Annotated in this window: 107 protein-coding genes, 3 tRNA genes and 1 riboswitch (2 of these 111 only partly in view); of the genes, 55 read left to right on the top strand and 55 right to left on the bottom strand. The window is 66.6% G+C overall.

Annotation, left to right across the window (positions count from 1 at the left end; genetic code table 11):
* Positions 1-952, bottom strand: partial view of an FAD-dependent tricarballylate dehydrogenase TcuA gene (gene tcuA / locus B6K69_RS17035; RefSeq protein WP_269467320.1) — the start only. The gene continues 1,592 nt to the left of window position 1, outside the view; 952 of the gene's 2,544 nt are visible here — the first part of the coding sequence; it begins with the start codon at positions 950-952; its stop codon lies beyond the left edge, outside the window.
* 115 nt (positions 953-1,067) lie between these two features.
* Positions 1,068-1,281: riboswitch (cobalamin riboswitch) on the top strand.
* A gap of 136 nt (positions 1,282-1,417) precedes the next feature.
* Between tcuA and B6K69_RS17030 the strand changes: the two genes are divergently transcribed.
* The 5 genes from B6K69_RS17030 to B6K69_RS17010 are packed head-to-tail and all read left to right on the top strand — an operon-like array spanning position 1,418 to position 4,866.
* Positions 1,418-2,206 (top strand): DUF4198 domain-containing protein, encoded by a 789-nt coding sequence (locus B6K69_RS17030; RefSeq protein WP_108644653.1) that lies wholly within the window; start codon positions 1,418-1,420, stop codon positions 2,204-2,206.
* 3 nt (positions 2,207-2,209) lie between these two features.
* On the top strand, positions 2,210-2,824 hold the full coding sequence (gene cbiM, locus B6K69_RS17025; protein ID WP_108644652.1) for a cobalt transporter CbiM: 615 nt from the start codon (positions 2,210-2,212) through the stop codon (positions 2,822-2,824).
* Complete coding sequence (locus B6K69_RS17020; RefSeq protein ID WP_108644651.1) at positions 2,821-3,426, top strand: Ig-like domain-containing protein; 606 nt, start codon at positions 2,821-2,823, stop codon at positions 3,424-3,426. The genes cbiM and B6K69_RS17020 overlap by 4 nt, the downstream gene beginning before the upstream one ends.
* Positions 3,427-3,428: 2 nt before the next feature.
* The gene (gene cbiQ / locus B6K69_RS17015) at positions 3,429-4,226 is read left to right on the top strand and encodes a cobalt ECF transporter T component CbiQ (RefSeq protein WP_418260080.1); all 798 of its coding nucleotides are present in this window, start codon (positions 3,429-3,431) and stop codon (positions 4,224-4,226) included.
* Positions 4,210-4,866, top strand: a complete 657-nt coding sequence (locus B6K69_RS17010) for an energy-coupling factor ABC transporter ATP-binding protein (protein WP_108644650.1) — start codon at positions 4,210-4,212, stop codon at positions 4,864-4,866. The genes cbiQ and B6K69_RS17010 overlap by 17 nt, the downstream gene beginning before the upstream one ends.
* Before the next feature lie 212 nt (positions 4,867-5,078).
* Here the strand turns inward: B6K69_RS17010 and B6K69_RS17005 are convergent.
* The 4 genes from B6K69_RS17005 to B6K69_RS16990 all read right to left on the bottom strand — a co-directional run bounded on the left by B6K69_RS17005 (position 5,079) and on the right by B6K69_RS16990 (position 9,443).
* Positions 5,079-5,168 (bottom strand) — tRNA-Ser (locus B6K69_RS17005).
* A 75-nt stretch (positions 5,169-5,243) separates the two neighbouring features.
* The gene (locus B6K69_RS17000; protein ID WP_108644649.1) at positions 5,244-5,966 is read right to left on the bottom strand and encodes an alanyl-tRNA editing protein; all 723 of its coding nucleotides are present in this window, start codon (positions 5,964-5,966) and stop codon (positions 5,244-5,246) included.
* A complete protein-coding gene (locus B6K69_RS16995) occupies positions 5,963-8,422 on the bottom strand; it encodes a DUF3772 domain-containing protein (protein WP_108644648.1) in 2,460 nt (819 codons plus the stop codon). The genes B6K69_RS17000 and B6K69_RS16995 overlap by 4 nt, the downstream gene beginning before the upstream one ends.
* Positions 8,409-9,443, bottom strand: coding sequence for a cysteine synthase A (locus B6K69_RS16990; RefSeq protein WP_108644647.1), 1,035 nt, complete (start codon positions 9,441-9,443; stop codon positions 8,409-8,411). The genes B6K69_RS16995 and B6K69_RS16990 overlap by 14 nt, the downstream gene beginning before the upstream one ends.
* 428 nt (positions 9,444-9,871) lie before the next feature.
* On the opposite strand from B6K69_RS16990, the gene B6K69_RS16985 reads away from it, so the two are divergent.
* Complete coding sequence (locus tag B6K69_RS16985) at positions 9,872-10,852, top strand: Hint domain-containing protein (protein ID WP_108644646.1); 981 nt, start codon at positions 9,872-9,874, stop codon at positions 10,850-10,852.
* Positions 10,853-10,995: 143 nt separating this feature from the next.
* Here B6K69_RS16985 and B6K69_RS16980 read toward each other — a convergent pair whose 3' ends face one another.
* The 8 genes from B6K69_RS16980 to B6K69_RS16945 form a co-directional block, all read right to left on the bottom strand.
* Entirely contained in the window at positions 10,996-12,396 is a 1,401-nt protein-coding gene (locus tag B6K69_RS16980) for an aspartate aminotransferase family protein (RefSeq protein WP_108644645.1), read from the bottom strand.
* Positions 12,397-12,652: 256 nt separating this feature from the next.
* Positions 12,653-13,312 (bottom strand): GntR family transcriptional regulator, encoded by a 660-nt coding sequence (locus B6K69_RS16975; protein WP_108644644.1) that lies wholly within the window; start codon positions 13,310-13,312, stop codon positions 12,653-12,655.
* Between the two features lie 59 nt (positions 13,313-13,371).
* Positions 13,372-14,274 carry an NUDIX domain-containing protein gene (locus tag B6K69_RS16970; RefSeq protein ID WP_108644643.1) on the bottom strand — a complete coding sequence of 301 codons (903 nt, stop codon included), beginning with the start codon at positions 14,272-14,274 and terminating at the stop codon, positions 13,372-13,374.
* Entirely contained in the window at positions 14,271-14,714 is a 444-nt protein-coding gene (locus B6K69_RS16965) for a TrgA family protein (RefSeq protein ID WP_108644642.1), read from the bottom strand. Before B6K69_RS16965 ends, B6K69_RS16970 begins: the two co-directional genes overlap by 4 nt.
* A gap of 2 nt (positions 14,715-14,716) precedes the next feature.
* A complete protein-coding gene (locus tag B6K69_RS16960) occupies positions 14,717-15,937 on the bottom strand; it encodes an SAM-dependent methyltransferase (RefSeq protein WP_107671987.1) in 1,221 nt (406 codons plus the stop codon).
* A 56-nt stretch (positions 15,938-15,993) separates the two neighbouring features.
* Positions 15,994-17,394, bottom strand: a complete 1,401-nt coding sequence (locus tag B6K69_RS16955) for a cryptochrome/photolyase family protein (protein ID WP_108644641.1) — start codon at positions 17,392-17,394, stop codon at positions 15,994-15,996.
* 105 nt (positions 17,395-17,499) lie between these two features.
* Positions 17,500-18,726 (bottom strand): aminotransferase class V-fold PLP-dependent enzyme, encoded by a 1,227-nt coding sequence (locus B6K69_RS16950; protein WP_108644640.1) that lies wholly within the window; start codon positions 18,724-18,726, stop codon positions 17,500-17,502.
* 262 nt (positions 18,727-18,988) lie between these two features.
* Complete coding sequence (locus B6K69_RS16945) at positions 18,989-19,981, bottom strand: MDR family oxidoreductase (RefSeq protein ID WP_108644639.1); 993 nt, start codon at positions 19,979-19,981, stop codon at positions 18,989-18,991.
* A 234-nt stretch (positions 19,982-20,215) separates the two neighbouring features.
* Here B6K69_RS16945 and B6K69_RS16940 point away from each other — a divergent pair, with 234 nt between their 5' ends.
* Positions 20,216-21,268, top strand: coding sequence for an extracellular solute-binding protein (locus B6K69_RS16940; RefSeq protein WP_108644638.1), 1,053 nt, complete (start codon positions 20,216-20,218; stop codon positions 21,266-21,268).
* An 86-nt stretch (positions 21,269-21,354) separates the two neighbouring features.
* On the opposite strand, the gene B6K69_RS16935 is transcribed toward B6K69_RS16940, so the two are convergent.
* Positions 21,355-22,734, bottom strand: a complete 1,380-nt coding sequence (locus B6K69_RS16935; protein WP_108644637.1) for an SLC13 family permease — start codon at positions 22,732-22,734, stop codon at positions 21,355-21,357.
* Between B6K69_RS16935 and B6K69_RS18670 the strand changes: the two genes are divergently transcribed.
* A complete protein-coding gene (locus B6K69_RS18670) occupies positions 22,721-23,761 on the top strand; it encodes an AraC family transcriptional regulator (protein ID WP_418260567.1) in 1,041 nt (346 codons plus the stop codon). The two genes, B6K69_RS16935 and B6K69_RS18670, sit on opposite strands and share 14 nt — an antisense overlap.
* Here the strand turns inward: B6K69_RS18670 and B6K69_RS16925 are convergent.
* A tRNA-Ser gene (locus B6K69_RS16925) sits at positions 23,712-23,801 on the bottom strand. The genes B6K69_RS18670 and B6K69_RS16925 overlap by 50 nt on opposite strands.
* 199 nt (positions 23,802-24,000) lie before the next feature.
* On the opposite strand from B6K69_RS16925, the gene B6K69_RS16920 reads away from it, so the two are divergent.
* The 7 genes from B6K69_RS16920 (at position 24,001) to B6K69_RS16890 (ending at position 30,647) form a co-directional block, all read left to right on the top strand.
* Positions 24,001-24,879 (top strand): SPOR domain-containing protein, encoded by an 879-nt coding sequence (locus B6K69_RS16920; protein ID WP_108644990.1) that lies wholly within the window; start codon positions 24,001-24,003, stop codon positions 24,877-24,879.
* A gap of 20 nt (positions 24,880-24,899) precedes the next feature.
* Positions 24,900-26,054 carry a D-alanyl-D-alanine carboxypeptidase family protein gene (locus B6K69_RS16915; protein WP_228156769.1) on the top strand — a complete coding sequence of 385 codons (1,155 nt, stop codon included), beginning with the start codon at positions 24,900-24,902 and terminating at the stop codon, positions 26,052-26,054.
* 3 nt (positions 26,055-26,057) lie between these two features.
* Positions 26,058-26,678, top strand: a complete 621-nt coding sequence (tmk, locus tag B6K69_RS16910; RefSeq protein ID WP_108644635.1) for a dTMP kinase — start codon at positions 26,058-26,060, stop codon at positions 26,676-26,678.
* A gap of 287 nt (positions 26,679-26,965) precedes the next feature.
* Positions 26,966-28,096 (top strand): DNA polymerase III subunit delta', encoded by a 1,131-nt coding sequence (locus B6K69_RS16905; RefSeq protein ID WP_108644634.1) that lies wholly within the window; start codon positions 26,966-26,968, stop codon positions 28,094-28,096.
* Positions 28,097-28,100: 4 nt separating this feature from the next.
* Positions 28,101-28,904 carry a TatD family hydrolase gene (locus tag B6K69_RS16900; protein WP_108644633.1) on the top strand — a complete coding sequence of 268 codons (804 nt, stop codon included), beginning with the start codon at positions 28,101-28,103 and terminating at the stop codon, positions 28,902-28,904.
* Between the two features lies 1 nt (position 28,905).
* Positions 28,906-29,709 (top strand): MBL fold metallo-hydrolase, encoded by an 804-nt coding sequence (locus B6K69_RS16895; RefSeq protein ID WP_107672169.1) that lies wholly within the window; start codon positions 28,906-28,908, stop codon positions 29,707-29,709.
* On the top strand, positions 29,706-30,647 hold the full coding sequence (locus B6K69_RS16890) for an AEC family transporter (RefSeq protein WP_108644632.1): 942 nt from the start codon (positions 29,706-29,708) through the stop codon (positions 30,645-30,647). The genes B6K69_RS16895 and B6K69_RS16890 overlap by 4 nt, the downstream gene beginning before the upstream one ends.
* Before the next feature lie 9 nt (positions 30,648-30,656).
* Here B6K69_RS16890 and B6K69_RS16885 read toward each other — a convergent pair whose 3' ends face one another.
* The 6 genes from B6K69_RS16885 to B6K69_RS16860 all read right to left on the bottom strand — a co-directional run bounded on the left by B6K69_RS16885 (position 30,657) and on the right by B6K69_RS16860 (position 37,450).
* Positions 30,657-31,628, bottom strand: coding sequence for an ABC transporter permease (locus B6K69_RS16885; RefSeq protein WP_108644631.1), 972 nt, complete (start codon positions 31,626-31,628; stop codon positions 30,657-30,659).
* A gap of 17 nt (positions 31,629-31,645) precedes the next feature.
* Complete coding sequence (locus tag B6K69_RS16880) at positions 31,646-32,899, bottom strand: ABC transporter permease (RefSeq protein ID WP_108644630.1); 1,254 nt, start codon at positions 32,897-32,899, stop codon at positions 31,646-31,648.
* Positions 32,900-32,965: 66 nt separating this feature from the next.
* The gene (locus tag B6K69_RS16875) at positions 32,966-34,033 is read right to left on the bottom strand and encodes an ABC transporter substrate-binding protein (protein WP_108644629.1); all 1,068 of its coding nucleotides are present in this window, start codon (positions 34,031-34,033) and stop codon (positions 32,966-32,968) included.
* Positions 34,034-34,099: 66 nt separating this feature from the next.
* A complete protein-coding gene (locus tag B6K69_RS16870) occupies positions 34,100-35,200 on the bottom strand; it encodes an ABC transporter ATP-binding protein (RefSeq protein WP_108644628.1) in 1,101 nt (366 codons plus the stop codon).
* A gap of 393 nt (positions 35,201-35,593) precedes the next feature.
* Positions 35,594-35,680 (bottom strand) — tRNA-Leu (locus B6K69_RS16865).
* 93 nt (positions 35,681-35,773) lie between these two features.
* Positions 35,774-37,450 carry a peptidoglycan-binding domain-containing protein gene (locus tag B6K69_RS16860; RefSeq protein WP_108644627.1) on the bottom strand — a complete coding sequence of 559 codons (1,677 nt, stop codon included), beginning with the start codon at positions 37,448-37,450 and terminating at the stop codon, positions 35,774-35,776.
* 102 nt (positions 37,451-37,552) lie between these two features.
* On the opposite strand from B6K69_RS16860, the gene lipB reads away from it, so the two are divergent.
* The 4 genes from lipB to B6K69_RS16840 all read left to right on the top strand — a co-directional run bounded on the left by lipB (position 37,553) and on the right by B6K69_RS16840 (position 41,205).
* Positions 37,553-38,227, top strand: coding sequence for a lipoyl(octanoyl) transferase LipB (gene lipB, locus B6K69_RS16855; RefSeq protein ID WP_108644989.1), 675 nt, complete (start codon positions 37,553-37,555; stop codon positions 38,225-38,227).
* Positions 38,228-38,337: 110 nt separating this feature from the next.
* Positions 38,338-38,751, top strand: a complete 414-nt coding sequence (locus B6K69_RS16850) for a c-type cytochrome (protein WP_108644626.1) — start codon at positions 38,338-38,340, stop codon at positions 38,749-38,751.
* A 205-nt stretch (positions 38,752-38,956) separates the two neighbouring features.
* Entirely contained in the window at positions 38,957-40,627 is a 1,671-nt protein-coding gene (ctaD, locus tag B6K69_RS16845; RefSeq protein WP_108644625.1) for a cytochrome c oxidase subunit I, read from the top strand.
* A gap of 92 nt (positions 40,628-40,719) precedes the next feature.
* A complete protein-coding gene (locus tag B6K69_RS16840; RefSeq protein WP_108644624.1) occupies positions 40,720-41,205 on the top strand; it encodes a DUF2244 domain-containing protein in 486 nt (161 codons plus the stop codon).
* Here B6K69_RS16840 and B6K69_RS16835 read toward each other — a convergent pair.
* Together B6K69_RS16835 and B6K69_RS16830 are read right to left on the bottom strand one after the other, a co-directional pair.
* Positions 41,202-41,531: a YnfA family protein gene (locus B6K69_RS16835; RefSeq protein ID WP_108644623.1), complete on the bottom strand. Its 330-nt coding sequence runs from the start codon at positions 41,529-41,531 to the stop codon at positions 41,202-41,204. The genes B6K69_RS16840 and B6K69_RS16835 overlap by 4 nt on opposite strands.
* A 36-nt stretch (positions 41,532-41,567) precedes the next feature.
* Positions 41,568-42,026, bottom strand: a complete 459-nt coding sequence (locus B6K69_RS16830) for a GatB/YqeY domain-containing protein (protein ID WP_108644622.1) — start codon at positions 42,024-42,026, stop codon at positions 41,568-41,570.
* A 181-nt stretch (positions 42,027-42,207) separates the two neighbouring features.
* On the opposite strand from B6K69_RS16830, the gene carA reads away from it, so the two are divergent.
* Both carA and B6K69_RS16820 read left to right on the top strand, forming a co-directional pair.
* The gene (gene carA, locus B6K69_RS16825; RefSeq protein ID WP_108644621.1) at positions 42,208-43,362 is read left to right on the top strand and encodes a glutamine-hydrolyzing carbamoyl-phosphate synthase small subunit; all 1,155 of its coding nucleotides are present in this window, start codon (positions 42,208-42,210) and stop codon (positions 43,360-43,362) included.
* Positions 43,363-43,479: 117 nt separating this feature from the next.
* The gene (locus B6K69_RS16820) at positions 43,480-45,273 is read left to right on the top strand and encodes a glycosyltransferase (RefSeq protein ID WP_108644988.1); all 1,794 of its coding nucleotides are present in this window, start codon (positions 43,480-43,482) and stop codon (positions 45,271-45,273) included.
* A 7-nt stretch (positions 45,274-45,280) separates the two neighbouring features.
* Here the strand turns inward: B6K69_RS16820 and B6K69_RS16815 are convergent, their stop codons facing one another.
* A complete protein-coding gene (locus tag B6K69_RS16815; protein WP_107672021.1) occupies positions 45,281-45,916 on the bottom strand; it encodes a GntR family transcriptional regulator in 636 nt (211 codons plus the stop codon).
* Positions 45,917-46,016: 100 nt separating this feature from the next.
* Here B6K69_RS16815 and B6K69_RS16810 point away from each other — a divergent pair, with 100 nt between their 5' ends.
* The 5 genes from B6K69_RS16810 (at position 46,017) to B6K69_RS16790 (ending at position 50,695) form a co-directional block, all read left to right on the top strand.
* Positions 46,017-46,667, top strand: coding sequence for a pyrimidine 5'-nucleotidase (locus tag B6K69_RS16810; RefSeq protein ID WP_108644620.1), 651 nt, complete (start codon positions 46,017-46,019; stop codon positions 46,665-46,667).
* A gap of 133 nt (positions 46,668-46,800) precedes the next feature.
* Positions 46,801-47,046, top strand: a complete 246-nt coding sequence (locus B6K69_RS16805; protein ID WP_108644619.1) for a hypothetical protein — start codon at positions 46,801-46,803, stop codon at positions 47,044-47,046.
* An 82-nt stretch (positions 47,047-47,128) separates the two neighbouring features.
* Positions 47,129-48,328 carry a UbiH/UbiF family hydroxylase gene (locus B6K69_RS16800; RefSeq protein ID WP_108644618.1) on the top strand — a complete coding sequence of 400 codons (1,200 nt, stop codon included), beginning with the start codon at positions 47,129-47,131 and terminating at the stop codon, positions 48,326-48,328.
* Positions 48,329-48,416: 88 nt separating this feature from the next.
* Positions 48,417-49,235 (top strand): hypothetical protein, encoded by an 819-nt coding sequence (locus tag B6K69_RS16795; RefSeq protein ID WP_108644617.1) that lies wholly within the window; start codon positions 48,417-48,419, stop codon positions 49,233-49,235.
* Between the two features lie 83 nt (positions 49,236-49,318).
* On the top strand, positions 49,319-50,695 hold the full coding sequence (locus tag B6K69_RS16790) for an aldehyde dehydrogenase family protein (protein ID WP_108644616.1): 1,377 nt from the start codon (positions 49,319-49,321) through the stop codon (positions 50,693-50,695).
* 122 nt (positions 50,696-50,817) lie between these two features.
* Here the strand turns inward: B6K69_RS16790 and ilvC are convergent, their stop codons facing one another.
* The gene (gene ilvC / locus B6K69_RS16785; RefSeq protein ID WP_108644615.1) at positions 50,818-51,840 is read right to left on the bottom strand and encodes a ketol-acid reductoisomerase; all 1,023 of its coding nucleotides are present in this window, start codon (positions 51,838-51,840) and stop codon (positions 50,818-50,820) included.
* Between the two features lie 101 nt (positions 51,841-51,941).
* The gene (locus B6K69_RS16780) at positions 51,942-53,066 is read right to left on the bottom strand and encodes a Hint domain-containing protein (protein ID WP_108644614.1); all 1,125 of its coding nucleotides are present in this window, start codon (positions 53,064-53,066) and stop codon (positions 51,942-51,944) included.
* 162 nt (positions 53,067-53,228) lie between these two features.
* Here B6K69_RS16780 and B6K69_RS16775 point away from each other — a divergent pair, with 162 nt between their 5' ends.
* The 5 genes from B6K69_RS16775 to B6K69_RS16755 all read left to right on the top strand — a co-directional run bounded on the left by B6K69_RS16775 (position 53,229) and on the right by B6K69_RS16755 (position 57,799).
* Positions 53,229-53,684: an Lrp/AsnC family transcriptional regulator gene (locus B6K69_RS16775; protein WP_108644613.1), complete on the top strand. Its 456-nt coding sequence runs from the start codon at positions 53,229-53,231 to the stop codon at positions 53,682-53,684.
* Positions 53,681-54,163, top strand: a complete 483-nt coding sequence (locus tag B6K69_RS16770; protein ID WP_108644612.1) for an Lrp/AsnC family transcriptional regulator — start codon at positions 53,681-53,683, stop codon at positions 54,161-54,163. Before B6K69_RS16775 ends, B6K69_RS16770 begins: the two co-directional genes overlap by 4 nt.
* 55 nt (positions 54,164-54,218) lie before the next feature.
* Positions 54,219-55,322: a mandelate racemase/muconate lactonizing enzyme family protein gene (locus B6K69_RS16765; protein ID WP_108644611.1), complete on the top strand. Its 1,104-nt coding sequence runs from the start codon at positions 54,219-54,221 to the stop codon at positions 55,320-55,322.
* Positions 55,323-55,671: 349 nt separating this feature from the next.
* Positions 55,672-56,415 carry a DUF4145 domain-containing protein gene (locus B6K69_RS16760; protein WP_108644610.1) on the top strand — a complete coding sequence of 248 codons (744 nt, stop codon included), beginning with the start codon at positions 55,672-55,674 and terminating at the stop codon, positions 56,413-56,415.
* Positions 56,416-56,674: 259 nt separating this feature from the next.
* Positions 56,675-57,799, top strand: a complete 1,125-nt coding sequence (locus B6K69_RS16755) for an aminotransferase class V-fold PLP-dependent enzyme (protein ID WP_108644609.1) — start codon at positions 56,675-56,677, stop codon at positions 57,797-57,799.
* A gap of 91 nt (positions 57,800-57,890) precedes the next feature.
* On the opposite strand, the gene glmM is transcribed toward B6K69_RS16755, so the two are convergent.
* The 8 genes from glmM to B6K69_RS16715 form a co-directional block, all read right to left on the bottom strand.
* Positions 57,891-59,234, bottom strand: coding sequence for a phosphoglucosamine mutase (gene glmM / locus B6K69_RS16750; RefSeq protein WP_108644608.1), 1,344 nt, complete (start codon positions 59,232-59,234; stop codon positions 57,891-57,893).
* Complete coding sequence (folP, locus tag B6K69_RS16745) at positions 59,231-60,235, bottom strand: dihydropteroate synthase (protein WP_108644607.1); 1,005 nt, start codon at positions 60,233-60,235, stop codon at positions 59,231-59,233. Before folP ends, glmM begins: the two co-directional genes overlap by 4 nt.
* Positions 60,236-60,280: 45 nt before the next feature.
* A complete protein-coding gene (locus B6K69_RS16740; RefSeq protein ID WP_108644606.1) occupies positions 60,281-61,174 on the bottom strand; it encodes a dihydroneopterin aldolase in 894 nt (297 codons plus the stop codon).
* Positions 61,175-61,270: 96 nt separating this feature from the next.
* Positions 61,271-61,981, bottom strand: a complete 711-nt coding sequence (locus tag B6K69_RS16735; RefSeq protein WP_108644605.1) for a cell wall hydrolase — start codon at positions 61,979-61,981, stop codon at positions 61,271-61,273.
* 199 nt (positions 61,982-62,180) lie between these two features.
* Complete coding sequence (locus B6K69_RS16730; protein WP_108644987.1) at positions 62,181-64,733, bottom strand: putative PEP-binding protein; 2,553 nt, start codon at positions 64,731-64,733, stop codon at positions 62,181-62,183.
* 127 nt (positions 64,734-64,860) lie between these two features.
* Entirely contained in the window at positions 64,861-66,972 is a 2,112-nt protein-coding gene (gene glyS, locus B6K69_RS16725; RefSeq protein ID WP_108644604.1) for a glycine--tRNA ligase subunit beta, read from the bottom strand.
* Complete coding sequence (locus B6K69_RS16720; protein ID WP_108644603.1) at positions 66,972-67,472, bottom strand: DUF6446 family protein; 501 nt, start codon at positions 67,470-67,472, stop codon at positions 66,972-66,974. Before B6K69_RS16720 ends, glyS begins: the two co-directional genes overlap by 1 nt.
* A gap of 32 nt (positions 67,473-67,504) precedes the next feature.
* Positions 67,505-68,446, bottom strand: a complete 942-nt coding sequence (locus B6K69_RS16715) for a glycine--tRNA ligase subunit alpha (RefSeq protein WP_108644602.1) — start codon at positions 68,444-68,446, stop codon at positions 67,505-67,507.
* Positions 68,447-68,620: 174 nt separating this feature from the next.
* Between B6K69_RS16715 and B6K69_RS16710 the strand changes: the two genes are divergently transcribed.
* Positions 68,621-70,432, top strand: a complete 1,812-nt coding sequence (locus tag B6K69_RS16710; protein ID WP_228156768.1) for a serine protease — start codon at positions 68,621-68,623, stop codon at positions 70,430-70,432.
* Between the two features lie 49 nt (positions 70,433-70,481).
* On the opposite strand, the gene cobT is transcribed toward B6K69_RS16710, so the two are convergent.
* Positions 70,482-71,489 (bottom strand): nicotinate-nucleotide--dimethylbenzimidazole phosphoribosyltransferase, encoded by a 1,008-nt coding sequence (gene cobT / locus B6K69_RS16705; RefSeq protein WP_108644601.1) that lies wholly within the window; start codon positions 71,487-71,489, stop codon positions 70,482-70,484.
* Between the two features lie 82 nt (positions 71,490-71,571).
* Here cobT and cobS point away from each other — a divergent pair, with 82 nt between their 5' ends.
* From cobS to B6K69_RS16680, 5 genes are all read left to right on the top strand, one after another.
* The gene (gene cobS / locus B6K69_RS16700; protein WP_108644600.1) at positions 71,572-72,315 is read left to right on the top strand and encodes an adenosylcobinamide-GDP ribazoletransferase; all 744 of its coding nucleotides are present in this window, start codon (positions 71,572-71,574) and stop codon (positions 72,313-72,315) included.
* 93 nt (positions 72,316-72,408) lie between these two features.
* Positions 72,409-73,506 carry a 3,4-dihydroxy-2-butanone-4-phosphate synthase gene (gene ribB / locus B6K69_RS16695; RefSeq protein ID WP_108644599.1) on the top strand — a complete coding sequence of 366 codons (1,098 nt, stop codon included), beginning with the start codon at positions 72,409-72,411 and terminating at the stop codon, positions 73,504-73,506.
* 5 nt (positions 73,507-73,511) lie between these two features.
* Positions 73,512-74,012 carry a 6,7-dimethyl-8-ribityllumazine synthase gene (locus B6K69_RS16690; protein ID WP_108644985.1) on the top strand — a complete coding sequence of 167 codons (501 nt, stop codon included), beginning with the start codon at positions 73,512-73,514 and terminating at the stop codon, positions 74,010-74,012.
* Entirely contained in the window at positions 74,009-74,473 is a 465-nt protein-coding gene (nusB, locus tag B6K69_RS16685) for a transcription antitermination factor NusB (RefSeq protein WP_107672042.1), read from the top strand. Before B6K69_RS16690 ends, nusB begins: the two co-directional genes overlap by 4 nt.
* A 46-nt stretch (positions 74,474-74,519) precedes the next feature.
* On the top strand, positions 74,520-74,954 hold the full coding sequence (locus tag B6K69_RS16680) for an META domain-containing protein (RefSeq protein WP_108644598.1): 435 nt from the start codon (positions 74,520-74,522) through the stop codon (positions 74,952-74,954).
* Between the two features lie 31 nt (positions 74,955-74,985).
* Here the strand turns inward: B6K69_RS16680 and B6K69_RS16675 are convergent, their stop codons facing one another.
* Both B6K69_RS16675 and B6K69_RS16670 read right to left on the bottom strand, forming a co-directional pair.
* Positions 74,986-75,936, bottom strand: a complete 951-nt coding sequence (locus B6K69_RS16675; protein WP_108644597.1) for an alpha/beta fold hydrolase — start codon at positions 75,934-75,936, stop codon at positions 74,986-74,988.
* Positions 75,933-76,220 carry an SCP2 sterol-binding domain-containing protein gene (locus tag B6K69_RS16670; protein WP_107672045.1) on the bottom strand — a complete coding sequence of 96 codons (288 nt, stop codon included), beginning with the start codon at positions 76,218-76,220 and terminating at the stop codon, positions 75,933-75,935. Before B6K69_RS16670 ends, B6K69_RS16675 begins: the two co-directional genes overlap by 4 nt.
* 70 nt (positions 76,221-76,290) lie before the next feature.
* Here B6K69_RS16670 and B6K69_RS16665 point away from each other — a divergent pair, with 70 nt between their 5' ends.
* The 5 genes from B6K69_RS16665 (at position 76,291) to B6K69_RS16645 (ending at position 81,316) form a co-directional block, all read left to right on the top strand.
* Positions 76,291-76,854, top strand: coding sequence for a tetratricopeptide repeat protein (locus tag B6K69_RS16665; protein WP_107672046.1), 564 nt, complete (start codon positions 76,291-76,293; stop codon positions 76,852-76,854).
* Positions 76,855-76,857: 3 nt separating this feature from the next.
* Positions 76,858-79,770, top strand: coding sequence for a helicase-related protein (locus B6K69_RS16660; protein WP_108644596.1), 2,913 nt, complete (start codon positions 76,858-76,860; stop codon positions 79,768-79,770).
* Between the two features lie 3 nt (positions 79,771-79,773).
* Positions 79,774-80,103: an RNA-binding S4 domain-containing protein gene (locus B6K69_RS16655; RefSeq protein ID WP_108644595.1), complete on the top strand. Its 330-nt coding sequence runs from the start codon at positions 79,774-79,776 to the stop codon at positions 80,101-80,103.
* 54 nt (positions 80,104-80,157) lie between these two features.
* Complete coding sequence (fdxA, locus tag B6K69_RS16650) at positions 80,158-80,496, top strand: ferredoxin FdxA (protein ID WP_107672049.1); 339 nt, start codon at positions 80,158-80,160, stop codon at positions 80,494-80,496.
* A 310-nt stretch (positions 80,497-80,806) separates the two neighbouring features.
* On the top strand, positions 80,807-81,316 hold the full coding sequence (locus tag B6K69_RS16645) for a CarD family transcriptional regulator (protein WP_107672050.1): 510 nt from the start codon (positions 80,807-80,809) through the stop codon (positions 81,314-81,316).
* 70 nt (positions 81,317-81,386) lie between these two features.
* On the opposite strand, the gene B6K69_RS16640 is transcribed toward B6K69_RS16645, so the two are convergent.
* A complete protein-coding gene (locus B6K69_RS16640; RefSeq protein ID WP_108644594.1) occupies positions 81,387-81,938 on the bottom strand; it encodes a hypothetical protein in 552 nt (183 codons plus the stop codon).
* Positions 81,929-82,531, bottom strand: a complete 603-nt coding sequence (locus B6K69_RS16635; RefSeq protein WP_108644984.1) for a riboflavin synthase — start codon at positions 82,529-82,531, stop codon at positions 81,929-81,931. Before B6K69_RS16635 ends, B6K69_RS16640 begins: the two co-directional genes overlap by 10 nt.
* Positions 82,532-82,693: 162 nt before the next feature.
* On the opposite strand from B6K69_RS16635, the gene B6K69_RS16630 reads away from it, so the two are divergent.
* From B6K69_RS16630 to B6K69_RS16620, 3 genes are all read left to right on the top strand, one after another.
* A complete protein-coding gene (locus B6K69_RS16630; protein WP_108644593.1) occupies positions 82,694-83,983 on the top strand; it encodes a capsule biosynthesis protein in 1,290 nt (429 codons plus the stop codon).
* A 156-nt stretch (positions 83,984-84,139) separates the two neighbouring features.
* Positions 84,140-85,228: a polysaccharide biosynthesis/export family protein gene (locus B6K69_RS16625; protein ID WP_228156868.1), complete on the top strand. Its 1,089-nt coding sequence runs from the start codon at positions 84,140-84,142 to the stop codon at positions 85,226-85,228.
* A gap of 14 nt (positions 85,229-85,242) precedes the next feature.
* A complete protein-coding gene (locus B6K69_RS16620) occupies positions 85,243-87,306 on the top strand; it encodes a capsular polysaccharide biosynthesis protein (protein WP_228156767.1) in 2,064 nt (687 codons plus the stop codon).
* Here the strand turns inward: B6K69_RS16620 and B6K69_RS16615 are convergent.
* From B6K69_RS16615 to B6K69_RS16595, 5 genes are all read right to left on the bottom strand, one after another.
* On the bottom strand, positions 87,262-88,638 hold the full coding sequence (locus B6K69_RS16615; protein WP_108644592.1) for an MATE family efflux transporter: 1,377 nt from the start codon (positions 88,636-88,638) through the stop codon (positions 87,262-87,264). The genes B6K69_RS16620 and B6K69_RS16615 overlap by 45 nt on opposite strands.
* A gap of 61 nt (positions 88,639-88,699) precedes the next feature.
* The gene (locus tag B6K69_RS16610; RefSeq protein WP_108644591.1) at positions 88,700-89,626 is read right to left on the bottom strand and encodes a nickel/cobalt transporter; all 927 of its coding nucleotides are present in this window, start codon (positions 89,624-89,626) and stop codon (positions 88,700-88,702) included.
* Positions 89,611-90,321: a DUF1007 family protein gene (locus B6K69_RS16605; protein WP_164681986.1), complete on the bottom strand. Its 711-nt coding sequence runs from the start codon at positions 90,319-90,321 to the stop codon at positions 89,611-89,613. The genes B6K69_RS16610 and B6K69_RS16605 overlap by 16 nt, the downstream gene beginning before the upstream one ends.
* Positions 90,322-90,343: 22 nt before the next feature.
* Positions 90,344-91,405 (bottom strand): polyphosphate kinase 2, encoded by a 1,062-nt coding sequence (gene ppk2, locus B6K69_RS16600; RefSeq protein WP_108644589.1) that lies wholly within the window; start codon positions 91,403-91,405, stop codon positions 90,344-90,346.
* Between the two features lie 280 nt (positions 91,406-91,685).
* Positions 91,686-93,452: a bifunctional helix-turn-helix transcriptional regulator/alpha/beta hydrolase gene (locus tag B6K69_RS16595; RefSeq protein WP_164681985.1), complete on the bottom strand. Its 1,767-nt coding sequence runs from the start codon at positions 93,450-93,452 to the stop codon at positions 91,686-91,688.
* 127 nt (positions 93,453-93,579) lie between these two features.
* Between B6K69_RS16595 and B6K69_RS16590 the strand changes: the two genes are divergently transcribed.
* A complete protein-coding gene (locus B6K69_RS16590) occupies positions 93,580-94,239 on the top strand; it encodes a glutathione S-transferase family protein (RefSeq protein WP_107672059.1) in 660 nt (219 codons plus the stop codon).
* 85 nt (positions 94,240-94,324) lie between these two features.
* Positions 94,325-96,274, top strand: a complete 1,950-nt coding sequence (parE, locus tag B6K69_RS16585; RefSeq protein ID WP_108644587.1) for a DNA topoisomerase IV subunit B — start codon at positions 94,325-94,327, stop codon at positions 96,272-96,274.
* Between the two features lie 18 nt (positions 96,275-96,292).
* On the opposite strand, the gene B6K69_RS16580 is transcribed toward parE, so the two are convergent.
* The 4 genes from B6K69_RS16580 to B6K69_RS16565 all read right to left on the bottom strand — a co-directional run bounded on the left by B6K69_RS16580 (position 96,293) and on the right by B6K69_RS16565 (position 99,848).
* Positions 96,293-97,246 (bottom strand): lysylphosphatidylglycerol synthase domain-containing protein, encoded by a 954-nt coding sequence (locus B6K69_RS16580; RefSeq protein WP_206340527.1) that lies wholly within the window; start codon positions 97,244-97,246, stop codon positions 96,293-96,295.
* A gap of 242 nt (positions 97,247-97,488) precedes the next feature.
* Positions 97,489-97,884, bottom strand: a complete 396-nt coding sequence (locus tag B6K69_RS16575) for a c-type cytochrome (RefSeq protein ID WP_108644585.1) — start codon at positions 97,882-97,884, stop codon at positions 97,489-97,491.
* A gap of 4 nt (positions 97,885-97,888) precedes the next feature.
* Positions 97,889-98,569, bottom strand: a complete 681-nt coding sequence (locus B6K69_RS16570) for an ABC transporter ATP-binding protein (RefSeq protein ID WP_107672063.1) — start codon at positions 98,567-98,569, stop codon at positions 97,889-97,891.
* Entirely contained in the window at positions 98,562-99,848 is a 1,287-nt protein-coding gene (locus B6K69_RS16565; RefSeq protein WP_108644981.1) for a lipoprotein-releasing ABC transporter permease subunit, read from the bottom strand. The genes B6K69_RS16570 and B6K69_RS16565 overlap by 8 nt, the downstream gene beginning before the upstream one ends.
* A gap of 185 nt (positions 99,849-100,033) precedes the next feature.
* Between B6K69_RS16565 and B6K69_RS16560 the strand changes: the two genes are divergently transcribed.
* Positions 100,034-100,303 (top strand): hypothetical protein, encoded by a 270-nt coding sequence (locus B6K69_RS16560; RefSeq protein ID WP_107672064.1) that lies wholly within the window; start codon positions 100,034-100,036, stop codon positions 100,301-100,303.
* Positions 100,304-100,354: 51 nt separating this feature from the next.
* Here the strand turns inward: B6K69_RS16560 and trhA are convergent, their stop codons facing one another.
* The 7 genes from trhA to B6K69_RS16525 form a co-directional block, all read right to left on the bottom strand.
* Entirely contained in the window at positions 100,355-101,017 is a 663-nt protein-coding gene (trhA, locus tag B6K69_RS16555; RefSeq protein ID WP_108644584.1) for a PAQR family membrane homeostasis protein TrhA, read from the bottom strand.
* 110 nt (positions 101,018-101,127) lie between these two features.
* Positions 101,128-102,279, bottom strand: a complete 1,152-nt coding sequence (locus B6K69_RS16550) for a cytochrome-c peroxidase (protein WP_206340526.1) — start codon at positions 102,277-102,279, stop codon at positions 101,128-101,130.
* 86 nt (positions 102,280-102,365) lie between these two features.
* Entirely contained in the window at positions 102,366-102,857 is a 492-nt protein-coding gene (locus B6K69_RS16545; protein ID WP_108644582.1) for a DUF2937 family protein, read from the bottom strand.
* A gap of 33 nt (positions 102,858-102,890) precedes the next feature.
* Complete coding sequence (proS, locus tag B6K69_RS16540; protein ID WP_108644581.1) at positions 102,891-104,231, bottom strand: proline--tRNA ligase; 1,341 nt, start codon at positions 104,229-104,231, stop codon at positions 102,891-102,893.
* Between the two features lie 87 nt (positions 104,232-104,318).
* Positions 104,319-104,837 carry a helix-turn-helix transcriptional regulator gene (locus B6K69_RS16535; protein ID WP_108644580.1) on the bottom strand — a complete coding sequence of 173 codons (519 nt, stop codon included), beginning with the start codon at positions 104,835-104,837 and terminating at the stop codon, positions 104,319-104,321.
* Positions 104,834-105,493 carry a cytochrome b/b6 domain-containing protein gene (locus B6K69_RS16530; RefSeq protein WP_108644579.1) on the bottom strand — a complete coding sequence of 220 codons (660 nt, stop codon included), beginning with the start codon at positions 105,491-105,493 and terminating at the stop codon, positions 104,834-104,836. Before B6K69_RS16530 ends, B6K69_RS16535 begins: the two co-directional genes overlap by 4 nt.
* Before the next feature lie 4 nt (positions 105,494-105,497).
* Entirely contained in the window at positions 105,498-105,761 is a 264-nt protein-coding gene (locus B6K69_RS16525) for a PepSY domain-containing protein (protein WP_107672071.1), read from the bottom strand.
* 242 nt (positions 105,762-106,003) lie between these two features.
* Here B6K69_RS16525 and B6K69_RS16520 point away from each other — a divergent pair, with 242 nt between their 5' ends.
* From B6K69_RS16520 to B6K69_RS16490, 7 genes are all read left to right on the top strand, one after another.
* Complete coding sequence (locus tag B6K69_RS16520; protein ID WP_108644578.1) at positions 106,004-107,104, top strand: AI-2E family transporter; 1,101 nt, start codon at positions 106,004-106,006, stop codon at positions 107,102-107,104.
* Positions 107,101-107,778, top strand: a complete 678-nt coding sequence (locus B6K69_RS16515) for a P-loop NTPase family protein (protein ID WP_108644577.1) — start codon at positions 107,101-107,103, stop codon at positions 107,776-107,778. Before B6K69_RS16520 ends, B6K69_RS16515 begins: the two co-directional genes overlap by 4 nt.
* A 44-nt stretch (positions 107,779-107,822) precedes the next feature.
* A complete protein-coding gene (locus B6K69_RS16510) occupies positions 107,823-110,024 on the top strand; it encodes an RNA degradosome polyphosphate kinase (RefSeq protein ID WP_108644576.1) in 2,202 nt (733 codons plus the stop codon).
* A 105-nt stretch (positions 110,025-110,129) separates the two neighbouring features.
* Positions 110,130-111,686: a Ppx/GppA family phosphatase gene (locus B6K69_RS16505; protein ID WP_108644575.1), complete on the top strand. Its 1,557-nt coding sequence runs from the start codon at positions 110,130-110,132 to the stop codon at positions 111,684-111,686.
* Positions 111,683-112,300 carry a VOC family protein gene (locus B6K69_RS16500; protein WP_108644574.1) on the top strand — a complete coding sequence of 206 codons (618 nt, stop codon included), beginning with the start codon at positions 111,683-111,685 and terminating at the stop codon, positions 112,298-112,300. Before B6K69_RS16505 ends, B6K69_RS16500 begins: the two co-directional genes overlap by 4 nt.
* Entirely contained in the window at positions 112,297-112,782 is a 486-nt protein-coding gene (locus B6K69_RS16495; protein ID WP_108644573.1) for a GNAT family N-acetyltransferase, read from the top strand. The genes B6K69_RS16500 and B6K69_RS16495 overlap by 4 nt, the downstream gene beginning before the upstream one ends.
* A 31-nt stretch (positions 112,783-112,813) precedes the next feature.
* Positions 112,814-113,404 carry the 5' portion of a molecular chaperone DjiA gene (locus B6K69_RS16490; RefSeq protein WP_108644572.1) on the top strand. Its footprint extends 123 nt past the window's final position, so 591 of the gene's 714 nt are visible here — the first part of the coding sequence; its start codon is at positions 112,814-112,816; its stop codon lies beyond the right edge, outside the window.

The following is a 113,404-nucleotide window of genomic DNA, read 5'->3' as shown; positions in this document are numbered from 1 at the left end:
GCAGACGGGCGGTGCCCTCGGGCCCCAGAATGATCCAGCCGCGCGGATCCGGCCGGTCTTGCAGAAGACGCGCCCAATGCGAGAACCTCTCGGGGCTGATCGTGGCGCCTTCATCGCCAAGGCGGCGGCCATCAGGGCCGACGACAAGGCCAAACTGCATACCGTCCAACCTGCTGACAATTCCGGCATCGTCTTGTGGCGCGCGGGCATCAACCGGGACAAGGTGGCCATCGCCCGGCAAACCGGCGGCGGCAGCCCCGTGCGACAACAGCCAAAGCAGCGGTTCGCCCTGCTGGAACGGCGTGCCCCGATTGGCGATCACCGCCGCGCGCGGGCCAAGGTGGCGGGCCAGCTCGCCCCTGTTTGCGCCCGTACCGCCGCAGGCCAGCACCACGGCAGCGGCGGCAATCTGCACCGGCCCCTCGGGCGTGTCGGCAAGAATGTGCAACGGGGCGGCCGTTTGCGGCGACAGCGCGGCCGGATCTAGGGCGCGGACCCGCCAGCCGGTGCGAATATCCACCCCCAGGGCGACAGCACGGCGGACCAGCGCATTGACCAAGGCCTGCCCGCCCCCGCGCAGAAAGACGGTTCGGCGGGAATAGGGCAGATTGCCGTCGGCCCAGGGTTCGAAAGCCACCCCCTGCGCCAGAAGCCAGGGCCCCAGGTCGCCCGCGCCTTCCGCCAGACGCTCTGCAAGGTCTGGATCAGGCGCAGCCTTGCGCCGAAGATCCGCCAGAAAGGCCGCGGCGGGGTAACTGTCGCGCTGGAAGGGCGTTTCGGTAGGGTTGACCAGACGCAGGTTGCGGCAATGGCGGGCGTTGCCGCCCAACAGCTCGCGCGGCGCGGCATCCACCAGCATCACGGCGGCCCCGGCCTCACGCGCATCGATGGCGGCGCAAAGCCCGGCGAACCCGCCACCGATGACCAGAACCCTGTTGCCGCCGTCCGCCACCACTCCCCCCCGTCTCTTCGCGGGCAAACGGTTTCACGGATGCGTCCGATCCTCAAGGGCACCCCTATTCGCAACCTGCGGCGGAAAGGCGGTTGACATGCCGCGGCGGTTATGGCCGGTAAAGGGCATCATCGGTCCCTTGCCGGGCATCATCGCGCGGCGAGGGGGAGAGAGGGAATACGGTGCGGCCCGCAGGGGCCAATTCCGTGGCTGCCCCCGCAACTGTAAGCGGAGAGCGACGCCGAACACGCCACTGGGCCAACCGCCCGGGAAGGCCGGCCGAGCCAAGACCCGCGAGCCAGGAGACCTGCCGGCGAGGCATGGTGAAGAGCGATCTTCGCCTGCAATCAACCGGACGCCGGGGTGTGCGTCTGGCTCGCAGAGCCGGAACAACGCCCTGCGTGCCTTTCATCCCGAACGTCCTTTCTGGATTCCGTCTTCTGACGGCACAAGAGAGGAACGACCATGACCCTTCGCCCTGCCGCGCTGATCGCCGCGGCCTGCCTGTTGCCCTTGCCCGCCGCAGCGCATTTCCAACTGATCCATGTTGAAAACCCCATCATCGAAGGCCCCGGCGATGTGCCGTTGCGGCTGATCTTTTGGCACCCTTTCGAGAACGGCCATGTGATGGACATGGGCCAACCGCTGGCCTTCTACAGCGTGAACAAGGGCAAGAAGACCGACCTGATGGATCGGCTGAAGCCGATCACCTTTACCGGCGTTGAAAATGCGGCGGCCGCCTATGAGGCCAGCGTGCCGGTAACAAAGGCCGGCGATTATGTGCTGGTGGTTGAACCCGCCCCCTATCTGGAACCCAGCGAGGATGTCTTCATCCAGCAACTGACCAAGGTCTATCTGAACCATGCCGAACTGCCGACCGACTGGATGGAACCGCAGGGTCTGGCGACCGAGATCCTGCCGCTGAACAAGCCCTACAACATCATTGCAGGCTCTACCTTCAGCGGGCAGGTGCTGGCCGAAGGCAAGCCGGTGCCCGGCGTCGAGATCGAGGTCGAGTTCATGGCCGCAGAGCCGGACCTTGCCACCAATACGGCGAAATCGGCCGTTGCCGGGCCAATGCCGGGCGGGTCGGTCGTGGTGGTTTCCGATGCCGACGGAACCTTCACCTTTGGCATTCCCAAGGCCGGCTGGTGGGGCTTTGCGGCGCTGGGGTCCGGCCCGGCCAAGGAACATGAAGGCAAGGAACTGAGTCAGGATGCCGTGATCTGGGTGCGCGCCTGGGATCTGGAGTAAGCCATGCACATCGTTGATGGCGCGCTGTCCAACCCCGTGGTGATCGGGGGCGCCGTGATCGCGGCCGGGGGCATTGCCCTTGGCCTGCGGGCGCTGACGGTTGAAAAGATACCCACCGCCGGCGTGTTGTCGGCGGCGTTCTTCGTGGCCTCGCTGGTGCATGTCCCGATCGGCCCCTCATCGGTGCACCTCATCCTGAACGGTCTGGCCGGGGTCATCCTGGGCTGGGCCGCGTTTCCGGCGCTGTTCGTGGGCTTGCTGTTGCAGGCGGTGTTCTTCGGCTTTGGCGGGGTCACGGTGCTGGGGGTCAACACCGTGAACATCGCCCTGCCGGCGGTGCTGGTCGGCATGGCCTGCGGCCCGTTCATCCGCCGCGGAACCGCCCTGACCGCCACGGTCTGGGCCGGCATCGGCGGCGCACTGGCGATTGCGCTGACAACGCTGTTCGTCGCGCTTTCGCTGATGCTGAGCGGCGAACAGTTCCTGCCCGCCGCCAGGCTGGTGTTCTTTGCCCACATCCCGGTGATGGCCATCGAAGGCGTGCTCACGGCTGCCGCGGTATCGCTGGCCCGCAAGGTGAAACCCGAACTCTTCCATGCTCTTGAGGTGGCACGATGAAACAGGCCGGATCTCTTGCAACGGCGGCCCTTTGCCTGATGCTGGCGCCCTGGCCCGCCCTGGCGCACAAGGTGATTGCCTCGGTCTATCCTGCAGGCCGCGCGATCGAGGGCGAAATCGGGTTTTCCAACGGCGATATGGCGGCGAACAGCAAGGTCACCGTAACCGACCCGGCCGGCCGCCCCTTGGGCGAAACCACAACGGACGAGGGCGGTGTTTTCCTGTTCACCCCGACCGAACCCGTGGACCATGTGTTCCGCGCCGATCTGGGGGCAGGCCATGTGGCCGAGGTGACCATGAGCGCAGCCGATGTGGGCGGCATCCTGGGCAAGGCCACCCCGGCGGCAGCCACCGCCGCCCCGGACGCCGTCCCTGCCCCGGCCGCCGCGTCCCCCGGTGGGGCCGCCGCCAACGGACCCGCGCTGGATGAAGCCGCCATGGCCCGGATCGTGCGAGACGAGATGCGCCCCCTGCGACAGGAGATCGCCGCCTACAAGGAGAAGAACGATCTGCAATCCATCCTGGGTGGCATCGGTTACATCGCCGGGCTGTTCGGGATCGGCTTCTATGTCGCGGCGCGCCGCCGCCCCATGGCGCGCTGACCGTGGCGCATCTGCTTGGCCTTGGCGAAACGGGCGCGGTGGGGCTATCGCCCCGCCCTTCGCCGCTTGTCCGGCGGCTGGACCCGCGCGGGCGTATTCTGGCGGCGCTGGCCTTCGCGGTGGTGGTCACGGGGCTGTCCAGCCTGACAGCACTGGTGGCGGCGCTGGCGGCGGCACTGGCCCTGCTGGCGGTATCCGGCCTGCCTGTGGCAACCACCCTGAAACGCATGATGCTGATGGACGGGTTCATTGTCTTCATGCTCGTGCTGCTTCCGTTCTCGACGCCGGGCACGGCGCTTCTGGTGGTGCCCGGCGGCTTTGTCGCCAGTGCGGAAGGGCTGCGGCTGGCGGTCGAAATTGCGCTGACCGCCAATGCGGTGATCCTGGCGCTGATGGTGCTGGTCGGCACGATGGAGCCGGTGGTGCTGGGACATGCGCTGGCGCGGCTGCGGGTGCCGGAACGGCTGGTGCATCTGCTGCTGTTCACGGTGCGCTACATCGAAGTGTTGCGCGACGAATACAGCCGGTCGCGACAGGCCATGCAGGCGCGCGCTTTCCGCCCCGGCAGCAACCGGCATTGCTGGCGCAGCCTTGGCCAACTGGTCGGAATGATGCTGGTGCGCGCGCTGGAACGGTCTGAGCGTATTCTGCAGGCGATGAAGTGCCGCGGCTTCACCGGGCGGTTGCCGCTGCTGTCAGACCTGCGGTTCGGCCGGATCGACGGGTTGGCGGCGGGGCTGTTCCTTGCCGGGCTTCTGGGGCTGGTTCTGCTGGAGATGTGCCTTGCCGACCTTGCTTGAACTGGAAGAGATCCACTTCGCCTATCCGGGCCAGGCACCCGTGCTGCGCGGCGCCAGCCTGTCCGTGGCGGCAGGAGAGCGGATTGCCCTGGTCGGACCGAACGGATCGGGGAAATCCACGCTGCTGCGCATCGCGCTGGGGCTGGTTCTGCCCCTGCGGGGCCGGGTGCGGGCCTTCGGACAGGAGCGCAGGCACGAGGCCGCGTTTCATGACGTGCGGCGGCGGATCGGGCTGGTGTTCCAGGACCCCGATGATCAGTTGTTCTGCCCGACGGTGGCCGAGGACATCGCCTTTGGCCCGCTGAACCTGGGGCGATCCCGGGCCGAGGCCTTGCGTCTGGTGGACGAAGTCCTTGACCGGCTGGCGCTGCGACACCTGCGGGACAGGGTGACACATCACCTGTCAGGCGGGGAAAAGCGGCTGATCACACTGGCCTCGGTGCTGGTGATGGACCCCGAGGTGCTGCTGCTGGACGAGCCGACCAATGCGCTGGACCCGGAAAACGAGGCAAGGCTTCTGGAAATCCTGCAGACCCTGCCCCAGGCCATTGTGCTGGTCAGCCACGATGCCGCGTTCCGCGCGCAAGTGACCTCTCGCGAGGTGCGGCTGGAAAAGGGCATTGTGGTCGACCAACCCTAGCCGCCGGACGGCAGGCTGCGACAGCCCCCGCCCCTGCCGTTCAGACCAACCTTGCCCCGCGCCCCGCATCGTGGCGCCTTCGTCCCCCTTCCCGCAAGCATCCGGAAAGCCCCGGCAGACACACCAGACAACGCCAAGCGGCCGCGGATTCAAGGCCCTAATCATGCCCGTGAGGCAGTGCGAGAATTGATCAAGCTGAAAATCAAGGATTATGGCGGACAGTGAGGGATTCGAACCCTCGAGACGGTTCCCCGCCTACACACTTTCCAGGCGTGCGCCTTCGACCACTCGGCCAACTGTCCGTGGCGGCGGTCTTAGCGGTTCGGGCGCGGGGCGGCAAGGGGGTGCGGCGGGGGCTTTCGCGGAGAACCCGCAGATCAATCTGCCAGGGTGATCGAGACGCGGCGGTTCATCCGGCCCTTCTTTTCCACCTTGTCGATGGTGACATGGCCGATTTCGCCGGTGCGGGCGACATGGGTGCCGCCACAGGGTTGCAGATCGACTTGCCCCACCCCTTGGCCGATGCGGACCAGCCGCACCCTGCCCTGCCCTGCCGGCGGCCGGACGGACATGGTTTTCACCAGGCCGGGGTTGGCCTCCAGTTCGGCATCGGTGATCCAGGTTTCGGTCACCTTCAGATCACGCTCGATCAGCGCGTTCAGGGCGGCCTCCAGCGCGGCCGTGTCCGCGGGCGGGTCTGGCATGTCGAAATCCAGCCGGCCCCGGTCGGCGCCGATCTGGCCGCCGGTCACCGGCAGCGGGATCACCACCGACAAGAGATGCAGCGCGGTATGCACCCGCATGTGGCGGTGGCGGCGGGACCAGTCCAGCACCTGACGGACCTCGGCCCCCACCGGGGGCATCTGCACCGGCGCGGCGGGCACCAGCACAATGGCCCCGCCCTCACCCTTGACCGTGGTGGCAACGGGCAGGCGACCGCCGTCCCAGACCAGCCAGCCACTGTCGCCGGGCTGGCCGCCGCCCGTCGGGTAAAAGACCGAAGCGTTCATCACGATTCCACCTTCGGCGGTATGGGCCAGGACGCGGGCGGTGGCTTCTTGCAGATACGGGTCGGCGCGGAACAGCGGTTCGGTCGTCATGCGGGGTCGGCAGCGCCTGCGCGCCCTCCTTTCGGTTCCTCGGCCACCACGGGCGCGACGGGCGGGATCGGCGTTTCCGGCGCAGGCATCCGCAACGCCGCCAGCGCGGCGACGATCTCGTCGGCATTGCGCAGGGTGACATCCGACTGGGCGAAGGGAATCTCGATCCCCTCTTCCTCGAACCGCTTGACGATCTGGTGATTGATCTCGTTCTTCACCGACAGGCTGAAGTTCACGTCGCGCAGGATCACCCGGATCTCGAACATCATCGCATCGGCGCCAAAGCCCTGTAGCACCACCACCGGCGGCGGGTTCAGCACCACAAGCGGCTGCGCCTCTGCAATCTCGCGCAACACCGTCTCGACCTTGCGGGTGTCAGACCCGAAGGCCACGCCCACCGGCACGATCAGCCGGCCTGCAAGGCCGAAGCGCGTCCAGTTCTTCACCTGCTGGCTGACCAGATCGGCGTTCGGCACGATCACCATGGTGCGGTCGAAGGTCTGCACCCGGGTTGATCGCACCGAGATCGACTTGACGATCCCCTGCACCCCACCAACCTCGATCCAGTCACCTTCTGACACCGGGCGCTCGATCAGCAGGATGATCCCCGAGACGAAGTTCGACACGATGTTCTGCAGGCCGAAACCGATGCCCACGGACAGCGCACCGGCCACGATGGCCAGACCGGACAGGTCAATTCCGGTGGCATTGATGGCCACCAGCGCCGAAAGGAAGATGCCAACGTACCCCGTGCCCGAGACCAGCGCCGTCTGCCCGCCGCGATCCATGCGTGTGCGGGGCAGGATCGAGGTCTTCAGCGCCCCCTGGAACATCCGCGTCAGCATGTAGCCGATGGCGAAGATCACCGCGAACAGCAGGAAGTCGGTGGGCGAGATCCGCGTCTCGCCCATCTGGAACCCTTCGCGGAACCGGGTCCAGATTTCGGTCAGGTCTGCCAGACGCGCGCCCCAGATCAGCACGAAGACCGGCACCGCCAGCAGGGTCAGGGCAAAGCCGATCAGCACCGGGACAAGACCGTCGCGATCCGAAGCGGCATCGTCGCTGGGCGAGACCATCGCCCAGATGTCCGCCAGCAGGCGCTGCAACACCAGAAGCAGCGTGATGAGCCCCAGCGTGACGATGGCCGGGAAGATCATCGCCCGCGCCGCCGCCACATAGCCGAAGGCAGCCAGCGCCGGGCCGACAAAGCCGATCACCGTCACCACCTTGGCCAGGATCGACAGCAGCCGCAGCACATAGCTTTGCGAGCCGGCCTCGCGCGCAAGGCGCAAGACCCGGCCGATGCGGATCAGCACCAGCCCGCCCGCAACCAGGATCGGGAACGAGGCCACGGCCGTCACCGCTTCGGAATAGGACTGCGGGTCCATGGTGATGCTGCGCAGGAACTCTGCCGCGATCACCAGGCCCATCATCTGTGCCATGAAGCGGCCTTCGATGCGGCTCTCGGGCGGCAGCGGCAAAGCCGCATCCTCGCCCTGCTGGCGCGGGAAGGCACGCCCGCCCAGCCAGGCCGCGACAAAGACCGTAAAGCCCAGGAACGGCAGCGACACCGCGATCCGGCGGGTGACCTCGCCCAGCAAACCGCTGTTCAGCAGCGCAACAGTCAGCGCAACGGTGCCGGCCGTCGGCACCACCACCTGCCCCAGCGAGGCCAGAACCGACAGCACACGCCGCCGCGCCTCGGACCCGCCGGCCTGCATCCGGTCGACAAAGTTCTCGATCCAGCGCCGGGCATAGAAGGTCAGCCCGGCCCACAGCACCAGAAGCCCAAGGATCAATGGCAGATTGCTGAGGAATACCCCCCGGGCATCCTTGTTCTGCCAGCCCTCGCGCGCCTCATCCACAATCCGCATCAGCGTGTCCGAGATGCCGACCGCCGCCTCGGGCCAGTTGGCCGGGTTCACCGGCGCCGGCCAAAGCTGCAACAGCTCATTGGCCTGGCGTTCCCGCTGGGTGCGGTCGATCTCGCGGATCAGCCCGTCGGCCCGGCGATAGGCCTCTTCCGCCGTGATCCCCGGCGCCTGCAATTTGCCCAGCAGATCCGCCAGATCCGACCGGCGGCTGGCGATCTCGGGCGCCTCGGTCTTGCCTTCCTCGGGGGCGGGCCCCAGCGCCGCGATCTGTTCCTTGACCGTGGCGATCCGGGTCGAGTTCACGTTCTGCGCATTCAGCAGCGTTGCGCGCCACTTGGCCAACTGGTCGCGCAGTTCATCCAGCCGCTCGTCGCTGATGTTGCGGTTCTCAAGCTGGTCTTCAGCGGCACTCGCCGCCTTTTCCCACTCGGCATAGTCTACGGTCGGTTCGGCGGGGGCGGCCGCTTCGTCCGCCCATGCGGGCGCTGCGACCGGCCCGGCCACAAGACCCAGCCCGACAACCAGCGCCAGAACGGCCGGGATCAGCGCGCGCAGACCGCGCAGGCGGTCACACGTCTTCATAGACCGACGGCAGCGGACGCGCCCCGCGGGCCAGCCATTCGGGAACCGGCAGACCCTTTTCCCGCAGGAAAACAGGATTGTAGATCTTGGATTGGTAGCGGCTGCCATAGTCGCAAAGAATAGTCACGATGGTATGGCCCGGCCCCATCTCGCGCGCCATGCGGATGGCGCCGGCGATGTTGATCCCGGTCGATCCGCCCATGCACAGACCTTCGTCCGTGAGCAGATCGAAGATCAGCGGCAGTGCCTCGGCATCGGGGATGCGCCAACTGAAATCGGGGGTGAACCCTTCCAGGTTCGCGGTGATGCGCCCCTGCCCGATCCCTTCGGTGATCGAGCTTCCGGGCGATTCCAGCTTGCCGGTCGAATAGAAGGCGTGCAGCGCCGCCCCTTCCGGGTCTGCCAGACCGATCTTCACCCCCTTGGGCTGCAAGGCCAGACCAACGCCGGCGAGCGTGCCGCCCGACCCCACCGCCGCCACGAAGCCATCCACCTTGCCGCCGGTCTGTTCCCAGATTTCCGGCCCGGTGGTCTCGATATGCGCCTGACGGTTGGCCACGTTGTCAAACTGGTTGGCCCAGATGGCGCCGTTCGGCTCGGTCCGGGCCAGCGCCTCGGCCAGACGGCCGGAGTAGCGGACATAGTTGTTGGGGTTCTTGTAGGGGGCCGCCGGCACCTGCACCAGCTCGGCCCCTGCAAGCCGCAGCATGTCCTTCTTTTCCTGGCTCTGCGTCTCGGGGATCACGATCACGGTGCGGAAGCCCATGCTGGCCCCGACCAGCGCCAGCCCGATCCCGGTATTGCCCGCCGTGCCCTCGACAATCGTGCCGCCGGGCCTGAGCTGCCCCTTCGCGATGGCATCGCGGATGATGTAAAGCGCGGCGCGGTCCTTGACCGATTGCCCGGGGTTCATGAACTCGCACTTGCCCAGGATCGTGCAGCCGGTCATCTCGCTGGCGCGCCGCAGTTTCAGAAGCGGCGTGTTGCCGATGGTGTCGGCCAGATCGCTGTGAATACGCATACGGGCGGTGTCCTTCCTGCTTTCCTAAACGTGTAGGCAAGCCTCGCGGCAAACTCAAGTCACGCGGACCCACCCGGACCAGCAACGCCCTTCCCTTTTTGCCCCCGGCAAGAGAAGGCCTGACTGTCGCGGCGGGTCTTCATCGCCGGGCCCGCCCGGAGACATCGCCCGGGTGCAGGTTCTTCCCGCCTGTCTTGCGCACTTCAACCGGGCGGGATCGGCCGCCACGACGACCGCCATCATGGCCAAGGGATGCGCCTGCGCGGAAGGCAGGTCCGGGAAACCTCATGGCGCGGGGGCGGCTGTTTTCAGACAGGCCACGCCGTCGCCCCCTTCCAGCCCCCACGCGAAACGTCGCAGCGTCATTTCAGAAGGTTGACATTGCCAATCCTCGCACTTCTTTTGACCGTGCCCAGTGAAAGCCGATCATGCCCAGTCACTATATTTATGTGTACAGTCCGTCTGACTTCACCACCGCGATCCCGGCCGAGAACGGAAGCGGAAATTTCGGCGGAACCCTTCCCTACACGCTGACGCTCAAGCCCGGGGCAAAACCGACACGGGTTCTGGTCAACGACAGCAACGACCAGTTTCAGGAAGTGGACCCCAGTCAGAAACTGGCTGAAACCGTCACGATAAACGGCATCACCCGCCCGGCCGGAACCACCATCAACTCGGCTTATGATCTTTACAGCACCAGCAGTTCCCTGCGGGTGATCACGGTGCATTTCGGCGGCGACGGTTATTTTTCCGGCCCCGTTCACGGGCTTGTTTCCACCGAACCGCTTGTGCCGGGCCAACCCTATACCTTCAACAGATCGGTCACGTCGAACTCGGCGCCGATCAACTACGCTAACCTTGCCTGTTTTGCCGAAGGCACCCGCATCCTGACCGATCAGGGCGAAGTTGCCGTGGAAACGCTGAAGGCGGGGCAGATGCTGGTCACGCTGGACAACGGCCTGCAACCGTTGCGGCGCCTGTTGCAGACGACGGTTGCCGCAGACGGGCATCACGCCCCGGTGAAGGTGCCCGCCGGCAGGTTCGGCAACCGCCGCGACCTGTGGCTGTCGCCGCAGCACCGCGTGCTGATCCGTGGTCCACGGGCTGAACTGCTGTTCGGCGAAGCTGAGGTTCTTGTGTCGGCCATTCACCTTGTCAGGTCGGGCCTGGCCGTGCAGACCCCGCAACCGGAAGTGACCTATTTCCATCTGTTGCTGGACCGGCACGAAATCCTGTTCTCGGAAGGGGCGCCGACCGAAAGCTACCTGCCCGGCATCGAGGACGAGCTGATCCAGGTCGATGGGGCCACAGCCATGCCGCGCCCTGGCCCCTATCGCGCGGCCAACAGCCCCCGCACAGCACGGCTGTGCCTGCGCGGCTATCAGGCCGCAGCGCTTCTGGCCGCCTGAGAACCACGCCTCCATCCGGCACAAGGGGGCCGCTGCCGCCTTTTGCACAATAGCCCCGGGCCCTTTCGGGCACCGGAGCAATGGCGGTGGCGCGTTCCGATGTCAGACGATGCGCGCCCCAACCCCGGGGCGCGCGCGTCCGGTCAGCCTTCCCGGGCGACCAGCAGCCCATCTTTCTTCAGCCCGGCATAGCATTCGTCCAGGCTCTTCTTCGCCCGGTCAACCAGGATGTCGATTTCGGACGGGGTGATGACCAGCGGCGGCGCGATGATCATCCGGTCGCCCACGGCGCGCATGATCAGGTCATTGGCAAAGCAGCGCTCGCGGCAGCGATAGCCCACCGTCCCCTCTTCCCCAGCGAACTTGGCGCGCTTGGCCTTGTCCGGCGTCAGCGCGATGGACCCCATCAGCCCCACCAGCTTGGCCTCACCCACCAGCGGATGCTCGGCCAGTGCGTCCCAGCGTTCCTTGAGGTAGGGGTGCGCCACGTCACGGACATGCTCGACCACCTTCTCGTCCTGCATGATGCGCAGGTTTTCCAGCGCCACCGCGGCCGCCACCGGATGGCCGCTGTAGGTGTAGCCATGGAAGAACTCGCCCGCGCCGCCCACAACCTCGGCCACCTCATCACACACGATGCTGCCGCCGATCGGCTGGTAGCCCGAGGACAGGCCCTTGGCGATGGTCATGATGTGGGGCTTGATGCCGAAGGTCTGGCTGCCGAACCATTGCCCGGTGCGGCCGAACCCGGTGATCACCTCGTCCGCGATCAGCAGGATGCCGTACTTGTCGCAGATGCGCTGGATTTCCGGCCAATAGGTCCGGGGCGGAATGATCACGCCGCCCGCGCCCTGCACCGGCTCGCCGATGAAGGCCGCCACATTGTCCGGCCCGACCTGCAGGATCTTCTCTTCAAGCTGACGTGCCCGGGCCAGGCCGAACTCGTCCTCGCTCATGTCGCCGCCCTCGGCCCACCAGTAGGGTTGGTCGATGTGCTCGATGCCGTCGATCTTGCCGCCATGGGCGTGGATCGGCTTCATCCCGCCAAGGCTGCCCCCGCCCATGGTGGAGCCGTGATAGCCGTTCCAGCGCGCGATGATGGTCTTGCGCCAGGGCATCCCCTTCACGTCCCAGTAGCGGCGGACAAGGCGGATGTTGGTATCATTCGCTTCCGACCCGGAAGACGCAAAGAAGACGTGATTAAGATCGCCCGGCGCCAGTTCGGCGATCTTGGCAGCCAGTGCGATGGCGGGCACATGGGTGGTCTGGAAGAAGGTGTTGTAATAGGGCAGCTCATCCATCTGACGCGCGGCGACCTGCGCCAGTTCCTTGCGGCCATAGCCGATGTTCACGCACCACAGGCCGGCCATGCCGTCGATAATGCGATGGCCTTCGCTGTCGGTCAGCCAGACGCCCTCGCCCCGCAAGATCACCCTTGCCCCCTTCGCGGCCAGCCCGGCCTTGTCGGTGAAGGGATGGAAATGGTGCGCCGCGTCCAGCTTCTGCAGCTCGGCCGTGGGCAGGTGGTTGGTGATCATGTTCATCGGGGCCTCCTGACGGAATCGTCCGGGGCCGAATGCCCCGCTTTGCCCCAGCTTAGGAGCAAAGCCGAAGAGCTTCAAGGAATTTGATCAAATTATGAAAGGGCAAACGCCCGAGTGTTTCATCTGTCCTGAAATATCCCCGCCGGAGGCAATCCCCGAGCCGGTTGGGCCGCGCCACGCGCGGACCAGAGGCGAGACAAAGGGTAGGCGGCCGCGGTTCGCGGCCGCTCCGCCTCGGTCGCGGTCGCGGTCGCGGTCAGAGCCCGCCTTCGGTCAGCGCCTGCCGGACATGGTCGATGCCCTGCTGGATGTCGCGGGAAATGGCCGCCGCCAGCGCCTCCGCATCGCCTGCCCGCATCGCGGCCAGCGCCTCGTGGTGGCGGTCGGGCAGCGCCGAGCGGCCATAGCGGCCAATCACCGCCCGCAGGCTGGGGCCGGCCCGCAACCAAAGCGAGCGGGCAAGATCCAGCAGGACAGGCGCATTGGCGGCCTGGTAAAGCGTGAAATGGAAGGCGTGGTTCGCGGCCAGGTAATCGGGCAACTGGCCGGCCTCGACGGCATCGGTCACCCGGTCGTCGATGGCAGCCAGCCTGGCGATCAGCGCCGGGGTCACATGGGCAGCGGCGCGGCGGGCAAGTTCCGGTTCAACGGCAAGGCGGACGAAGGCCACCTGATCCAGCATGTCCGCCGTCATCGGCGGCACCGCGACGCGGCGGTTGCCCTGCGGCAAGAGCGCCCCTTCCGCCGTCAGCCGGCGAATCGCCTCGCGCACCGGGGTCATCCCGGCGCCCAGACCGGCAATCAGCCCTTGAATGGTCACGGGCTGGCCGGGCGCAAGATGGCCATAAAGGATCATGTCGCGCAGCCGGGCGTAGGTGATTTCATGGGTCGGGATCTTGCGGTCGGCGTCGTCCATGCAGTCTCCTCGCGCTTCGTGCCCTTTATGGCGCGGCGGGCGGCACAATCAAGATGTGATCAAATCAGGGCGGCGCGCAGCGTGTCGCGCTGCCCCGCCAGCCAGAACAGCGTCAGGATCAGCGGGGCATTGGCGATCTCGCCGCTGGCCACCAGTTCCAGCGCCTTGTCAAAGGGCAGCAGATGGCCGCGGATGTCCTCGGCTTCCTCGGCCAGACCATGAATTCCGGCGCGGCCATCCGGCAGGTCAACCGGCGCAACATAGGACCAGAGGAATTCCGACACCGCGCCGGGCGAGGGATAATAGGCTGCCACCTGAACCAGTCGGCCCAGCGTCAGCCCCGCCTCTTCCCGCGACTCGCGGCGGGCGGCCTGTTCGGGCGTTTCGCCGGCATCGACACGGCCTGCCACCGCCTCAAGCTGCCAAGGATTGGCCGCACCGCGCGCCAGCGGCCCGACGCGCATCTGTTCAACCAGCAGCACCCGGTCGCGGACCGGATCCCAAGGCAGCACGGTGACCGCATCGCAGGCGACAAACACCTCGCGGCGGACCGGGCCCAAGGTGGCACCGTCAAAGCGGCGGTGGTCAAGTGTCAGACTTTCGACGGCGAAGAAGCCGTTGAAATCATGGGACAGATGGCTGATCGCCACATCGCCGGGGGCTGCCGCATGGCGCAGACTGGCCGGAGACGAGGCCGCCGATGCCCGCAGGGTCGAGGCCGCCCGCGCCAGCATCGGCCCGCGCCGCGCGCGCAGCCGTTCCGCCGGAACCTGTTCCATCGCGGCCAGAATATCCGCGGCAAGCTGCCGTTCCAGCGCGGCATCCGGCGCGGCCAGCCCACCTGTCGCGGCCTGCCAGAACGCCAACCGCGCGGCCCCCTGACCATCCCTGCCCAAAATCAGCGCCCGAAGCTGCGCGTCCGACAGGCGCGCGTCGTCCTCTTCGCCCGGTTCGGATGTCACCGCCAGCGCCTCGCTGCGGCCTCGGCGACAAGGCCACCGATGATGCCGCCCAGGATCAGCACCCCCAGAACGCCGATGGTCAGCATCTTGCGCCCCTGTTCCAGCATGATCTCGAACGCGCCCAACACGGCATCCATCGGGCCGTCGTAGCCGTTCACCACGAAAGAGCTTTTGATCATCAGGTAGATGCTGAACAGCAACAGCGCAAAGAACGCCAGCGTGACCGAGGTGCGCAAGCCCGACCCCATGGCCTGGGCATAGCCCTGCCCGACCAGCCGCCCCATCACCCGCCAGCCGATCACCAGCCCCAGAAGCGCGGTCAGTTCCCGAAACAGCCCGACCGAAGCGCCTTGGCCAAGCGTGGGCACATGCGCATTTGCTGCCAGCCAGCCCACAAGGGCAAACCACAAGGCGGCGACAAGCTTGGCAGCGGTTGGCATGGTCAGGGGGTATCCGGTCGCCTGAGCGTGATCTGCGTCACATCGCAGTTTCCACCGCGGAAAGCGCCAGCGCAAGAGGTGAGGTAGAAGTCCCACATCCGCTTGAACCGCTCGTCAAAGCCCAGCTTCCGAACCTCGGACCAGCGGGCGTCAAAGGTCTCGTGCCAGCGCCGCAGCGTCTGGTCATAGCTGGAGCCGAACTCCATCGACCCGGCCACCGTCAGACCCGCGCGTCCGGCTTCGGCCCGCAAGGCCGAGGGGCAGGGCAACATGCCGCCGGGGAAGATGTATTTCTGGATAAAGTCCACCCCCCGGCGGTAGCTGTGCCAGCGGGCATCGGGCACGGTGATGATCTGCAGCGTGGCGTTGCGCCCGGGTTTCAGCCGGTCATAAAGCGTGCGGAAATAGACCGGCCAGTATTTCTCGCCCACGGCCTCGAACATCTCGATCGAGGCGATGCCGTCATAGGCGCCGCGCTCGTCGCGATAGTCCTGCAACTTGATCTCGACCCGGTCGGAAAGGCCCGCCTTGCGGATGCGGTCCACCGCATAGTCATGCTGGGCCTGGCTGATGGTCAGCCCGGTCACCCGCAGGCCGCGGCGGGCGGCGGCATATTCGGCAAAACCGCCCCAGCCGCAGCCGATTTCCAGTACATGATCGCCGGGCTTCGCCCCGATCAGATCGACCATGCTTTCGTATTTCGCCTCTTGCGCGCGCTCCAGGCTTTCCTGCCCGGTACGGAACAGCGCGCTGGAATAGGTCATGCTGTCATCCAGCCACAGCCGGTAGAAATCATTGCCCAGATCGTAATGCGCCGCGATGTTGCGCTTCGCCTGCCGGCGGCTGTTCGATTGCAGCCAGAAGCGCAGCTTTTCAAAGGCACGCACCAGACCCATGCCGGGAAAGGCATCGTTCACCACATTGTTGGCCGGCGACTGGATCAGGTCCAGAAAGGCCTGAAGGTCGGGCGTCGTCCAGTCGCCATCCAGATAGGCATCGCAAAAGCCCAACTCGCCCTCACGGATCAGCCGGGCGAACAGGTCGGGCGACTGGATGTCGATCTCGGCCACCGGGCCGGGCTTTGCCCCTTCGATGCGAAAGCGCCGCCCGTCCGGCAGAGCAAAATCCAGCCGCCCCTCGCCCAGACGGCTGGCAAGGCGGAACACCTGTTTGAAATAGCGCGGCAGTCCGGGCTGGCCCTCGGCCGAAGTCAGGATCTCCATGTCGCTCCCTGCGGATCTTGCTGTTGATATCATGGTTTCAGGATTGTCGCACCAGGTCAGGCCCTTGCATCGGCATAGGCCGCAAGGGCAAGCGCCCGGCCCCGGGCCAGATCGACCAGCGGCGGCGGTGCGGGCTGATCGGGCCGCAAGCCCCAGGATCGCGGCACCGCATCAAAGAACGACCGCGCCTCGGGCGATACCTTGTCAAGATAGCGGCGGCGATAGCGTCCCTCGGGGTCAAACTTCTGGGCCTGCGTGGCGGGGTTGAAGATGCGGAAATAGGGGGCGGCATCCGGGCCGGAACCAGCCACCCATTGCCAGCCCATGGCATTGGCGGCGGGGTCCCAGTCGGTGAGGCAGTCGGCGAACCAGTCCTGCCCCAGGCGCCAATGCGTCAGCAGGTGCTTGGTCAGGTAGCTGGCCACGATCATGCGGGCGCGGTTGTGCATGGTGCCAGTCACATACATCTCGCGCATGGCGGCATCGACGAAAGGCTCGCCAGTCTGGCCGCGCCGCCAACGGTCAACCTCGGGGCTGTCGCCGGCCCAAGGGAAGCGGTCCCACTCGGGCCGCCAGTTGGCCGAGGTGATCTGGGGCGTGTGGTGCAGCAGGTGATAGCTGAACTCGCGCCAGGCCAGTTCGCGGAGGAAGGCCCCCGCGCCCCGCGCGCCCATCTCCATGGCCCGAAACCCGGCGTGCCAGACCTCGCGGATGCCGATCTCGCCATAGGTCAGGGGTTCGGACAGGCGCGATGTGCCGTCGATGGCCGGGAAATCGCGCGTCTCGGCATAATCCGGGGCGATCCGGTCCAGGAAATCGCCCAGCCGGGCGCGGGCGCGGTCTTCGCCCACCCGAACATGGGCGCCAACGACTGCCGCGCCCCGGTTCATCGCCGCGCCCAGCCGCCAATCCGCCAGCCGGTCGGATGCAGGCCAGGCCGAAGGGCCGCGCAGCGCCGCCGGAGCAGGCTGCGGTGCCGGCACCGACCGACCGCGCAGCGCCGTCCAGAAGGGGGTAAACACGCGGTAGAAACCGCCCTGCCCGGTTTCAATCTCCCACGGCTCATGCAGCAGATGCCCGGCAAAGGATCGCGCCTCAAGCCCCTCGGCCTTGAGCGCCGCCTTCACGGCGCTGTCCCGCGCCACCGACACGGGATCGTAAAGCCGCGACCACCACACGCCGCCCGCGCCGGTTTCCGCCACCAGCGCCCGCAAGACCGCCAGCGCCGGGCCGCGCCGCAGGGTCAACCGCGACCCGACCCCGGCCAGCCGGTCCGCGAAATGGTCAATGCCCAGACCCAGCCGCCATTTCGGGGCCGCGCCCAGGGCTTCGGTCTCGGGGTCCAGCACGAAAACCGGCAACAGGGGGCGGCCGGTTGCCACCGCCGCCGCCAACATCGGCTGGTCGCCCAGCCGCAGGTCGCGGCGGAACCAAAGGATCAACGGTGTTTCGGTCATGCCCTGCCCGCAGTGTCACGCCTTATCCTACGCCGCAGCGCCGCGGGCGGATCACCGCCACGGGACCTGCGGACGCAGAAATATCGCGCGAACAGATGCGTTTGGCTACAGCACCGCGTCCAGCGCCGTGATCAGCCGCGCCACATCATCGGGGCTGGTGTAATGCACCGCCGACATCCGCAGCACGCCCTTGTCCAGATCAATGCCCAGGGCCTGCAACGGGCGCACGGCGTAAAAGTCGCCGGCCCAGCAGGCAATGCCCCGACGGCCCAGTTCTTCCGACACCGGCTCGGCCGCGGCGGCCAGTTCCACCGCCACCGTCGGCGCGCGCAGCGCCGCATCGCGCGGCCCGATCAGGCGCAGGTCATTGCGCGCTGACAGATAGTCCAGCAGCGGCTGGATCACCGCCGCTTCTTGCGCGCGCATCAGATCATGCACGCCGCGATTCCGCGCCGCCGGATCGCCCGACACGCCATGATGCGCCGCCAGCGCGTCGATGTAATCGGCCATGCCGGCACAGGCTGCCACCTGCGCATGGTCCGGCCCGGCGGGCGTGTGCCGTTTGTACAGCGTGCCATGGTTGAAGAAATGCGCCTGCCCCGGCAGTTCGAAACCAAAGGCTTCGCGCAGCACCATGATGCCCTGATGCGGGCCGAAGGTCTTGTAGGCCGAAAACAGATAGACATCGCAGCCCAGCGCCGGAATGTCGGGAAAGCCGTGCGGCGCATAGCTGACGCCATCCACCACCGTGCGCGCGCCAGCCGCCGCCGCAAGTGCGGAAATCGCTGCCACATCATTTACTTCCGCGACGACATTCGAGCAATGCGGGAAGCACACCAGCCGCACCTTGCCATCGGCCAGCAGCTTCGACAGCGCGGCCGGGTCAAGCGACCCGGTGGCCGGGTCCAGCGCCCATTCGCGGACCTCGATCCCATCGTCGGCCAGCCGCCGCCACACGCCGGAATTCGCCTCATGGTCCTGATTGGTGACAACGATGGCGCCATCCGTGCCGCGCAGCCATTGCCGCACTGCCTGCGCCAGCACATAGGTATTGGCACTGGTCGAGGGGCCGAAGGACACTTCCTCGCGCTTCACGCCCATCATGGCCGCCAGCCGGGTCCGTGCCTCGTCCATCTCGGCGCCACCGGCCTGCGCGCCGGGATAGGGCGCATAGGGCTGCACCTTGCGGTCGGTGTAGAACCGGGTCAGCCGGTTCACCACCTGCGCGCAGGGATAGCTTCCCCCGGCATTTTCAAAGAACGCATGGCTGGACAGCACGGGCGAGGAAAACGCCGGGAACTGCGAACGAACGAAATCAAGATCAAGCGCCACGAGGCGGCTCCTTTTGCATCTGGGCCGCGGGGCCGGGCCGCCCGCAGAGGCGGGAAATCCCGGTCCGCGGCAGGTCTTCCAGCCAGACCCGAAGGATGTCTCTCCCTCAGGCCAGACGCCGGAAAATCCCCGGCGTCGGCAAAAACAGTAATGCCCCCGCAAACCCCGGGCAACCCCGCCGGCCACTCATCTGTCCGAAAATATCCCGGGGGTGCGGGGGCTGGCCCCCGCTACCTGCCGGATCACCGCAAGCCTGCGCCCGTCAGGCGTTCACATCCACCACCACACGCCCCTGCACCGCGCCTTTCAGGATTGCGGCACCCAGCGCCGGCACCTCGTCCAGCCGCGCGGGCCGGATCATGCCTTCCAACAGCCCAAGGTCCAGATCACGGGCGATGCGATCCCAGATCGCCACTCGCCGCGCCTGCGGCACTGTCACCGAATTGATGCCCAGCAGGTTCACCCCCCGCAGCAGGAAGGGAATGATGTTGGCCGGCACCGTCAGCCCGCCCGCATTGCCCACCGCCGCGACGCTGGCGCCAGATTTCATCTGCCCCAGAAGCCGCGCCAGCATGGTGCCGCCCACGGCGTCGATGCAGCCGGCCCAGGTCTCGGCCTCGAGCGGTTTCTTCACCGTCTCGGCCAGATCATCGCGCGGCACGATCCGCGCCGCGCCCAGATGACGCAGATAGTCGGCGGTCTCGGGCCGCCCGGTCACAGCCGCCACTTGGTAACCCAGCCGCGCCATCAGCGCGACCGCGACCGAACCGACACCACCCGCAGCACCGGTCACCAGCACCTCGCCCTGATCGGGCGTCAGGCCGTGGTCTTCCAGCGCCATCAGCGCCTGCATCGCCGTGAAGCCCGCCGTGCCCACTGCCATCGCCGTGCGCGTGGTCAGCCCCTGCGGCACGGCCACCAGCCAGTCGGCGCGGACGCGCGCCTTCTGGGCGTATCCGCCCCACTGCGCCTCGCCCACGCGCCAGCCGGTCAGGATCACCCGGTCGCCGGGGCGCCAGCGCGAATCCTCCGAAGCCTCGACCACGCCGGCGAAATCAATGCCGGGCACATGCGGCCAGGTGCGCACCAGGCCACCACCGCTGGCCGACAGGCACAGCCCGTCCTTGTAGTTCACGGTCGAATATTCGACCGCCACCGTCACCTCGCCGGGCGGCAGCGCCGTCTCGTCCAGATCGGCCAGACGTGCGACCGCGGCCCCGTCTTCGCCCTTCTCCACCAGCACTGCCCGAAACATCCGCCTCTCCCTACCGAATCCATGAAGGCACAGACTGCCCTCTGCCCGCACGGCAGGCAATCGTCTGCTATCCTGTCGTCCTGACGTGATTTCCGGCGCTTTCCCCCTTGCGTGACAGCCAACCGATGTCGACTTCATATTCACGCTTGTGATGCCATGGGTGCTGTCATAGCGTCCAAAAGCCACCCGGAATGGCCGCAAGGGGAAGACGGCCGCCAACGACAGAGGAGCACCATGAAACAATCCATCCGCCTTTTGGCCACCGCTGCCACGGCCCTTGCGCTTTCCACCGCAGCCCAGGCCGCCGACCCCGATCTGACCATTCTTGACTGGGCCGGTTGGGAAATTGACGGCGCGCTTGCGCCCTATGTTGCAAAGCACGGCGACAAGCCGACCTATGCCTTCTTCGCCGACGATGACGAAGCGTTCCAGAAGGTCTCGTCGGGCTTCAAGGCCGATGTGGTGCACCCCTGCCCCGGCGCCGTGCCGCGCTACCGCGATGCCGGTCTGATCGAACCCTGGGATACATCCAAGGTCGAAGCCTTCTCGAAGATCGACCCCAAGCTCTTCGACTCGCATTTCATCAAGGATGACGGCGGCGTCTGGTTCCTGCCCTTCGACTTTGCCTACACCGCCATCGCCTACAACACCAAGGAAGTGCCCGAGGCCGACGTTCAGTCGCTCGAAGTGTTCGCCGATCCGAAATACGCTGGCCGCATCTCGATCTCGGACAACTCGGACGATGTCTGGGCACTGGCATTTCTGGCGACCGGCGTTACCTCGTGGGAAAACGTGACGGATGAACAGGTCGCTGCTGCCGCCGCCTGGCTGCGCAAGGTCCATCCGAACGTCCGCTCTTACTGGTCCGACCCGTCGGAACTGGCGCAGATGATGGCCTCGGGCGAAATCCTGGTCGCCTGGTCGTGGAACGATCCGGTCGCCATCCTGATGTCGGAAGGCTTCCCGGTCGGCTTCAACCGCGCGCCGAAGGAAGGCTCGACCTCGTTCTTCTGTGGCTTCGTCAACATGAAGGACGGCCCCGGCAAGGAAGACAAGGTCTATGACTGGGTGAATTCGATGTATGCGCCGTCCAGCGCGGCCCCCATCGTTGAGGCGATCGGTTACGCCAACGTCAACCCCGATGCCATGGCAACGATCCCGGCAGAGCAGCAGAAGGCGTCCTTCGTCGACAAGATCGACACGACGCTGTTCCTGCAAACCCCGATGGACCCGGCCCTGCGCGACAAGCTGGTGGAAGAGTTCGAACTGATCAAGTCGGGCTTCTGATCGCCCGATCCTGACCACTGACCAAGCGGCGCCCAGTTCCTCCGGGCGCCGTTTTCGTTTCAGCCATTGCGAAACCAGCGGAGGCGTTACAGCCAGCCCAGCAAGCGCCACCACAGCCAGTCCAGCGGCAGAAGCAGAACAAGCGTCACCGCCGTAAGCGGCAGGGTCACGCGGACCAGGTGCCCCAGCCGTTCGCCGGACAGTTGCATTGCCAGGATCAGCGGGCCAACCTGATAGGGGAAGACCACCGTCGAGAACCCGACCACCTGCGTCATCAGCACAGCCTGCAACGACAGGCCCGTGGTTTGCACCATATCCTGCGCCATGGGCGTCAGCACGGCCGGCACACCCGGAATGGTGGTCACCAACCCGGTCACCGCCGACAGCAGCGAAAGCGACAGGAAGTTGACGAAGCTCTGCCCGGCCTCAAGCGGCAGCACCGCCAGCACCGCGCCGCCCACAGCCGCCCCGATGCCCGAGGCATTGACCAGCGCCCCAAGTCCAAGCGCGGCCGCGACGAAGACGATCATGCCGAAATCGACGGCGGCGTTGAACTCCTTGGCCGGAACCGCGCCGATGCCGGGCAGCAGCAACAGAACGGCAGAGGCGATGCCGATCCAGGCCGGGTTCACCCCATGCCAGGCGTCTGTCATCCACAGAAGCAGCGTCAGGCCCAGGATGACGGCGACCCGGGCTTCTGCCCCCGTACCGGCCACTGCGTCCGGCGAACTGGCTGGCGCCCCGGCCGTTTCACGGGCACGGTCAGGGAACAGCCAGATCACCAGCAGCACGGCCACCGCCGATTTTGCAACGCCCAGTAAGGGGTAGTGCAGCACCAGATAGGACATGTAGGAAAACCCGACGCCATACTGCGTCTCGGCAGCGCCGGCGAGGATCATGTTCGGGATGTTCGACGGCAGGATCGCAAAACTTGGCATGTTGCAGGCCAGCGCCAGAGCAACGGCCAGCCCCGCCCGCCCCTTCGTGCCGGCAACCAGCCCCAGACGGTCTGCCAAGGCCATGCCCACCGGCACCAGCACCACCGCCCGCCCGACCGATGACGGCATCACGAAACCAAGCGCCATGGCGGTGATCGTCATCACCGTTACAAGGCGTGCGTAACTGCCCGCAGCCAACGGCGCCAGCGCCGCCGCAAGACGCGCGCCCAAGCCCGTTCGACGGATCGCCGCCCCGATCACGAACCCCGAGACAATCAGCCAGACCGCCGCCGAACCGAAACCCGCAAAGATTAGGTCCGGCCTCGCAAGACCGGGGATCAGCACCGCGGCAAAGAAGATCAACCCGGTCACAAAGGGCGGCAATGCCCCGGTGGCCCAAAGGACAAGTGTCAGCAGAACCACACCGGCGCTGGCGCCCATCGGTTGCGGGAGTGGCCCAACGGCCAGCCACAGCGCCAGCAGCGCGGCAGCGGATAGAACGGTTGTGCGAAGGATGTTGGCGAGCATCGGGGGACTCATGTCTGGTAAACGAAGCGCTGTTGCAGGGCGCACCGCATCTTGCGGCCAGCGCAAGCCGACATTAGGTGCCGGATGGCAGATGCGGAAGATCGACAGAATGACAACATATATCGCTGATCCGCCAAAGCCGTTGCCAGAGCCCGGCCCCGATGCGCTGCGCCTGTCGCCGGCCGGGCCGGCCTATGTTCTTGATCCGTCGCGCCCCGTTCTGGTTCACTCCCGCGCCCTTGCCGCCGGATCGGTCATCACCCGCCACGCCCATCCGCGCGCGCAGCTATTGCAGGCGGTGCAGGGGTTGCTGCGGATCGAGACAGGCGGCGCGATCTGGCTGGTGCCGCCGGGGTTCGGTGTCTGGATTCCGGGCGGGGCAGTGCATGAGGTCACCATCGAGACCGCCGCGCGCACCGCGAATGTCTATGTCGATCCCAGCGTCACCGTCCGGCCCGGGCAGACCTGCGAAGTGGTGCCGGTGTCCCCGCTTCTGCGCCTGCTGATCCAGCGGATGCTGGACGAAACCCACCCTGACCGGCTGAACCGGCTGGGGGCAGTGGCCTGCGATGAAATCTCGGCGGCTGAACCCGCGCCGCTGAACCTGCCTGTCGGGCAGGACGCGCGGCTGCGGCGCGTCACGACCAGTCTTGCGCGAAACCCCGGTGACCCGCGTCCCCTGCCCGCGCTTGCCGCCGAAGCGGCGACCAGCCCCCGCACATTGGAACGGCTGTTTCGCGCCGAAACCGGCCTTGGCTTTCGCGACTGGCGGTCCCGGGCACGGCTGCTTCAGGCCGTTGCGCACCTGGAACGCGGCGAAACCTCGACCCGGATCGCCTATGGCCTTGGCTACCGCAGCGTAAGCGCCTTCGTCGCGGCTTTCCGCCAGCAGTTCGGCTGCGCCCCGCAGGCCTATCTTGACCGCCCGAACGGAACTGATCCGAACACCGACGCGGGAAAGGGTGCACAGGCAGATCTGGCGGAAGCGGTGGGATTCGAACCCACGGTGGAGTTCCCCCCACGCTAGTTTTCAAGACTAGAGCCTTAAACCACTCGGCCACACTTCCGTGCCGCCGACTTACGGGGTGGCGGGCGATTCTGAAAGACCGCCGCAGCGGCGATTTCCGCAGATCGTGAAACGGCATCCGGCCTCTGCCCTTTCCATGCCGGCTTGCGCCCGGTATGCTTGTGCCAAGATGCAGGAAAGCCGGATCACGGCACACAGAAACAGTGCGGCATTTCAACGACCGCGCGGATGAGGGCAAGATGGCAGCAGCGGCAGTGTCACGGGTTCTGGTTCTATCCGCAGCGGTGTTCGCGCTGCAGGCCTGCGAACCGGGCACCGGCCCCTTTGCCGCCAAGCCCCCCGCGGGCACCGAGGCGACCGCAGCTTCCACCGCACGGGCCACGAAGGGCGCCGGAGGCGATGTTGAGGCACCCGAGGTGTTCCAGATCACCGATACCGCGCTTTGGGACGGTCGGCCGTCGCTGGGCGGTGTCTGGGTGGCCTCGCCCGATACGAAAGACCCCGAGCGGGTGATCATGCGCAACCCGGCGAACGGCAAGTTCGTGGTGGGCGCCCTGTTCAAGCGTGAGGTCGAGAACCCGGGGCCGAAGTTGCAGATTTCGTCCGATGCCGCCGATGCGCTGGGGCTTCTGGCGGGACAACCGGCCAAGATTTCGGTCACTGCCCTGCGCCGCAAGGAAGTGGCCGAGGCCCCGACAGCAGCGGCAGCCCCCGCCGCGGCCGGAGCGATCGACGCTGGCGGGGTCGAGACGAAACCGCTGGATGGCGGGGCAGAACCTGCCACGAAGGGCAAGACAAAGGCCTCGAAGAAGGCGGCGGAAACCGCCGCCGTGGCGACCGCCGCGCTGGCCGCAGCCGCCAAACCCGCTGCGGCCAAGCCTGCCGCGCCCGCGCCGGCGTCCTCCTCAGGCGGGCGGCCGATCCAGATCGGCTTCTTCTCGGTTGAAACCAATGCCCAACGGGCGGCGGACAAGCTGGCCAAGGCCGGGATTGCCGCCGAAGTGCGGTCCGAAAGCACCAAGGGAAAACCCTATTGGTCGGTGGTGGCCCGCGGCGACGCGGCGCTTCTGGCAAAGATCAAGGCCGCCGGCTTCGCCGACGCCTACCTGCTCAAATAGAAAGGAAGCACATGCTACGGATGCTTCGCTTCGCCGTTCTCGCCCTGGTTTTCGGCCATGCGCCGGCCCACGCCTTCGACACGCAGGCCACTGCGGCCTGGGTTTATGACGTGACCACCCATACCGTGCTGATGGACAAGAATGCCAGCCAGCCGGTTCCCCCGGCCTCGATGTCGAAGCTGATGACGATCAACATGCTGTTCGAAGCCCTGCGCGACGGGCGGGTGCAGATGGACACCACCTTCGGCGTCTCGGACAAGGCCGTGCAGATGACCAAGGCCGGCGGTTCGACCATGATGCTTCAGCATGATGACCGCCCGACGGTCGAGGATCTGATCCACGGCATGATCATCAACTCGGGCAATGATGCCTGCGTGGTTGTGGCCGAGGGTCTGGCCGGCACGGAAGAGGCCTTCTCACAGCAGATGACGCAACGCGCGCAGGCGCTTGGCATGACCGCCTCGACCTTTGCCAATGCCAGTGGCTGGCCGTCGCCGGATCACCGCATGTCGATGCGTGATCTGGGCATCCTTGCCCAGCGGCTGATCGAGGAATTCCCCGAGTATTACCCGATCTTTGCCGAGACCGAATACAGCTACAAGGGCCGCTCGCCCGACAACCGCTTCAATCGCAACCCGCTGCTGAAACTGGGCATCGGCGCCGATGGGCTGAAGACCGGCCATACGTCCGAGGCAGGCTATGGCCTGGTCGGCAGTGCCAAGCAGGGCGACCGCCGGGTGATCTTCGCCATCACCGGCCTGCCCTCGGACAGCGCCCGCGCGCAAGAGGCCGAGCGGATCGTGTCCTGGGCCTTCCGCCAGTTCGCCGAAAAGACCGTGGCCAAGGCCGGCGTCCGCGTCGCGGAAGCCGAGGTCCACATGGGCGAGGCCACGACCGTCGGTCTGGTTCCGGCAGAAGACCTGCGCCTTCTGGTGCCTGCCCTGGTGCAGGACAAGGTCGAGGCAGAGGTCGTCTACAAGGGCCCGCTCAGCGCCCCGATAGCCGCCGGAAGCCCGGTGGCCGAGCTTATCGTCCATGTTCCCGACCTGCCCGACCATCGCGTGCAACTGGTGGCCGAAACCGATGTAGGCCGCGCCGGCTTTGTCCGCCGGCTGACCACCGCCGCCGGCTTCCTGTGGAAGACCTATGTGGAGGGCGGGGCGCCAGCCTCGTAACCGATGCCGGGTCTGTTCCTCTCGCTGGAAGGTATCGACGGGTCGGGCAAAAGCACGCAAGGCCGACTGCTGGCCGAGGCGTTGCGCGCCCTTGGCCATGCGGTCACGCTGACGCGCGAACCCGGCGGCAGCCCGGGGGCCGAGGAAATCCGCCGGCTGGTGCTGGAGGGCGACCCCGACCGCTGGTCGGCCGAAACCGAGATCCTGCTGTTCACCGCCGCGCGGCGCGATCATCTGGAGAAGACCATCCGCCCGGCCCTGGCCCGGGGCGAGGTGGTGATCTGCGACCGCTTTGCCGACAGCACCCGCATCTTTCAGGGCGTCACCCGCGGCGACCTGCGCGAGACGGTGAACCGCCTTCATGCGCTGATGATCGGTGTCGAGCCGGACCTGACGCTGCTGTTCGATCTTGACCCTGAACAGGGCCTGTCGCGGGCCACCGCCCGGAGGGGCCACGAGATGCGGTTTGAGGACATGGGCCTGGAGTTCCAGACCCGCGCCCGGGCCGGATTTCTGGATCTGGCCCGCGCGCACCCGGACCGCTTCCGCATCATCGACGCCGCCCCGGATGCCGAAACGGTCGCACGGGCCGTGCGGGCCGCCGTGCTTGACGCCTTGACCTGAGCGGAGCGGCCGCGAAACGCGGCCGCAAGCCCTGCATCTCGCCTCTGCGCGCAAGCGCGCAACCGGCTCGGGGTGCCTCCGGCGGTGATATTGCGGACGGAAAATCCGTCGGACCTCCTCCATTTTCTGTCCTCAAATATCCCGGGGGCACGGGGGCAGCGCCCCCGTCTTTGAGGAGGAGCCGGAACGGCGACGACGAGGCAAGGACCACGCGCCCGCGTTTCGCGGGCGCGCCGCAAGGTCAGGCCCCCTTCCCCTTGCCGCGCGCGCCGTGCAATCTGGCACCCATGGCCGAAGACCTTCCCGAACCCGACCGCATCCCCGGTGCCCCCCACCCGCGCGAGACCACCCGCCTGTTCGGACAGGCGACGGCCGAGGCGGAATTCCTGAACGCCCATGCAACGGGGCGGCTACACCATGCCTGGATGCTGACCGGGCCACGCGGCGTGGGCAAGGCCACGCTGGCCTGGCGGATCGCGCGTTTCGTGCTGGCCACGCCCGAGGCCGGTGATGGCGGCCTGTTCGGCGCCCCGCCCCCGCCCGAAACGCTGGACATTCCCGACGACCACCCGGTCGCCCGCCGCCTGCGCGCCCTGGCCGAACCGCGAGCCTGGCTTTTGCGCCGCGGCCCGAACGACAAGGAAACCGCCCTGTCGCAGTTCATCACGGTTGATGAGGTGCGGAAGATGAAATCCTTCTTCGCCCTGTCAGCCGCCGATGGCGGGGCGCGTGTCGCGATCATCGACTCGGTGGACGAAATGAACACGGCCGCCGCCAATGCCCTGCTGAAACTGCTGGAAGAACCGCCCGCCGGGGCCATCTTCCTGCTGATCTCGCACCAGCCGGCGCGTCTGCTGCCCACCATCCGCTCGCGCTGCCGCGAATTGCGGCTGGCCCCGCTGGCGCCAGACGCGCTGTCGCAAGCCCTGGCACAGGCGGGCGGCGCGGTGGACCCGCAAGCGCAGGCCGCGCTGGCGGAACTGGGCGGCGGCTCGGTGGGCGAGGCGTTCCGGCTGACCAATCTGGACGGGCTGGACACCTATGCCGGGCTTGTGGCCCTGCTGGGTACCCTGCCCCGGCTGGACCGCGCGCGCGCGCTGGCGCTGGCCGAAACCGCCGCCGCCCGGGGCGCCGGCGAGACCTTCGATCTGATCCTGTTCCTGATCGACCTGTTCCTTGCCCGGCTGGCCCGCGCCGCCGCCACCCGCGAAACGCCGCCCGAGGCCGCGCCCGGCGAAGCTGCGCTGTTCGCACGCCTTGCCCCGCAGCCCGCCGCGGCCCGCCCCTGGGCTGAACTGGCGCAAACTCTGTCCTTGCGCGCCCGCCGGGGCAAGGCGGTGAACCTTGACCCTGCCGCGCTTCTCATGGATACCCTCCTGAAGATCGACGAAACGGCGGGGCTGCTCGCCGCAAGGTAAGGCGATGCAACCTCCAGACATCGTGGACAGCCACTGCCACCTCGACTTCCCCGATTTCGAGGGCGAGCTTGACGACATCATCGCCCGTGCCCGCGCGGCCGGGGTGCGCCGCATGGTGACCATCTGCACCCGCCGCGCCGGCCTGCCCCGCGTGCAGGAGATCGTGGCGCAATATGACGGCCTGTCCTACGCCTTCGGCATCCACCCGATGAGCGTGGAAAAGGAAGCGCCGATCACGGTGGAGGAACTGGTTGAGGCCGCCCGTCACCCGAAGATGGTGGCGATCGGCGAAACAGGGCTGGATTACCACTATACCCCCGACAGCGCAGCCCTGCAGCAGGCCAGCCTGCGCCTGCACATCCGGGCCGCACAGGAAACTGGCCTGCCGCTGGTGATTCACGCCCGTGCGGCAGATGAGGATATGGAGGCGATCCTGGCCGAAGGGCTGGCCCGTGCGCCCTATGCTTGCGTGATGCACTGTTTTTCCTCGGGGCCAAGGCTGGCCGAGGCGGCGCTGGAGATGGGGTTCTACCTGTCGATGTCGGGCATCGCCGCCTTTCCGAAAAGCCAGGACATTCGCGACATCTTTGCCCGCGCACCGCTGGACCGTATCCTTGTGGAAACCGACAGCCCCTATCTGGCCCCGCCGCCACATCGCGGGCGGCGCAACGAACCGGCCTATACCGTGCATACGGCCCGTGTCGGCGCCGCAGTCTTCGGCCTGACCGAGGCCGAGTTTGCCGCCGCCACCACGGCGAATTTCGACCGTCTCTTTGCCAAGGCCCCGCGCCTGGCCGATGTGGCCTGACATGGGCGAGTTGCGCTTCACCATCCTGGGCTGCGGCTCGTCCGGCGGGGTGCCGCGGCTGGGGGGCGACTGGGGCACCTGCGACCCGGCGAACCCGAAGAACCGCCGCCGCCGCTGCTCGATGCTGGTCGAACGGATCACCGCCCAGGGCGTGACACGGGTGTTGATCGACACCTCGCCCGACATGCGTGAGCAGTTGCTGGATGCCGGTGTAGGCGAGCTGGATGCGGTGGTGTTCACCCATTCCCATGCCGACCACACCCATGGCATCGACGACCTGCGCCAGATCGTCTTCAACATCCGTCGTCGCCTGCCGGTCTGGGCCGATGGCCCCACCCAGGATGCGCTGTTGTCGCGCTTTGGCTATGCCTTCGTGCAACCGGCAAACAGCCCCTACCCGCCGATCCTTGAACTGAACACGATTGACGGGCCAATCACCATCGAAGGGGCCGGTGGTGCGCTGACGCTGCATCCGTTCCGCGCCGAACATGGGGCCATGGATGCGCTTGGCTTCCGCATCGGGCCGCTGGCCTATCTGCCCGATGCGGTGGCGATCCCTGACGAAAGCTGGCTGCTGCTGGAAGGGCTGGAGTGCTGGGTGGTTGATGCGCTGCGCCGCAAGCCCCACCCGACCCATGCCCATCTGGAGATGACGCTGGACTGGATCGCGCGCGCCCGCCCTGCCCGCGCCGTGCTGACCAACATGCACCTCGACATGGACTACGCCGTACTGCTGGACGAACTGCCGCCGCATATCCGGCCCGCGCATGACGGCATGACCGTCACCTACGAGTTGCCGGGGTGAGCGCCCTTCTCGACGTCATCCTGCCGGTCTTTCTGGTCATCGGGTTCGGATATGCCGCCGCGCGCTGGCTGGGATTTGCCCCGGCCGCCGTTGACGGGCTGATGCGCTTTGCGCAAAATTTTGCCGTGCCCTGCATGTTGTTCCGCGCGGTCAGCCAGATCGACCTGGGAACCGAGGCCGCGCCGGGGCTGTTCCTGTCGTTCTACATCGGCGCCTTCACCTGCTTTTTCCTAGGCTTCGCCGGCGCACGGCTGATCTTTGGCCGCGACGCGCAGGACGCGGTGGCCATCGGCTTTGCCTGCCTGTTCTCGAACTCGCTTCTGCTGGGCGTGCCCATCACCGAGCGCGCCTATGGCGCCGGGGCGCTGGCCGGCAACTTCACCATCATCGCGCTTCATTCGCCGCTGTTCTACACCTTCGGCGTGATCGCGATGGAGCTGGCCCGGTCGCGCGGGCATCCGCCGGCGCATTTCGGCGTGCTGCTGCTGAACATCGCCAAGGGGGTGCTGCGCCAGCCGCTGGTGATCGGCGTGCTTTCGGGGTTGGTGGTCAATGTGACCGGGTTGCCGATGCCCGGCGTTCTGGCCGATGCGCTGGACATGCTGGTGCGCGCGGCGGTGCCGGCGGCGCTGTTCGGGCTGGGGGGCGTTCTGCTGCGCTATCGCCCCGAGGGTGACATGAAGACCATCGCCATGGTCTGCGCCCTTTCGGTGCTGGTGCATCCGGGCATCGTCTGGCTGCTGGGGACGCAGGTTTTCGACCTTACGGTGAACCAGCTTCGGTCAGCCGTGATGACGGCGGCCATGGCGCCCGGCATCAACGCCTATCTCTTTGCCGATCTTTACGGCCGGGCGCGGCGCGTGAACGCCTCGGCGGTGCTGATCGGCACGGCCACCTCGATCGTGACGATCTGGGTCTGGCTGCACATCCTGCCCTAGGGTGGAAGATCAGCGCCCCGTCACCCCGCGCAGCCGGTCGGACCGGCGCCGCAGCAGTTCCACCACCGTCAGGAGCGCCACCGAAAAGATCACAAGGATGGTTGCCACCGCCAGAATTGCCGGGCTGATCGCCTCGCGGATGCCGTTGAACATCTGGCGCGGAATCGTCTGCTGTTCGGGGCCGGCGATGAACAGCACCGCCACCACTTCGTCGAACGAGGTGCCGAAGGCGAACAGCGCCCCCGAAATCACGCCAGGCAGGATCAGCGGCGCCACCACCTTGAAGAAGGTCACGCGCGGGTTGGCCCCCAGCGAATGGGCGGCGCGGATCAGCGACTGGTCGAAGCCTGACAGCGTGGCCGTCACGGTGATGATGACGAAGGGAATCCCCAGCACCGCATGGGCAACGATCACGCCCAGATAGGAATTGGCCAGACAGCCCTTGGTTGACAGGAAGGTGCCGGTGATCATGCCAACCGCGCTGTCGGGGGCGACGCAGGCCTTGGCGTAGAAGAAGCTCATGCCCACGGCAATGATGATGATCGGCACGATCATCGGGCTGATCAGGATCGCCATGATCAGGCGGCGATAGGGCATTTCCGGGCGTGACAGGCCAAGGGCCGCGATGGTGCCCAGCGTGGTGGCCAGCACGGTGGCCCACAACCCGACCCAGAGCGAGTTCTTCGCGGCCTTGACCCAGGTCGCGTTTTCCCAGGCCGACCACCACCAGGCATTGTCGCGCGGCGCATCGGCCGTGGGGTGGCCCAGCGTCAGCAGCGTGTCATACCAGCGCAGCGAATAGCCGTCCGGATCCAGCGCCAGCATCTTTTCGGTGAAGCTGAAATAGGGCTCCACGTTGAACGACAGCGGAATGACGATCAGCACCGGCAGGATCAGGAACAGGAACACCAGCACGCAGATCGTCAGGTAGGTGTAGTACCAGACGCGCTCCAGCGGCGAGGCATAGGTTGGCAGGGCCATGGCGTGTGTTCCTTTCCTCAGCCGAACTTCAGCCGGTCGATGCCGACCAGCCGGTCATAGACCCAGTAAAGGACCAGGATCGCCACCAGCAGCAGCGCCGCCAGCGCGGCCGCCAGCGACCAGTTCGATTTCGTCATGTGGAAGCTGACCAGATTGGAAATCAGTTGCCCATCGGCGCCACCAACCAGCGCGGGGGTGATGTAGTAACCCACCGCCAGAATGAAGACGAGCAGCGACCCCGCCGCGATTCCGGGCAGCGTCTGCGGCAGGTAGACCCGGCGGAAGGTGGTCCAGCTTGTGGCGCCCAGCGACCGGGCGGCACGGGCATAGCTGGGCGGGATCACCCGCATCACCGAATAAAGCGGCAGGATCATGAACGGCAGCAGCACATGCGTCATGGCGACGATGGTGCCGGTCATGTTGTACATCATGCTCAGACGGTTGCCGTCGCTGACCAGCCCCATCGCCACCAGCATGTTGTTGACCACCCCCTGCTCTTGCAGAAGCGCGATCCACGCCGTTGTCCGCACCAGAAGCGATGTCCAGAAAGGCAGCAGCACCAATATCATCAGCAGTGAGGATTTCGCCATCGGCAGCGTGGCCAGCAGATGCGATACCGGGAAGGCCAGCAGCAGGCAGATCACCGTAATCAGCGCCGAGACCAGGAAGGTCTTGACGAAAAGATAGACGTAGATCCGTTCCTTGTCGCCGCCGCGCGCCCAGCCGTCATCGGTCAGCTTGCGGTCCACCGCGACCTGATAGAAGTCGCCGGTATAGGTGCTGGAGGCGTCATACATCCCGCGCCACAGCGCCGGCTGCCCCCATTTCGCATCCTCGGCCAGCAGCGCCTCCTTGTAGGGGGGCGCCAGATCCTTGGCCGCCCGCGCGCCAGATTTGAACAGGCTGATGGTGCCGGGCACGGTATAGTTGATGCGGGTTCCCACCATGCCGGTGGTCTTGTCCGCCTGCATCTTCGCCAGATCCTGCACCAGGGCAGCAAAGGCCGCCTCCGGCGGATTGGCGGGGTCGAAATCGGGGTTTTCGGCAAACCACTGCACCAGCGCCGGCGCATTGGCGGAAAAGCCGTCATGTTCGAATGACCGTTTCAGCATGTAGCCGATCGGGATCAGGAAGGTGAGCAGCACGAAGACCAGCAGCGGCAGCACCAGCAGGAAGGCGCGGCGGCGCGACCTGGCCTGCGCGGTTGCCAGCGCGGCCTTGAGCGGACGCCCGTCGGCAGTTTTCAGCAGCGTCGTGGCGTCTTCGGCCATGCGATCCTCGGGGTCGTCCGGTGGGCAGGAAAGCCGGGCGCGGGAAACTCCGCGCCCGGCCGCTGATTATTGCGACAGCCAGGCCTGGAAGCGCTCGTTCAGTTCGGCGTCATGGTCGACCCAGAACTCGGACGAGGTTTCCAGCGCGTTGGTCATGTTTTCCGGCGCGGTCGGCAGGTGCGGCGCCATCACCGTCTTGCCGTCCTTGAAGATGATCTCGGTCGCCATCGACGATTTGCGCGCAGGACCATAGGAGATCTGCTGAGCCGAAGCGCGCAGGCCTTCGGTCGAGGTGGAGAAGGCGATGAACTTCATCGCGTCTTCCTTGTTCGGCGCGCCCTTCGGAACGACGAACATTTCGTTTTCATAGATCTGGCCATCCCAGACGATCTGGAACGGTTTGCCTTCGTTCATCGCCGCGGCGAAGATACGCCCGTTATAGGCGGTGGTCATCGCCACTTCGCCATCGGCCAGAAGCTGCGGCGCCTGCGACCCGGCTTCCCACCAGACGACATCCTTCTTGATGGTGTCGAGCTTGGCGAAAGCGCGATCCACGCCTTCCGGTGTCGAGAGCACGGCATAGACTTCCGAAGCCGGAACGCCGTCACCCATCAGGGCCAGTTCCAGAACCGCCTTGGCACCTTTTTTCAGGCCACGCTTGCCGGGGAACTTCTCAAGATCGAAGAAATCGGCAACCTTGGTCGGCCCTTCCGCGAACTTGGTGGTGTCATAGGCAAAGACGTTCGACCAGATGTCGGTCGAGACGGCACATTCGGTCACGGCGCCGGGCAGGAAGTCATCGGCGGCCGGGGTGCCATCGGCACCGGCGGGCAGCGTGGCGATGTCGATCGGCTCAAGCACGCCTTCGTCACACAGGCGGATGCCGTCGGCGTATTCGACCGAAGCCACATCAACGGTGACGTTGCCGGCCTCGACCATGGCCTTGATCGCCGGGGCGGGGTTGTCGCTGTCGGTCATCGTGGTCTTGATGCCGGTCGCGGCCATGAACGGCTTGACGAAGGCTTCGGTCTGGGCCTCGCCATAGGCGCCGCCCCAGGACATCACGATGACATCGGCGCTGGCCGCAAAGGCCATGCCGGTCAGCGCGGTCGAAAGGATCAGGATCTTCTTCATGCGTCAGCTCCCTGTGTGATCGCTTCTTGTTCTGGTCGTCTTGGCCGCCGCACCCGGCGGCGGGTATCAAGGGTCCAGCGCGCGGGCATCCTGCGGATGCCAGCCCACCTTGATCTTCTGGCCGGGGCTCAGTCTGGTCTGCCCCAGCGTGTTGCGCATCTTCATCACGAAATCCTCGGTCCCGGCGACCTTGAGGACAGCCCGAAGGATGTCGCCCATATAGATGACCTCAACCACCTCGGCGTCCAGCGTATGGGCACCGGGAGGCATCATCTCGGGCTTGAACTCCACCCGCTCGGGCCGGATCGAGACCAGCGTCTTCTGGCCCTTTTCCTTGATGTTGACGGGGGTTGCGTCGATCAGCTCGCCCGTGGCCAGACGCACCAGCGCCTTGTCACCGGACAGCTCCTCGATCATGCCCGGCAGCTTGTTGTTCTCGCCGATGAACTGGGCGACGAAGCTGTTTTCCGGGCGTTCGTACAGATCGGCCGGCGGGGCAAGCTGCTGGATGCGGCCATCGTTGAACACCGCCACCCGGTCCGACATGGTCAGGGCCTCGCCCTGGTCGTGGGTGACATAGACTACGGTGATGCCAAGGCTTTCGTGCAGATGCTTGATCTCGAACTGCATGTGTTCGCGCAACTGCTTGTCCAGCGCGCCCAGCGGTTCGTCCATCAGTACCAGCGCCGGGTCGAAGACCAGCGCGCGCGCCAGTGCGATCCGCTGCTGCTGGCCGCCCGAAAGCTGCGCCGGACGGCGGTTGGCAAAGGCGCCCATCTGCACCATGTCCAGCGCCCGCTTAATCTTGGCCTCGCGCTCGGACTTGCCCAGCCCGCGCACCTCAAGCGGGAAGGCAAGGTTTTCCCCCACCGTCATATGCGGGAACAGCGCATAGTTCTGGAACACCATGCCGATCCCGCGCTTGTGCGGCGGAACCGAGTTGATCGGCGCCCCGTCCAGCCGGATCTCGCCATGCGTTGCGGTCTCGAACCCGGCCAGCATCATCAGACAGGTGGTTTTCCCACTGCCCGACGGCCCCAGCATTGTCAGGAACTCGCCCTTGGCGATATTCAGGTTCAGGTCTTTGACGACCAGCGTCACGCCGTCATAGCTTTTCTGGACGTGTTCGAATGCGACATAGGCGTCGCTCCGGGTTTCTACCGCCACCCATGTCTCCCTGATGCATCGGCAGGCGACCCTGCGCTCTTGTTGCTTTGAACGTAAGCAAATGGCCCGGCCATATGCAACGCCGAAGTAACGCTTAGGCTGACCCTGCCCTGATCGTTGATCAAATGGTCAGCAACGACGCCGAATTCGCAGGCAGAACAGTCGTATTCTGAACAAGGCCGGCAATGGCGACCGCCGCCCGAAACAACCATTTCAAACACAACTTTACGCTGCACGAACCAAGACATGCCGCAACGCAGCAAGTCGCGCCGGCGAAATGGCGTTCACGCCGAATCGGCGCGGCCTGCAGGTTGTCATCAATTGGGGAGGGTGTTGCCCGTCCTGGCCGGTTGCCTGTCGTCAGGTCTTTTGGGGGTTCACCTGGCCGGGGCGTGGTGCGGATGAAAAGACTCGAACTTTCACTCCGGTTAAGGAACAGCGACCTCAACGCTGCGCGTCTACCAATTCCGCCACATCCGCACTGCGCCCTGGCACAGGTGGCGCGTATTTAGCGGCAGTTGCCCGGGAAGGAAAGGGGCATTTTCATGCCCCTTCCGGGCAAGCACACGCCGGTCAGAAGCCCACCGCGAAGATCATCATCGGCGCGCGGGCAAGGCCCATCACCACATCCGATCCAACCTTCATCACCTGCGGATTCGGATTCACCGCCGCCGCCGGATCGGCGGGCGCGGGGGCGGCTTCCGCGACCATCGGCGCCGCCACGGGCGCGGGCACCGCAGCCGGGGCCGGGTCGGCCACCGGGACCACCGCAACTTCGGTCGCCACCGGCACCGCAGGCGGAACCTCGGCCGCCACATCGGTTGCCGCCGGTTCCGCCGCATCCGGCGTTACCGAAAATGCCGGAAGCGCGGCCTCTTCCACCTTGGGCTGCGGGGCCAGATCCCAGGCGCGCCCCGCCAGCGTGTAAGAGGCCTTGCGGATCAGATCCTCGCGCCCGGCCATGCCGGGGGCAAAGACATCCGTCCCGCCATCCATCGCGCCCAGTGCCACCTCATACCAGCCCATCGCCAGATCGGGGCGCTGCGTGGCACCGAACCCCTGCGCCAGATGGTGGCCCAGCAATTCGGCATAGCCGGTCTCGCCCATCGCGGTCAGCATCAGCGCCGAGCCGATGGCCACATCCATCTGGTCGGTCTTGTAGCCCACACCAAGGCAGACCTTGGCCGTGCCCGACAGTTGCGCGGGCGACATGCCGGAATTCAGGATGAACGCCTCGACCCCGGCCAAAACCTCATCCGCCGGGCGCAACGACAGGGCGGCGACCTGATCCTTCAGCACCGGGCCGAAACCGGCGCATTGCTGGGAAATCTGGTCGGGCGTGAAGCCCGCCACCTTGGAGGCCAGCGCATCGCCGCTGGCGATGGCCGCCGCGCGCGTCAGGCAGAACTGTTCGGCCAGCGCGCCATGGGCATCGGTCATGGTGGCGGCGGTGACATAGCCGCCGTTCTGCCCGGTGCTGAGGCTGACCGCATTGCAGACAGCCGACAAGGCGCCCTTGCCGCCATTCGGGTCCATGAACAACGGCAGCGCCGGCGCGGTCGGGGCTGCCTCGACCGGCGCGGCGGGAATCGGCGCGGTGGCGGCCTGGATCGGCGCGGCGGGCGCGGGTGCCGCCACGGCCGGCGCATCGGGGACGATTGCCCCGGCCGCCGCCGCGCCAACCGCAGCCCCTGCACCGGGCATGGCGGCAACAACCGGGCCAGAGGCCTTCATGTCGTCGCGCTGCGCCAGAATCACCCCGCGCACGCCATAGACGCTGCCCGACACGATCTCGGTGATCGCCGCGCCGCCGGCATTGGCCCGCACATGCGCGGTCACCAGAATCGTGCGCTCCTCTTGTGTCAGCTCACCCGTGCCGGGGTGGCCCAGAAACGCCTGATATTCAGAGATGGCCGAGCGGCTTTTCTTGCCCAGCGCCCCATCGGCGGTGCCGACCGGCCAGCCAAAGAAGTTCAGCGCCTGCTGCACCTCGATATTGGCGGCCTTCTGTTCCGGCGAAATGGCCGACTTGGTGGATTTTGCCTTTACCTTTGTCTTGCTGCCGGGTGCGGCCTTCTTCTTAGACCCTTCGTTGATGGCGGCGCCGATGATCCCGCCGACGATCAGCCCGGCGACAACGTCGCCGGTATCGGCGCGCGCCGGCGTCACCAGCGGCGAGACGGGCGCAAAGGACAATGAGGCGACAAGAAAACTGGTTGCGGCACTGGTTGCAAAAGCCCTGGTCTTCATTGCATCACTCCAACAAATGCGGTCTGGGAAATTGCCTGTGATGCTAGCATGACGCGGGCATCTGAAAAGGCCGGATTCCTGGATGCCACAGCAAAAGGACCGCTGACTTTGGTCGAATGGACGCATCTTCCGGGTCTGGCGCCCTATGAACCCACCCTTGCCGCCATGGAGGCCCGTGCCGAAGCCATCGCGCGCGGCGAGGCGGATGAGGCGATCTGGCTGCTGGAGCACCCGCCGCTCTACACCGCCGGCACCTCGGCGCGCGACGCCGATCTGGTCGATCCGGGCCGTTTTCCCGTGATCCGCACCGGACGCGGCGGCCAGTACACCTATCACGGGCCGGGCCAGCGCATTGTCTATACCATGCTGGATGTGCGCGCCCGTGGCGGCGATGTGCGCTGCTTTGTGCGGGCGCTGGAACGCTGGGTGATCGCCGCCCTGGCCGAGTTCAACGTGACAGGCGAGATTCGCCCCGGCCGTGTCGGCGTCTGGGTGGTGCGGCCCGACCGGCCGGCCAACCCCGACGGAAGCCCGGCGGAAGACAAGATCGCGGCCATCGGCATCAAGATCCGCCGCTGGGTCAGCTTCCACGGCATTTCGATCAACGTCGAACCCGATCTGACACATTTCTCGGGCATCGTACCCTGCGGAATCCGCGACCATGGCGTTACCAGCCTGGTTGATCTGGGCCTTCCCGTGACACTGGCCGATCTGGATGCCGCCTTGCTGAAAACCTTCCCCGTCGCGTTCGATTCCGGCCCCGCCTGCGGGATGTGACGCCAGATAACAGATCAAAGCTATGGGCTTGCTATTGCATAACAGCCGCCCCCTGCCCCATGTTGCAGCCAAGGTGCCGAGCGTTCTGCACCGCACACGATGAGGACGACATGACCAAGTTCACCTTCCTGGCCGCCACCTTCGCCGCTCTTGCCGCGGCCCCCGCCTTGGCGGGCGACCCGGCCGCCGGCGAGGCCGAATTCAAGAAGTGCAAGGCCTGCCATTCGATCATCGCGCCCGACGGAACCGAGATCCAGAAGGGCGGCAAGACCGGCCCCAACCTTTATGGCGTGGTCGGACGCCGGGTCGCCTCGGACCCCGATTTCCGCTATGGCGACGGCATCCTTGCTGCGGGCGCAACTGGCGCCTCTTGGGACGAAGCCTCGATCGCGGCCTATGTCGCGGACCCGGCTGCCTGGCTGAAGCAGGTTTCGGGCGATGAAAGCGCCAAGTCCAAGATGTCGTTCAAGCTGACCTCGGGCGGCGCCGATGTTGCGGCCTACCTCGCCTCGGTCGGCGGCTGACCTGCCCCCTTTTCCTGCGCATTTCCCGACGCGGCCGGTCACACCGGCCGCGTTTTTCGTTGCCCGAACCGCCCGTCGAAAATCAAGAATTTGATCTATATCAATTTCATTGCCTGTCGCCCGCACCGCAGCTAGAACAGGGCCAAGGGAACCGGGCCGTGGAACCAACCAACGGCCGGAACGGGATTACGCAACGGAGGACCCGATGGCCGACGCCGCCATGCATGGGCATGATCATCACAAGCGCAGCTTCTTTGTGCGCTGGTTCATGTCGACGAACCACAAGGACATTGGTGTCCTCTATCTTTTCACCGCCGGTCTGGTGGGGCTGATCTCGGTCGCCTTCACCGTCTACATGCGTATGGAACTGATGCACCCCGGCGTGCAGTACATGTGCATGGAAGGTACGCGCCTTCTTCCTACCACCGTGGACCAGTGCACGCCCAACGGCCACCTGTGGAACGTGATCGTCACGGCCCACGGCATCCTGATGATGTTCTTCGTGGTGATCCCAGCCCTGTTCGGCGGCTTCGGCAACTACTTCATGCCGCTGATGATCGGGGCGCCGGACATGGCGTTCCCGCGGATGAACAACCTGTCCTACTGGCTGTATGTCGCGGGCACCGCGCTGGCGATCGCTTCGGTGCTGGCGCCGGGCGGCAATGGCCAGGCCGGGTCTGGGGTTGGCTGGGTGCTGTATCCGCCGCTGTCGAATCGCGAAGACGGCTTCTCGCTTGATCTGGCGCTGTTCGCGGTTCACCTGTCGGGCGCGTCGTCGATCCTGGGTGCGATCAACATCATCACCACCTTCCTGAACATGCGTGCCCCCGGCATGACCATGCACAAGGTGCCGCTGTTCCCCTGGTCGATCTTCGTCACCGCCTGGCTGATCCTGCTGTCGCTGCCCGTGCTGGCCGGCGCGATCACCATGCTGATCACCGACCGCAACTTCGACACAGCCTTCTTCAAGCCCGAGTTCGGCGGCGACCCGATCCTGTACCAGCACATCCTGTGGTTCTTCGGCCACCCGGAAGTGTACATCATCGTCATCCCCGCCTTCGGCATCATCAGCCATGTCATCGCGACCTTCGCGAAGAAGCCGATCTTCGGCTATCTGCCGATGGTCTATGCCATGGTCGGGATCGGTGTTCTGGGCTTCGTGGTCTGGGCGCACCACATGTACACCGTGGGCATGTCGCTGACCCAGCAGTCCTACTTCATGCTGGCGACCATGGTCATCGCGGTGCCCACCGGCATCAAGGTCTTCTCGTGGATCGCAACGATGTGGGGCGGTTCGGTCGAGTTCAAGACGCCGATGCTGTTCGCCTTCGGCTTCCTGTTCCTGTTCACCGTGGGCGGCGTGACCGGCATCGTGCTGAGCCAGGCCCCCGTGGACCGGGTGTATCACGACACCTATTACGTCGTGGCCCACTTCCACTATGTGATGAGCCTTGGCGCGGTCTATGGCATCTTTGCGGGCATCTACTACTGGATCGGCAAGATGTCGGGCCGCCAGTACCCGGAATGGGCGGGCAAGCTGCACTTCTTCCTGATGTTCATCGGGTCGAACCTGACGTTCTTCCCGCAGCACTTCCTGGGCCGTCAGGGGATGCCGCGCCGCTACATCGACTATCCCGAGGCCTTTGCCTACTGGAACTATGTGTCGTCGATCGGCGCGATGATCTCGTTCGCTTCGTTCCTGCTGTTCCTGGGCATCGTGTTCTACACGCTGTTCGCCGGCAAGCGCGTGACCCAGAACAACTACTGGAACGAATACGCCGACAGCCTGGAATGGACCCTGCCCTCTCCGCCGCCGGAGCATACCTTCGAGCAACTGCCGAAGCGTGAGGACTGGGACCGTTCCCCCGCGCACTGAGCGCCCTCAGACACGCGGGCAAGGCCCCGGGGGAAACCCCGGGGCCTTTTGCTTTGGGTAAGCCCGCCCTGAACCAACGGTGCCGCCTGACCATGCCCTATGAATGGCATCCGCCCGCCGAGGAAACCCAGCGCCTGCACCTGTGGCCGCATCGGTCACTTGGGCAGCGCGGATTCGTCTGGTTCATCGGGCTGACCGCGATACTGATCGCCGTGCCGCTGGCGGCGGTGATCGGCAGCCCGGTCCTTTGGGCGCTGCTGCCGTTTCTGGGGGGTGCGCTTTGGGCGATCTGGGCCGCGCTGCGCAAGAACGGCCGCGACCGTGACATTCTTGAAGTGCTGACGCTGGCCCCCGAACAGATCAGCCTGTCGCGCCACGGGCCGCATGGCCGCCGCCAGGACTGGCAGGCGAACCCGCATTGGGTGCGGGTTGACCTGCACCCGACCGGCGGCCCGGTGCCGCAGTATCTGACGCTGCGGGGCGCGAATCGCGACGTGGAGCTGGGCGCCTTCCTGACCGAAGGCGAGCGCGCCGCGCTGGCGGGCGAGTTGCGGGCCCGGCTGGCGGCCCTGCGTTAGCCCGCCGCGCCGCGCGGGCCGAACAGGATGATCGCCGCCCCCAGCAGGCAAACCGCGCCGCCGATCAGATCCCAGCGGTCAGGCAAGCGCCCTTCGACCAGCCAGAGCCACAGGATCGAGGCCGCGACATAGACGCCGCCATAGGCGGCATAGGCGCGCCCGGCGGCATCGGCCGGCGCCTGTGTCAGAACCAGAGCGAAGGCAAGCAGAAGCAACACGCCCGGCACGGCCCAAAGCAGCGATGCGCCCAGCCGCACCACGGCCCAGAGCGCGAAACAGCCGCCGATCTCGGCCAGCGCGGCAAGGGGAAAAAGGACCCAGGTCATGGGCCTGCCCCCGCCCTGACGGCGGCGATACGCGCCTTAGCCAAACCGCGCCTTGACCAGCGCGCCGACGGCGCCGAAATCCATCTGGCCGGAGTGTTTTGCCTTGAGCAGCGCCATCACCTTGCCGACATCGCGGATGCTGGCGGCGCCGGTCTCGGCCATGGCGGCCTCGATCGCGACGGACACTTCCTCGGGCGACATCTGGCGCGGCAGGTATTCCTGGATGACGACGATTTCCGCCAGTTCCTTCTCGGCCAGTTCCAGCCGCCCGCCCTCTTCATAGGCGCGGGCCGATTCCTGGCGCTGCTTCACCATCTTGCCCATCAGGGCGACGATCTCGGCATCGGAGACCATGCCCTCGCCGCCTTCGCCGCGGCTGGCGATGTCACGGTCCTTGATCGCCGCATTGATCAGCCGCAGCGTGGACAGGCGGTCGGCCTCTCGCTGCTTCATCGCGTCCTTCAACGCCGTCTGAAGACGGTCCCGCAAAGACATCTGGCTGCATCCCTTTTGTTGACTGGCCGACAGATTACCGGATGCGCGCGTCCGGCGCAACACGGCGACCCAGAACCAAGCTGTTGTTCTGAAAAGGAAATCCTTTTCCGGCAAAGGGTTGACCCCGCCCCGCCCCCCCTTTAGGTTCGCGCCAATTCGCCACATTCCGGAGACTCAGCCCATGCCTGCGCCGCAGAATGCCACCGCCTGCCTTGCGCTTGCCGACGGCACGCTTTTCTACGGGCAGGGTTTCGGCGCCGTGGGCGAGACGGTGGCCGAGCTGGTCTTCAACACGGCGATGACCGGATATCAGGAAATCATGACGGACCCGTCCTATGCGGGGCAGGTCGTGACCTTCACCTTCCCGCATATCGGCAATACCGGCGTGACGCCCGAAGATGACGAGACCGCCGCCCCTGCCGCGGCCGGGCTGGTGGTGAAATGGGACCCGACCGAACCGTCGAACTGGCGTTCCACGGGCGAGCTGACCGCCTGGCTGACGAAGGTTGGCCGCATCGGCATTGGTGGCGTGGACACCCGCCGCCTGACCCGCGCCATCCGGCAGCAGGGCGCCCCGCATGTGGCGCTGGCACATGATCCGGCGGGCAAGTTCGACATCGAGAAGCTGGTAGCCAAGGCGCGGGCCTGGAAAGGGCTGGTTGGCCTGGATCTGGCCAAGGATGTAACCTGCGCCCAGTCCTACACCTGGGATGAACAACGCTGGGCATGGCCCGAAGGCTATACCCGCCGCAGCGGGCCGGGGTTCAAGGTGGTTGCCGTGGATTACGGTGCCAAGCGCAACATCCTGCGCTGCCTGGCCAGCGCGGGCTGCGATGTGACCGTGCTGCCCGCCACCGCCACCGCTGACGAGGTGCTGGCGCACAAGCCGGACGGCGTGTTCCTGTCGAACGGCCCCGGCGACCCGGCGGCGACGGGTGAATATGCGGTGCCGATGATCCAGGGCGTGCTGAAGGCCGACCTGCCGCTGTTCGGCATCTGCCTGGGCCACCAGATGCTGGCGCTGGCGCTTGGCGCCAAGACCCGCAAGATGAACCACGGCCACCATGGCGCGAACCATCCGGTGAAGGATCTGACCACGGGCAAGGTGGAAATCACCTCGATGAACCACGGCTTCACCGTGGATGCCGACACCCTGCCCAAGGGCGTGATGGAAACCCATGTCAGCCTGTTCGACGGCACCAATTGCGGCATTGCCATGACCGACCGCCCGGTGTTCAGCGTGCAGTATCACCCCGAGGCCAGCCCCGGCCCGCAGGACAGCTATTACCTGTTCGAACGCTTTGCCGCCGCCATGCAGGCCCGCCGCGCCGCCTGAGCGCGGCAACAGGCGGCCGGGCGGCTGTTAATCTGTTGTTAACCAAGCGTTAACGATGCCTCGCGATGCTGCGCCGTCCGGTCAAGACGGTGCGTTGCGGTGCATGTTCCCGATCCCTTGCAACAGGCCCCTCCGTCCGCCGAAAACAAGGCGGCGGCCCTGCCCCTGCGGCTGGTGCGCCGGGGCCTGCTGGCGCCAGCGGACCTTGCCTCCGGGGCCGATGTCCGCGTGGCGGAAGACCGGCTGCTGGACGCCGCCGCCCGGCATTTCGGCACGACGCGGGTCAATCCCTGCGCCCCGCTGCCCGACCCGGCCCTGATCGACCGGCTGGGGGTGCAGCTTTGCCTGCGCCACGGCCTGCTGCCCTGGCGGCGCGCGGGGGCGGCGATCGTGGTCGTCACCTCGCGCCCCGACGCATTCACCCGGCTGCGCCCGCTGCTGGAGCGGCGGCTTGGCCCGGTGCTGATGGCGCTGGCGCCCGTTGCGCAGATCGAGGCGGCGCTGCACGCCCGCCGCGGCGCGAGGCTGGCGCAGATTGCCGAAACCCGCGTTGACGCCGCCGAAAGCTGCCGCACCTGGGGCAACGGTCTGGCGATGCCCTGGCTGGCGGCCGGCCTGGGCCTGATGCTGGCGGTTCTGTGGGCCGCGCCGCTGGTGCTGCTGCAAGGGCTGCTTGCGGTGGCGGTGGGGGCGCTGATCCTGTCCACCGCGCTGAAACTGGCCGCCGCCGTGGCCGCGCTGCGCGCCCCGCCGCCCGAACCCGCCGCCGCCACGCCGCTGCGTCTGCCCACCGTCTCGATCATCGTGGCGCTGTATCGCGAGGCGGACATTGCCCCGCGCCTTGTCCGCCGCCTGTCGCGGCTGGAGTATCCGCGCGACAGGCTGGATGTGCTGCTGGCGGTCGAGGCAGACGATACCCTGACCCGCGACGCGCTGGCCGCGGCCGACCTGCCACCGTGGATGCGCGTCATCGTGATGCCCGACGGGCAGGTCCGTACCAAGCCGCGCGCACTGAACATCGCGCTGGATCATTGCCGGGGCAGCCTGATCGGCATCTATGACGCCGAAGATGCCCCCGACCCCGACCAGATCCGCAAGGTGGTGGAGCGGTTCCACAGCCGTGGCCCCGAGGTGGCCTGCCTGCAGGGGATGCTGGATTACTACAACCCGCACACCAACTGGATGTCGCGCTGCTTTACCATCGAATATGCAGGCTGGTTCCGGCTGATGCTGCCCGGCATCGCCCGCATGGGCCTTGTGGTGCCGCTGGGGGGAACGACGCTGTTCTTCCGCCGGCAGGTTCTGGAAGACCTTGGCGGCTGGGACGCCCATAACGTGACCGAGGACGCCGATCTGGGCATCCGTCTGGCCCGGCACGGCTATCGGACCGAGGTGATCGAGACCGTCACCGGGGAAGAGGCGAATTGCCGGGTTCTGCCCTGGGTCCGGCAGCGGTCGCGCTGGATCAAGGGCTATATGGTGACTTGGGCCGTGCATATGCGGGCGCCGCGTCTGTTGTGGCGGCAGATCGGGCCGCGCCGGTTCTTCGGATTCCAGGTGATGTTCCTGGGCAGTATCCTGCAATCGCTGCTGGCGCCGCTGCTGTGGTCGTTCTGGATCATGGCGCTTGGGCTGCCGCATCCGCTGGCGGCGGCGCTGTCGCCCGCCACGCTGGGCGCGCTGGTCACGCTGTTTCTGCTGGCCGAGGCGGTGAACATCAGCCTTGGCATCATCGCGCTGCGCCGCAGCGGGCACCGGCTTTCTCCGCTTTGGGCCTTCACGCTGCAGGCCTATTTTCCGCTGGCGGCCTTTGCCGCCTACAAGGGGCTTTGGGAAACCCTGCGCCGCCCCTTCTACTGGGACAAGACGCATCACGGCCTTTACGACAGCGGCGCCGATCCGGCGGAATAAGCCGCGGTCAGCGCAGCCGCAGTTCGCCCGCCTCGACCCGAAGGCGGGTTTCGAAGGCGCGGCTGATATGGGTCTTCAGCGCCTGATAGGCCGCTTCACCATCCCCCGCCGCGATGGCCGCAACGATTTCCTCATGCTCATGCAGCGCCACCTCATCGCGCCCTTCGGCCGCGAAGGAGGTGGTCGCCATCAGCGCCATCGACCGATGCACAAGATCCAGTTGCTGCACCAGAAACCTATTGTGGCTGGCCAGATGAATGAGCTTGTGGAACCGCTTGTTCGCGCGGCTGAGTTCGCGCGGATCGCCACCCACCAGCGCGCGGTCATCGGCGGCCATGCTTTGCAGCACGCGGATCTCTTCCTCGGTCGCGTGGCGGGCCGCAAGCCGCGCGGCAAGCCCCTCAAGCTCGGTCCGCACGGCATAGAGTTCGGCCAACTGGTTGTGGTCCAGCGTGGCCACGATCAGGCTGCGGCCGTCGCGCGTCAGCATCGCCTGCGTTTCCAGCCGTTGCAGCGCCTCGCGCACGGGGGTGCGGCTGACGCCCAGCCGTTCGGCCAGTTCGCTTTCGACCAGCCGGTCGCCCGGCTTGTAAGTTCCGGCCTCGATCGCCTCAAGGATCAGCGTATAGGCGTCTTTCTGCACGGCTTTCCGGCCCTCTGCTGCATTGCATCCCGCACCCTAGACCCCGGGCCGGGGCCAATCAACCCTTCCCAAAGCCGCAGCACCGGCCTAGAACGCCGCCATGCCCCAAACAGATTTTTCCCATGTCGACACCTGGGTGTTCGACCTCGACAACACCCTGTATCCGCCGCAGATGCGGCTGTTCGACCAGATCGAGCAGCGGATGACGGATTGGGTGATGACCCGCCTGAATGTCAGCCGGGACCGGGCCGACCATCTGCGCCAGCATTACTGGGCGCTTTACGGCACCACGCTGGCGGGGCTGATGCATGAACATGCCATCGAACCGGGCGAGTATCTGGCCGATGTGCATGACATCGACTTTTCGCCGCTGACGCCCGACCCGGTCCTTGCCGCCGCGATTGCCGCCCTGCCCGGCCGGCGCATCGTCTTTACCAATGCCGATACGCCCTATGCCCACAAGGTTCTGGCAGCGCGCGGGCTGGATGGCGGGCTGTTCCACGCTGTCTATGGCGTTGAACATGCGGGCTATCACCCCAAGCCCCGGCGCGAGGCGTTCGAGACGGTGTTTGCCCGCGACGCGCTGGCGCCGACCCGGACCGCCATGTTCGAGGACGACCCGCGCAATCTGGCCGTGCCGCATGACATGGGCCTGCGCACGGTGCATGTGGCCCCGGAGGCCGCACCCGCGCCGCATATCCAGCACCATACCGCCGACCTGACCGCCTTCCTGCGCCGCCTGACCCGCTGAAACGGCAGGCAGATGCAGGACGGGCCATGCGGCGACGCGACGTTGCCGCAGGATTCTGCCGCACTGCGGCAAAACGTCACTTTTCGTGGCGGCCAAATTGGATATCTGGGATTCATCAAAGAGAGGATTCCCGATGACCCTTGCCGCCGACCTTGACCTGCCCCGCGCCGCCCTGTCCGCCCCCGCCCTGTCCGCCCATGGGGCCTCGAAGCACAGCGAGACCGATGCGGCGGCGGAAACCGTGCTTTGGGCGGTTCCGATCGTGCTGCTTGCGCTGGTGCTGGCGGTGCAGACCTGGGGCCTTGTCGCGCTGACGCTGACGGCGGTGACGCTGGTTCCGGTGATCTTCGTCCTGCTGATCTGGATCACCCTGCCCTGACGGCGCCGGGCGCGCCGCCTGCCGCCGAACTGCGCACTGGCGCCTGCGCCCCCCAGCCCCTAGTTTGGATGCGGAGGCCCACATGACCCGCGAATCCACCGACATCCTGATTTCCGGCGGCGGCCCCGCCGGACTTGCCGCCGCCGCCGCCTTCGGATCGGCCGGTTTCTCGGTCATCTGTGTTGACCCGACCCCGCCGGTGACCGATGGCGATGCCGAAGGCGCCGATCTGCGGACCACGGCCTTCCTGCACCCGTCCCGCGCCGTGTTGCAGGCCGCCGGCCTGTGGGACCGGCTGGAACCCCATGCGGCCGCGTTGCAGGTGATGCGGATCGTCGATGCGGGCGGGCCGGTGGCGGAACCGCGCATCGTCAAGGATTTTGACGCCGCCGACATTTCCGACGAACCCTTCGGCTGGAACTTTCCCAACTGGCTGCTGCGCCGCGAGATGGTGGCCCGGCTGGCGGACCTGCCGACCGTCTCGTTCCGGCCCGGCATCGCCACCACCGCGCTGTTCACCCGCGAGGCCGAGGCGCGCGTCACCCTGTCGGACGGCGCCATTGTCACCGCCCGGCTGGTGGTGGCCGCCGATGGCCGCAATTCCACCATCCGGCAGGTGCTGGACATCGGGGTTCATACCCTGCGCTATGGCCAGAAGGCGCTGGCCTTCGCGGTGACGCATCCGATTCCGCATCACAACATCTCGACCGAGATCCACCGTTCGGGCGGGCCGTTCACGCTGGTCCCGCTGCCGGACCGCAATGGCCAGCCGGCCTCGGCCATTGTCTGGATGGAGACCGGGCCGGAAGTGGCCCGTCTGGCCGCCCTGCCCGAGCGCGACTTCGAGGCCGAGATGAATATGCGGTCTTGCCAGATCCTTGGGCCGCTGAAGCTGGCGACCCGGCGGTCGGTCTGGCCGATCATCAGCCAGGTCGCCGACCGCATGACCGGCGAGCGCACGGCGCTGATGGCCGAGGCGGCGCATGTGGTGCCGCCGATCGGGGCGCAGGGGCTGAACATGTCGCTGGCCGATCTGCGGGTGCTGCTGGAGCTGGCCGAAGCCGACCGCGCCGGTCTGGGCGGGGCGAAGATGCTGGAGACCTACCAGCGGCGGCGGCATCTTGAGGTGAAGGCGCGGGTTGCCGGGATTGACGCGCTGAACCGCGCCTCGATGATGGGGGGCCAGACCTTCCGCGACCTGCGGGCGGCGGCGCTGGACACGCTGTATTCGGTGGCCCCGCTGCGCCGGACCATGATGCGCGCCGGGCTGGGCGTGCGCTGAAACCGGCATCACGAGACCGCGTCTTTTCCCCGGCCCGCCCGCGGGGTAATGTGGGGACTTGCCCGTCCATGACCCTTGCAGGTTCTTCATGCCATATCGCCTTGCCCCGCTGTTCGCCCTTGTCCTTGCCGATCCGGCGCTGGCGCAGAACGCCGACCAGATCCTGACCGTGAACGGCCACAGCATCACGGTCAGCGATGATGGCGAAGGCACCGACACGCTGACCGTGGATGACAAGGTCGTGCATACCGATGGCGACATCTTTCTGGATTCCCCCGAAAAGGTGGGCGGCGAGACGGTGATCTCGGGCGTGTCCGGCCCCGGCGGCAATGCCTGCAACGCCGCGCCCTTCGTGCTGGTCCTGCCGCAGGGCGGCCCTGCCCGGCTGGACGGCCCGGTGGAAACCTGCAACGGGCTGACGCTTGAGGTGCGGCCCGAGGCGCTGATCTGGACCGGCGAAGCCACGCCGTCCCTGCCCGGCGAAGTGTGGAGCTGGACGCCCGAACACGGCTTCGTTGCCGGCAAGCCCGAAAGTTTCGCCAGCACCGCGACGCTGGACTGGGACGCCCTGCCGACACTGGCCGAGAAGCACCCGGTCGAGGCGCTGAAGATCAGGCCGGTCGAGCAGGAGCTGAAATCCGCCCTGGGGGCAAGCTGGCCGCAGTTCGCCGAGCGGATCAGCGAGCTGGGGTCGGGCGGGCTGGTCGATGGCAACTATCTGGGCGAGGCCTGCCTGAAGTTCACCTGCGACGAAGACTATGCCGGGCTTTACCTTGACGCGGCCAAGCGCAAGGTGTTCGCCTTCTGGCATGTGGGGGATGCCAAGGCGCCGATGGTCTATCCCGATGACCTGTCGCTGTGGCCCGAACCCGCGCTTGCGGCGCTGAAGGCCCATACCGGCGGCTGACGCCCCGAGACGGGGCGCGGTCCGTCGTCGCGGACCCTAGGTCATGCTTGCGCGAGGCCGCGCCCCGGTTCAGCCTGTGGCCCATGGACAGCGAACATCACGCCCCCACCATTGCCGCCCTGCGCGCCGCCCTGGCGCTGCAACCCGCCGGGCTGACCCGCTCGGACCGGCTGGCCGCGCTGGAGCGGCTGCGCCGCGAAATCCGCGCCCGCGAGGCAGCGGTGAAATCCGCCCTGCTGGCCGATTTCGGCAAGGGCCCGGTCGAGGTGCAACTGACCGAACTGCTGCCGGTCTATCAGGAACTGCGCAGCGCCCGCCGTCGGCTTGGCCGCTGGATGCGCGGCCGCCGTCTGGGCGCGGGGCTGACCATGGCCGGCACCTTTACCCGCGTCATCCCCGAACCCAAGGGGCTGTGCCTGATCTTCGGCCCGTCGAACTATCCCTTCATGCTGACGCTGGGGCCCCTGGTTTCGGCCATTGCGGCGGGCAACCGGGTGGTGGTGAAACCCTCGGAACTGATGCCCCGCACCGCCGCCCTGCTGGCCGAGATCATCGCGGCGACCTTCCCCGAAGATCATGTCGCCGTGGCGCAAGGCGGGCCCGAAGTGGCCGAGGCGCTGCTGGCGCAACCCTTCGACCATATCTTCTTTACCGGATCGACCGCCGTCGGGCGCAAGGTCATGGCGGCTGCCGCGCCGCATCTGGCCAGCGTGACGCTGGAACTGGGCGGCAAGAGCCCGGTCATCGTCGGCCCCGGCGCCGACATTGCGCGCGCCGCGCGGATGCTGGCCTGGGGCAAGCTGTCGAATGGCGGGCAGGCCTGCGTGTCGCCCGACCATCTGTATCTGCACCGCAGCATCGCCCAACCCTTCCTGGCCGCGCTGGAGGGTGAGCTGGCGCGCATGGCGCCCGACATGACCGGCCCGATCACGCCCCGCCACGGGCCGCGGATGCAGGCCTTGCTGGACGATGCCGCCGCCAAGGGGGCCACCCTGCGCCCGGTGGGCCAGCCGCCCGCCGGCTGCACGGTGCCGACGCTGATCCTGAACGCGACGCCCGAAATGGCCGCGATGCGCGAAGAGATCTTCGGCCCGCTCTTGCCGGTGATCGAGTATGACGACCTTGGCCCGGTGCTGGCGGCGATCAATGCCGGGGAAAAGCCGCTGACGCTGTATGTCTTCGACAGCGACGCCGCCCGGATCGAGCGTATCCGCGCGGAAACCCGCTCCGGCTCGGTCGCGGTGAACCTGACGATGGCGCATTTCGCCCACCCGACCATGCCCTTTGGCGGCATCGGGGCCAGCGGTCAGGGCGCGGCGCATGGGGAAGCGGGGTTCCTGGCCTTCAGCCATGAAAAGCCGGTGGTGGTGAACCGCTTCTCGGTGCTGCCGCTGCTGTTCCCGCCGGTGACCGGCCGGGTGCGGCGGCTGGTGTCGCTGCTGCTGGCGCTGCTGCGCTGAGTGGCGCTGCCGGGGGTTTCACACCCCCGGACCCCCGTGGGGTATTTGACCCAAGAGGAAGCGGCAAAGGGAAAGGCCGGAAGGTTTCCCCTCCGGCCCTTTGTTTGCGGATCTGGCCGCGCTTAGTTGCGCGAGCGGTCCACCATCTTGCCCTTGGAAATCCAGGGCATCATGGCGCGCAGCTTTTCACCGACCTTCTCGATCTGGTGTTCGTCATTGATGCGGCGGGTCGCCTTGAAGAAGGGCTGGCCGACGGCGTTTTCCTGCATGAAGTCACGGACGAACTTGCCGGTCTGGATGTCGGTCAGAACCGCCTTCATCCGGGCCTTGGTTTCGTCATAGGGCAGGATGCGCGGGCCGCTGACGTACTCGCCATATTCGGCGGTGTTCGAGATCGAGTAGTTCATGTTCGCGATGCCGCCTTCGTAGATCAGGTCCACGATCAGCTTCACTTCATGGAGGCACTCGAAATAGGCCATTTCGGGTTCGTAGCCGGCTTCCACCAGGGTTTCGAAGCCCATGCGGATGAGTTCCACGAGACCGCCGCAGAGAACCGCCTGTTCGCCGAACAGGTCGGTTTCACATTCCTGGCGGAAGTTGGTCTCGATGATGCCCGACCGGCCGCCGCCGATGCCCGAGCAGTAGGACAGCGCCAGTTCCATCGCCTTGCCGCTGGCATCCTGATGGACGGCCACCAGGCAGGGCACGCCGCCGCCCTTGACGTATTCGCCGCGCACGGTGTGGCCGGGGCCCTTCGGCGCCATCATGATGACATCGACGCCCTTCTTCGGCTCGATCAGGCCGAAGTGCACGTTCAGGCCGTGGGCGAAGGCAATCGCCGCACCTTCGCGCAGGTTGTCATGGACGTATTTCTTGTAGGTCTCGGCCTGAAGTTCGTCGGGCATGGTGAACATGATCAGGTCGGCCCATTTGGCGGCCTCGGCGATGCCCATGACCTTGAGGCCTTCGGCTTCGGCCTTCTTGGCCGACGGGCTGCCTTCGCGCAGCGCGATGACCAGGTTCTTGGCGCCGCTGTCGCGCAGGTTCAGCGCATGGGCATGGCCCTGGCTGCCGTAGCCAAGGATGGCGACCTTCTTGTCCTTGATGAGGTTGATGTCGCAATCGCGATCATAATAGACGCGCATCGGGCGCTCCTGCTTGTTGGTTGACTGTCTGGGCGCAGCATAGAGCCGCGGGCGCGGAAATGCCTGCAAATTTCAAAGAAATTCCGCAGTCTTCGCTGTTTTCATGCGTGCCTGGCGTGATTATCCGCGAATTCATGCACGACAGCGGGCACCGCACCCAGCATCCGCGCTTCCTGCCGGGTCAGGTCAGCCCGGGCAAGCTGGTGACCGATGGTGTCGATCTGGGGGAAGATCGCCAGCAGTTCGGCGCGGGCGGCTTCGGGCAGCGCCTGCAGCGCCATCGGGCCGGCGAACAGCGTTTCGGTCGGTGCGCCTTCGGAAAAGACCAGCTCATGATGGTCAAGCATCAGATGCAGATAATCGGCCACGGGCCGCGGGGCGCGCGTGACCTTCACGCCATCCATCAGGAACTTGGCCGCGACCAGCACTTCGGAGCTGCCAAACATCAGTTCGGCCCGGGACGAGCGGACGAGGATGCGGTGATTGGGCGACACATGAAGATCGCGCGTGTTGCCGATGGTGCCGGCGCGGATGCACAGCGGGGCAAGATCGCCGGCGCCATCCACCTGGCTGCGGCCGATCCAGCGCACGGGCTGCGGCCCGTTGTCCAGCGTCAGCACCAGATCGCCCACCCGCAGATCCTCAACCGCGCGCGGACCTTCGGGGGTGTCGATCAGCGTGCCGGCCAGGAAGCAGGGCACGGCTGTCTGTGTGCCGTCCTGCTGGAAGGTCGACTGGCCCTGCCGGTAATAGAGCGTGGCGCCCGCCGGGGGCTGCGGGCCTTCGAAGAACACGCCGACAACCGACGGGGTGTTGTAGCCGGCTGTCACCGTGACCGAAACCATCCGGTATTCCGTGCCGTCGGCCGCGTAGAGCGTGACCTCGGAATGGTTGGAAACGAAGGTCGTGCCCTGCCAGCGGAATTCGGAGCCGTTCGGCACATAGTTTGTGCCGCCGACGGTGATCGGGGCGGCCAGAAGCTGATCACTGACCTGGGTCGCCGAAGGGTTGACGCCATCCAGCGAGGCATTGCTGTCCTGATAGGTCAGCGACACCGTTGTCGTGGGCAGCGTGATCGCCAGATCGGAGGGCGTGTTCCAGGAATAGGCGTTGCCGTTGGTGTAGGGGTTCTGGGCCGGGTTGACGCCGCTGCTGAACCCCTGGCCGTCGGTGCGGACCACCGACAAGGCCGAAGCCGAGAAAAGATGAACGGTTACAACGGCCATTTGCAACTCTTTCTTGCGACAAAGTCCCCATTTTCGCCTGTAACAGCGGGTCTGCCCCCCGTCCAGAGTTTTCACGATCAGACGTGATGACGCAGCATTCACATTGATGTTGAGGAGAATTGTAGTCTATCATTCACTCAACCCAGGGTTTATGAGATACCTATGCTTGACGATACTGACCGCCGATTGATGCGCCATCTGCTGGCCGATCCGGGGCTGGCCACCGCCGCCCTTGCCGAACGCGCCGGCATCACCACCGCGACCTGCTGGCGCCGGCTGGAACGGCTGACCGCGGCCGGCGTCATTCGCGGCCAGCACGCGGTAATCGACTGGCGCGCGCTTGGCTATGCCGTCGAGGTCAGCCTGCGCTTCACGCTGGACAAGACCGATCCGCGCGCCTTTGACGAATTCATCGCCGCGGCCCGGCTGGTGCCCGAAGTGATTGCCATCGAAACCTTCCTTGGCCGGGTGGATGTGCGGCTGAGCGTCATCGCCCGCGACATGGGCCACTGGACCGAGGTCTATCGCCAGCAGATCCTGGCCCTGCCCCATATCGCCGAGGTCGAGGCGCTGATGCTGGTCTCGACCATCAAGAACACCGAAGGGTTGCCGCTGTGATCGACCTTGACGATACCGACCGCACGCTTCTGCGCGCGCTGGCACAGGATGCCACGCTGTCGGCCGGCGAACTGGGCCGTCGCATCGGCCTGTCGCAGCCCGCCGCCTGGCGCCGCATCCGCCGGATGGAGGAGGCCGGCATCCTGACCGGGCGCCGGATCGAGGTGGACCGGCAGGCGCTTGGCTTTGGCGTGACGGTGTTCCTGGGCGTCAGGCTGGCCACCAAGGGCCGCGTCAGCCTGGAGGATTTCGAACGCGCCGCCACCGCCATTCCCGAGGTGCAGGTGGTGCAGCATGTGCTGGGCCTGTTCGATTACCGCCTGCGCGTCGTCGCCCGCGACCTGGCCGATTTCGAACGTGTCCTACGACGCCGCATCATGACGCTGCCCGGTGTCGGCAATGTCGAGGCCAATGTGCTGCTGACCGAAGAACGACGCCCCGGCCCGCTGGGCATGGCGGAAACGGTCGTGAAACCGTGATCGCGGCCCGATACCATGGCCCGCAGACAGGCATCCCGGCAGCAGGACCAAACGAATGAAGATTGCGAAACTTGAAACCTTCGGGAATGAATTTGTCTGTTTCGTGAAGGTCACCGCCGAGACCGGCGATATTGGCTGGGGCCAGACCTCAACCTATATGGCAGACATCACGGCGCAGGTGTTTCACCGCCAGATCGCGCCCCATGCCCTGGGCACCGATGCGCTGGACTTCGAGGATACGCTGCGCCTGATCCAGGAACGGGAACACAAGTTCCCCGGCAGCTATCTGCGCCGCGCCATGACCGGCCTTGATACCGCGCTGTGGGATCTGCGGGGCCGGCTGGAGGGCAAGCCGGTGGTGGAACTGCTGGGCGGCACGCCGGGGCCCCTGCGCGCCTATGCCAGCAGCATGAAGCGCGACATCACCCCCGAGGAGGAGGCCGCCCGCTTCCTACGGCTGCGCGACGATCACGGCTTTACCGCCTTCAAGTGGCGGGTCGGCGCCGAATGCGGCCGCGACCGCGACGAATGGCCGGGGCGGACCGAGGCGGTCATTCCGGTGGTGTCAAAGGCGCTTGGCGACGGCATCGACAAGCTAGTTGACGGCAATTCCTGCTATTCCCCCGCCCGCGCCATTGAAGTGGGCCGGATGCTGGAAGACCACGGCATCGGCCATTTCGAGGAGCCCTGCCCCTATTGGGAGGTGGACCAGACCGCCGAGGTCCGCCGCGCGCTGCGCATCGACGTGGCCGGGGGCGAACAGGATTGCGAGTTCACCGCCTGGCAATTGATGATCGAACACAAGGCCGTGGACATCCTGCAACCCGATGTCATGTACATGGGCGGCATCCACCGCACACTGCAGGTTGCCCGCATGGGCCATGCCGCAGGCCTGCCGATCACCCCCCATGCCGCCAACCTGTCGCTGGTGACGATGTGCACCATGCACCTGCTGAAGGCGCTGCCGAATGCCGGCAAGTACCTGGAACTGTCGATCGAGGGGCTGGATTACTACCCCTGGCAGGACGAGCTGTTCCTGGGCACCCCCTACCGGGTGGACGGCGGCCACGTCACCGTGCCCGACGCCCCCGGCTGGGGGGTGGAGATCAACCCCGCCTGGCTGGACCGCAGCACGCATCGGGTCAGCGAACGGGGGTGAAGGGGGGATGGGGCGTGGCGGACGCCAAGCTGCGGCATCACCGCTGTCTCGACTGGCCGCCCCGGGCCGGGAGCGCGGGTCGGAGGCTGACCAACGCCGTTCCCGCCACCAAAGGTGGCAGGTCGACATGAAGAGATGTCTTTACTGAATTTCAGAATGGTAGCTAATGTCTTGTTGCACCTATGAGACAAGAGCTTTCAGCAGCCGCTTGGGAATTGAACAGGCTTGCGGCACAATTATTCAAGGGTATTAGCGAAAGTGTCAAGAAGAGCGGCATGGGAACGCTATCTATTTTTGAAAATTTGATATGGACTGCAGCCAAGACTGACATCGAAAGGGATGGGTTGAAATGAAATTTCAGATAATTTCCGTCCGAGATCCAGTTTGGTCTAACGCTGAAAATACACAGATAGATTGCGTTATCCGCACTTCAGCATACCCGGATGAGCTTCCCTTTACGGCAAGCCCAAATGATCCTGAGACACATGGTCGGGAGATTTTCAGTAGATGCGTGAGCGGCGAATTTGGTGAAATTCGCCCCTACAGCAGACCTTTGCACAAAGAAAACAGCAACACTTCTAATATGCTTCCTCAATGGACACTTGCTTTGCCACAAGTCTATGGTTTTATAAGAGAGGCAAACATCGAGAATGCCCGCAATTCACCCAGGGCGATCGGACTTGTCTGGGGGGCAATGATCGAAAGCATGTTAAATAGCTTTATTGACAACCAATTAAGCCTGAAGGGACGTAAGACTACAAGTTTAAGATATAGAAATGGCAATAAGTGCGGGTTTACCTTTGAAGGCAGGATAGACGGTGCTCACTCTGAAGGCATGATAGAATCCGATCTCAGAGATCACTTTCATGCAATACGACGCATCAGAAATGCCTGCGCTCATGAATGGCAACTTAGCTATGAAAACCCAAATGTTAAAGAGTTGGCGGCCGACTTCAACATCCTTAAGTCTGCGTATGATCCAAAATTCCAGCTAGACGACTTCGAATCTTTGATAAAAATCATATTTAGTCAGTCATGCTGCCAAATAATGATTTACCTTGCGGAACGCACAGCTTCGCAAAAGGATTCATAAAATACTTCGCAAGCTGAATGGCGTTAGCATTGCAAAAGCTACCTTTGAGACACGACCGAAAGCGCCCGCCCGGGGGGCGGTCGGGCGCTGGCCGGGGCCGCTGCGCGGCTGTTAACCCGGCCGGGGCTTCCGGTCGGGCGTGGGATGGCCTCAGAGCCCTACGAAGCGGGGGCGCCTCAGGCAACATCCATTCGCGACACTCTCCCCCTTGCGTCTGCGGCCGCAGGGCCTAGCTTCACCCCGAACAGGGAGACCCGCCATGCCCGGACTACACGCCCATATCGACCCCGACGGCCTTGAGGAATTCTCGGTCGTATTCACCGACCGCTCGCTGAACCACATGTCCGCCCGCTTCCAGCAGGCCATGCGCGACATCTCGGGGATGCTGCGCGAGGTTTACAACGGCAGCGCCGTGGCGCTGGTGCCGGGGGGCGGCTCTTATGCGATGGAATCGGTCGCCCGCCAGTTCGGGCAGGGTCGCGCGCTGATCGTGCGCAACGGCTGGTTCAGCTATCGCTGGACCCAGATCTTCGAGGCCGGCGGCTTTGCCACCGAAACCCATGTCGCCATGGCCCGCCAGACCGGCAACGAGGCCCGCGCCCCCTATGCGCCGCCGCCCATTGACGAGGTGGTCGCCAAGATCCGCGAAACACGCCCCGATGCGGTGTTCGCCCCGCATGTGGAAACCAGCGCCGGCATCATCCTGCCCGACGACTACATCCGCAAGCTTGCCGCCGCCGCGCATGAGGTGGGGGCGCTGATGGTGCTGGACTGCATCGCCAGCGGCTGCATCTGGGTGGACATGCAGGACACCGGCGTCGATGTGCTGATCAGCGCCCCGCAAAAGGGCTGGAGCGCCTCGCCTTCTGCCGGGATCGTGGTGATGGGGCCGCGGGCCGAGGCGCGGCTGGCCGAGACGACCAGCAACAGCTTCGCGCTGGACCTGAAGAAATGGCGCGCGATCATGGAGGCCTATGAAAAGGGCGGCCATGCCTATCATGCCACCATGCCCACCGATGCGCTGATCGGCTTCCGCGATGCCATGCTGGAAACCCGCGCCATGGGCTTTGCCGAAGCCAAGACGGCGCAATGGGCGCTTGGCCAGGCGGTGCGGGCGATGCTGGCGGAAAAGGGCGTGGCCTCGGTCGCGGCGCCGGGGTTCCAGGCGCCGGGCGTGGTGGTCAGCTATACCGACGACCCCGAGGTGCAGTCGGGCGCGAAGTTCCGCGCGCTTGGCGTGCAGATCGCGGCGGGCGTGCCGCTGCAAGTGGGCGAAGGGGCGGCCTTCCGCACCTTCCGGCTGGGGCTGTTCGGGCTGGACAAGATTGCCGACGTTCCGGCGACCGTGGCCCGGCTGCGCCGCGCGGTGGACGCGGTTCTCTGACGCCGGGGCACAAAAGGAAACGCCCGGCCCGGCCGGGCGTCTAACATTTCGATGTCGTGCGGGCGTTCTCGCGCCCCATCGTCGGGCCGCGTCAGACGGCGGCTTCGACCGCGCCGACGATCTCATCCACCACGGATTCCAGCAGCCGGGGGTCTTCACATTCCGCCATGACGCGGATCAGCGGTTCGGTGCCCGATTTGCGGATCAGGATGCGGCCCTTGCCGGCAATCCGCGCCTCGCCCGCCGCGATCACCGCCTTGACCGAGGCCACCTCAAGCGGTTTCGCCCCGGCGGCAAAGCGGACGTTCTTCAGCATCTGCGGCACGGTGTCGAACTGGCGCACCAATTCGCTGGCCGGCCGGCCGGTGCGGACCATCTCGGCCAGGAACTGCAGGCCGGCCAGCAGGCCATCGCCGGTGGTGGCATAGTCGGTCATCACGATATGGCCCGACTGTTCGCCGCCCAGGTTCCAGCCGCCCTTGCGCATCGCCTCGACGACATAGCGGTCGCCCACGGCGGTGCGTTCCAGCCGCAGGCCGCGCGCATCCAGGAACCGTTCCAGCCCAAGGTTCGACATGACCGTCGCCACCAGCGTGCCGCCCTGCAACCGACCCTCTTCCGCCCAGCGGGCGGCGAAAAGGGCCATGATCTGGTCGCCGTCGGCCACCCGGCCCTGTTCATCCAGGATCATCACCCGGTCGGCATCGCCATCCAGCGAAATGCCCACATGCGCGCCATGGGCCACCACCGCCTCGGCGGCGGTTTCGGGGTGGGTGCTGCCGCAGCGGTCGTTGATATTGGTGCCGTTCGGGCTGACGCCCAGGGCAATGACCTCGGCCCCCAGTTCCCACAGCACCTCGGGGGCAGCCTTGTAGGCCGCGCCATTGGCGCAATCGACCACCACCTTCAGCCCGTCCAGCCGCAGCCCGGCGGGGAAGCTGGTCTTGACGAATTCCTGATACCGCCCGCGCCCGTCCTCGATCCGCTTGGCGCGGCCGATGTTCTCGGCCTGGGCAAGACGCACCTCGCCTTCAAGGATCGCCTCGATCTCGGCCTCGGCCTCATCCGAGAGCTTGAATCCGTCCGGACCAAAGAACTTGATGCCGTTGTCCTGATGCGGGTTGTGGCTGGCCGAAATCATCACGCCCAGATCGGCGCGCATACTGCGGGTCAGGAAGCCCACCGCCGGCGTTGGCACCGGGCCGACCAGAAGAACGTTCATGCCGGTTGAGGTAAGCCCCGCCGTGAGCGCGTTTTCCAGCATGTAGCCCGACAGCCGGGTGTCCTTGCCGATCAGCACCCGATGCGCCGCCGATCCGTCGCGCCGGAAGTAGCGGCCCGCCGCAGCACCCAGCCGCAGCGCCACTTCGGCGGTCATCGGGTGTGTGTTCGCCCGGCCCCGCACCCCGTCGGTTCCGAAAAGCTTGCGTGTCATGTCCTGCTCCCATTGATCGCCTGCCACAGCCGCAGCGCCTGCCGCGTCTCGGCCACGTCATGAACCCTTAGAATCTGTGCGCCCTGCGCCGCGCCCGCCAGCGCCACGGCAACCGAGCCGGGCATCCGTGCCTCGGCCACCTCGGCCCCGCCCAGCGTACCGATGAACCGCTTGCGGCTGGCGCCCAGCAGCACCGGGCAGCCCAGCCCGTGAAACAGCGACAGGCCGCGGATCAGCGCCAGATTATGCGCCAGCGTCTTGCCAAAGCCGATGCCGGGATCGACCGCGATCCGATTGCGCGGGATGCCCTGCCGTTCGGCACGGGCCACGCTTTCGGCAAGCCAGTCATAGACATCCAGAAGCACATCGTCATAGCGCGGGTCGGCCTGCATGGTTTCGGGCGTGCCCAGATGGTGCATCAGCACCACCGGCGCCTGTGTTTCGGCCACCAGCGGGCCAAGCGCCGGATCAAAGGTCAGCGCGGCCACATCGTTCACGATGTCGGCGCCCGCGTGCAACGCCGCCTTGGCCACCGGGGCCTTGCGCGTGTCGATCGAGATTTTCGCCGTTACCCCGCCCGCGCGCAGCGCCGCGATCACCGGCGCGGTGCGGGCGATTTCATCCGGCACGGCCACCGTCTGCGCGCCGGGGCGGGTGCTTTCGCCGCCGATGTCCAGAATCTCGGCCCCCTCGGCCATGGCGCGGGCCTGCGCCAGCGCGGCCTGAGGCGCCAGAAAGCGGCCGCCGTCGGAAAAGCTGTCGGGCGTCACGTTCAGGATGCCCATGATCCGGGGCCGGTCCATCGCCAGACCGGCAAAATCGGCGCGAGGTGCGGCCAGCGCGTCAAGTGCTGTGCCGGCTTCGGCGGCGGGCACCACTTCGGGCGCGCGGCCACGCTCCAGCCGTTCGACCTGCGAAAACCACAGGGGGCCGCCCGCCAGCGGAACAGCGCCCGAGGGGCGGGACAGATCGGTTTGAACCAGGGGGCGCCAATAGATCATGCGGTGGGGTTAAGCCGTTCCCGCCAAGGCTGGCAAGGGGAGAGGTCAGGCCCGCAGCACCGGAACGCGGCTTCCCGCCGGCAATGCAACATCCCCGTGAACCACAAGTTCCGTGGCCGCCATCTGTTCGGCCAGCCACAGCGCAAGGGCGACGGGATCGGTAGCCTTGGGCCCGTCGACCGTATCCAGCACGATCTTGGACGGCGCCCAGACCACGCTGCGGCCGCGTTTTACCGCCCAGTCGATTTCGGTCCGGCTGGCGACAACCACGCAGCGCGGATCGCGGGCGGCCAGCGCCCAGGCGTTCTGTTCGATGGCCAGCAGGTCGATGCGCCGCTGGGTCGGCTTGTGGCCGGTGCGGGGGCGCGGCAGATCGGGCAGGCCGACGCAGAAGATCATGGGCAGGCCGCGCGCGGCCAGCGCGTCGATCCGGGCCGAAAGATCGGGGGCGCCGATCGCGGCATTGTCCAGATAGACCACCAGCGGATGCACCGCCCCCTCTTCGGCGCGCAAGGGCACCTCGGCGCGCGAACGGACGATTTCCACGCCCAGGGCATAGGGGCCGACATCCAGCTTCTCGATCCGCACGAAGGCGCGCATGGCCTGCGGTTCGGACAGGATGCGTTCTGCCACACGTTCTGCCAGCGTTTCCAGCAGGTTAAGCCGTTCCGCCGCCAGTTCGTCGGCAATCACCTCGGTGATGCGATCATAGGACAGGATGCGATCAACATCATCATCCAGCGGCTGCGGCGCGGGCCGCACCTCGACCACGACATTGAAGCGCAGGCGCTGTTTGGTGCCGCGCTCCTTCTGGAAGGCGCCGATCTCGGCCTCGACCACATGGTCGCGCAGGGAAATCCGGTCGCGCGGATCGGCCGGGGCAGTCGCCTCGGCCCGTTCTTCAGGATGGGCAAAGGCAAGGCGCGTGTCGGTGGTCATCGGGCCCCCCAAGGCCGCAGTGGTTGCCCCGCAGCCTAAGGCTGCCGGGCCTTCACGCCTTGCCTCAAGACGGCACACGGCGCAAGGGCCGCGACATCAGCCCCGGGTGCCAGGCTGGCGATAGAACATATGCGCGCCAATGGCGGCGGTCTGCGGGAAGCGGCGTGCCCAGCCGGGACGAACCCCGCGGGTGTGGAAATGGGTGGCGCCGTCGGTCAGCGCCCGGGGCGCGCCGTCCAGCATCAGCCGGGCAATGCGGCCGGCAATGGCGCGCGGCCCCGACTCGCCCATCCGGTTCGAGTGGCTGTCGCAGACATAGCTGAACTGGCAAGCCCCGCCGCCGCGCTGTTTGACCACACCGCAGATCGAGCGCGGATAAAGCCCGCTGTCGGCGCGGTTCAGGATCACCTCGGCCACGGCGAACTGGCCCTTGATGGTTTCGCCGCGCGCCTCGAAATAAATGGCCTCGGTCAGGCACTGCCAGTTTTCATCGCCCTTGGGTTCGGGCAGGGTCATCAGCCAGGCGGCCGAATATTGGACCAGGGGGTCAAACTTGGGCTCCATCGCCTTCAGCTTGACCTTGGGCACCGCCTGAACTTCGGGTCCGGCCGCGATGGCCGCCAGGGTTTCCCCCGACAGGCCGCCAAGGCGGCTTTTCTCTGCACCAAGCAGGGCCCCCATCTGGGAGGCGATCACCGCATCGGCGGGGGTATTCTTGTCGCTGCGCGACACATCGGCATCGGCCGCCTGAGCGAGGGCCCAAATCGCCACAAGGGCAAGGCCCGTCAACTTCCGCAAGCTCGTCATAAGGTTTCCAGACCGTTACTACGCAGAAGACGGGCCACGCATGGCCCGCCTTGGTGTTGTGGCGGCGAGGTAGGCGGAAGCGGCGGGCCGGTCCAGCGGCGTTGCAAATTTAGCACATATTTTGGGCTCTGATCGGCGCTTTCCTGCCGAAACAGTTAATGTATCACTTGAGGATATTCAGTCAGTGACCTGATTTACATCACGAATTGGATCGGCCTTCCGTTTCGGAAAGCGCCAGGTGCGCCGCAGCAAGCCGCGCCATCGGCACCCGATACGGGCTGCAGGAAACGTAATCGAATCCCGCCTTGCGGCAGAAGGCGATTGATTCCGGGTTGCCGCCATGTTCCCCGCAGATCGACAGCGTAAGGTCTGGCCGGGTTTCGCGGCCACGCTCTGCGCCCATCAGAAGCAGCTCTCCGACCCCGTCCACATCCAGAATGTGGAACGGGTCTTCGGGGAAGACCCCCTGCTGGACATAGGTGTTCATGAAGCGCCCGGCATCGTCGCGCGACAGGCCATAGGTCATCTGCGTGAGGTCATTGGTGCCGAAGGACAGAAAGGCGGCGTGCTGGGCAATCTCGCCCGCGCGCAGGGCCGCGCGCGGCGTTTCCACCATGACGCCCAGCTTGTAGTCGAATTCGGCCTTGGCGCGGCTGCGCACCATGGCCGCCACGGCGTCGATGCGCGCCTTCACCAGTTCCACCTCGCGGCGGGCGCTGACCAGCGGGATCATCACCTCGGGCACGACGGGCGCACCACGGCGGGCGCTTTCCAGCGTGGCCTCGAAAATCGCCTGGGCCTGCATGTCATAGATTTCCGGCAGGACAATGCCCAGCCGCACCCCGCGCATCCCCAGCATCGGATTCACTTCCGACAGCGCCTCGGCGCGGCGGGTCACTTCGGACAGCGGGCGGTCCAGTGCTTCGGCCAGATCACGCAGACCTTCGCGGCCCGAGGGCAGGAATTCGTGCAAGGGCGGGTCGAACAGGCGGATGCAGACCGGCTTGCCCTCCATGATTTCGAAAAGTTGAACGAAATCAGCCCGTTGCATGGGCAAAAGCCGCGCCAGCGCCGCTGCCCGGTCGCCGGGCGTATCGGCGAAGATCATCTCGCGCATGACGACAAGGCGATCTTCTTCAAAGAACATGTGCTCGGTCCGGCACAGGCCGATGCCCTCGGCCTCGAACTTGCGGGCGGTGGCGGCGTCGGCGGGCGTGTCGGCATTGGCGCGCACGCCGATGTCACGGAAGGTATCGGCCCAGTTCAGCAACAGGCGGAAACTTTCGTCCAGCGCGGGCGGCAGCATCTCGGCCGCGCCGGCCATCGCCTCGCCCTTCGAACCGTCGATGGTGAGCACGTCGCCTTCGGCGAAGACCCGGCCATCGGGCGCGGTCAGCCGGCGTTCGCGCAGGTCAAGCCGCATGTCCGAGGCCCCCACCACGCAGGGCAGGCCAAGCCCGCGGGCGATGACCGCCGCGTGGCTGGTCATGCCACCGCGTTCGGTCAGAACGGCGACCGAAGAGTGCATACCGCGAATATCCTCGGGCGCGGTTTCCTTGCGCACCAGGATGCAGGGTTCGCCGCGCGCCGCACTGGCCTGCGCGGCGTCAGAGGTAAAGACCAGCCGGCCTGTCGCCGCGCCGGGGCTGGCGGCAATGCCGCGGGCGATCACGTCGCGCGGACCGCGCGGATCAACCTGATGGTGCAGCAGTTCCGACAGCGCGCGCGGCTCCACCCGCAGCACCGCCTGTTCCTTGGGGATGACGCCATCCTCGGCCAGCGCCACGGCGATGCGCAGGCCGGCGCGGGCGCTGCGGGCGACCTTGACCGCATCCAGCACGAACAGATGACCGTCCTCGATGGTAAATTCGATCTGCATCTCTTCGCGCAGGCCCACGCGGCAGATGGCGCCAAAGCGTTGCAGGTCGGCAAAGATGTCCGGCGCCACGTCCTCCAGCGACGGGCCGCGGGCGTCTTTCGTCAGATAAAGCGACTCGCGCGCCGACAGGGCGGCGCGGCCCTGGCTTTGGTTCAGGTAGCGGCCGGTCACCCGGGCCTGCCCGGTGACGCTGTCGACGAACTGGATCACGCCCGAGCCGGAGAGCCCCTGCCCGAAGCCCTGCGCCATGTCCTGCACCACCAGCCCCAGCGCAGCATCGGCGGGCGCGCCCTTGGCGGCGCGCAACAGCCGGGCCGAGGTGCCTTCCCAGGCGCGGGACATGCTGCGCAAGACTTCCGACAGTTGGCGGGCGGAATCTTGCGGGAAGGCTTCGTCGGTCTCAACCTCGTAAAGCCGCAGGACTTCGGCCAGCGCCCCCGGTCCGGGCTTTACATCTTCGAACAAATCCGGGTCAAGGCGGGCGACGTGGATCGCGTATGCTTGCACAAATCGAACATAAAGCGCATCAGCGGCGGTTTCGCCATGCGTCTCGGCCAGACGGGCGTGGCGGGCGGCGTTCAGGCCGATGTTCAGCACGCTGGCGGGGCCACCCCAATCCAGATTGGCCGGCGATCCGCGCACCGACACCAGCGGGCTTGGGCCGAAACAGGCCAGGATACCCGCTGCATCGGCCGTATGGCCAGCGGCGATGGAGCGCACGGTGAAGGACGGCAACGCCACGGATTTCGGCACCGGCAGGTCAAGCCGCACCAGCCGCTGCAGGCATTTCGCCTTCCAGCCGTGAACCGCCTCGGAGATCCGAGCGGTGGGAGTCACTTCGATGAACTCGGGTATCGGGTCGTGTTTCTGCACTGCGGCATCCTTTGGGCACATGCAGCATACGCCGTTTACCCTTTCGCGCAAGCAAGACGAATGGGCAGTCTGCCGCGAAATGCCCGAAAGTCAGGCATTCCGTGGCTTTGGCCGCGCCTTTGGCGGATCAGCCGTCCAGCCGGGTCAGGTCGGCCACGCCGGAACAGACGCTGCGGATGCGGTGCAGCAGGTTCAGGCGGTTGCGCCGGATGATCGGATTGTCGCTGTTGATCTGGACGGCGGTGAAGAAGGCGTCGATGGGGCCGCGCAGCGCGGCCATGGCGGCCATGGCGGCGGGGAAATCCTCGGCCGCCATCGCCGGGCCAATCTTCGCTTCTGTGGCGTCGAGGGCTGCGAACAGCGCCTGTTCCTCGGGGCCTTCGGCAAACTTGGGATCGGCGCCGAAGGAATATTCCACCCCGTCCTTCTGTTCGGCCTGCGTCAGGATGTTGTTCGCGCGCTTGAACCCCTGGATCAGGTTCGCCCCGTCCTCGGTCTTCAACGTGTCGGCCAGCGCGGTGGCGCGCTTGACCAGCAGCGTCAGGTCATCATTGCCGGGCATGGCAAGGCAGGCGTCGATGATGTCATGACGGATGCCTTGGTCGCGGAGATAGACCTTGAGACGGTCGTGGAAGAAGGCGAGGAGGTCGGCGGTAAGATCGGAATCGCGCTTGGACGGTTCCCAAGTTGAAAGCCTGCCCGCAACAATAATGGGCTCAATGGCCGGCTTTACGCCCTGCGCGGCAAGCGACATGCGCACCCCATTCCCCAGCACCAGCCGGATCACCCCCAGCGCGGCGCGGCGGAGGGCGAAGGGGTCTTTGCTGCCGGTGGGCTTTTCGTCGATGGCCCAGAAGCCGGTCAGCGTGTCGATCTTGTCGGCCAGCGCCACGGCCACCGAAACGGGTTCGGTCGGGACGGTGTCCCCCTCTCCCTTGGGCCGCCAGTGATCGCGCGCGGCGTTGGCCACGGCGTCGCCAAGGCCCGCTTCAAGCGCGTAATACCGGCCCATGATGCCTTGCAGTTCGGGGAATTCGCCCACCATGGCAGAGCGCAGGTCCAGCTTGGCCACGCGGGCGGCTTTTTCGGCGGTGTCGGCATCGGCGCCGACCAGCGGCGCGATTTCGCGCGCCAGCGCGGCGATGCGGTCAATCCGGTCGGCCTGAGAGCCCAGCTTGTTGTGGAAGGTCACGGCTTTCAGCCCTTCGGACCATTCCGCCATGCCGGCGCGGGCGATGCGCAGGTCGTTTTCCCAGAAGAAGCGCGCGTCGGACAGGCGGGCAGCCAGCACCTTCTGGTTGCCCTTCAGGATGGTGGCGCCGTGGTCGGGCGTTTCGATGTTCGCCACGGTGACAAAACCCTCGATCCGGCCGGTGCGGGGGTTCTTCACCGAGAAGAACTTCTGGTGTTCCTTCATGCTGGTTTGCAGCACTTCGGGCGGCAGGTGCAGGAAATCATCGGCAATGCGGCCCATCAGCGGCACCGGCCATTCGACAAGGCCGGCCACTTCGGTCAGCAGGCCGCGATCCTCGACCAGTTCCATCCCGGCGGCGAAGGCCAGGTTCTGCGCGCCCGACCACAGGACGGCCTCCCGCTCGGCACTGTCCAGCAGGACATGCGCCTTGCGCAGCTTGGCGGCGTAATCGTCAAAGCCGGTGACGGTGAAGCGGCCGATGCCCATGAAGCGGTGGCCTTCGGTGCTGTCGCCGGCGGTGATGCCGTCCACGGTCAGCGGCACGACCTCATGCCCGGTTTCGTCAGACAGGATGCAGAGGATGGAATGCAGCGGCCGCACCCAGCGCAAGCTGCCCGCGCCCCAACGCATGGATTTGGGCCAGGGGAAATTGCGGATCGTGGCTTCCAGCACCTCGGCCACGATGTCGGGCGCGCGGCGGCCGGGCTTTTCGATCACGGCGAAGAACACCTCGCCCTTCTTGTCGGCGCGGCGTTCCAACTGGTCCAGCGTCAGGCCGGTGGAGCGGAGGAACCCCTCAAGCGCGGCGGCGGGCGCGGTGGTGTTGGGGCCCTTGCGTTCCTCGCGCACGGGACGCGATTCGGCCGTCAGGCCTTCGACCATCAGCGTCAGGCGACGCGGGGTCGAGAAGGCCCCGGCAGAGGCATAGGTCAGCCCTGCCTCGACCAGCCCGTCGGTGACCAGCTTTTTCAGCGTGTCGCGGGCCATGCCCTGCATCCGCGCCGGGATTTCCTCGGAAAACAGTTCGATCAGCAGGTCGGGCATCAGTTCTTCCCTTTGGCGGGGGGCGGCGGGCAGCCGTCAGGCAGGGCGCGTTCTTCGTAATGCGCGCTGCCACATTCATTCATCTGGTGCCAGGCAAAGGCCCGGCCATCGGGCAGCACGGCGACCACGCGGTCGATGCCGTATTCCGGCAGGTGTTCCGACAGGAAGGCCAGCGCCGTGCCGCTTTCCAGCGCGCGGGTGATTTCGCCCGCGTCATAGCAGGAAAACCACGATGGCCCGACCAGCGGGGTGGGCTTGTCATAAAGGCGGTAGGTTTCGGTCAGCATCGCCTGGCTGAGCGGCGTGGTGAAACAGGCACGGAACCGCAGCGGGCTGCTATCGGCATCAATGCCGGTCACGTTTTCGGCCACGATCACCTCGGGCGTGTCGCCCGCGATGGGCATCAGCCGGATTTCCTGCCCCGGAACAAATGCCACAGGTTCATAATAGGCATGTTCCTGCTGCCACCAGACCGCCACCCCGGCCACCAGCGCCAGCATCACAAGGGCCCCTGCCGCAACCTTGCCCCCATTCACGCCACGGCCTCCACCGCATCGGCACCGGCTTCGGTCTGGCGGAAGGCATCGGCGCATTTCTTGGCCAGCGCGCGCACACGGCCGATATAGGCCTGCCGTTCGGTGACAGAGATCACGCCGCGCGCATCCAGAAGGTTGAACAGGTGGCTGGCCTTGATGCACTGGTCATAGGCGGGATGCGCCATGATGATGCGCTTGCCGGTCTTGGGATCGTCGGGCGGAAAGTCCAGCAGGCGCTGACATTCGGCCTCGGCATCCTCGAAATGGCGGAACAGCATCTCGGTCGTGGCGCCGTCGAAGTTGTGGCGGCTGTATTCTTCCTCGGTCTGGCGGAAGATGTCGCCATAGGTCAGCGCGATGGGCGTCTGCGGGTCGTTGAACGGCATGTCCATCACATGGTCGATGCCTATGACATACATCGCCAGCCGTTCCAGCCCATAGGTCAGCTCGCCACTGACCGGCTTGCAGTCATGCCCGCCGACCTGCTGGAAATAGGTGAACTGGCTGACTTCCATCCCGTCGCACCAGACTTCCCAGCCCAGGCCCCAGGCGCCCAGGGTGGGGCTTTCCCAGTCATCCTCGACAAAGCGGATGTCGTGCAGGCCAAGGTCGATGCCGATGGCGGCCAGGCTGCCCAGATACAGTTCCTGCAGGTCGGGCGGCGAGGGTTTGATGATGACCTGATACTGGTAGTAATGCTGCAGCCGGTTGGGGTTTTCGCCATACCGGCCATCGGTCGGCCGGCGCGAGGGCTGCACATAGGCCGCCGCCCAGGGCTTTGACCCCAGTGACCGCAGCGTGGTGGCCGGGTGGAAGGTGCCGGCGCCCACTTCCATGTCATAGGGTTGCAGGATGGCGCAGCCTTTGGACGCCCAGTAGGATTGCAGCCGCAGGATGATTTCCTGAAAGCTTTTAGGCGTATCGGTTCCCGTGGCCATGGCGCACCCTTCGTCAGACGCTGACCTCCTAGTCCCTCGGCCCCCGAGGGTCAATTCCCCGGCACCGGGGGCAAAGCCGTCTTTGCGGGCCTTGCCCTTGCGGGGACCATGGCTAATGTGACCCGTCAGTGACCATGCCGGGCGCCCTGCCCGACAGGAGAGGATTGTGCCCGAATGATGCCTGCCCTGCGTGCCGCCGCCCTTCGCCCTCTTGCCGCGCTGGCGGTTCTGGCGGTTGGCCTTGTGATGATGGCCGCCCTGCCCGCCCGTGCGCAGGACAAGGTGTGGCTTCAGATCGAGGCGCAGCCGACCGAGGAAAAGGCGCTTGCGCGCGCCGAAGCCTATGCCGGCGCCTTCCCCGAAACCCAGGGCTACCGGCTGCGGTCGGGCTGGTTCGGCATCGTGCTGGGCCCCTATGGCGTGGCCGAAGGCGCGGCGCAACTGAACGCGCTGAAGCGGGAAAACCTGATCCCGTCGGACAGCTATATCACCGACGGGGCTGAATTCCGCGAGCCGTTCTGGCCGGCGGCAGGCACCGCGCCGGCGGCAGAACCGGCGGCCGAGCCGGACACGGCGGCCGAAGCGCCCGCCCCCGCCGATCCGGTCGCCGCCGCGCCGGACCCGGAACCCACGGCCCCCGTGGCGGTTGACGTGCCCGAGGAAACGCTGGCCGAAGCCCGCGCTTCCGAGGCGGCGCTGCCGGAAGCAGACCGCAAGCTGCTGCAATCGGCGCTGGAATGGTTCGGCTTCTATCAGGGCGGCATCGACGGCGCCTTCGGGTCGGGCACCCGCAAGTCGATGGCCGCCTGGCAGGACAGCCTTGGGCTGGAGCCGACGGGGGTGCTGACCACCCGCCAGCGCGCCACGCTGGTGGCCAATTACCAAAGCGAGATGGATGAATTCGGCTTTGCCACGGTGAACGAAACCGAATCCGGGATCGAGGTTACGCTGCCGCTGGCGCTGGTCGAGTTTGACCACTACGAGCCGCCCTTCGTGCATTTCCGCGAAAAGAACGGCTCGGGCCTGTCGATCGTGCTGATCTCGCAGCCGGGCGACCTGGGGTCGTTCTACGGGCTTTATGATCTGTTGCAGACGCTGGACGCGATGCCGGTGACGGGGGAACGCAGCCGCACGGAAAAGGAATTCCGCATCCATGGCGTTTCGGCCACCCATGACAGCACGGCCTATGCCCGGTTCGAACGTGGCTTCATCAAGGGCTGGATGGTGATTTCCACCCCCGCCACCGCGGAAAGCGACGCGCGGGTGCTGTCGGTGCTGGAATCCAGCTTCCGCGGCGTGGGCGATACGGCGCTGGACCCCGGCCTTGTGCCGCTGGACGAGGCAGCGCGGCGCGGGCTGCTGGCCGGGCTGGACGTGCGCAAGCCGAAGTTCAGCCGGTCAGGGTTTTACATCGGGGCCGATGGCACGGTGCTGACCACGATCGAGGCGGTGGAAAGCTGCGGCCAGGTCACCATCGAACGCGATCAGGATGTGACGGTGAAACTGACCGATGCCGCCAGCGGCCTTGCCGTGCTGACCCCGGCCCGCCCGCTGTCGCCGCCCGGCTTTGCGGCGTTCCAGCTTGCGCCTGACAGGCTGGGAACCGAGGTGGCGGTGGCCGGCTATTCCTACGAAGACCGCCTGCCCGCCCCGGTGCTGACCTATGGCACGCTGGAAGAGGCCAAGGGTCTGGACGGCGCGGCCGGCGTCAAGCGGCTGGCGCTGCTGGCGCTGGATGGCGATGCCGGCGGGCCGGTGGTCGATCCGACCGGCGCGGTGCTGGGGATGCTGCAGCCCGCGCCGAAAGACACGGGCCGGGTGCTGCCGGCGGGCGTGTCCTTTGCCACCGACGCGGCAAGCATTGCCAGCGTTCTGAAGGCGGCGGGGGTGAGCGTTACCGAATCCACCGCGACCGGCGCGCTGCCGCCCGAAGACCTGTCGAAACGCGCCATCGACATGACGGTGCTGGTGTCCTGCTGGGACTGACGCGCGCGCCGGCCCCCGGAAGCGGGGGCCGGGTTGGGTGGACGCGGCCTTAGCCGGCGCTGACGCCCGCTTCGGCAAAGGTCGCCATGCCGGAATGGGTGGCAACCGCCCCCTTGATGACGCCCAGCGCCAGCGCGGCGCCCGACGCCTCGCCCAGACGGAGGCCCAGCGACAGAAGCGGTGCCTTGTCCAGCGCGGCCAGAAGGCGGGCGTGGGCACCTTCGGCGCTTTGGTGGCCGGCGATGCAATGGTCCAGCGCGCCGGGCCGCGCCCTGTGCAGCACCGCCGCCGCCGCGCAGGAAATGAAGCCGTCCAGCACCACCGGCACCCGATGCGCGCGCGCTGCCAGATAGGCGCCGGTCATCGCCGCCACCTCGCGCCCGCCCAGGCGGCGCAGCACTTCGAACGGATCGTCCAGATGGCCCGCGTGGCGTTCCAGCCCCGCCTCGACCGTGGCGGCCTTGCGCGACAGGCCGGCATCATCGACGCCCGTCCCGCGCCCGGCCCAGCCAAGGCCGCCGAACAGCGCCGCCGCCAGTGCGGCCGCCGTGCAGGTATTGGCAATGCCCATCTCGCCCGCGATGAAGATGTCCGCCTCGGGATCGACGGCGTTCCAGCCGGCGGCCAGCGCCTCGACCAGCTCATCCTCGGTCATGGCGGGGCCTTCGGTGAAATCGGCGGTCGGCCGGTCCAGCGACAGTTCATGCACAGCCATGCTGGCCCCGAACGCCTTGCACAACTGGTTGATCGCCGCCCCGCCGGCGCGGAAATTCGCCACCATCTGCACCGTCACCTCGGGCGGGAAGGCCGAGACGCCGCGTGCGGCGATGCCGTGATTGCCGGCAAAGATGGCCACCTGCACCCGGTCGGCCTGCGGAATGGCGCGGCCCTGCCAGCCGGCCAGCCAGAGCACCAGCGATTCGAGCCGCCCCAGCGCCCCCGGCGGTTTGGTCAGCACCGCATCGCGCGCCTGCGCGGCCGCCTGAGCCCCGGCATCCGGCGCGGGAAGGCTGTCCAGAACGCGGCGGAAGGCGGCAAGGCTGGCGGGGGTGTTCATGGATCTCTCCCTGGTTGAACTGCTGAGGCGAAGGGGCTACCCCAAGCGCGCCGCAAGGACCAGCCGGGAAAGGACCGCCCCCATGAACCGCGACACCCTGTCCCCCCTGACCGATGCGCTGCTGTCGGCGCTGGGGCTGATGACCCGGCTGCCCCTGCCCGACCACCGCGCCAAGGGCGCAGAGGCGGCCTGGGCCTGGCCGCTGGCCGGGGCGGTGATCGGCGGGCTGGCGGCGCTGGCGCTGTGGGCCTGCCACCTGCTGGGCCTGCCGCCCGGCCCTTCGGCAGCGGCGGCGCTGGTGGTGCAGGCGCTGGTGACGGGCGCGCTGCACGAGGACGGGCTGGCCGACACCGCCGATGGCCTGCTGGGCGGGCGAACCCGCGAGCGGCGGCTGGACATCATGAAGGACAGCCGGATCGGCAGTTTCGGGGCGGTGGCGCTGATCCTGATCCTGCTGGCGCAATGGTCGGCCCTGTCGGGGCTGGTTGCCGGCGGCGGGGCGGCGGCGGCGCTGATCGCGGCGGCCGTGCTGTCGCGGGCGCCGATGGCGGTGCTGATGTCGGCCCTGCCGCCCGCCCGCAGCAACGGCGTTTCCGTGGCGGTCGGCCGGCCTTCGGGCAGCGTCACCCTGTCGGGCGCGGCGCTGGCGCTGGCTGTTGCGCTGCTGCTGGCCGGCCCTGCGGCGCTGCTAGCCGCGCTGCTGGCGGCGGCGCTGACCGCGGGCCTTGGCCGTGCGGCGCAAACCCGGATCGGCGGGCAGACCGGCGACATTCTTGGCGCGGCACAGCAACTGTCCTTCACCGTGGCGCTTGCGGTCTTTGCCTGAGCGCAGATCCGCACAGCCACCCTGCACCACAGCCCTCTGGCCTTCTGCGGCCCTCCGCGCTATTTCCGGCACCACTCCCCAAGGACAAGGCCCATGTCTGATCTTCGCACCGACTATTCCGATGCCATCTCTTCGGTGGAAGAGATCATCGAGGACGCCCGCAACGGGCGCATGTTCATCCTCGTCGATCACGAGGACCGCGAGAACGAGGGCGACCTTGTGATCCCGGCGCAGATGTGTACCCCGGCCGCCATCAACTTCATGGCCACCCATGGCCGCGGGCTGATCTGCCTTGCCCTGCCGGGCCGCCGGATTGACGCGCTTGGCCTGCAGTTGATGAGCACGAAGAATTCGTCGCGCCATGAAACCGCGTTCACCGTCTCGATCGAGGCGCGCGAAGGCGTGTCCACCGGCATCAGCGCCGCCGACCGCGCCCGCACCGTAAGCGTTGCCATCGACCCGACCAAGGGCGCGTCGGACATTGCCACGCCGGGCCACATCTTCCCGCTGCGCGCCCGTGACGGCGGCGTTCTGGTGCGCGCCGGCCATACCGAGGCCGCGGTCGATGTCAGCCGGCTGGCCGGGCTGAACCCTTCGGGCGTGATCTGCGAGATCATGAACGATGACGGCAGCATGGCCCGGCTGCCCGACCTGATTGCCTTTGCCCAGAAGCACGGGCTGAAGATCGGCACGATTTCCGACCTGATCGCCTATCGCCGCCGGCATGACAATCTGGTCAAGGAAACCGCCGTGCGCGCCGTTACCTCGGTGCATGGCGGCGACTGGCTGATGCGCGTCTATACCGATGAAACCCAGGGGGCTGACCATGTGGTCCTCAGCAAGGGCGACCTCAGCACCGATGCGCCGGTTCTGGTGCGTGTCCATGCGCTGAACCCGCTGGAAGACGTGCTGGGCATCGGCGCCACCTCGGGTGCGCTGCCCGCCGCGATGCGGCTGATCGCGGCCGAGGGCCGCGGCGTCGTGGTCCTGCTGCGCGACACCACGATGAAGATGGTGGGCGAAGGCGAACATTCGCCGCAAACCCTGCGCCAGTACGGGCTTGGGGCCGAGATCCTGTCGGCGCTTGGGCTGAAGACCATCACCCTGGTGACGAATTCCAAGGCACCGCGCGTTGTCGGGCTGGAAGGCTATGGCCTTTCCATCGCCGGCACCCACCCGATAACCGAGTGATCCAGATGGCCACGGCCGAAACCCATTACACCCTGCCGCTGCCCCGCTTCGACCAGCCGGTGAAACTGCTGATCGTGGTCGCGCCCTATTACCGCGATATTGCCGACAACCTGATCGCGGGCGCCCGCGCCACCGCCGAAAAGGCCGGGGCGACGGTGGACCTGATTGAGGTTCCCGGCGCGCTGGAAGTGCCCACCGCGATTGGCATGGCCGAGCGGATGGCCGAATATGACGGCTATGTTGCGCTTGGCTGCGTGATCCGGGGCGAGACCACGCATTACGACACAGTCTGCAACGATTCGAGCCGCGGCATCACCCTGCTGGGATTGCAGGGCGCCTGCATCGGCAACGGCATCCTGACGGTGGAAAACCGCGCGCAGGCCGAAGTGCGCGCCGATCCGGCGGGGCAGGACAAGGGTGGTGGTGCCGCTGCGGCAGCCTTGCACCTGATCGCGCTTTCCCGCACCTGGGCGACCGCCAAGAAGGGGATCGGGTTCCGCGCATGACCACTGCAACCGAAAGACGCCAGATGAAATCGGCCGCCCGGCTTTATGCCGTGCAGGCGCTGTTCCAGATGGAAGCCTCGGGCCAGGCCGTCAAGGCCGTGTGCCGCGAGTTCGAGACCCACCGTTTCGGCGCCACCTATGACGAGGGCGAGTTTGCCGAAGGTGACGTGGACCATTTCCGCAAGCTGGTGGAAGAAGCGGTGAACTGGCAGGCGATGATCGACCAGTTGACCGACCGCGCTCTGGTCGCCAAATGGCCGATTGACCGCATCGACCCGGTGCTGCGGGCGCTGTTCCGCGCCGCCGGGGCCGAGATCACCCAGATGGACACGCCTCCCAAGGTGACGATCACGGAATATGTCGATGTGGCCAAGGCCTTCTTCCCCGAGGGCAAGGAAGCCAAGTTCGTGAACGCCGTGCTGGACCACATGGCCCGCGAAGCCAAGCCGGCCGCCTTCTGATGCGTCACCGGGGCGGGCTGCGCCCCGCAAGGAAAGGAACCCGGACATGAAGCGCCTGTTTCCCGCCGTTTTACCCGCCCTGATGATTGCCGCCGCCATGACAACCGCCTGCACCCCCGCCGAAACCGCCGAGATCGGCGGCGAATGGCACCTGATCGGGCTGGACGGGCAACCGGCCAAGGCCCCGGCCTCGATCGACTTTGCCGCTGACGGCAAGGTCACCGGCAAGGCGCCCTGCAACCGCTATTTCGGCAGCTACAGCGGCACGCTGCCGCAGATTGCCTTCGCGGCCATGGGGGCCACGCGGATGGCCTGCCCCGACCTTGACGCCGAGACCGCCTATTTCAACGCGCTTCAGACCGTGACCGCCGCAGAGGTGACCACGGACCGCCTGCTGCTGACCGGCCCAGAGGGCCGCGTTCTGGAGTTTGTGCGCGACCTGTCCAAGGGTCTGCCCTGCCAATCCTGCACCAAGGACTGATCGCGCCGGAGCGCCGCAGTTTGCAGGATTGCTAGACGGGCGCCGCGCTGCGCTGCGCATCGAACAGCGCGCAGGCGCTGTCAAAGAACCGCTGGCGCACCGCCGGTCCTTCCATCAGCACCTCATGCCGGACGCCGGCATAGACATCCAGCGTCGCGCCCGGCCATTGGGCCATGTGCCGGCGGATCGGGCCGACGGTCACGATGCGTTCCTTGCTGCCGACAACCGTCAGTGCGGGCACGTCTGGCGGCGGCAGGCGCATCAAGGCCCCACATTCCGCAAGGGCGGCGCGCGCCCAGCCCAGGGTCGGTCCGCCCAGGGCGAAATCGGGCTGCGCCTCGACATGATGGCGCATGTAGTTCCACATCGCGCGGTCGCCGGTCAGCAGGTTGCCTTCGAAGCGGGCGGTGGTGACATAGGTTTCAGGGCCGCGGTCGGGCGCCAGCTTGCGCGTCAGGTGCAGGGGGCCGGCCACCGCCGTCAGCAGACGCGCCACCGGCCGTTCCCACACCGGCAGGGCAATGCCCCACATCGGCGCCGAGAAGGCCGCCGCCCGGATGCCAAGGCCGCGATGCAGCGCCCGCAGGCCGATGCAGCCGCCCATCGAATGGCCCAGCATCACCAGCGGTTGCGGCAGGCCTTCGGCGGCGACCAGCGCCAGCACCGCATCCAGATCGCGCTGGTATTCGTCGAAATCCTCGACATGGCCATAGCGGCGGTCGGGCAGCGCATGGTCGGCCAGCCCCTGCCCGCGCCAGTCAATGGAAACGGTAGACCAGCCGCGCCGCTGCAGGTCAGCCGCAGCCTGACCGTATTTCTCGATATACTCGGTGCGCCCGGGCAGCAGAACCACGGTGCCCCTGTGGCCACCGGCCCAGATGCCGGCGCGGATGCGCACCCCGTCTGCGGTGCGCAGCCAGACGGCACGCCCCCCTTCCGGCCCTTCGGCCAGATCCGCGAAGAAGGGCGCTGCCTCGGTCAAGACAGGGCCGAGCCCAGCTTCATCGCCAGCCCCATCGAGCCGTCGATCTTCAGCTTGCCGGACATGAAGGCCATGGTGGGGTTCACGTCGCCATCCAGAATCCCGCGGAAGGTTTCGGTGCTGGCGGTCAGGGTCACGTCCGCCTCTTCATCGCCGGCGCGCACGCCGTCAGAATCCATCATGATCGCCCCTTCGTCCTTGATGACGAACTTTGCCACGCCGTCGAATCCGCCCGGCAGCTTTTTCGCCAGAGCTTCAACCGCAGCATCAATCACTTTGCTCATCGTCCCAAGTCTCCCTTTCGTGACCCCCGCGCCTCTGGATTTCTTCGGGGGATCGGCTACGCTTCCTGTTATGAAAGCCGCCCCTCGGTTTCTCAATCGTGTCGTTGCGGCAATTCTGTCGCTTCTCCTGACGCTGGTGCCCGCGATGGCCGGTGATCAGGCGAAACTGGATGACCTGTTCCAGCGCCTGCTGACCGCCGATGCCGCCGAGGCGGGCCGAATCGAATCGGAGATCTGGATCGAATGGGGGAAATCCGGCTCTCCGACGCTGGATCTTCTGCTCCAGCGCGGTAACGATGCCATGGCAATGGGCGACGCGCCGGCCGCAATCGAGCATTACACCGCCATCATCGACCATGACCCCGAGTTTACCGAAGCCTGGAACGGCCGCGCCATCGCCTATTATTCCGCCGGCGAAATCGGGCCGGCGCTGGCCGACATCGGCCATGTGCTGACCGCCAACCCGCGACATTTCGGCGCCCTGACGGGGCTGGGAATCATCCTGGAAGAGACCGGGGACGAGACCCGCGCGCTGGCGGCCTACCGCGCGGCGCAGGCTATACATCCCCACCTCGACGCCGTAAACGAGGCCATTGGCCGGCTTGAAGCCAAGCTCGAGGGGCAGGATCTGTAACGCATGGACGCGACCCGTCGGGTAACGGCGGTCCTTGGACCGACGAATACCGGCAAGACCCATCATGCCATCGAACGGATGCTGATGCACCGCACCGGCGTGATTGGCCTGCCGCTGCGCCTGCTTGCGCGTGAGGTCTATGACCGGGTGGTTGCCCGCGTGGGCCCTTCGGTCGTGGCGCTGGTGACGGGTGAGGAACGCATCGTCCCCGACCGCACGCAATACTGGATCGCCACCACGGAAGCGATGCCGCTGGACATCGGGGCCGATTTCGTTTGCGTCGATGAAATCCAGCTTTGCGCCGACCCCGATCGCGGCCATGTCTTCACCGACCGCCTGCTGCGGGCGCGCGGGCTGGTGGAAACGCTGTTCCTGGGCAGCGATTCGATGCGCGGCGCCATCGCCGGGCTGGTGCAGCAGCACACCTATGTGAAGCGCGACCGTTTCTCGACGCTGACCTATGCCGGGTCGAAGAAGATTTCGCGGATGCCGCCGCGCAGCGCCATCGTCGGGTTTTCGGTCGAAAACGTCTATGCCATCGCGGAACTGATCCGCCGGCAAAAGGGCGGCTGCGCCGTGGTCATGGGCGCGCTGTCGCCCCGCACCCGCAATGCGCAGGTGGCGCTCTACCAGAATGGCGATGTCGATTATCTGGTCGCCACCGACGCCATCGGCATGGGCCTGAACCTTGACATCAAGCATGTCGCCTTTTCGTCCACGTCGAAGTTCGACGGCCGCCGGATGCGCCCGCTGACGCCGCAGGAGATTGGCCAGATCGCCGGACGTGCCGGGCGGCACACCGAAAACGGCACCTTCGGTGTCACCGGCGAGGCCCGGCCCTTTGACGAGGATCTGGTCGAGGCGATCGAGGCGCATCGCTTTGCCCCGGTCAAGAAACTGATGTGGCGCAATGCCGATCTGGATTTCGGCAGCCCCGAGCGGCTGATCCGCAGCCTTGAGGCCCCCACCTCGAACGACTGGCTGAGCCGCGCCCGCGATGCCGACGATGTGCTTGCGCTGAAGGCGCTGACCGCCATGCCCGAGGTGCTGGACAAGGTGACAGGCCCGAAGCGGGTGCAACTGCTGTGGGATGTCTGCCGCATTCCCGATTTCCGGGGCAGCAGCGACAGCGATCACGCGGGCCTGCTGGCGCGGCTTTTCGACTTTCTCTGCGGTCGCGGTCTGGGCGGCGGGCGCATCCCTTCCGACTGGCTGGCCAAGGCTATTGGCCGCATTGACCAGACCGGCGGGGACATCGACACCTTGTCGCGCCGGTTGGCCCATATCCGCACCTGGACCTATGTCACGCAGCGCAAGGGGTGGGTGGACGACGAAGCCCATTGGCGAGACGAGACGCGCGCTGTAGAAGACCGCCTGTCAGATGCGCTGCACGCAGCCCTGACTCAACGCTTTGTCGACCGGCGCACCAGCGTTCTGCTGCGGCGGTTGAAACAGAAGGAGGACCTCGTGGCCGAGGTAAACGACAAGGGCGAAGTGACCGTCGAGGGGCAATTCGTCGGCAAGCTGGAAGGGTTCCGGTTCCAGCAGGACGCCACGGGGTCGGCCGATGAGGCCAAGACGCTGCGCACGGCTGCCATTGCCGCGCTGCGCCCCGAGTTCAGCCTGCGCGCCGACAGGTTCTACAACGCCCCCGATACCGAGATGGACTTCACCGAACAGGGGGGCCTGATGTGGGGCGCCTCGGCGGTGGGCAAGCTGGTCAAGGGGGCCGATCCGCTGAAACCCTCGGTCGAGCCCTTCGTGGACGACGAGGCCGGGCCGGACGTGATCGAAAAGGTCCGCCGCCGCCTGCAGCATTTCATCGACCGCAAGGTGGCCGCGCTTTACGAACCGCTGCTTGCCATGGGCCGCGACGAAGCGCTGGCAGGCCTTGCCCGCGGCTTTGCCTTCCGCATGTCCGAGGCGCTTGGCGTTCTGCCGCGGGACAGCGTGGCGGCCGAGGTCAAGGAACTGGATCAGGATACCCGTGGCGCCCTGCGCAAGCATGGCGTTCGTTTTGGCCAGTACACGGTGTTCCTGCCGGTGCTGCTGAAGCCCGCCGCCACCCGGCTGCGTCTGGTGCTTTGGTCACTGTGGAACGGGCTGTCGGAATTCCCCGAAAGCCCGCCCCCCGGCCTCGTGACCATTCCGAACATTACCGAGGTGCCGAAGCAGCATTACACGCTGTCGGGCTATCACCCAGCCGGCACGCGGGCGATCCGCATCGACATGCTGGAACGTCTGGCCGACATCCTGCGCACCAAGGATTCCAAGGCCGGGTTCGAGGCAACGCCCGACATGCTGTCGATCACCGGCATGACGCTGGACCAGTTCGCCGACCTGATGACCGGCCTTGGCTACAAGGCCGACAAGGGCGAACGTCCCAAGACCAAGCCCGCCGTGGCCGAAGTGGCCGCGCCCGAGGTTGATGCCCTGATCGAGGCAGCCGCCGCGGCAGGCCAGCCGATTCCCGAAGAGGTGTCGCTGCTTGCGCCGGTGCCGGACGCCCCGGTCGAAGCGGAAGCCGAGGGCGGCGAAGCGGCGCCGGTCGAGATGGAAACCTTCTACACCTTCGCCTGGGCGCCGAAGCCCCGCTTCCAGCGCCCCGAACGCAGCGCCCGGCCGGAAGGCCAGCCCCGCCGCGAACGGCCGCAGGGCGAAAAGCGCGACCGTCCGCAAGGGGACCGTCCCCAGGGCGACCGTCCGCAGGGTGAAAAGCGCGAGCGCAAGGAAGGCGACGGCGGCCGCAAGGATTTCCACGGCAGCAAGCCCAAGGGCAAGCGCGACGACCGTCGCGATGGCGACAAGGGCAACAAGGGCGCCAAGACCTTCGAGGCCCGTCCGCCCCGCAAGGACAAACCCATCGACCCCGACAACCCCTTCGCCGCGCTGCTGGCGCTGAAGGGCAAGGTCTGAGGTTTGGCCGGGCCGGGCGCGAAGGACACCTCCTTTGCGGCCGACCGGCTGCGCCTTGACAAATGGCTGTGGCAGGCCCGGTTCTTCAAGAGCCGGACCCTGGCCGCAGAAGCCATTTCCGCCGGTCATGTGCGGGTGAACGGCAGCCGCATCACCCGCCCCGGCCGCGATGTGACCCCCGGGGACACCCTGACCTTCGCCGCCGGTGGCCGCATCCGCGTGGTGTGCATCCTTGCGTTGGGGGCGCGGCGCGGCCCTGCGTCGGAAGCCCAGGCGCTGTTCCTTGATCTGGAGGCCGGCGCGCGCCCTGCGACGCCCATTCCGCTTGATTGATCCTGCAGGCTGATCTAGTCAGCAGCCAAAGATCCGCTTTCGGGGCCCAATCCCATGACCTATGTCGTCATCGACAACTGCATCGCCTGCAAATACACCGACTGTGTTGAAGTCTGTCCGGTGGACTGCTTCTACGAGGGCGAGAACATGCTGGTCATCCACCCGGATGAGTGCATCGACTGCGGCGTCTGCGAACCGGAATGCCCCGCCGACGCGATCCGCCCGGACACCGAGCCGAACCTTGAGGAATGGGTGTCCTTCAACCGCAAGTATGCCGAAGTCTGGCCGGTGATCACCACCAAAAAAGACCCCCTGCCCGGCTATGAGGCGCGCGACGGCGAAACCGGCAAGCGGGCCAAGTATTTCTCGGAAAAACCCGGCAAGGGCGGCTGACCGCGGGGCCCGTTCGGCCCCCTTGGCCGATCACGATTCGCTGACGGCAAGGCCCGGAATCACCACTGGCAGGAAAATGCCAGTCGTTTCAATGTGAAAGCACAGCCCTTTCAAGCTGCGCGGCAGTTGGAATCACGGTGATTCTGTGTTATAGAATGTTCACAACAATCTTGGACACCTGACAACCTTTCCCAAGGCGAATGGCTTGGGACGGTGATTTCTGCGGTATGGCATCCGGTTTGCCGAAGCTTCCCTGGCTTCGGGCGGTTTTCATGTTGCAGGCGGGAGCCCGACCCGAGGAAAGACCTGAATGACCAAGTCTAAGAAGCCCGAGTTTCGTCCGAACGAGTTTGTCGTTTATCCCGCCCATGGCGTTGGCAAGATCATGTCCATCGAGGAGCAAGAGATCGCGGGCTTCAAGCTCGAACTCTTCGTCATCCATTTCGAGAAGGACAAGATGACGCTGCGCGTTCCCACCAACAAGGCGGTGGATGTCGGGATGCGCGCCCTGTCGGCCCCCGATGTGGTGTCGAAGGCGCTGGAAACGCTGAAAGGCAAGGCCAAGGTCAAGCGGGCCATGTGGTCGCGCCGGGCGCAGGAATATGAACAGAAGATCAATTCGGGCGACCTGATGGCGATTGCCGAAGTGGTTCGCGACCTGCACCGCACGGACGACCAGCGCGAACAGTCCTATTCCGAGCGTCAGCTTTACGAAGCCGCGCTGGAGCGCCTGACCCGCGAAGTTGCCGCCGTGTCGGGCGTCGATGAAGCCGGCGCCGCCAAGAAGGTGGACGAAGTCCTGCTGTCGCGCGCCGCCTGATCGGCCCCTGGATTTACAAAAGCGGCGGCCCCCCGGGGCCGCCGTTTTGCATTGGGCCGACCGGGCCGCCCTAAGCGCCGAAGTAGCGTTCCGCCGGCAGATAGCCCGCCAGACGGCCTGCGGCACACCATTCAGCCTCAAGCCCGTGGGCGCCGACCAGAATCACCCCGTCGCGCGGCAAGCGCCCCAGCGCCGCGCGGATGCGGTCGCGCGCTTCGGACCAGCGGGCCAGCGCAAAGGGGGCGGGGTGGCAATCGTCCAGCGCCGGATTGGCCAGCGCAAGGGCCGGCACCGACAGCGGCGCCACGGCAAGGCCCAGCCGTTCAGCCCGCACCCCGGCCAGTTTGGCCGCCACATCGGCCGGGGCTGCGGGCTGCACCACAGTGGCCCGCAAGGCATTGGACGAAAACAGGAAGGCCACCACATCATGCCCGGTCTGCGCCCGGACCGAGGCATAGGTGCGATAATCCAGCCCCAGTTCCGCCGCCCGCCGCACCCGACCGCGCACCACCTCGATTGGCAGCGTGGGCAGCAGCGCCTGACGCGCGGCGCGCCAGCAATGCGTGCGCCAGCTTCGCCCGCCGTCCAGCGACGGGCCCCCGTTGTGGCCGATCAGTCCCATTCCCGCAGCCGCGCCACATAGCGCGCCATCGTATCCACCTCGAGGTTGACCGCATCGCCCACCGCCACGCCGCCCCAGGTGGTGACGGTGCGGGTATGCGGGATCAGGTTCACGCCGAAGTCGCGCCCCTCCACCTCATTCACCGTCAGCGAGGTGCCGTTCAGCGCCACGCTGCCCTTGGGAGCAATGAAACGGGCCAGGGCTTCGGGGGCTCGGAAGGTCAGCCGCAGCGATTCCCCTTCGTCCCGTGCGGCGATCACTTCGGCCACGCCATCGACATGGCCTGAAACGATGTGGCCGCCCAGCTCATCACCCACCTTGAGCGCGCGTTCAAGGTTCACCCGCCGGCCGGGCACCCAGCCGTTGGGGCCGATGTTGGTCTTGGATACGGTTTCCGCGCTGATCTGCACCTGAAACCACGGGCGCGGGTCGGTTCCCTTGGCCACCACCGTCAGGCAGACGCCATCACAGGCGATCGAGGCCCCGATGTCGATTCCCGCCACATCATAGGCCGTGCCGATTCGCACCGTCAGCTCGCCCTGCCGATCCAGCGTCAGGATCTCGCCCATATCCGTCACGATTCCGGTGAACATCGCCCGCTCCTGACCGTGGATTTCCTTCATTTTGCACCTAGCCGCCGCCCAGCCCGCGCGCAAGGCCGCTTGCGGTTGCAAGCCCGCCGCTGTTGCGCGGATTCCCTCTTCCATCACAGGCCATCTTGCTGCTTATGGTCCCGGTATTGTGATGGAACGAGTATGCGACTGACCGGCCAAAACAGACGGTTCCTGCTGCTGCAAGGCCCGCATGGGCCCTTTTTCCACCGTCTTGGCCGCATGTTGCGGGCCACGGGGGCCGAAGTCTGGCGCGTCGGTTTCAATGGCGGCGACCGGGCCTTCTGGCCGGATCGTGACAGTTTCATCCCCTATGACGACACCCCCGAGAACTGGCCCGCGGCCTGTTCGGCGCTGATCGCCGAAAAACGCATCACCGACCTGGTGATCTATGGCGATACCCGCCCAGTCCACGCGCGCGCGGTTGAAATTGCCCGCGCCGCCGGCCTGACCGTGCATGTGTTCGAGGAAGGCTATCTTCGGCCCTACTGGGTGACCTATGAACGCGACGGGTCGAACGGAAATTCCCGGCTGATGACGCTGTCGCTGGACACGATGCGGACCGCCCTTGCCCGCGCCGACACCGATCTGCCCGACGTGCCCACCACCTGGGGCGACATGCGCCAGCACATCTTCTGGGGCGCGATCTACCACGGCTTCGTGCTGGCCGGTGGCCGCCGCTTCCGCAACTTCCGCCCCCATCGCGCCATTTCCGTCTGGCAGGAATTCCAGCTTTACCTGCGCCGGCTGATGCTGCTGCCCGTCCATGCCATGGAACGGCGGCTGGCCACCTGGCGCATCCGCAATGGCGGCTTTCCCTATCACCTTGTGCTGCTGCAACTGGCCCATGACGCCAGCTTCCGCGACCATTCCCCCTTCGCCTCGATGGAGGATTTTCTGGCGCTGGTGATCGAGGGTTTTGCCCAGGGGGCGCCGCAGCATCACCACCTGGTGTTCAAGGCGCATCCGCTGGAAGACGGGCGCGTGGCGCTGAAAGAGGCCATCCAGCAGCTTGCCGCCAAGCATGGCCTGACCGAGCGAATCCATTTCGTCCGCGGCGGCAAGCTGGCCGGGCTGCTGGATCTGGCCCGCAGCGCGGTGACGGTGAATTCCACGGCCGGCCAGCAGGCGCTTTGGCGCGGGCTGCCGCTGCGCGCCTTTGGCAGCGCGGTCTATTCCAAGCCTGAATTCGTTTCGACCCAGCCCGTCGACCAGTTCTTTTCGGGGCCGACGCGCCCCGATTCCCGCGCCTATCGTGACTTCCGCCGCTTCCTGCTGGAAACCAGCCAGTTGCCCGGAGGATTCTACTCCTCGCGTGGCCGACGTTCGCTCTTACCACAGGTTGTGGATATGATGTTGTTGCCCTATGACCCCTACGACGCCCTGATCACGGGGCGCGCGGCCTTGCGGCAACAGTTGCGTGTTGTGCGATGAGTGAGAGGGTAGCTGGTGCTTCTGTTTTCTTTTTCGATTCCGTATGTTCATCCGCAAAACACGATGCATTCGATGCAGTCCCAGAACGGAGCCCGAGCCTTGACCCGGAATTTTGATCGGGGCGCACGCGCCCTTGCGCTCCTTGCTGCCGTTTCCATGGTTGCCAGTTGCGGCCTGCCCCGGTCTGGCCCGAACAAGCGCGAGATTTACGCCAGTTCGGTCATCAAGGGTGGCGACGCGTTCATCGTGGATGTGACCCCGCAGATCGCGCGCATTGCTTCGCAGCAGACCACCTTCGGTTTCTCGAAGGCGTTTCAAAGTGCGGGCCTGATCGGCCCCGATACGATTTCGCCCGGCGACCGGCTGGCTGTGACCGTTTACGAAAACGTCAAGGATGACCCGCTGCTCGGGGCAACCGGGCAGCGCGCCTCGCCCCTGCCGGAAATGCTGGTCGATGGCCAAGGCTATATCTTCATTCCCTATGCCGGCCGGATCAAGGCCGCTGGCCAGACGCCGGAAGGGCTGCGCCAGGCCATTACCCGCAAGCTGGAAGACCAGACGCCGGACCCGCAGGTCGCGGTTATCCGGCTGGCCGGCGAAGGGTCGTCGGTGTCAATCGCCGGCTCGGTGGCGGCGTCGGGCGTCTATCCGATCGAACCGAACACCCGCACGCTGGGCGGGATGCTGGCCCGCGCGGGTGGCGTGTCGATTGACCCGGCAACCGCGCTGGTGCGGGTGACGCGCAATGGCGTGACCGGCAAGATCTGGCTGAACGACCTGTGGCAGAACCCCAACCTGGACATCGCGCTGCGCCCCGGCGACAAGATCGTGATCGAAGAGGACAAGCGCAAGTTCACCTCGCTGGGGGCGACGGGCCAGTCCATCGTTCCGTTCAAATCGTCGAACCTGTCAGCGGTCGAGGCGATTGCCACCGTCGGCGGCCTGCAGACCAATTCCGCCGATCCGACCGGCGTTTTCGTGTTCCGCAACGAATCGGCCAAGATCGCCAATGCCGTGCTGGGCCGCAACGATCTGACCGGCGAGCAACGCATGGTCTATGTGCTGAACCTGACCGAGCCGAGCGGCATCTTCGAAGCGCGTGACTTCCTGATCCGCGACGGCGACACGCTTTATGTGACCGAAGCGCCTTACGTTCAGTGGACCAAGACGCTGGCCGCCCTGACCGGCGCCACCGGCACGGCCTCGAATATTGCCAATACGGCTGACAGCCTGAATGGCAACTGAGGACCATCAAGCGCTTGGCCGTCGAGCGTGACCCCATTCCCCAGGCCGCCGCGGAGATTCCGCGGCGGCTTTCGCATCTGAACCTCAGTTTCCTGACCAACCGCCGCCTGCAGCGCATCCTGTCGCTTGCCGGACATGATCTGGTGCCGGGCTTGCCCCGGCCCGGCGATGGCGTTGTCGTCTGGGGCGCCAGCCCCACCGCTTGGCGGGGGGAGCGGGTGGCCGCCCGCAAGGGCGTGCCGCTGGTACGGCTGGAAGATGCCTTCCTGCGCTCGATCCGGCCAGGGCGGACGGGGGAACCGCCGCTGGGGCTGTTCATCGACCCGCTTGGCGTTCACTTCGACCCGGCGGCGCCGTCGCTGATCGAACATGTCCTGACGACCGATCCCTTGGATAATTCAAACATCCTTGCCCGGTCAAAGGCCGCAATTGCGCGCATCCGTGCCTTTGAGCTGTCAAAATACAACAACCACGATCCTGACCTTCCACCACCGCCCCCCGGTTATGTGCTGATCGTTGACCAGGTGGCCGGCGATGCCTCGGTCCGGGCCAGCGGTGCGACGCAAGCCACCTTTGATGACATGCTGGCCGCCGCCGCCGAGGCGCATCCGCAGGCCCCGATCCTGATCAAGACCCATCCCGAAACCGCCCGCGGGCTGCGGCCGGGTTATTATGGCCCGCAGCACGCGCAGGGCCGTATCCGGCTGATCACCGAAGCGCACAGCCCTTGGGCGCTGCTGGAAGGGGCGATTGCAGTCTATACCGTTTCATCTCAACTGGGATTCGAAGCGATCCTCGCCGGCCATCGCCCGCAGGTCTGGGGCCAGCCGTTCTATGCCGGCTGGGGCCTGACCGCCGACCGCACCCCGCCGCCCCGCCGGGGCCGCAAGCTGACGCCGGCGCAGCTTTTCGCCGGGGCGATGATCCTGGCCCCGATCTGGTATGACCCCTGCCGCGACCGGCTGTGTAGCCTTGAGGAAGTGCTGGACCAGTTGGAGGCCGAGGTTCGCGCCTTCCGGCAGGACCGGCGCGGCCATGTCGCCGCCGGGATGCGCGCATGGAAACGCGGGCGGCTCAATGCGTTTTTCGGACAGGTCAAGCCGCTGGTGTTCCGCGATGATCCCGCGCAGGCTGCTGCGCTTGCCGCCGGCACAGGGCGCGGCCTGCTGGTCTGGGCTGGCAAGGAGCCACCGGGCCTGGCCGCCCCGGCACTGCGGGTGGAGGACGGCTTCCTGCGGTCGCGCGGGCTGGGGGCCGATCTGATTCCGCCGCTGTCGCTGGTGACGGACGATCTGGGCATCTACTACGATCCGACCCGCCCCTCGCGGCTGGAACGCCTGTTGCTGGCCCCGTTGCCGCCCGGCGGCCGCGACCGGGCCGAACGGCTGCTGACCCGGCTGACCGCGCTGAACCTGACCAAGTACAACCTTGGCGGCGCCGTGCCCGACCTGCCGGACGGCCACCGCATCCTTGTGCCGGGTCAGGTGGAAGACGATGCCTCGATCCGGCTGGGCGCGGATCAGGTGCGCACCAACCTGGCCCTGCTTGAAGCCGCGCGCGCCGCCCATCCGCAGGCGGTGATCCTCTACAAGCCGCATCCCGACGTGGAAGCCGGCCTTCGCCCCGGCGCCATCCCCGAGGCGGCAGCCCGCGCCCATGCCGATGCGGTGCTGTCGCGCGCCGACATGGCGGCCCTTCTGCCGCTGGTCGATGAGGTCTGGACGATGACCTCGCTCACCGGGTTCGAGGCGCTGTTGCGGGGCAAGCCGGTCACCACGCTGGGCACGCCGTTCTATGCCGGTTGGGGGCTGACGCGCGATCTGGGCGCGATTCCCGCCCGCCGCCTGCGGCGCGAGGATGGCAGCCTGCAACCGCGACCGGACCTGATCCACCTGGTCCATGCGGCGCTGATCGCCTATCCGCGCTACTGGGACCCGGTCAGCCGCCGCCCCTGCCCGCCCGAGGTGGCGCTGGACCGGCTGGCCGACAGCGCCCTGCCCGGCCCCGGACCGGGCAACCGGCTTTTGGCCAAGCTACAGGGCCGGTTCGCCCGCCACGCCCGGCTTTGGCGCGAGTAGCCAGAAGCGCAGCATCAGGCTGACCCCGGCGGCGGCCAGCCCGATGACAAGACCCAGCCACAGGCCAACGCCGCCATAGCCCAGCTTGAACGCCAGAAGATAGCTGCAGGGAACCCCGATCACCCAGTAGCTGACGGCGGCCAGCACCATGGGCACCCGCGTATCCTGCACCCCGCGCAGCAGCCCCAGCGCCATCACCTGCATGGCGTCGGCCAGTTGGAACAACGCCGCCACCGCCAGCAGCACCATGCCGAAGGCCAGGATCTCGGCACTGCCGGGCTTCGCCTCATCAAGGAAGACCCCGATGATGGCCTGCGGAAAGCTGAGGAAGGCCGCGATCACCACGATACCCACCACGAAGGACAGCCCCAGCGCCACCACGGCGGCATCGCGCAGCCCCCGCGCATCGCCCATACCCGCGAAGGAGGCGACGCGGATCGTCGCCGCGCTGGACAGGCCGACGTGAACCATGAAGGCCACCGCCGCTGCTTCAAGCGCAATGCCATGCGCGGCCAGTTGCGCGGTGCCGACCCAGCCCATCATGATGGCGCTGGCCTCGAACAGCCCGCCTTCGGCAATGCCGGTCAGCCCGATGGGCCAGCCCAGCCGGAACACGCTGCGCATCGCGGGCCAGTCCACCCGCCAGAACCGCCGCAGCAGGCGATAGTCGCGCAGCCCCCGCGCCAGCGCTGCATAGGCGCCCAGCAGCAGGACCGAGGCAACCTGCACCGTCACCGTGGCAATCGCCGCCCCCTGCCCGCCCAGTTCCGGCGCGCCCCAGTTGCCGAAGATCAGCGCCCAGTTCAGCACAAGGTTCAGCCCCAGCGCCGCCAGCGTGACCCAAAGCACCACCTGCGTGCGCCCCAAGGCCGCCAGCCAGCTTTGCAGCACCGCCACCCACAGCGCCGGGATCATTCCCAGCCCTGCGATCCTCAGATAGCCCTCGGCCAGCCGGGCCACCTCATCGGTCTGGTGCAGCGCGATCAGGATCGGGTGGGAAAACCAGAACACCGGATAGATCAGCAGGCCATAGCCGGCCGAAAGCCACAGCCCCATGCGGGCATCGCGGCGCACCTGCGCCTCGTCCCCGGTGGCGCGGGCCTGCGCCACCAGCGGCAGAACCGCCTTGGCAAAGCCCGACCCCATGACGAACAGGATGAAGAACGACGACGAGCCCAACACGACAGCCGCCAGCGGCGCCACGCCATACCAGCCCATCATGACGGTATCGGCCACATGCAGGGCCATCTGCGCAAGGCTTGAGCCGACCAGCGGCAACCCCAGCACCAGCGTTGCACGGGCGTGGGCGGAATAGGACATGCGGGACATCATGATTTGCCCCTACGACGCGCCGCGCCGAAGGGCAAGCCACGACATCCGCCGCATTGCGGCGTCAAATCTGCCGCAAAAGCAGCATGATGGCGGCGGTTGCGATGATCAGGCCCGCCGTCAGTTCCACCGCCGGCAGCGCCCAGCGCAGCCGCCCTTCGGGCAGCACGGCCAGCCCGCCTTCACGCGCCCAGACCGCCACGCCAGCCACCGCCACCGTCACCACCGCCACGCCCAGACCCATGGCAAAGGCCCCGGCAATGCCCGCCGCGCCGATGCCCAGTTGCCAGGTCAGCACCAAGAGCAGCAGCGCCCCCGAGCAGGGCCGCAGGGCAATGCCGGCGATCAGAAGCCCCGCATCGCGGAACGAGGTGACCGCCGCCGCCTGATCCAGCGTCGGACCATGCGCATGGCCGCAGCCGCAATCGGGGCCGTGGTCGTGGTCATGCGCATGGGTGTGGGGATCATGGTCGTGCGAACCGGCCTGCGCCGTGCTGCGCAGCCGCCCCAACCCGCGCAGGCCACGGATCACCAGCCACAGGCCCAGGCCCGCCACCATCAGGTTGCCGGTTGCGGTGACCCAGCCCCCGCCGGCCGCCGTGACCGCATCGCGCGTCAGCCCCAGCACGGCCACCGCCGCATAGACCAGCACCACCGCCACCGCCGCCTGCGCCAGAGACGAGGCCAGCGCCAGCACCGACAGCCGGGCCAGCGGTACCCGCCGCGCCAGCCCGTAGCCGCCGATCAGCGCCTTGCCATGCCCCGGCCCCGCCGCATGAAGGACGCCATAGCCGAAGCAGACCGCCAGCAGCCCGGCAACGGCGCCGGGCTCGCCCGCCCGCAGCGCCCGCACGGCAGCGGCCAGCCGGTCCTGCGTCGCGCGCTGCGCGGCACCGATCCAGCCCGACAGCGCGTCGAACGCACCTGACAGCCACAGCGCCGCCAGCACCAGCGCCAGACCCAGCCCGGCCAGCGTCAGGGTGCGGCGCATGTCACGCGCACCTCTTCGGCATAGGCGCGGCCAATGGCGGGGAAATCGGCCTCCACGTCCTGATTGGCGGAATATTCCTTCAACGCCTCTTTCAGCGCCTCGTCGGCTGCATCCAGATCGGGTTCCCAGGCCTGCGCCTTGCAGGCCCCGGTGCCGCCGGTCAGCAGCGGATGCCCGACAATCGTATAGGCGGTGTAGAAGCCGGTATCATAGACCTGCACGAAGAATGTGCCGGTGCCGATCTCCACCGGCTTGGGCAAGCGGCGCAGATGGGTGGTGGTGATCCGCTCGCCGTCATAGGCGGCGGTCCAGTCTTCCGGCGGTCCCAGCACCAGATCGCGGGTTTCGGTCAGCGCATAGGTATCGCCGGACACCCCCGGCGGCCAGTGCATGTCAAACCCCGCAAGCGCGGCCACCTCGGCGGCGGACAACTGGCCATCGCCATCGGTGTCAAATGCGCGATCGGCGATTACCGACAGCGAAAAGAAGGAATCGTAGGTCCAGCCGATGCGCACCGCGACAGCGCGGTCCGCGTCATCCAGCACCACCTCGACCGTGGTGTCGATCCAGACATGCGGATGCGCCGCCGCCCCCTGGGGCAGCAGCGCGGCAGCAATCGTCAGGGCAAGGGCGCGTGTCGTCATGGCGGCAGCATAATCGCAGCCCCCGCGCGCTGCCACCTGCCGAATGACCATGGTCACGCGCTTGCGAGGGGCCTCAGCCCTTGCGCGCGACCGGCGGCCTGGCCGCATCAAGAATACGGCCCGACCCCGCGATGACCTGCGCCGCCCGCCCCACGATCAGCGGATCGACGGTGCCGATCACGTCCCAGTCCTTGCCCGGATAGTCGATGGTGGACAGGAAGTGCCGCATACAGTTCAGCCGCGCCCGCTTCTTGTCGTTCGACTTGACGATGGCCCAGGGCGCATCGGCGGTGTCGGTGTAGAAGAACATCGCCTCCTTCGCCTCGGTATAGTCATCCCACTTGTCCAGCGATGCCTTGTCGATGGGCGACAGCTTCCACATTTTCAGGGGATCGGTCTCGCGCGCCTTGAACCGGCGCAACTGTTCATCCCGGGTCACGCTGAACCAGTATTTGTAAAGCCGGATGCCCGAGCGGACCAGCATCCGCTCCAGTTCCGGCACTTCGCGCATGAACTCCAGATATTCGGACGGGGTGCAGAAGCCCATCACCCGCTCGACGCCCGCGCGGTTGTACCAGGAACGGTCGAAGAACACGATCTCGCCCGTGGTCGGAAGGTGCTGGATATAGCGCTGGAAGAACCATTCCCCCTTTTCCTTGTCACTGGGCTTGGTCAGCGCCACGACGCGGGCATAGCGCGGGTTCAGATGCTCCATGAACCGCTTGATCGTGCCGCCCTTGCCGGCGGCATCGCGGCCTTCCATCAGGATCACGAACTTCTGCCCGGTTTCCTGCGCCCAGATCTGCACCTTCAGCAATTCGGCCTGAAGTCTGGCCTTCTCGGCCTCATAGGCGGCGCGGCCCATCAGGCGGGCATAGGGGTAGCGCCCCGATTCAAACGCGTCGCGGATCGCATCCGAGCTGATCGAAGGGTAATGCTGCGGGCCGGTGATGCCCTCACCATGGCCTTCGGGGCGCGGTGCAGCCGGTGCCGCAGCCGCCGCGCCAACCGTGGTTTCAACGCCGGAAGCCGGCGGTTCAGGCAAGGCAGCCGCTTCGGCAGCCACGACCGGCGTTTCAGCCGGACCACGGGCCTGCCTGTTGCGCACATCCGTCACCGGCGCCTGATCTTCCATGCGGCATCTCCCTGCAAAAACTGACGCCGCAATCCTACATCGCGGGCAGGCCATTTTCCTTGATTCAGGTCACACCACGGCAACGCGCGACAGGAAGAACCGGCGCCGGGACCGGCACGGAAAAGGAACAGGGCGACAGACCTTCCGGTTTGCCGCCCTGCCCACAAGGGGAAGAAATTTCTTGATAAAATCGCCTGCCGTCAATGCCACCACGACAAGGACAAGGCATAGAGAGAGAAGATAGGTCGCGCATACTCCATTTGCGGTAGAGCCGCCGATTTTAACCTTTGGGTGGGGAATTCCCGACCATCGCGCAGACCGCCTCAAGCACCTGCGGCCATTCGGCAAAGAACAGCAACTGCCCGGTCTGCGGCAGGAACCGCACCTCCAGATGCGGATAGTCCTCCATCAGTTCGCGCAGGGTCAGGACCGGGGTCTGCGGGTCCTGATCGCCCTGCAACAGCAGAACCGGCACCCGACAGGCCCGCACGATGGACGACCAGTCCTTTTCAGAGCTGATACATTCGCGGGTAAACGCCTCATGCGCCGACCATTTCCGCGTCAGGCAGGTATCCGATCCTTCCAGAACCGCGGCCCGCACCTCTGCGCGGGCGAAGGTCTCCATGTCGGCCGGGCTTCCGCCGTTCACCTGCTGGAAGAAACTTTCCTTGCCCAGCCGCCGCGCCAGGCTGAACCCGGCCTGCACCAGAAACGGCAACACGCGGGGGGCATAGCGCGCATTGGCCAGGATGAACCGTTGCCACTTGTCCATCCGCTCATATTGCGCGGCGGTGCGCACGGGCAACTGGCAGGCACAGCCGACAATGCCGCGCACCAGATCGGGCCGCGTATTGGCCAGGTTCATCGCAAAGCGCAGGTCCGCCCCCAGCGGCAGGGCCACAGCCCAGGCAAGGCCCAGATGATCCAGAACCGCGGCATAATCGGCGGTGACTTCGGCCACATGATCGCTGCCCCGGGCGTGCAGGTCCGTCCGGCCATAGCCCGCGCGCACCGGCACCACGACCCGCAACCCGCGCGCCCGCGCCGCCCGTTCGGCCGTGGCGGGCCACCGGATCAGGCCATAGTCGAGGTGCATATACAGCACCGGCCGCCCGGCCGGATCGCCGAATTCGATCCATGTCAGCCGCCGCCCGTCGGGCCGCCGCAATTCGTGCAGGGGCCGCGGCTCCAGCCCGCCTGCGCCCGGCCGCACCTCGGCCAGCGCGCCGGCCGGGATCAGCGCCACATCCATCAGGCCCAGCACCACCCGCACCAGCTCGCTCTGGCTGTGGGTCTCGGTCTTCGCCAGGATCGACCGCAACTGTGTCCGCACCGTTTCGGCCGACCGGCCCCGCGCCTCGGCAATGTCTTTCACCGGCTGGCCCAGCGCGATGCCGCGCACGATCTCGACCTCGGCGCCGGTCAGGCCGAAGGCGTCCTGCACCGTCTGTTCGAACCCCTCGGGCCACACAAGTTCGGTCGAGATCACCAGCGCCAGCGGTGACGCCGCCTCAACCCGGCTGACGCGCAGGATGACCGGGCTGCCGGTGCGCTGCGACCGGATGCGCAGCGTAACCACCTTTTCGGCCCGCCCCCCGGCCACCTTGCGGATTTCGCCGCGCAGCAGGTCCAGATCCTCGGGGTCGAACGGGAGCCGGTCGAAGCGACAGTCCGGTTCCAGACCGAAGGCCACCGAAGCCGGGCGGTTGCAATCGGCGATGCGAGCCCCCCCGTCCGACAGGAAGGCTGCCGAGCGCGGGATGTCTTCCAGCACGCTGCGATAGCCGCCATCGTCGCGCGTGGCGTCCAGCCGGTCCAGAAACACCGTGGCGCGTTGCAGATGCGCCTCGATTTCCGCATCGTCCGGCACGATGGCCCCATCGTCCGCGGCCCCGCGCAAGGGCGCGGCGCGGCCTTCCCAGACCTCCAGCAAATCCTCCAGACGGATCGGGTCCAATGCGACATCGTAAAGCCGATCAACAATCTCGGCCTTATGGTCACGCCGGGCAAATTCGGCCACGTCTGGGCGGGGGTTGCGGTCCGTCATGGCTCTTGCTTGACCCATGCCTGACGTTACGGCAAGCAGAATAAGGCGGCACCCCATGGACCTTGCCCGCGCCTTGGGCAAGAAAGACACGAACCGCACAAGACGCATCCCTGCAGGAGCCAGCATCATGATCACCCTTTACGGCGCTTACCGCAGCCGCGCCTCGCGCCCGCTCTGGCTGCTGGCCGAGACCGGAACGCCGTTCACCCATCTGCCGGTGATCCAGGCCTACCGCCTGGCAGATCCGGCCGCCCCCGACGCGCCGCTGAACACGACCTCGGCCAGCTTTCTGCGGGTGAACCCGCAGGGCCAGATTCCGGCGATGGAGGAAGACGGGCTGGTGCTGACCGAATCGCTGGCGATCACCCTGCATATCGCCCGGCGCCATGGCGGCCCGCTTGGCCCGGCGAATGACGCCGAACTGGCGCTGATGGAGCAGTGGGCGCTGTTTGCCGCCACATCCCTGGAAACCCCGGCGCTGGAAATCCTGTTCGCCCAGACCAATGGCACCGCCGACCTGCCCGAAGGCGCCGCCGTGATCGCTGTCGCCGCCGAAAAGCTGCGCCGCCCGCTTGCCCGGCTGCAGGGCCATCTGGCCGCGCACAGCCATATGGTGGGCGACCGCTTCACCGTGGCCGACATCAACACCGCCGAATGTCTGCGCTATGCGCAGGGCCACCCCAGCCTGCTGGCAGAATTCCCTGCGGTGAAGGCATGGCTGGAAGCCTGCCAGTCGCGCCCTGCCTTCCAGTCGATGTGGGCCGCGCGCCAGGCAGAACCCGCATAAGCCCGGCGGCAGGCGGGCCCAACATCTTGCGCCCGCCCCCGCTTGGGTGGTCTAATGGCTGCGCCCAATGACAAGAGCAGCACAAATGGCGAACGACCTCCTCTCCCAGGCCGCGACGGCCTATGACGCCTCCTCGATCGAGGTTCTCGAACCGCTTGAGGCCGTCCGCCTGCGCCCCGGCATGTATATCGGCGGCATCGACGAACGCGCCTACCACCACCTTGCCGCCGAAATCCTTGACAACTCGATGGATGAGGCCGTTGCCGGCCACGCCACAAGGATCGAGGTGGAGCTGCACGAGAACGGCGCGCTGACGATCCGCGACAACGGTCGCGGCATCCCGGTCGATCCGCACCCGAAATTCCCCGACAAGTCCGCGCTTGAGGTGATCCTTTGCACGCTTCATTCGGGCGGCAAGTTCAACGGCAAGGCCTATGAAACCAGCGGCGGGTTGCACGGCGTTGGTTCCTCTGTGGTCAATGCCCTGTCCGACCTGATGCGCGTCGAGGTGGCCCGCAACAAGGAACTCCATGTTCAGGAGTTTTCGCGCGGCAAACCCCTTGCCCCGATCCGCATGGTCGGCCCGGCACCGAACCGCCGCGGCACCTCGGTCACCTTCCACCCCGATGCCGAAATCTTCGGCACCCAGACCTTCAAGCCGCACCGCCTGATGAAGATGGTGCGGTCGAAGGCCTATCTGTTCTCGGGCGTGGAAATCCGCTGGAAATCCGCCATCCCCGATGGCGACATGCCGCTGGAAGCGGTGTTCCACTTCCCCGGCGGGCTGGCCGACTATCTGTCCGACCAGCTTGACCGTGTGACGACCTATGCCGAACGCCCTTTCGCCGGAAAGGTTGGCTTTCAGGAAAAGTTCGGCGTTCCGGGTTCGGTGGAATGGGCGATCAACTGGACACCCGCCCGCGACGGGTTCCTGTCGTCCTACTGCAACACGGTGCCCACGCCCGAAGGCGGCACCCATGAAGCCGGGTTCTGGGCCGCGGTTCTCAAGGGGCTCAAGGCCTATGGCGAGCGGATCAAGAACCGCAAGGCCGAACAGATCACCCGCGAAGACCTGGTTTCAGGCGGCTGTGCGCTGATCTCGGTCTTCATCCGCGAACCGCAATTCGTGGGCCAGACCAAGGACCGCCTTGCCACCGAGGAAGCCGCGAAATGGGTGGAAAACGCGGTGCGTGACCGCTTTGACACCTGGCTGGCTGCCGATCCGAAATCGGCCGGTTCCATCCTTGATTTCGTGGTGCTGCGGTCCGAGGAACGCCTGCGCCGCCGCGCCGAAAAGGAAACCCAGCGCAAGACGGCCACCAAGAAGCTGCGCCTGCCCGGCAAGCTGGTGGACTGTTCGGCCACCGACCGCTCGGGGACCGAGATCTTCATCGTCGAAGGTGACAGCGCCGGCGGTTCCGCCAAGGGGGCGCGCGACCGCACCTATCAGGCGTTGCTGCCGCTGAAGGGCAAGATCCTGAACGTGCTGGGGGCCGCCTCGGCCAAGCTGAACGACAACTCGGAAATCCGCGACATCTGCGAGGCGCTTGGCGTCGGCATGGGCACCCGCTTCCGGCTGGACGACCTGCGGTATGACAAGATCATCATCATGACTGATGCCGATGTGGACGGGGCCCATATCGCCAGCCTACTGATGACCTTCTTCTTCACCCAGATGCCCGAGCTGATCCGCAAGGGCCATCTCTACCTGGCCTGCCCGCCGCTTTACCGGCTGACGCAGGGCGCCAAGCGCCTTTATGTGGCAGACGATGCCGAAAAGGCGCTTTGGCTGGAAAAGGGTCTGGGCGGCAAGGGCAAGATCGACGTGCAGCGGTTCAAGGGCCTTGGCGAAATGGATGCCAAGGATCTGAAGGACACCACGATGAACCCCGACACGCGCAAGCTGATCCGCGTCTCGATCGACGAAGAGGAAGACCCCGCCAACCTGGTTGAGCGGCTGATGGGCAAGAAACCCGAACTGCGCTTCCAGTACATCCAGGAAAACGCCCGCTTCGTGGAAGAACTGGACGTGTAGGGGAGGCCAACGGCCCCCCTACCGTCCCGCCTTGATCTGCCGGTGCTCGAACACGGCGACGGTCACAAGGCCCAGGATCAGCGGGAAGATCAGGTAGAACAGCCGGAACACGATCAGCGCCGCCAGCACGCTTTCGTTGGAAAACTCGGGCAGGCCGGTCAGCATGGCCAGTTCGAACACCCCCAGCCCCCCCGGCGCGTGGGACAGCAGCGCCAGCGAGAAGGACACCACGAAGACGCCGGCAACCACCACGAAGCCCGGGTTGCCGACCTCGGGCAGAGCAAAATAGACGATCCCGGCGGCGAAAAGCGTCTCGATCGGGGCGACGGTGATCTGGCGCAACGCGATGGACAGCCGCGGATAGGCCACCGAGAAGCCGCGAATCCGCAGCGGCGGCAGGCCCAGCGCGCTGAAGACCAGATAGAGCACAATCACCCCCAGCACCCCGACCGCCAGCCAGCGCACCACAGACGGCGACAGCGCCCCGGCAAAGCGCGCCTCAAGCCCCGGATCAATCAGGAAGGCCAGCGCCAGAAGGATCATCACGCCCAGGCTGAAGGTCAGCGAGCAGAAGGTGACCAGAATCCCCACCTCGGCCCCCGTCAGGCCCTTTGAGGTATAGGCGCGATAACGCACCACCGCCCCGGTAAAGGCCGAGGCCCCGATGGTATGCGACAGCGAATAGGTGGTCAGCGCGCACAGCCCGACGAAGACCACATTCACCCGCTTGCCCAGATGCGCCAGCGCGACCTGGTCATACATGGTCAGCGTGACATAGCAGCCGGCCGTGCACAGCACGATCATCGACCAGTGCCAGAGGTTCAGCGCCTCGATCCCGGCCCAGAGGGCGGGCCAGGACAGGCCCCGCAATTCCTTGCTCAAAAGCCAGAACGAGACACCGATGGCCACCGCGCCGATCATCGGCCAGACGAACATCTTCCACGACTTCGGTTTCATTTCAGCGCCTGCCAAGGTGCCTCCTTCTGGGGTGCCTGCCTGCGGGCGGATAGGACGGGCAAACCCGCCGACAGGCAACCATGTGACGGGAAAAATCCGCCTTGTCGCGCGAATGTGCGCCCTATGCCGCAGACGGGCTGCGGGGGGCGCGCGGGCGGGAACGTCACCGCCCCCCGCCCCGAAATCTTACAAAAAGTCCAATCTGGCACGCAACCCCTTGAAATCGTTGTGGCGGTGCCGTCCCCCATCATGGGACATCATTTCTTCTGCAAGGTTTCCACATATTCGGCCAGTTGCACCAGCCGTTCGGGCGTCGGGCTTTGGATGCCGTCACCGGAATCATAGGGCACCAGCGGGCTGTCCAGCAGCGGGCCGAAGTTCGGCATGATCGCCGCCCCGTTCTTGCCGCCGGTATAGCCCCAGATCTTGGCCATCACCCGCAGCTTGGGGAAGGTGCCGCCATTGCGGCGGCTGAGGCCGGTCAGGTCGGCGGGCTTGTGTTCCAGATCGGCGGCCATCGGGCCATCGCCCTTGCCCCCTGCGCCATGGCACGACGAACAGAAGGCCGCGAAATCCTCGGCCCCGGTGGGTTTCTCCTGCGGCACGCAGGCCGCAAGCCACAGCGCCGCCATTGCCAGTATCATGCGTTTCATCGTCTCATCCCCCGACCACGCGGCCCTGATCCAGCCGCACGACGCGATCCATCCGCGCCGCAAGCTCCAGGTTGTGGGTCGCGATCAGCGCGGCCATCCCTGTCGCCCGCACCAACTCCATCAGCGCCGCGAAAACCTGCTCGCTGGTGCCCGGGTCCAGATTGCCCGTCGGTTCATCCGCAAGCAACAGTTTCGGCGCATTGGCCAGCGCACGGCAGAAGGCCACCCGCTGCTGTTCGCCCCCCGACAGCGCCGCAGGCCGGTGCCCGGAGCGGGCCGCCACGCCGACGCGGCCCAGCAAATCCATCCCGCGCGCCTCGGCCTCGGCCTTGGGCACACCATTGGCCAGTTGCGGGATCACCACATTTTCCAGCGCGGAAAACTCGGGCAGCAGGTGGTGGAACTGGTAGATGAACCCCACCTCGGCCCGCCGCGCCTCGGTCCGGGCTTTGTCGCCAAGGCCGGTCATTTCACGGCCCCCATGCAGCACCCGGCCGGAATCCGGCGTGTCCAGCAGCCCCGCGATGTGCAGCAGCGTGGATTTCCCCGCCCCTGAAGGCGCCACCAGCGCCACCACCTCGCCCGCGGCCACCTGCAATGAGGCCCCGCGCAGCACCAGCACCTCGGAGGGCTTGCCGCGGTTGTAGCCCTTTTCCAGACCTTCCAGAACCAGCGCGTCACTCATAGCGCAGCGCCTCCACCGGGTTCATCCGGGCCGCGCGGCGGGCCGGGAACAGGGTCACCACGAAAGACAGGCCCAGCGACAGCGCCACGGCCGAAGCAACATCGTTCAGTTGTAGTTTGGCCGGAAGCGCATAGATGCCGCGGATGGACGGGTCCCAGACCTCGGCCCCGCTCAGGCTGTTCAGCGCTGCCATGATCGTGTCGATGTTCAGCGCGAACAGGCAGCCCAGCACCACGCCGCAGACCGTGCCGATCACCCCGGTAAAGGCGCCGCAGATGAAGAACACCCGCAGGATGCTGCCTTCGGTCAGGCCCATGGTGCGCAGGATGCCGATGTCGCGCCCCTTGTTCTTGACCAGCATGATCAGGCCGGAAACGATGTTCATCGCCGCGATCAGCACGAGGATCGACAGGATCACGAACATCACGTTGTCCTCGATGTCCAGCGCGCGCAGGAAAGAGCCGGCGCTGTCCTTCCAGGTCCAGATCAGGGCGGCCGGACCGGCGGCGTTCAGGATGGGCAGGGACATGGCCTCGATATGGTCGGGGTCAGCCACCATCACCTCGATCTCGTCGGCAAAGCCTTCGCGGTTGAAGAAGGACTGCGCCTCGGTGAAGGGCATGTAGATGCGGGTCTTGTCGATGTCGTAGCGGCCGGCGGTGAAGACATAGACCACCTCATAGGCGTTCACGCGCGGGCTTGATCCGAAGGCGGTCTTCACGCCCGAGGGCGAGATGATCCGGACCCGGTCGCCGACGGTCACGCCCAGTTCGCGCGCCAGAACCGACCCCATGGCGATGCCTTCGGAAAACCGCGCCAGATCGCCAACCGCGTTCGCGCCCTTGCCAACGCGCGGGATCGCTTCCAGATCGGCGGGGGCGATGCCGAACACTTCGGCGCCATTCGTCCGCTCGCCATCGGTCACCATGACCTGCCCCTTGATCAGCGGGGCGGCGCGGGTCACGCCGGGCACGTCCGCCAGCGTCTTCGACAGCGCGTCATAATCGGAAAAGCCTTTCAGCCACTGTCCCTGATCGTCCATCCGGTCGGTCGTATAGACGGTGACATGCGCGTTTGCGCCCAGGATCGTGTCCACGAATTCGGCCCGGAAGCCGGCGCGCACGGCCAGTGTCACGATCAGCGCAAAGACCGCCAGCGTGATGCCGATCAGCGAAATCCAGGTCATCACGCTGACCCCGCCCTCGGCCCGCCGGGCGCGCAGATAGCGCCAGGCGATCATCCATTCGAATCTGCTGAAAGGTGCCGTCCTGCCCGCCATCATGCCCGCTTTCTTTTGGCCGCGAAGGTGACGGCTTCGGACCCAAAGGTCAAGGAAGCCCGAGGCGGGGTCACATTCCCGCGAATTCTCCCATGGCGCAGAATCACGGCTTGGGACATAAGCACAGCCGCAAGCGTGACCTTGCGGGGCCGCGTGCATGTATTTTAACCATTCAGGAGACGCGAATGCGTATTCTTCCCCTTCTCGCCGCTCTTACCGCCGCGGCCTTCCTGTCGGCTTGTGACGACAAGGAATCCTGCACCCAGGAAGTGGCGCAGAAGAAGGCCGCCGACCTGTCGGCCAAGATCACCGAAGTCGGCACCCAGGACCCGACCAAGCTGGCCGCCCTTGCGCCGAAGATGCAGGAACTGGTCACCAAGGTTCAGGCCGGCGGCGATGATCTGAGCGGCACCTGCAAGGCCATTGACGACATGATGGCCGAACTGACCAAGTAAGGTCATACAGACTACGGCGGGCGGCCATATTTCGGCCGCCCGTTTGCAACCTCAGGCCACCGTCACCGCAATCGCCGCGAAATGCAGACCCGCGGCAATGGCCACGAACAGATGCCACAGCGCCTGCTGGAAGCGCAGGCTGGACCAGGCGTAGAAGAAGATACCGGCGATATAGGTCATGCCCCCGGCCAGCAGCAGCCACAGCGACGCCGCCGGCAAGGCAGCCACCAGCGGCCCGATCGCGATCACCCCCAGCCAGCCCAGCGCGACATAGGCCACCACGGCGGCGCGGTCATAGCGGCCCGGCAGCACCAGCTTGATCACCACCCCCACCGCGGCCAACCCCCAGATGGCGGTTCCCAGGCCGATGGACCAGCCCATATGATCAAGCTGCGCGATCACGGCGGTATAGGTGCCTGCGATCATCACATAGATCGCGGAATGGTCGAACCGGCGCAGCAGCCATTTCAGCGCGCTTGGCGGGGTCATGTTGTAGGCCATGGAAAAGCCCCACATCAGGAAGAACCCGGCCGCATAGACCGTCAGCGCCGCAAAGACCCCCGTCCCGACCGAACCCAGCGCATGACCCAGAAGCAGCGGAAAGGCGATCAGCCCGGCCAGAATCGCCAGCGCATGAACGATTCCGTCCGCCAGGATCTCGGCGGTCGAGACCTTGCGCGACAACAGGCTGGGGTTGGGCGGGGTATGCGGCATGTCGGTCCGGCTGGCGGGGGGGTTCCGCCAAACATGGCATTCCTTCCGTCCGGGTCAATCCGGCCAAAGGCCGCATGACGCGGGGTCAAGCCGCTGAGGCCGAGCTTTTCTCAGGGTGCGGACTGCAAAAGCGGCTCGTACCGCGCGTCGGTCAGTGTGTTCAGAAACGCGACCAGCGCGTCGATCCGCTGGTCATCCAGCGCGGGGCCGGATTCCAGTTCGGTCAGCGACAGGGTCTCGGGCACCTCGGGGGCGGCGAAGAGCTGGCCGGTTTCGGGGTTGATCTTCCGAGCCGGCACGGTGGTGTTGTAAGTGTTGTAGAACAGGATCACCGTGCGCAGGTCGGCAAACACCCCGTTGTGCATATAGGGGCCGGTCACGGCCACGTTGCGCAGGGTTGGCACCTTGAACTTGCCGCGCTCTGTCGCGGCCCCGGCCACGGCGGGGTTTGCGGCAAGCCCGGCATCCACGGTGCCAGGCGCCGTGCCATTGCCTGCGCGAACCGCCGTGTTCTCGGGCACGCCGATGTTGTGATAGGCGTAGTTGGTGAAGGTCTCGCCCTCGGCCCCGCCTTGCGGTTTCAACTGGTGGCACTGGTTGCAGTTGGTGAACTGGTTGGAAAAGAACAGCACCCGGCCCAGTTCTTCCTGATCGGTCAGCTTGGCTTCCCCGCGCAGGAAACGATCATACTTGCTGTCGAAGGGCGCGAATTCCGGGGTGGCCTCATAGGCGGCAATCGCCTGCGCCATGGCATCGAAGAATGCCTCGTCACTGGCGGGGGCCTGCGGGAACAGCGCCGCCAGCGTGGCCACATATTGCGGGTTCTCGCGCAGGCGGGCGGCGGCCGTGGCCACATCGGGCAGGCCCATTTCCAGCGGGTTCAGCGGCGGCCCCTTGGCCTGATCGGCCAGGGTCGCGGCGCGGCCATCCAGAAACTGCCCGCCGACCCAGGCGCCCTTGGCATCGCGCCCGAAGGGGGGCGAGAAGCCCGCGTAAGATGCCGTCGGCGCGTTGCGGTCGCCCAGGCTGGCGCCATCGTCGCCCAGAGAAATGGCATGGCCCAGCACGGTTTCGCGCGGGTCGGCAAATCCCGTGGCCGGGTCGTGGCAGGTGGCGCAAGCCTGCGTGCGGTTCTGCGACAGGTTCACGTCGAAGAACAGCGCCTCGCCCCAGCTTGCCAGATCAGGATAAGGGGCGGCCTCTTCCGCCGCCGCCCCCTGCGCCATCAGGGCCAGGGCCAGACACCAAACGCTGCGCGCCATCGCGAAATCTCCGTCGCTTTCTGACATCCGTCATAGTTGACAGATTTAGTCAGGTCCAGCGGGCAAGCCGCGACATTGCGCCCGGGTCAGGCGGTGCGGCGGCGGAACTGCGCGGACAGCAGCGCCAGCAGGGCTACAAGACCGCCCCAGCCAAGACCGAAGCCGATGCCGGCACAGACCGCGCCTTCGGTTGTCAGCGGCAGGGCCGGGGCGAAATCGGCCCAGGTCGCCTGCACCAGCGCCGGATCGGCCAGACGGTGCGGCATCATCAGCCGTTCATAGGGGCCAGCCAACCGCAGGATGGCCAGATCGTTGCGCAAGCCTTCGGCCCGGGCAAAGGTGGCGCGCAGATCGCGGGCATGTTGGCCGGAAAAGCCGGTGGTTCCCAGCGCCTCAAGCGCGGCATCACGGCTGAGGCCGGATTTCGCCGCCGAACGGTCGAAGTCGGCCTCGATCCGGTCAAGCGTATCGACCTGCCCCGCCAGACGTTGCAGGTATTGCTGCGAAAACTCGGGGAATTGCGACAGCGTTCCCGCCCCCGCAATTCCGCCGGCCAGCACAAGCGCACGTCCGATCATCCGCTTCTCCCCGTTGTCGGGGCCGCGCGCCCGTCAGGGGTGCGCGGCGTAGATCTGCACCAGACGCTCTACCGCCGCTTCGGGCGACATCTCTTCGCTTTCGCCGGTGCGGCGGCTGGTCAGTTCGACCACGCCATTGGCCAGCCCGCGCGGGCCGACGGTGATGCGCCAGGGCAGACCGATCAGGTCCATCGTGGCGAACTTGGCCCCGGCGCGTTCGTCGCGGTCATCGTAAAGCGGTTCCAGCCCGCGGGCCAGCAGCGCCTTTTCCAGCCCCTCGCAAGCCGCATCCGCCGCCGCATCGCCCTGCTTGAGGTTGACGATCCCCACCGGGAAGGGCGTCACGCCTTCGGGCCAGATGATGCCCTTGTCGTCATGGCTGGCTTCGATGATGGCGCCCAGCAGGCGGCTGACGCCAATGCCGTGGCTGCCCATCTCGACCGGCACCCGCTCGCCCTTGTCGTTCACGACCAAGGCGCCCATCGCGGCGGAATATTTGGTGCCGAAGTAGAAGATCTGCCCCACCTCGATGCCCCGGCCCACCTTGCGATGCGCTTCGGGCACGGCGTCGAAGACGGCGGCATCATGGGTTTCGTCGGTGCGGGCGTAAAGGGTGGTAAACTCCTCGCAGACCTTTGCCACCGCCTCGCGGTCGTCATAGTCGATCTCGCGGGCGCCCAGCTTCAGCCCGGTCACACGGTCATCGTAGAACACTTCGGATTCGCCGGTGCTGGCCAGCACCAGGAATTCATGGGTGTTGTCGCCGCCGATCGGGCCGCTGGCGGCGCGCATCGGAATGGCGGTCAGACCCATGCGTTCATAGGTGCGCAGGTAGCTGACCATGTGGCGGTTATAGGCGTGCAGCGCGGCATCGCGGTCGATGTCGAAGTTGTAGCCGTCCTTCATCAGGAACTCGCGCCCGCGCATCACGCCGAAACGGGGGCGCATCTCGTCGCGGAACTTCCACTGGATGTGGTACAGCGTCAGCGGCAGATCCTTGTAGCTGTTCACATGGGCCCGGAAGATGTCGGTGATCATCTCCTCGTTGGTGGGGCCATAAAGCATCTCGCGCTTCTGCCGGTCGGTGATGCGCAGCATTTCCTGACCGTAATCATCATAGCGGCCGCTTTCGCGCCACAGGTCTGCCGGTTGCAGCGTGGGCATCAGCAGCGGAATGTGGCCGGCGCGGATCTGTTCCTGGTTCACGATCTCTTCGATCCGGCGCAGCACGCGCAGGCCCAGCGGCAGCCAGGAATAGATGCCTGCCGCCTGCTGCTTGATCATGCCCGCGCGCAGCATGTAGCGGTGCGAGACAATCTGCGCCTCGGCGGGGTTTTCCTTGAGAACGGGCAGGAAGTATCGGGTCAGACGCATCTTGAGGCGACCTTGTAAGGATGGGTTGCCCGTTTCCTAGCCGGAAGCGGCCCTTCGGGCAAGGCGGCGAAGCGGTGCAGGCCGGGCTCAGGCCCGGGTCTGGGCCTTCAGCCCCTGCCCCATCAGGTCTTCCACGAAATAGGCGGCGAACTGTGCGCGACCTGACACGCCGGCCTTGGAATAGATCCGGGTCAACTGCGCGCGCACCGTGCCCTGGGCGGCGCCGCGAACCTCGGCGATCTCGGCCACGTCCAGCCCTTTCAGGGCCAGAAGGCCCACATCGCGTTCGGCGGGTGTCAGGCCCCAGGCGGCGAACTGCGCCTCGATCACCTCGGACAGCGCACCGCGGGCCACGTCCAGCGCGGCCTCCTGCGCCCGCAGAAGATCAATGGTGCGGCGCAGGGCCAGCGCACCGAAGACCACCCCCAGCGTCAGCGCGCCGGTCACCAGCGCCTCGAAGATGAAGTGGATCGACTGCGGGTCTTCGCGCAGGTCGCCGATCACATCGCCGATGAAGAAGACGACGGCCAGCGTCTGGACCAGCAGGAAGGCAACCAGCGCGGCGGTCTGACGCCGCCGCGCCTCTTGCGGGGTGCGTCCCGTCATTTGCGCCGATCTTTGTCGCTTCCGGTCAGCATCGGCCGCACCAGATTGCGGCCCATGGCGCGCGATTCAAGGGCCACGCCTGCAACATGCAGCAGCACAAGGAACAGGATCAGGTTCGCAGCCACTTCATGCACCTCTTCCGCGGCATCTTTCCAGCCTTCGTTCTCGCCCTCATCATCGCCGGTTTCGCCCGGCTTGACCAGTGCCGACCAGTCGCCCGATGCAACCGCCGCCTGATCGGCGGCCACCTGCATGGGCGTGCGGCCGCCAGTCATCACAAGGCCGGTGGCGATCACCACCGCCAGAAGGGCCCAAAGGACATAGGCCATCATCGCCCCTGCGGGGTTGTGCGAACCGTATTCATCGGGCCGGCCCTGCGCCAACTGCCGCAGATGGCGCAGCGCGGCCATCGGGTTGGGGGGAAAGGCCGAAAACCGCGCCTCCTGCGGGCCGATAATGCCCCACAGAAGACGCAAGGCGAGCAGGCCGATGCCGATCCAGCCGGCCAGAACGTGCAGGGTGCTGCCCCCCTCGGTCAGGATCGCATTGCACAGAACCACAAGGGCAAGGCCCCAATGGGAAATGCGGATCACCGGGTCCCACAGGCTGGGTGCAATGCGGGCGCGAGAGAACGGAGACTCAAGGGGGGCAACCATCCGATCAGCCCTCTTCGCCGCCGATCTTGGTAATCGCGCCGGAAGCGGGGTCGATATAGACTTCGCTCACCTTGCCTTCGGCATCGGCGCATTTGGCCTCGATCTTGCCGTCTTCGGCTTCAAAGGACTTCACCTCGCAGCCCTTTTCCTTGAGCGCGGCCGTCGCGGCCTCGGGGGTGGTGCCGACAATGTCGCCCACGGCGGGGGCGGCCAGCGCAGCCAGCGGCGAAGCGGCAAGCGCAAGCGCGATCAGAAGTGTACGGGTCATGTGGAGAACCTTTCGATCAGGTCAGTTCGGGTTTCAGTGAACCGGCGATGCAGGGGGTTTTGGCACCCCGGTTGCCGCCTGTCTGCGGCCCGTTTGGGGCGGCGTCGATCTGCAGGGCGTTTATCCCTGCCCGCCTAAGCGCCGGCTGACGGCGAAAAACCGCCTTTTCGGCGCTGCCCTTGCGAAGTGGCCCCTGCTCTGCCATCTGAATCGAAAGGGTTGATCAGGGGTATGGGCAGAACATGGCGCTTCCGATGCGGGATCAGGCCCGATACTGGGGCATCGCTGCGGTGGTGTTCCTTCTGCTGCTGTGGTTCCTGGGTGATGTGATCCTGCCCTTCCTGGTGGGCGGAGCCATCGCCTATTTCCTGGACCCGGTGGCCGACCGGCTGGAACGCCTGGGCCTGAGCCGCACCGCGGCCACGGCCGTGATCTCGCTGATCGGCGTGCTGGCGGTGATCCTGCTGGTGCTGGCGATCATCCCGACACTGGTAAACCAGTTGACCGCGCTGGTGAATTCCGCCCCCGAAATGACCCGCCGGATGCAGGCCTTCCTGCTGGAACACTTCCCCGAACTGGCCGATTCCACATCGACCGTGCGGCAGACGCTGGCCAATATCGGCGCGGCGATCCAGTCTAAGGGGCTGGAGATGGTGGACGGCGTGATTTCCTCTGCGATGGGGGTGATCTCGATCGTGGTGTTCATCGTGGTCGTGCCGGTGGTGGCCTTCTACCTGCTGCTTGACTGGGACCACATGATCGCGCGGATCGACGCCATGCTGCCGCGCGACCACGCGCCCGTGGTGCGCCAGCTTGCGCGCGAGATCGACGCGGTGCTGGCCGGCTTCGTGCGCGGGCAGGTATCTGTCTGCATGTTGCTGGGCACCTTCTATGCCGTGGCGCTGATGCTGGCGGGGCTGCAATTCGGGCTGGTGGTGGGCGCCATTGCCGGCGCGATCACCTTCATCCCCTATATCGGCAGCCTCATCGGCGGCGCGCTGGCCATCGGGCTGGCGCTGTATCAGTTCTGGGGCGAATGGCTGCACATCGCCGCCGTCGCCGGGATCTTCGCCGCCGGCCAGTTCATCGAGGGCAATATCCTGACGCCCAAACTGGTGGGCCGTTCGGTCGGGCTGCACCCCGTCTGGCTGATCTTCGCGCTGTCGGCCTTCGGCACTGTGTTCGGCTTTGTCGGGATGCTGGTCGCGGTGCCGGTCGCCGCCGCCATCGGGGTGCTGACCCGCTTTGCCATCGGGCAGTATCAGTCCAGCCTGCTGTATCAGGGCCATGCCGGGCTGACCGTGACGGACACGGACGACACGAAAGAGGTTGGCCAGGGGTGACACGGCAACTGACCTTTGACCTGCCGCCGCAACAGAACCTGCGGCGCGAGGATTTCGTGCCATCGCCCGCGAATGTGCTGGCGCTGGCACAGATCGACCGCTGGCGGGACTGGCCCGGCGGGCGGTTGCTGCTGGTCGGGCCGCAGGGCGCGGGCAAGTCACATCTGACCGCGATCTGGGCGGCCGGGGCACAGGCGGCCGTGATCGCCGCGCCCGCGCTGGCCGGGGCCGACCTGCCAACGCTGGCCGCCAGCGGCGCCGTTGCGGTTGAGGATGCCGACCGGCTGGCCGGCGATGCGGCGGCGGAAACCGCCCTCTTCCACCTGCACAACCTGCTGGCGGGCAGCGGCGCGCTGCTGGTGACGGCCGCCGCCCCGCCGCGCGACTGGGGGCTGGGCCTGCCCGACCTGCTGTCGCGGTTGCAGGCGATGCCGCTGGTGCGGCTTGATCCGCCCGATGACGCGCTTTTGTCCGCCGTGCTGGTCAAGCTGTTCGCCGACCGTCAGCTTGCGGTGAACCCGGTACTGATCCCCTGGCTGGTGGCGCGGATGCCGCGCTCCATCGGCGCCGCCCGCGCGCTGGTCGCGGAACTGGATGCGCGGGCCCTGGCCGAAGGCCGCGCCATAACCCCCCGGCTTGCCGCCGAAATTCTGGACAGCGACCCGCCTGAGTGAAACAGTGTCATCATACTGTCACTTCGGCCTTTCAGAAGAAGATCATGACAAACGCCGATTTCCTCAAAGCCCCGTTCCCCGCCCCCGTCGAAATCTCTGCCGATGAGATTGCCGGCCCGCGCCGTTTCTTCAACCGCGAGCTTTCGTGGCTGGCCTTCAACTGGCGCGTTCTGGAAGAGGCGGCGAATCCCGCGGTGCCGCTTCTGGAACGGCTGCGCTTCCTGTCGATCAGTGCCACCAACCTGGATGAATTCTACACCGTCCGGGTGGCCGGCCTGCGTGCGCTGGTGCGCAACGGCAACGTCATGCATTCGGAAGATGGCCGCAGCCCGGCCGAGCAGTTGGCCCTGATCAATGCCGATGCGCGCGGCCTGATGCAGACGCAGCAGACCACCTACAACGCGCTGAAGAAGGAAATGGATGCCGCCGGCATTGCCATCCTGTCGCGGTCGAAGCTGACCGCGCGCGACCTGAAATTCCTGGAACAGCACTTCCTGACCAATGTCTTTCCGGTGCTGTCTCCGCTGGCCATCGACCCGGCGCACCCCTTCCCCTTCATCCCCAACACCGGCTTTTCACTGGCGCTGGAACTGGAACGGGAAAGCGACCGCCGCCCGCTGAAGGCGCTGCTGCCGATTCCGCAACAGATTGCCCGCTTCGTCCGCCTGCCCGACCGCGACGGCGAAATCCGCTTCCTGCCGCTGGAAGAACTGCTGCTGCTGCATCTGGACATGCTGTTCCCCGGCTACACCGACCGGGGCCATTGCCTGTTCCGCGTGTTGCGCGACAGCGATCTGGAAGTCGAGGACGAGGCCGAGGATCTGGTCCGCGAGTTTGAAACCGCCCTGAAGCGCCGCCGCCGGGGCGAGGTGATCCGGCTGAAGATGTCGGCCGGGGCGCCGGAATCGCTGCGCGCCCTGATCATGGACGAGTTGAACGCCGCCCATGACGAGGTGGTCGAGGTCAAGGGCCTGCTGGGCATCGCCGATCTGAAGGAGCTGGTGCTGTCCTCGCGCCCGGATCTGCTGTGGCCGACGTTCATTCCCCGCGTGCCGGAACGGGTGCAGGATCATGACGGCGACCTGTTCGCCGCGATCCGGCAGAAGGACATTCTGCTGCATCACCCCTATGAAACCTTCGATCTGGTGATCCGCTTTCTGGAACAGGCGGCGCGCGATCCGAACGTGCTGGCGATCAAGCAGACGCTGTATCGCACAAGCTGGGACAGCCCGATCGTCAGCGCGCTGTGCGAGGCGGCCGAAAGCGGCAAGTCGATCACCGCGCTGGTGGAACTGAAGGCGCGTTTCGACGAGGCGGCGAACATCCGGCAGTCACGCCGGCTGGAACGCGCGGGCGCGCATGTGGTCTATGGCTTCATGCACCTCAAGACCCATGCCAAGATTTCCACCGTGGTTCGCCGCGAGGGCGACCAGTTGGTGACCTATACCCATTACGGCACCGGCAACTATCACCCGATCACCGCGCGCATCTACACCGACCTGTCGTTCTTTACCTGCGATCCGGCGCTGGGGCGCGATGCGACCAAGGTGTTCAACTATCTGTCGGGCTATGTGCAGCCGCAGGGACTGGAAAACCTGGCGATTTCGCCGATCACGCTGAAGCCGCGCCTGCTGGAGCTGATCGCGGCCGAAGCCGACCATGCCCGCGCCGGGCGGCCGGCGGAAATCTGGGCCAAGATGAACAGCCTGATCGACCCCGAGGTGATTGACGCGCTTTACGCCGCCAGTCAGGCCGGTGTGAAGATCAGCCTGATCGTGCGCGGCATCTGCGGCGTGCGGCCCGGCATCAAGGGGCTGTCGGAAAACATCCGGGTCAAGTCCATCGTCGGGCGGTTTCTGGAACACAGCCGCATCGTCTGTTTCGGCAACGGCTTTGGCCTGCCGGCCAAGAAGGCGCGGGTCTTCCTGTCTTCGGCCGACTGGATGGGTCGCAACCTGACCCGCCGGGTGGAAACCCTGGTCGAGGCGCTGAACCCCACGGTGAAAAGCCAGATCCTCAGCCAGATCATGGCGGCGAACCTGGCGGACGAGGCGCAAAGCTGGGTGCTGTCGCCCGATGGCGCCTATGCCCGCGAACTGGCGCCGGGGGATGGCAAGCTGTTTTCCTGCCACCAGTTCTTCATGGAAAACCCGTCGCTTTCGGGGCGCGGCACCGCCGGGGCCAAGGACGCCCCCAAACTGGTGCCTGTCCGCGACGAGGACACCACCGCCACGGCCGCGCAATAGACTGGCCGATCCGGCGCCCTGCCGGATGGCCGCTTTGCGGCGGCTGCGGGTTGACCCTGCCCCGCCACAGCGCCAAGGTTTGTCCGCAAGACCGGGGAATCGACCATGAACGCCGAAGGACCGCAACCCACGCCCGAAGAAGAGGACTGGGAACCGTTCGGGCGCCCGCTGTTCGAGGATGCCTCGGTGCGGGCCCTGTCGCGCGTGGGCGTGGTGGATGTCGGGTCAAACTCGGTGCGGATGGTGGTGTTTGACGGTGCGGCGCGCAGCCCGGCCTATTTCTACAACGAAAAGGTCATGTGCGGGCTGGGCAAGGGGCTGGCCGAAACCGGCCTGCTGAACCCCGAAGGCCGCAAGCGCGCGCTGGTTGCGCTGAAACGTTTTGCGCTGCTGGCGCGCGGCATGGGGATCGGCCCGCTGACCGTGGTCGCCACCGCCGCCACGCGCGAGGCGAAGGACGGACCCGAGTTTCAGGAAGAGGTGTTCCGCGAAACCGGCCTGCGGCTGCATGTGATCGACGGTGACGAAGAGGCGCGGCTGTCGGCGCAGGGGGTGCTGCTGGGCTGGCCCGACGCCAAGGGGATCGCCTGCGACATGGGCGGCAACTCGATGGAACTGGCGCGGATAGGCGGCGGCAAGGTGGGCAAGCGGGTGTCCACCCCGCTGGGGCCGTTCCGGTTGCAGCAGCTTGATGGCGGGCCGAAAAAGCGGCTGGCCCATATCGACCGCGTGCTGAAGGAGGCGCAGGCCGAGGTGAAATCCAGCGGCGAACGCATCTATCTGGTGGGCGGAAGCTGGCGCGTCATCGCCCGGCTGGACATGGAGCGGCGGAACTATCCGCTGACCGTGCTGCACGAATACCGCATGACACCGCAGGGCCTGCTGGACACGATCGACTGGATCGCGGCCTCGGATCTGGCCATGCTGCGCGCCCGCACAGGCACCTCGGCCGAACGGATGGAGCTGGTCCCCATCGCCTGCGAAGTGCTGCGCGAACTGATCAAGGTGCTGAAACCTTCAGAAATCGACGTGTCGGCCTATGGCATCCGCGAGGGGCTGCTGTACGAACAGATGCCCGAACGCCTGCGCGCCCGCGACCCGCTGATCGAGGCGGCGCGGATGGCCGAAATCATCCAGGCCCGGATGCCCGGCTTCGGCAAGAAGCTGTATGGGTTCCTGGAACCGCTGTTCAAGGACTGGCCGAAGGAACGGCTGCGGCTGGCCAAGGCGGCCTGCCTTCTGCATGACACCACCTGGCGCGCCCATCCCGACTATCGCGCCGAGGCCTGTTTCGACAACGCCACCCGCGCCAACCTGGGCGGGCTGGACCATCCCGGCCGGGTGTTCCTGGGCCTTGCCCTGCTGCACCGCTACAAGAACAGCCGCGCCGGAAGCCGGCTGGAACCGCTGTTCCGGCTGCTGACAGAAGAAGAAATCGCCCAGGCCGAGGTTCTGGGCAAGGCGATGCGCTTCGGCGCGATGTTCTCGGTTGGCGATCCGGCGCGGGCGGGGCGGCTGACCTGGGCGGCAGGCAAGAAGCGCACGCTGGGGCTGGAGCTGACCGAAGAAGGCCAGGGCCTGTTCGGCGAGGTGTCGCAGGCCCGCTTCGCGGCGCTGGCGCTGGCGCTGAAGGCCCAGGCAAAGATCGGCCGCGCCGCATGACGCTGACCTTCGATCACCTGGCCCTTGCGGCCGAAACGCTTGAGGCCGGCGTCGCCCATGTCGAGGCGGCGCTTGGCCTGCCGATGGCCGGCGGGGGTGAACATCCGCTGATGGGCACCCACAACCGGCTGATGGGTCTGGGCGACCTTTATTTCGAGGTGATCGCGATCAACCCCGCGGCACCGCCACCCGGCCGCCCGCGCTGGTTCGACCTTGACCGTTTCACGGGCCGGCCCCGGCTGACGAACTGGATCTGCCGCTGTGATGACATTGCCGCCGAACTGGCGCTGTCGCCCCCCGGCACCGGCCGCGTGCTGGATTTGCAGCGTGGCGATTTCCGCTGGCAGATGGCGGTGCCGGACGATGGCCGCCTGCCCTTCGACAACGCCTTTCCCGCGCTGATCCACTGGCAGGGCAACCTGCACCCGGCCCCCCGCCTGCCGGACACCGGCGCCCGGCTGACCCGGCTTGAGATTGCCCATCCGCAGGCCGAAGCCCTGCGTGCGGCGCTGGCCGGGCGGCTGGCCGATCCGCGCCTTGTCGTGCTGGCCGGCCCGTCCCCGGCGATGCGCGCCAGCTTCTCCACCCCGCACGGGGGGCGTGTGCTGGAATGATCCGCCCCGCCACGGCCGATGACGCCGGCGCCATTGCCGCGCTGTGGAACCCGTGGATCACCGGCACCGCCGTGACCTTCAACCCCACCGCCAAGACACCGGACGAGGTTGCGGCGATGATCGCCACCCGCCGCGCCGCCGGGCAGGAATTCCTGCTGGCCGAGGACGGCGAAACCTTGCTTGGATTCGCCACCTACGCGCAGTTTCGCGGCGGCGCGGGCTATGCCCGCACCATGGAACACAGCGTCATACTGTCGCCCGCGGCGCGTGGGCATGGCACCGGCCGGGCGCTGATGGCGGCACTGGAATCGCACGCCCGTGCCGCCGGCGTGCATCAGATGATGGCCGGTGTTTCCGCGGAAAACCCCGCAGGCCGCGCCTTTCACGAAAAGATCGGGTACCGGCTGATCGCGACCCTGCCGCAGGTCGGCCACAAGTTCGGCCGCTACATGGATCTGTGGCTGATGCAGAAATTCCTCTGACAACGCCGCGGCGCGGCGCTAATCTGCCCGCATGTCGATCTGGACCCGTATCGCCGATGCCCTTTCCGCCCTTGCGGCGGGTGAACCGCTGTCGGTGGTGTTCGACCGGCTGCGCGGGGCCCCCGACCCCGAAAAAAGCGTCGGCTTCACCATCGCGGTTCTGGCCCTTGGCGCCAAGATGGCCAAGGCCGACGGCGAGGTGTCCCGCGCCGAGGTGACCGCGTTCCGCCGCATCTTCACCCTGCCCCGGACCGAGGAAAAGCACGCCGCCCGCGTGTTCGACCTTGCCCGTCAGGATGTGGCCGGCTTTGACGCCTATGCCGCCAAGATTGCCCGGCTGTTCAACCCGACTGGCGCCCGCCTTTGCGCCGACGACCATCACATCCTGATCGACCTGCTGGAGGCGCTGTTCAACATCGCGCTGGCCGACGGCAGCTATCACCCCGGCGAAGATGCCTTCCTGGCCCATGTGGCCGAGGTGTTCGGTCTGGACGAAGGCTGTTTCCGCGCTGTCCGCGCCCGGCTGGTGGAGGGCGCCCCGCGCGACCCCTATGATGTGCTTGGCCTGCCGCGCGACGCCACGCTGGCCGAGGCCCGCGCCGCCTGGAAGGCGCTGGTGCGC

Origin of the sequence: Pseudogemmobacter blasticus (genome assembly GCF_003071405.1) — a bacterium.
In the GTDB taxonomy this organism is placed as follows: Bacteria; Pseudomonadota; Alphaproteobacteria; order Rhodobacterales; family Rhodobacteraceae; genus Pseudogemmobacter; species Pseudogemmobacter blasticus.
This window is presented reverse-complemented; position numbering and strand designations above follow the sequence as displayed.

Coding starts and splice junctions, on each gene's coding strand:
- glmM (WP_108644608.1), bottom strand. CDS start 59,234: ATGACACGCAAGCTTTTCGGAACCGACGGGGTGCGGGGCCGGGCGAAC.
- B6K69_RS16830 (WP_108644622.1), bottom strand. CDS start 42,026: ATGTCTTTGCGGGACCGTCTTCAGACGGCGTTGAAGGACGCGATGAAG.
- fdxA (WP_107672049.1), top strand. CDS start 80,158: ATGACCTATGTCGTCATCGACAACTGCATCGCCTGCAAATACACCGAC.
- B6K69_RS16710 (WP_228156768.1), top strand. CDS start 68,621: ATGATGCCTGCCCTGCGTGCCGCCGCCCTTCGCCCTCTTGCCGCGCTG.
- glyS (WP_108644604.1), bottom strand. CDS start 66,972: ATGCCCGACCTGCTGATCGAACTGTTTTCCGAGGAAATCCCGGCGCGG.
- B6K69_RS16915 (WP_228156769.1), top strand. CDS start 24,900: ATGCTTCGCTTCGCCGTTCTCGCCCTGGTTTTCGGCCATGCGCCGGCC.
- B6K69_RS16760 (WP_108644610.1), top strand. CDS start 55,672: ATGAAATTTCAGATAATTTCCGTCCGAGATCCAGTTTGGTCTAACGCT.
- B6K69_RS16755 (WP_108644609.1), top strand. CDS start 56,675: ATGCCCGGACTACACGCCCATATCGACCCCGACGGCCTTGAGGAATTC.
- proS (WP_108644581.1), bottom strand. CDS start 104,231: ATGCGTCTGACCCGATACTTCCTGCCCGTTCTCAAGGAAAACCCCGCC.
- B6K69_RS16835 (WP_108644623.1), bottom strand. CDS start 41,531: ATGACCTGGGTCCTTTTTCCCCTTGCCGCGCTGGCCGAGATCGGCGGC.
- B6K69_RS16895 (WP_107672169.1), top strand. CDS start 28,906: ATGGGCGAGTTGCGCTTCACCATCCTGGGCTGCGGCTCGTCCGGCGGG.
- carA (WP_108644621.1), top strand. CDS start 42,208: ATGCCTGCGCCGCAGAATGCCACCGCCTGCCTTGCGCTTGCCGACGGC.
- B6K69_RS17030 (WP_108644653.1), top strand. CDS start 1,418: ATGACCCTTCGCCCTGCCGCGCTGATCGCCGCGGCCTGCCTGTTGCCC.
- parE (WP_108644587.1), top strand. CDS start 94,325: ATGGCGAACGACCTCCTCTCCCAGGCCGCGACGGCCTATGACGCCTCC.
- B6K69_RS16660 (WP_108644596.1), top strand. CDS start 76,858: ATGGACGCGACCCGTCGGGTAACGGCGGTCCTTGGACCGACGAATACC.
- ilvC (WP_108644615.1), bottom strand. CDS start 51,840: ATGCGCGTCTATTATGATCGCGATTGCGACATCAACCTCATCAAGGAC.
- B6K69_RS16680 (WP_108644598.1), top strand. CDS start 74,520: ATGAAGCGCCTGTTTCCCGCCGTTTTACCCGCCCTGATGATTGCCGCC.
- B6K69_RS16500 (WP_108644574.1), top strand. CDS start 111,683: ATGACGCTGACCTTCGATCACCTGGCCCTTGCGGCCGAAACGCTTGAG.
- B6K69_RS16940 (WP_108644638.1), top strand. CDS start 20,216: ATGAAACAATCCATCCGCCTTTTGGCCACCGCTGCCACGGCCCTTGCG.
- cobS (WP_108644600.1), top strand. CDS start 71,572: ATGAACCGCGACACCCTGTCCCCCCTGACCGATGCGCTGCTGTCGGCG.
- B6K69_RS16935 (WP_108644637.1), bottom strand. CDS start 22,734: ATGCTCGCCAACATCCTTCGCACAACCGTTCTATCCGCTGCCGCGCTG.
- B6K69_RS16790 (WP_108644616.1), top strand. CDS start 49,319: ATGGACAGCGAACATCACGCCCCCACCATTGCCGCCCTGCGCGCCGCC.
- B6K69_RS16810 (WP_108644620.1), top strand. CDS start 46,017: ATGCCCCAAACAGATTTTTCCCATGTCGACACCTGGGTGTTCGACCTC.
- B6K69_RS16945 (WP_108644639.1), bottom strand. CDS start 19,981: ATGTTTCGGGCAGTGCTGGTGGAGAAGGGCGAAGACGGGGCCGCGGTC.
- B6K69_RS16765 (WP_108644611.1), top strand. CDS start 54,219: ATGAAGATTGCGAAACTTGAAACCTTCGGGAATGAATTTGTCTGTTTC.
- B6K69_RS16960 (WP_107671987.1), bottom strand. CDS start 15,937: ATGGAGATCCTGACTTCGGCCGAGGGCCAGCCCGGACTGCCGCGCTAT.
- B6K69_RS16510 (WP_108644576.1), top strand. CDS start 107,823: ATGACAAACGCCGATTTCCTCAAAGCCCCGTTCCCCGCCCCCGTCGAA.
- B6K69_RS16665 (WP_107672046.1), top strand. CDS start 76,291: ATGAAAGCCGCCCCTCGGTTTCTCAATCGTGTCGTTGCGGCAATTCTG.
- B6K69_RS16570 (WP_107672063.1), bottom strand. CDS start 98,569: ATGAGTGACGCGCTGGTTCTGGAAGGTCTGGAAAAGGGCTACAACCGC.
- B6K69_RS16720 (WP_108644603.1), bottom strand. CDS start 67,472: ATGCTGGCGCTGGTGGCCGGGGTGGCGGTCTGGTGGCAGCAGGAACAT.
- B6K69_RS16885 (WP_108644631.1), bottom strand. CDS start 31,628: ATGGCCCTGCCAACCTATGCCTCGCCGCTGGAGCGCGTCTGGTACTAC.
- B6K69_RS16635 (WP_108644984.1), bottom strand. CDS start 82,531: ATGTTCACCGGAATCGTGACGGATATGGGCGAGATCCTGACGCTGGAT.
- B6K69_RS16505 (WP_108644575.1), top strand. CDS start 110,130: ATGAACGCCGAAGGACCGCAACCCACGCCCGAAGAAGAGGACTGGGAA.
- ctaD (WP_108644625.1), top strand. CDS start 38,957: ATGGCCGACGCCGCCATGCATGGGCATGATCATCACAAGCGCAGCTTC.
- B6K69_RS16735 (WP_108644605.1), bottom strand. CDS start 61,981: ATGACGAGCTTGCGGAAGTTGACGGGCCTTGCCCTTGTGGCGATTTGG.
- B6K69_RS16975 (WP_108644644.1), bottom strand. CDS start 13,312: ATGGACGACGCCGACCGCAAGATCCCGACCCATGAAATCACCTACGCC.
- B6K69_RS16590 (WP_107672059.1), top strand. CDS start 93,580: ATGATCACCCTTTACGGCGCTTACCGCAGCCGCGCCTCGCGCCCGCTC.
- B6K69_RS16715 (WP_108644602.1), bottom strand. CDS start 68,446: ATGGCCACGGGAACCGATACGCCTAAAAGCTTTCAGGAAATCATCCTG.
- B6K69_RS16615 (WP_108644592.1), bottom strand. CDS start 88,638: ATGATGTCCCGCATGTCCTATTCCGCCCACGCCCGTGCAACGCTGGTG.
- B6K69_RS16645 (WP_107672050.1), top strand. CDS start 80,807: ATGACCAAGTCTAAGAAGCCCGAGTTTCGTCCGAACGAGTTTGTCGTT.
- B6K69_RS16775 (WP_108644613.1), top strand. CDS start 53,229: ATGCTTGACGATACTGACCGCCGATTGATGCGCCATCTGCTGGCCGAT.
- B6K69_RS16900 (WP_108644633.1), top strand. CDS start 28,101: ATGCAACCTCCAGACATCGTGGACAGCCACTGCCACCTCGACTTCCCC.
- B6K69_RS16800 (WP_108644618.1), top strand. CDS start 47,129: ATGACCCGCGAATCCACCGACATCCTGATTTCCGGCGGCGGCCCCGCC.
- B6K69_RS16690 (WP_108644985.1), top strand. CDS start 73,512: ATGGCCACGGCCGAAACCCATTACACCCTGCCGCTGCCCCGCTTCGAC.
- cbiM (WP_108644652.1), top strand. CDS start 2,210: ATGCACATCGTTGATGGCGCGCTGTCCAACCCCGTGGTGATCGGGGGC.
- B6K69_RS16575 (WP_108644585.1), bottom strand. CDS start 97,884: ATGAAACGCATGATACTGGCAATGGCGGCGCTGTGGCTTGCGGCCTGC.
- B6K69_RS16980 (WP_108644645.1), bottom strand. CDS start 12,396: ATGAACATGATCACCAACCACCTGCCCACGGCCGAGCTGCAGAAGCTG.
- B6K69_RS16630 (WP_108644593.1), top strand. CDS start 82,694: ATGCGACTGACCGGCCAAAACAGACGGTTCCTGCTGCTGCAAGGCCCG.
- folP (WP_108644607.1), bottom strand. CDS start 60,235: ATGATCTATTGGCGCCCCCTGGTTCAAACCGATCTGTCCCGCCCCTCG.
- B6K69_RS16860 (WP_108644627.1), bottom strand. CDS start 37,450: ATGAAGACCAGGGCTTTTGCAACCAGTGCCGCAACCAGTTTTCTTGTC.
- B6K69_RS16625 (WP_228156868.1), top strand. CDS start 84,140: ATGGTTGCCAGTTGCGGCCTGCCCCGGTCTGGCCCGAACAAGCGCGAG.
- B6K69_RS16605 (WP_164681986.1), bottom strand. CDS start 90,321: ATGGTCATTCGGCAGGTGGCAGCGCGCGGGGGCTGCGATTATGCTGCC.
- ribB (WP_108644599.1), top strand. CDS start 72,409: ATGTCTGATCTTCGCACCGACTATTCCGATGCCATCTCTTCGGTGGAA.
- B6K69_RS16875 (WP_108644629.1), bottom strand. CDS start 34,033: ATGAAGAAGATCCTGATCCTTTCGACCGCGCTGACCGGCATGGCCTTT.
- B6K69_RS16595 (WP_164681985.1), bottom strand. CDS start 93,452: ATGACGGACCGCAACCCCCGCCCAGACGTGGCCGAATTTGCCCGGCGT.
- B6K69_RS16965 (WP_108644642.1), bottom strand. CDS start 14,714: ATGCCAACCGCTGCCAAGCTTGTCGCCGCCTTGTGGTTTGCCCTTGTG.
- B6K69_RS16850 (WP_108644626.1), top strand. CDS start 38,338: ATGACCAAGTTCACCTTCCTGGCCGCCACCTTCGCCGCTCTTGCCGCG.
- B6K69_RS17000 (WP_108644649.1), bottom strand. CDS start 5,966: ATGACGACCGAACCGCTGTTCCGCGCCGACCCGTATCTGCAAGAAGCC.
- B6K69_RS16920 (WP_108644990.1), top strand. CDS start 24,001: ATGGCAGCAGCGGCAGTGTCACGGGTTCTGGTTCTATCCGCAGCGGTG.
- trhA (WP_108644584.1), bottom strand. CDS start 101,017: ATGCCGCATACCCCGCCCAACCCCAGCCTGTTGTCGCGCAAGGTCTCG.
- B6K69_RS16805 (WP_108644619.1), top strand. CDS start 46,801: ATGACCCTTGCCGCCGACCTTGACCTGCCCCGCGCCGCCCTGTCCGCC.
- B6K69_RS16530 (WP_108644579.1), bottom strand. CDS start 105,493: ATGGTTGCCCCCCTTGAGTCTCCGTTCTCTCGCGCCCGCATTGCACCC.
- B6K69_RS16550 (WP_206340526.1), bottom strand. CDS start 102,279: ATGGCGCGCAGCGTTTGGTGTCTGGCCCTGGCCCTGATGGCGCAGGGG.
- B6K69_RS17020 (WP_108644651.1), top strand. CDS start 2,821: ATGAAACAGGCCGGATCTCTTGCAACGGCGGCCCTTTGCCTGATGCTG.
- B6K69_RS16985 (WP_108644646.1), top strand. CDS start 9,872: ATGCCCAGTCACTATATTTATGTGTACAGTCCGTCTGACTTCACCACC.
- cobT (WP_108644601.1), bottom strand. CDS start 71,489: ATGAACACCCCCGCCAGCCTTGCCGCCTTCCGCCGCGTTCTGGACAGC.
- B6K69_RS16535 (WP_108644580.1), bottom strand. CDS start 104,837: ATGACGGGACGCACCCCGCAAGAGGCGCGGCGGCGTCAGACCGCCGCG.
- B6K69_RS16525 (WP_107672071.1), bottom strand. CDS start 105,761: ATGACCCGTACACTTCTGATCGCGCTTGCGCTTGCCGCTTCGCCGCTG.
- B6K69_RS16955 (WP_108644641.1), bottom strand. CDS start 17,394: ATGACCGAAACACCGTTGATCCTTTGGTTCCGCCGCGACCTGCGGCTG.
- B6K69_RS18670 (WP_418260567.1), top strand. CDS start 22,721: ATGTTGGCGAGCATCGGGGGACTCATGTCTGGTAAACGAAGCGCTGTT.
- B6K69_RS16520 (WP_108644578.1), top strand. CDS start 106,004: ATGGCGCTTCCGATGCGGGATCAGGCCCGATACTGGGGCATCGCTGCG.
- B6K69_RS16990 (WP_108644647.1), bottom strand. CDS start 9,443: ATGCGTATTCACAGCGATCTGGCCGACACCATCGGCAACACGCCGCTT.
- B6K69_RS16995 (WP_108644648.1), bottom strand. CDS start 8,422: ATGAAGACGTGTGACCGCCTGCGCGGTCTGCGCGCGCTGATCCCGGCC.
- B6K69_RS16610 (WP_108644591.1), bottom strand. CDS start 89,626: ATGCGCCGCACCCTGACGCTGGCCGGGCTGGGTCTGGCGCTGGTGCTG.
- B6K69_RS16795 (WP_108644617.1), top strand. CDS start 48,417: ATGCCATATCGCCTTGCCCCGCTGTTCGCCCTTGTCCTTGCCGATCCG.
- B6K69_RS16545 (WP_108644582.1), bottom strand. CDS start 102,857: ATGATCGGACGTGCGCTTGTGCTGGCCGGCGGAATTGCGGGGGCGGGA.
- B6K69_RS16840 (WP_108644624.1), top strand. CDS start 40,720: ATGCCCTATGAATGGCATCCGCCCGCCGAGGAAACCCAGCGCCTGCAC.
- B6K69_RS16740 (WP_108644606.1), bottom strand. CDS start 61,174: ATGACCACCGACACGCGCCTTGCCTTTGCCCATCCTGAAGAACGGGCC.
- ppk2 (WP_108644589.1), bottom strand. CDS start 91,405: ATGGAAGATCAGGCGCCGGTGACGGATGTGCGCAACAGGCAGGCCCGT.
- nusB (WP_107672042.1), top strand. CDS start 74,009: ATGACCACTGCAACCGAAAGACGCCAGATGAAATCGGCCGCCCGGCTT.
- B6K69_RS16905 (WP_108644634.1), top strand. CDS start 26,966: ATGGCCGAAGACCTTCCCGAACCCGACCGCATCCCCGGTGCCCCCCAC.
- B6K69_RS16640 (WP_108644594.1), bottom strand. CDS start 81,938: ATGGGACTGATCGGCCACAACGGGGGCCCGTCGCTGGACGGCGGGCGA.
- B6K69_RS16560 (WP_107672064.1), top strand. CDS start 100,034: ATGCGTATTCTTCCCCTTCTCGCCGCTCTTACCGCCGCGGCCTTCCTG.
- tmk (WP_108644635.1), top strand. CDS start 26,058: ATGCCGGGTCTGTTCCTCTCGCTGGAAGGTATCGACGGGTCGGGCAAA.
- B6K69_RS16670 (WP_107672045.1), bottom strand. CDS start 76,220: ATGAGCAAAGTGATTGATGCTGCGGTTGAAGCTCTGGCGAAAAAGCTG.
- B6K69_RS16495 (WP_108644573.1), top strand. CDS start 112,297: ATGATCCGCCCCGCCACGGCCGATGACGCCGGCGCCATTGCCGCGCTG.
- B6K69_RS16780 (WP_108644614.1), bottom strand. CDS start 53,066: ATGGCCGTTGTAACCGTTCATCTTTTCTCGGCTTCGGCCTTGTCGGTG.
- B6K69_RS16565 (WP_108644981.1), bottom strand. CDS start 99,848: ATGGCGGGCAGGACGGCACCTTTCAGCAGATTCGAATGGATGATCGCC.
- B6K69_RS16880 (WP_108644630.1), bottom strand. CDS start 32,899: ATGGCCGAAGACGCCACGACGCTGCTGAAAACTGCCGACGGGCGTCCG.